Source organism: Mycolicibacterium confluentis, assembly GCF_010729895.1.
In the GTDB taxonomy this organism is placed as follows: Bacteria; Actinomycetota; Actinomycetes; order Mycobacteriales; family Mycobacteriaceae; genus Mycobacterium; species Mycobacterium confluentis.
Window position 1 is genome coordinate 4,914,369 of the sequence record NZ_AP022612.1, and the last position, 115,343, is coordinate 5,029,711.

The 115,343-nt window shown below is 67.3% G+C and carries 105 protein-coding genes and 4 pseudogenes; 45 read left to right on the forward strand and 64 right to left on the reverse strand.

Annotation, left to right across the window (positions count from 1 at the left end; genetic code table 11):
- Positions 1–87 precede the first annotated feature (87 nt).
- The 3 genes from recD to recC are packed head-to-tail and all read right to left on the reverse strand — an operon-like array spanning position 88 to position 8,452.
- The gene (recD, locus tag G6N34_RS23195) at positions 88–1,845 is read right to left on the reverse strand and encodes an exodeoxyribonuclease V subunit alpha (protein ID WP_085151425.1); all 1,758 of its coding nucleotides are present in this window, start codon (positions 1,843–1,845) and stop codon (positions 88–90) included.
- Positions 1,842–5,147 (reverse strand): UvrD-helicase domain-containing protein, encoded by a 3,306-nt coding sequence (locus G6N34_RS23200; RefSeq protein WP_085151426.1) that lies wholly within the window; start codon positions 5,145–5,147, stop codon positions 1,842–1,844. Before G6N34_RS23200 ends, recD begins: the two co-directional genes overlap by 4 nt.
- A complete protein-coding gene (gene recC / locus G6N34_RS23205; RefSeq protein WP_085151427.1) occupies positions 5,144–8,452 on the reverse strand; it encodes an exodeoxyribonuclease V subunit gamma in 3,309 nt (1,102 codons plus the stop codon). Before recC ends, G6N34_RS23200 begins: the two co-directional genes overlap by 4 nt.
- Before the next feature lie 93 nt (positions 8,453–8,545).
- On the opposite strand from recC, the gene G6N34_RS23210 reads away from it, so the two are divergent.
- On the forward strand, positions 8,546–9,697 hold the full coding sequence (locus tag G6N34_RS23210; RefSeq protein ID WP_085151428.1) for an amidohydrolase family protein: 1,152 nt from the start codon (positions 8,546–8,548) through the stop codon (positions 9,695–9,697).
- Positions 9,698–9,707: 10 nt separating this feature from the next.
- Here G6N34_RS23210 and G6N34_RS23215 read toward each other — a convergent pair whose 3' ends face one another.
- Positions 9,708–11,006 (reverse strand): cytochrome P450, encoded by a 1,299-nt coding sequence (locus G6N34_RS23215; RefSeq protein ID WP_085151429.1) that lies wholly within the window; start codon positions 11,004–11,006, stop codon positions 9,708–9,710.
- Between the two features lie 182 nt (positions 11,007–11,188).
- On the opposite strand from G6N34_RS23215, the gene G6N34_RS23220 reads away from it, so the two are divergent.
- A complete protein-coding gene (locus G6N34_RS23220) occupies positions 11,189–11,740 on the forward strand; it encodes a hypothetical protein (protein ID WP_234812850.1) in 552 nt (183 codons plus the stop codon).
- A gap of 14 nt (positions 11,741–11,754) precedes the next feature.
- On the opposite strand, the gene G6N34_RS23225 is transcribed toward G6N34_RS23220, so the two are convergent.
- From G6N34_RS23225 to G6N34_RS23255, 7 genes are all read right to left on the reverse strand, one after another.
- Positions 11,755–12,207, reverse strand: a complete 453-nt coding sequence (locus tag G6N34_RS23225; RefSeq protein WP_085151430.1) for an SRPBCC family protein — start codon at positions 12,205–12,207, stop codon at positions 11,755–11,757.
- Positions 12,208–12,223: 16 nt separating this feature from the next.
- Positions 12,224–13,513, reverse strand: a complete 1,290-nt coding sequence (locus tag G6N34_RS23230) for a maltokinase N-terminal cap-like domain-containing protein (protein WP_085151458.1) — start codon at positions 13,511–13,513, stop codon at positions 12,224–12,226.
- Between the two features lie 242 nt (positions 13,514–13,755).
- Positions 13,756–14,832, reverse strand: coding sequence for an ABC transporter ATP-binding protein (locus G6N34_RS23235; protein ID WP_085151431.1), 1,077 nt, complete (start codon positions 14,830–14,832; stop codon positions 13,756–13,758).
- A complete protein-coding gene (locus tag G6N34_RS23240) occupies positions 14,829–15,569 on the reverse strand; it encodes an ABC transporter permease (RefSeq protein ID WP_085151459.1) in 741 nt (246 codons plus the stop codon). The genes G6N34_RS23235 and G6N34_RS23240 overlap by 4 nt, the downstream gene beginning before the upstream one ends.
- A gap of 83 nt (positions 15,570–15,652) precedes the next feature.
- Positions 15,653–16,525 carry an ABC transporter permease gene (locus tag G6N34_RS23245; protein WP_234812851.1) on the reverse strand — a complete coding sequence of 291 codons (873 nt, stop codon included), beginning with the start codon at positions 16,523–16,525 and terminating at the stop codon, positions 15,653–15,655.
- The gene (locus G6N34_RS23250; RefSeq protein WP_085151433.1) at positions 16,518–17,636 is read right to left on the reverse strand and encodes an ABC transporter substrate-binding protein; all 1,119 of its coding nucleotides are present in this window, start codon (positions 17,634–17,636) and stop codon (positions 16,518–16,520) included. Before G6N34_RS23250 ends, G6N34_RS23245 begins: the two co-directional genes overlap by 8 nt.
- Positions 17,637–17,808: 172 nt before the next feature.
- Positions 17,809–18,786, reverse strand: a complete 978-nt coding sequence (locus G6N34_RS23255) for an esterase family protein (protein WP_085151434.1) — start codon at positions 18,784–18,786, stop codon at positions 17,809–17,811.
- A gap of 265 nt (positions 18,787–19,051) precedes the next feature.
- On the opposite strand from G6N34_RS23255, the gene G6N34_RS23260 reads away from it, so the two are divergent.
- From G6N34_RS23260 to G6N34_RS23270, 3 genes are read left to right on the forward strand one after another with little or no spacing between them, the layout of a single operon-like run.
- A complete protein-coding gene (locus tag G6N34_RS23260) occupies positions 19,052–19,681 on the forward strand; it encodes a TetR/AcrR family transcriptional regulator (RefSeq protein WP_085151435.1) in 630 nt (209 codons plus the stop codon).
- 31 nt (positions 19,682–19,712) lie between these two features.
- Positions 19,713–21,296, forward strand: coding sequence for a phytoene desaturase family protein (locus G6N34_RS23265; RefSeq protein WP_085151436.1), 1,584 nt, complete (start codon positions 19,713–19,715; stop codon positions 21,294–21,296).
- A gap of 14 nt (positions 21,297–21,310) precedes the next feature.
- A complete protein-coding gene (locus G6N34_RS23270; protein WP_085151437.1) occupies positions 21,311–22,114 on the forward strand; it encodes a HugZ family pyridoxamine 5'-phosphate oxidase in 804 nt (267 codons plus the stop codon).
- A gap of 183 nt (positions 22,115–22,297) precedes the next feature.
- Here the strand turns inward: G6N34_RS23270 and G6N34_RS23275 are convergent, their stop codons facing one another.
- Positions 22,298–23,221 (reverse strand): TIGR03564 family F420-dependent LLM class oxidoreductase, encoded by a 924-nt coding sequence (locus G6N34_RS23275; protein ID WP_085151438.1) that lies wholly within the window; start codon positions 23,219–23,221, stop codon positions 22,298–22,300.
- A gap of 26 nt (positions 23,222–23,247) precedes the next feature.
- Here G6N34_RS23275 and G6N34_RS23280 point away from each other — a divergent pair, with 26 nt between their 5' ends.
- The 4 genes from G6N34_RS23280 to G6N34_RS23295 all read left to right on the forward strand — a co-directional run bounded on the left by G6N34_RS23280 (position 23,248) and on the right by G6N34_RS23295 (position 26,757).
- Complete coding sequence (locus G6N34_RS23280; protein ID WP_234812852.1) at positions 23,248–23,670, forward strand: TIGR03668 family PPOX class F420-dependent oxidoreductase; 423 nt, start codon at positions 23,248–23,250, stop codon at positions 23,668–23,670.
- A gap of 36 nt (positions 23,671–23,706) precedes the next feature.
- Complete coding sequence (locus G6N34_RS23285; RefSeq protein ID WP_085151439.1) at positions 23,707–24,603, forward strand: LLM class flavin-dependent oxidoreductase; 897 nt, start codon at positions 23,707–23,709, stop codon at positions 24,601–24,603.
- The gene (locus G6N34_RS23290; protein WP_085151440.1) at positions 24,594–25,073 is read left to right on the forward strand and encodes an SRPBCC family protein; all 480 of its coding nucleotides are present in this window, start codon (positions 24,594–24,596) and stop codon (positions 25,071–25,073) included. The genes G6N34_RS23285 and G6N34_RS23290 overlap by 10 nt, the downstream gene beginning before the upstream one ends.
- An 85-nt stretch (positions 25,074–25,158) precedes the next feature.
- On the forward strand, positions 25,159–26,757 hold the full coding sequence (locus tag G6N34_RS23295) for a class I adenylate-forming enzyme family protein (protein ID WP_163645480.1): 1,599 nt from the start codon (positions 25,159–25,161) through the stop codon (positions 26,755–26,757).
- An 84-nt stretch (positions 26,758–26,841) separates the two neighbouring features.
- Here G6N34_RS23295 and G6N34_RS23300 read toward each other — a convergent pair whose 3' ends face one another.
- The 11 genes from G6N34_RS23300 to G6N34_RS23350 form a co-directional block, all read right to left on the reverse strand.
- The gene (locus tag G6N34_RS23300) at positions 26,842–28,251 is read right to left on the reverse strand and encodes an HNH endonuclease signature motif containing protein (RefSeq protein ID WP_163645482.1); all 1,410 of its coding nucleotides are present in this window, start codon (positions 28,249–28,251) and stop codon (positions 26,842–26,844) included.
- A gap of 196 nt (positions 28,252–28,447) precedes the next feature.
- On the reverse strand, positions 28,448–29,371 hold the full coding sequence (locus G6N34_RS23305; protein WP_085151900.1) for an alpha/beta hydrolase: 924 nt from the start codon (positions 29,369–29,371) through the stop codon (positions 28,448–28,450).
- Entirely contained in the window at positions 29,368–30,882 is a 1,515-nt protein-coding gene (locus G6N34_RS23310; protein ID WP_085151901.1) for a flavin-containing monooxygenase, read from the reverse strand. The genes G6N34_RS23305 and G6N34_RS23310 overlap by 4 nt, the downstream gene beginning before the upstream one ends.
- Before the next feature lie 4 nt (positions 30,883–30,886).
- Positions 30,887–31,606: an SDR family NAD(P)-dependent oxidoreductase gene (locus G6N34_RS28145; RefSeq protein WP_163645484.1), complete on the reverse strand. Its 720-nt coding sequence runs from the start codon at positions 31,604–31,606 to the stop codon at positions 30,887–30,889.
- Entirely contained in the window at positions 31,603–31,998 is a 396-nt protein-coding gene (locus G6N34_RS23320) for a nuclear transport factor 2 family protein (RefSeq protein WP_085151903.1), read from the reverse strand. The genes G6N34_RS28145 and G6N34_RS23320 overlap by 4 nt, the downstream gene beginning before the upstream one ends.
- Before the next feature lie 10 nt (positions 31,999–32,008).
- Positions 32,009–33,187 carry an acyl-CoA dehydrogenase family protein gene (locus G6N34_RS23325; protein ID WP_085151904.1) on the reverse strand — a complete coding sequence of 393 codons (1,179 nt, stop codon included), beginning with the start codon at positions 33,185–33,187 and terminating at the stop codon, positions 32,009–32,011.
- On the reverse strand, positions 33,184–34,107 hold the full coding sequence (locus G6N34_RS23330; RefSeq protein WP_133057760.1) for an acyl-CoA dehydrogenase family protein: 924 nt from the start codon (positions 34,105–34,107) through the stop codon (positions 33,184–33,186). The genes G6N34_RS23325 and G6N34_RS23330 overlap by 4 nt, the downstream gene beginning before the upstream one ends.
- Positions 34,108–34,117: 10 nt before the next feature.
- Positions 34,118–34,903: an HpcH/HpaI aldolase family protein gene (locus G6N34_RS23335; protein ID WP_085151906.1), complete on the reverse strand. Its 786-nt coding sequence runs from the start codon at positions 34,901–34,903 to the stop codon at positions 34,118–34,120.
- A gap of 4 nt (positions 34,904–34,907) precedes the next feature.
- The gene (locus tag G6N34_RS23340) at positions 34,908–35,885 is read right to left on the reverse strand and encodes a zinc-binding dehydrogenase (protein ID WP_085152189.1); all 978 of its coding nucleotides are present in this window, start codon (positions 35,883–35,885) and stop codon (positions 34,908–34,910) included.
- 2 nt (positions 35,886–35,887) lie between these two features.
- Positions 35,888–37,117 carry a cytochrome P450 gene (locus G6N34_RS23345; protein ID WP_085151907.1) on the reverse strand — a complete coding sequence of 410 codons (1,230 nt, stop codon included), beginning with the start codon at positions 37,115–37,117 and terminating at the stop codon, positions 35,888–35,890.
- A 7-nt stretch (positions 37,118–37,124) separates the two neighbouring features.
- Entirely contained in the window at positions 37,125–37,829 is a 705-nt protein-coding gene (locus tag G6N34_RS23350; protein ID WP_179965849.1) for an NIPSNAP family protein, read from the reverse strand.
- 78 nt (positions 37,830–37,907) lie between these two features.
- On the opposite strand from G6N34_RS23350, the gene G6N34_RS23355 reads away from it, so the two are divergent.
- On the forward strand, positions 37,908–38,720 hold the full coding sequence (locus tag G6N34_RS23355) for an SMP-30/gluconolactonase/LRE family protein (protein WP_085151909.1): 813 nt from the start codon (positions 37,908–37,910) through the stop codon (positions 38,718–38,720).
- Entirely contained in the window at positions 38,720–39,535 is an 816-nt protein-coding gene (locus G6N34_RS23360; RefSeq protein ID WP_085151910.1) for a thioesterase family protein, read from the forward strand. The genes G6N34_RS23355 and G6N34_RS23360 overlap by 1 nt, the downstream gene beginning before the upstream one ends.
- Before the next feature lie 16 nt (positions 39,536–39,551).
- Here the strand turns inward: G6N34_RS23360 and G6N34_RS23365 are convergent, their stop codons facing one another.
- A complete protein-coding gene (locus G6N34_RS23365) occupies positions 39,552–40,808 on the reverse strand; it encodes a cytochrome P450 (RefSeq protein WP_085151911.1) in 1,257 nt (418 codons plus the stop codon).
- Between the two features lie 115 nt (positions 40,809–40,923).
- On the opposite strand from G6N34_RS23365, the gene G6N34_RS23370 reads away from it, so the two are divergent.
- Positions 40,924–41,445 carry a TetR/AcrR family transcriptional regulator gene (locus G6N34_RS23370; RefSeq protein ID WP_234812883.1) on the forward strand — a complete coding sequence of 174 codons (522 nt, stop codon included), beginning with the start codon at positions 40,924–40,926 and terminating at the stop codon, positions 41,443–41,445.
- Here the strand turns inward: G6N34_RS23370 and G6N34_RS23375 are convergent.
- A complete protein-coding gene (locus G6N34_RS23375) occupies positions 41,435–42,625 on the reverse strand; it encodes an acyl-CoA dehydrogenase family protein (RefSeq protein WP_085151913.1) in 1,191 nt (396 codons plus the stop codon). The genes G6N34_RS23370 and G6N34_RS23375 overlap by 11 nt on opposite strands.
- Before the next feature lie 128 nt (positions 42,626–42,753).
- On the opposite strand from G6N34_RS23375, the gene G6N34_RS23380 reads away from it, so the two are divergent.
- From G6N34_RS23380 to G6N34_RS23395, 4 genes and pseudogenes are all read left to right on the forward strand, one after another.
- A complete protein-coding gene (locus tag G6N34_RS23380) occupies positions 42,754–43,461 on the forward strand; it encodes a DUF427 domain-containing protein (RefSeq protein WP_085151914.1) in 708 nt (235 codons plus the stop codon).
- Between the two features lie 53 nt (positions 43,462–43,514).
- Positions 43,515–44,516, forward strand: a complete 1,002-nt coding sequence (locus G6N34_RS23385; RefSeq protein WP_085151915.1) for a magnesium transporter CorA family protein — start codon at positions 43,515–43,517, stop codon at positions 44,514–44,516.
- A gap of 3 nt (positions 44,517–44,519) precedes the next feature.
- A pseudogene (locus tag G6N34_RS23390) lies at positions 44,520–44,798 on the forward strand (SGNH/GDSL hydrolase family protein); the annotation flags it as partial.
- Positions 44,799–45,084: 286 nt separating this feature from the next.
- Positions 45,085–45,801 (forward strand): L,D-transpeptidase, encoded by a 717-nt coding sequence (locus G6N34_RS23395; RefSeq protein WP_234812885.1) that lies wholly within the window; start codon positions 45,085–45,087, stop codon positions 45,799–45,801.
- Positions 45,802–45,855: 54 nt separating this feature from the next.
- On the opposite strand, the gene G6N34_RS23400 is transcribed toward G6N34_RS23395, so the two are convergent.
- Together G6N34_RS23400 and G6N34_RS23405 are read right to left on the reverse strand one after the other, a co-directional pair.
- Positions 45,856–46,044, reverse strand: coding sequence for a ferredoxin (locus tag G6N34_RS23400; RefSeq protein ID WP_085151918.1), 189 nt, complete (start codon positions 46,042–46,044; stop codon positions 45,856–45,858).
- 7 nt (positions 46,045–46,051) lie between these two features.
- Positions 46,052–47,341 carry a cytochrome P450 gene (locus G6N34_RS23405; protein WP_085151919.1) on the reverse strand — a complete coding sequence of 430 codons (1,290 nt, stop codon included), beginning with the start codon at positions 47,339–47,341 and terminating at the stop codon, positions 46,052–46,054.
- A 115-nt stretch (positions 47,342–47,456) separates the two neighbouring features.
- On the opposite strand from G6N34_RS23405, the gene G6N34_RS23410 reads away from it, so the two are divergent.
- Both G6N34_RS23410 and G6N34_RS23415 read left to right on the forward strand, forming a co-directional pair.
- Positions 47,457–48,041 (forward strand): TetR/AcrR family transcriptional regulator, encoded by a 585-nt coding sequence (locus G6N34_RS23410; protein WP_085151920.1) that lies wholly within the window; start codon positions 47,457–47,459, stop codon positions 48,039–48,041.
- Between the two features lie 28 nt (positions 48,042–48,069).
- The gene (locus G6N34_RS23415) at positions 48,070–48,789 is read left to right on the forward strand and encodes an SDR family NAD(P)-dependent oxidoreductase (RefSeq protein ID WP_085151921.1); all 720 of its coding nucleotides are present in this window, start codon (positions 48,070–48,072) and stop codon (positions 48,787–48,789) included.
- A 52-nt stretch (positions 48,790–48,841) separates the two neighbouring features.
- On the opposite strand, the gene G6N34_RS23420 is transcribed toward G6N34_RS23415, so the two are convergent.
- On the reverse strand, positions 48,842–49,135 hold the full coding sequence (locus G6N34_RS23420) for a DUF1330 domain-containing protein (RefSeq protein WP_264016518.1): 294 nt from the start codon (positions 49,133–49,135) through the stop codon (positions 48,842–48,844).
- 171 nt (positions 49,136–49,306) lie between these two features.
- On the opposite strand from G6N34_RS23420, the gene G6N34_RS23425 reads away from it, so the two are divergent.
- On the forward strand, positions 49,307–50,980 hold the full coding sequence (locus G6N34_RS23425; protein ID WP_085152191.1) for an acyl-CoA synthetase: 1,674 nt from the start codon (positions 49,307–49,309) through the stop codon (positions 50,978–50,980).
- Between the two features lie 5 nt (positions 50,981–50,985).
- On the opposite strand, the gene G6N34_RS23430 is transcribed toward G6N34_RS23425, so the two are convergent.
- On the reverse strand, positions 50,986–52,275 hold the full coding sequence (locus G6N34_RS23430; RefSeq protein ID WP_407663247.1) for an MFS transporter: 1,290 nt from the start codon (positions 52,273–52,275) through the stop codon (positions 50,986–50,988).
- A gap of 143 nt (positions 52,276–52,418) precedes the next feature.
- A complete protein-coding gene (locus G6N34_RS23435) occupies positions 52,419–53,498 on the reverse strand; it encodes an NAD(P)H-dependent amine dehydrogenase family protein (RefSeq protein ID WP_085151923.1) in 1,080 nt (359 codons plus the stop codon).
- Between the two features lie 95 nt (positions 53,499–53,593).
- Between G6N34_RS23435 and G6N34_RS23440 the strand changes: the two genes are divergently transcribed.
- Complete coding sequence (locus G6N34_RS23440) at positions 53,594–54,340, forward strand: glucose 1-dehydrogenase (protein ID WP_085151924.1); 747 nt, start codon at positions 53,594–53,596, stop codon at positions 54,338–54,340.
- Positions 54,341–54,422: 82 nt separating this feature from the next.
- On the opposite strand, the gene G6N34_RS23445 is transcribed toward G6N34_RS23440, so the two are convergent.
- The 10 genes from G6N34_RS23445 to G6N34_RS23490 all read right to left on the reverse strand — a co-directional run bounded on the left by G6N34_RS23445 (position 54,423) and on the right by G6N34_RS23490 (position 66,144).
- Positions 54,423–55,466, reverse strand: coding sequence for an acyl-CoA dehydrogenase family protein (locus tag G6N34_RS23445; RefSeq protein WP_085151925.1), 1,044 nt, complete (start codon positions 55,464–55,466; stop codon positions 54,423–54,425).
- A complete protein-coding gene (locus tag G6N34_RS23450) occupies positions 55,463–56,635 on the reverse strand; it encodes an acyl-CoA dehydrogenase family protein (protein WP_085151926.1) in 1,173 nt (390 codons plus the stop codon). The genes G6N34_RS23445 and G6N34_RS23450 overlap by 4 nt, the downstream gene beginning before the upstream one ends.
- Entirely contained in the window at positions 56,632–57,561 is a 930-nt protein-coding gene (locus G6N34_RS23455; RefSeq protein WP_085151927.1) for an acyl-CoA dehydrogenase family protein, read from the reverse strand. The genes G6N34_RS23450 and G6N34_RS23455 overlap by 4 nt, the downstream gene beginning before the upstream one ends.
- The gene (locus tag G6N34_RS23460) at positions 57,558–58,700 is read right to left on the reverse strand and encodes an acyl-CoA dehydrogenase family protein (RefSeq protein WP_085151928.1); all 1,143 of its coding nucleotides are present in this window, start codon (positions 58,698–58,700) and stop codon (positions 57,558–57,560) included. Before G6N34_RS23460 ends, G6N34_RS23455 begins: the two co-directional genes overlap by 4 nt.
- 24 nt (positions 58,701–58,724) lie before the next feature.
- Complete coding sequence (locus tag G6N34_RS23465; protein WP_085151929.1) at positions 58,725–59,900, reverse strand: CaiB/BaiF CoA transferase family protein; 1,176 nt, start codon at positions 59,898–59,900, stop codon at positions 58,725–58,727.
- The gene (locus G6N34_RS23470; RefSeq protein WP_085151930.1) at positions 59,893–60,831 is read right to left on the reverse strand and encodes an SDR family NAD(P)-dependent oxidoreductase; all 939 of its coding nucleotides are present in this window, start codon (positions 60,829–60,831) and stop codon (positions 59,893–59,895) included. The genes G6N34_RS23465 and G6N34_RS23470 overlap by 8 nt, the downstream gene beginning before the upstream one ends.
- Positions 60,809–62,677, reverse strand: a complete 1,869-nt coding sequence (locus G6N34_RS23475; protein WP_085151931.1) for a flavin-containing monooxygenase — start codon at positions 62,675–62,677, stop codon at positions 60,809–60,811. The genes G6N34_RS23470 and G6N34_RS23475 overlap by 23 nt, the downstream gene beginning before the upstream one ends.
- Positions 62,674–63,855 carry an LLM class flavin-dependent oxidoreductase gene (locus G6N34_RS23480; RefSeq protein WP_085151932.1) on the reverse strand — a complete coding sequence of 394 codons (1,182 nt, stop codon included), beginning with the start codon at positions 63,853–63,855 and terminating at the stop codon, positions 62,674–62,676. The genes G6N34_RS23475 and G6N34_RS23480 overlap by 4 nt, the downstream gene beginning before the upstream one ends.
- Positions 63,856–63,916: 61 nt before the next feature.
- On the reverse strand, positions 63,917–65,290 hold the full coding sequence (locus G6N34_RS23485; protein ID WP_085151933.1) for an aromatic ring-hydroxylating oxygenase subunit alpha: 1,374 nt from the start codon (positions 65,288–65,290) through the stop codon (positions 63,917–63,919).
- On the reverse strand, positions 65,287–66,144 hold the full coding sequence (locus G6N34_RS23490; RefSeq protein WP_085151934.1) for an SDR family NAD(P)-dependent oxidoreductase: 858 nt from the start codon (positions 66,142–66,144) through the stop codon (positions 65,287–65,289). The genes G6N34_RS23485 and G6N34_RS23490 overlap by 4 nt, the downstream gene beginning before the upstream one ends.
- 177 nt (positions 66,145–66,321) lie before the next feature.
- Between G6N34_RS23490 and G6N34_RS23495 the strand changes: the two genes are divergently transcribed.
- The 5 genes from G6N34_RS23495 to G6N34_RS23515 are packed head-to-tail and all read left to right on the forward strand — an operon-like array spanning position 66,322 to position 72,487.
- On the forward strand, positions 66,322–67,914 hold the full coding sequence (locus G6N34_RS23495; RefSeq protein ID WP_085152192.1) for an SMP-30/gluconolactonase/LRE family protein: 1,593 nt from the start codon (positions 66,322–66,324) through the stop codon (positions 67,912–67,914).
- Positions 67,915–67,920: 6 nt separating this feature from the next.
- Positions 67,921–68,664 (forward strand): GntR family transcriptional regulator, encoded by a 744-nt coding sequence (locus G6N34_RS23500; protein ID WP_085151935.1) that lies wholly within the window; start codon positions 67,921–67,923, stop codon positions 68,662–68,664.
- Positions 68,661–70,223: an AMP-binding protein gene (locus G6N34_RS23505; RefSeq protein WP_085151936.1), complete on the forward strand. Its 1,563-nt coding sequence runs from the start codon at positions 68,661–68,663 to the stop codon at positions 70,221–70,223. Before G6N34_RS23500 ends, G6N34_RS23505 begins: the two co-directional genes overlap by 4 nt.
- Before the next feature lie 12 nt (positions 70,224–70,235).
- On the forward strand, positions 70,236–71,021 hold the full coding sequence (locus G6N34_RS23510; protein WP_085151937.1) for an SDR family NAD(P)-dependent oxidoreductase: 786 nt from the start codon (positions 70,236–70,238) through the stop codon (positions 71,019–71,021).
- Positions 71,018–72,487, forward strand: a complete 1,470-nt coding sequence (locus tag G6N34_RS23515; RefSeq protein ID WP_085152193.1) for an AMP-binding protein — start codon at positions 71,018–71,020, stop codon at positions 72,485–72,487. The genes G6N34_RS23510 and G6N34_RS23515 overlap by 4 nt, the downstream gene beginning before the upstream one ends.
- Position 72,488: 1 nt before the next feature.
- Here the strand turns inward: G6N34_RS23515 and G6N34_RS23520 are convergent, their stop codons facing one another.
- The 4 genes from G6N34_RS23520 to G6N34_RS23535 all read right to left on the reverse strand — a co-directional run bounded on the left by G6N34_RS23520 (position 72,489) and on the right by G6N34_RS23535 (position 74,478).
- Positions 72,489–73,046: a hypothetical protein gene (locus G6N34_RS23520; RefSeq protein ID WP_234812886.1), complete on the reverse strand. Its 558-nt coding sequence runs from the start codon at positions 73,044–73,046 to the stop codon at positions 72,489–72,491.
- 113 nt (positions 73,047–73,159) lie between these two features.
- On the reverse strand, positions 73,160–73,549 hold the full coding sequence (locus tag G6N34_RS23525; RefSeq protein ID WP_085151938.1) for an STAS domain-containing protein: 390 nt from the start codon (positions 73,547–73,549) through the stop codon (positions 73,160–73,162).
- A gap of 72 nt (positions 73,550–73,621) precedes the next feature.
- Entirely contained in the window at positions 73,622–74,062 is a 441-nt protein-coding gene (locus G6N34_RS23530) for an ATP-binding protein (RefSeq protein WP_085151939.1), read from the reverse strand.
- Positions 74,063–74,094: 32 nt separating this feature from the next.
- Positions 74,095–74,478, reverse strand: coding sequence for an STAS domain-containing protein (locus tag G6N34_RS23535; RefSeq protein ID WP_085151940.1), 384 nt, complete (start codon positions 74,476–74,478; stop codon positions 74,095–74,097).
- A gap of 244 nt (positions 74,479–74,722) precedes the next feature.
- Here G6N34_RS23535 and G6N34_RS23540 point away from each other — a divergent pair, with 244 nt between their 5' ends.
- Positions 74,723–75,280: a TetR/AcrR family transcriptional regulator gene (locus G6N34_RS23540; RefSeq protein ID WP_085151941.1), complete on the forward strand. Its 558-nt coding sequence runs from the start codon at positions 74,723–74,725 to the stop codon at positions 75,278–75,280.
- 30 nt (positions 75,281–75,310) lie between these two features.
- On the opposite strand, the gene G6N34_RS23545 is transcribed toward G6N34_RS23540, so the two are convergent.
- Positions 75,311–76,192, reverse strand: coding sequence for a rhomboid family intramembrane serine protease (locus tag G6N34_RS23545; RefSeq protein WP_085151942.1), 882 nt, complete (start codon positions 76,190–76,192; stop codon positions 75,311–75,313).
- Between the two features lie 46 nt (positions 76,193–76,238).
- Here G6N34_RS23545 and G6N34_RS23550 point away from each other — a divergent pair, with 46 nt between their 5' ends.
- The gene (locus G6N34_RS23550) at positions 76,239–76,694 is read left to right on the forward strand and encodes an SRPBCC family protein (RefSeq protein ID WP_197746710.1); all 456 of its coding nucleotides are present in this window, start codon (positions 76,239–76,241) and stop codon (positions 76,692–76,694) included.
- A 348-nt stretch (positions 76,695–77,042) separates the two neighbouring features.
- Positions 77,043–78,428, forward strand: coding sequence for an HNH endonuclease signature motif containing protein (locus tag G6N34_RS23555; RefSeq protein ID WP_085151944.1), 1,386 nt, complete (start codon positions 77,043–77,045; stop codon positions 78,426–78,428).
- A gap of 205 nt (positions 78,429–78,633) precedes the next feature.
- On the opposite strand, the gene G6N34_RS23560 is transcribed toward G6N34_RS23555, so the two are convergent.
- From G6N34_RS23560 to G6N34_RS23580, 5 genes are all read right to left on the reverse strand, one after another.
- Positions 78,634–79,428, reverse strand: a complete 795-nt coding sequence (locus tag G6N34_RS23560) for a bestrophin-like domain (protein WP_085151945.1) — start codon at positions 79,426–79,428, stop codon at positions 78,634–78,636.
- A gap of 11 nt (positions 79,429–79,439) precedes the next feature.
- The gene (locus tag G6N34_RS23565) at positions 79,440–80,612 is read right to left on the reverse strand and encodes an alpha/beta hydrolase (protein ID WP_133057761.1); all 1,173 of its coding nucleotides are present in this window, start codon (positions 80,610–80,612) and stop codon (positions 79,440–79,442) included.
- A 36-nt stretch (positions 80,613–80,648) separates the two neighbouring features.
- Positions 80,649–82,916, reverse strand: coding sequence for a maltose alpha-D-glucosyltransferase (gene treS, locus G6N34_RS23570; protein WP_085151946.1), 2,268 nt, complete (start codon positions 82,914–82,916; stop codon positions 80,649–80,651).
- Positions 82,917–83,155: 239 nt separating this feature from the next.
- Positions 83,156–83,974, reverse strand: coding sequence for an SDR family NAD(P)-dependent oxidoreductase (locus G6N34_RS23575; RefSeq protein ID WP_085152196.1), 819 nt, complete (start codon positions 83,972–83,974; stop codon positions 83,156–83,158).
- Entirely contained in the window at positions 83,971–84,378 is a 408-nt protein-coding gene (locus G6N34_RS23580; RefSeq protein ID WP_085151947.1) for a nuclear transport factor 2 family protein, read from the reverse strand. Before G6N34_RS23580 ends, G6N34_RS23575 begins: the two co-directional genes overlap by 4 nt.
- 98 nt (positions 84,379–84,476) lie before the next feature.
- On the opposite strand from G6N34_RS23580, the gene G6N34_RS23585 reads away from it, so the two are divergent.
- The 5 genes from G6N34_RS23585 to G6N34_RS23605 are packed head-to-tail and all read left to right on the forward strand — an operon-like array spanning position 84,477 to position 91,201.
- A complete protein-coding gene (locus tag G6N34_RS23585) occupies positions 84,477–86,714 on the forward strand; it encodes a molybdopterin-containing oxidoreductase family protein (RefSeq protein ID WP_085151948.1) in 2,238 nt (745 codons plus the stop codon).
- Complete coding sequence (locus G6N34_RS23590; RefSeq protein ID WP_085151949.1) at positions 86,704–87,156, forward strand: Rv1352/Rv1906c domain-containing protein; 453 nt, start codon at positions 86,704–86,706, stop codon at positions 87,154–87,156. Before G6N34_RS23585 ends, G6N34_RS23590 begins: the two co-directional genes overlap by 11 nt.
- 57 nt (positions 87,157–87,213) lie before the next feature.
- A complete protein-coding gene (locus G6N34_RS23595; RefSeq protein ID WP_085151950.1) occupies positions 87,214–88,788 on the forward strand; it encodes an acyl-CoA carboxylase subunit beta in 1,575 nt (524 codons plus the stop codon).
- 48 nt (positions 88,789–88,836) lie between these two features.
- Entirely contained in the window at positions 88,837–90,048 is a 1,212-nt protein-coding gene (locus tag G6N34_RS23600; RefSeq protein ID WP_085151951.1) for an acyl-CoA dehydrogenase family protein, read from the forward strand.
- Positions 90,041–91,201 (forward strand): acyl-CoA dehydrogenase family protein, encoded by a 1,161-nt coding sequence (locus G6N34_RS23605; RefSeq protein ID WP_085151952.1) that lies wholly within the window; start codon positions 90,041–90,043, stop codon positions 91,199–91,201. The genes G6N34_RS23600 and G6N34_RS23605 overlap by 8 nt, the downstream gene beginning before the upstream one ends.
- Positions 91,202–91,267: 66 nt before the next feature.
- On the opposite strand, the gene G6N34_RS28150 is transcribed toward G6N34_RS23605, so the two are convergent.
- Entirely contained in the window at positions 91,268–92,320 is a 1,053-nt protein-coding gene (locus tag G6N34_RS28150; RefSeq protein ID WP_234812901.1) for an FAD-dependent oxidoreductase, read from the reverse strand.
- A gap of 47 nt (positions 92,321–92,367) precedes the next feature.
- Positions 92,368–93,267: a DUF1295 domain-containing protein gene (locus G6N34_RS28155; RefSeq protein WP_085151953.1), complete on the reverse strand. Its 900-nt coding sequence runs from the start codon at positions 93,265–93,267 to the stop codon at positions 92,368–92,370.
- 99 nt (positions 93,268–93,366) lie between these two features.
- Here G6N34_RS28155 and G6N34_RS23620 point away from each other — a divergent pair, with 99 nt between their 5' ends.
- A complete protein-coding gene (locus tag G6N34_RS23620) occupies positions 93,367–94,167 on the forward strand; it encodes an acyl-CoA thioesterase (RefSeq protein WP_085151954.1) in 801 nt (266 codons plus the stop codon).
- Between the two features lie 11 nt (positions 94,168–94,178).
- Here the strand turns inward: G6N34_RS23620 and hrpA are convergent, their stop codons facing one another.
- Positions 94,179–98,117, reverse strand: a complete 3,939-nt coding sequence (hrpA, locus tag G6N34_RS23625) for an ATP-dependent RNA helicase HrpA (protein ID WP_234812887.1) — start codon at positions 98,115–98,117, stop codon at positions 94,179–94,181.
- Positions 98,118–99,014 (reverse strand): mycobacterial-type methylenetetrahydrofolate reductase, encoded by an 897-nt coding sequence (locus tag G6N34_RS23630; protein ID WP_085151955.1) that lies wholly within the window; start codon positions 99,012–99,014, stop codon positions 98,118–98,120.
- Between the two features lie 175 nt (positions 99,015–99,189).
- Here G6N34_RS23630 and G6N34_RS23635 point away from each other — a divergent pair, with 175 nt between their 5' ends.
- From G6N34_RS23635 to G6N34_RS23645, 3 genes are read left to right on the forward strand one after another with little or no spacing between them, the layout of a single operon-like run.
- Positions 99,190–100,203, forward strand: a complete 1,014-nt coding sequence (locus tag G6N34_RS23635; RefSeq protein ID WP_085151956.1) for a CobW family GTP-binding protein — start codon at positions 99,190–99,192, stop codon at positions 100,201–100,203.
- Positions 100,204–100,226: 23 nt separating this feature from the next.
- Entirely contained in the window at positions 100,227–100,799 is a 573-nt protein-coding gene (locus tag G6N34_RS23640) for a copper resistance CopC family protein (protein WP_085151957.1), read from the forward strand.
- A 24-nt stretch (positions 100,800–100,823) separates the two neighbouring features.
- Positions 100,824–101,762, forward strand: coding sequence for a DUF808 domain-containing protein (locus G6N34_RS23645; RefSeq protein ID WP_085151958.1), 939 nt, complete (start codon positions 100,824–100,826; stop codon positions 101,760–101,762).
- Positions 101,763–101,772: 10 nt separating this feature from the next.
- On the opposite strand, the pseudogene G6N34_RS23650 reads toward G6N34_RS23645, so the two are convergent.
- Positions 101,773–102,006, reverse strand: a pseudogene (locus tag G6N34_RS23650) (cytochrome P450); the annotation flags it as partial.
- A gap of 80 nt (positions 102,007–102,086) precedes the next feature.
- On the opposite strand from G6N34_RS23650, the gene G6N34_RS28560 reads away from it, so the two are divergent.
- Positions 102,087–102,626: an Rv2253/PknI dimerization domain-containing protein gene (locus G6N34_RS28560; RefSeq protein WP_456320152.1), complete on the forward strand. Its 540-nt coding sequence runs from the start codon at positions 102,087–102,089 to the stop codon at positions 102,624–102,626.
- Positions 102,627–102,638: 12 nt separating this feature from the next.
- On the opposite strand, the gene G6N34_RS23665 is transcribed toward G6N34_RS28560, so the two are convergent.
- From G6N34_RS23665 to G6N34_RS23675, 3 genes are all read right to left on the reverse strand, one after another.
- Complete coding sequence (locus G6N34_RS23665) at positions 102,639–103,463, reverse strand: cutinase family protein (protein WP_308213176.1); 825 nt, start codon at positions 103,461–103,463, stop codon at positions 102,639–102,641.
- 151 nt (positions 103,464–103,614) lie between these two features.
- On the reverse strand, positions 103,615–104,214 hold the full coding sequence (locus G6N34_RS23670; RefSeq protein WP_234812888.1) for a hypothetical protein: 600 nt from the start codon (positions 104,212–104,214) through the stop codon (positions 103,615–103,617).
- Between the two features lie 247 nt (positions 104,215–104,461).
- Positions 104,462–105,178, reverse strand: coding sequence for an NUDIX hydrolase (locus tag G6N34_RS23675; protein ID WP_085151962.1), 717 nt, complete (start codon positions 105,176–105,178; stop codon positions 104,462–104,464).
- Between the two features lie 22 nt (positions 105,179–105,200).
- On the opposite strand from G6N34_RS23675, the pseudogene G6N34_RS23680 reads away from it, so the two are divergent.
- From G6N34_RS23680 to G6N34_RS23695, 4 genes and pseudogenes are all read left to right on the forward strand, one after another.
- Positions 105,201–106,061 (forward strand): annotated as a pseudogene (locus G6N34_RS23680) (mycofactocin-coupled SDR family oxidoreductase); the annotation flags it as partial.
- A 52-nt stretch (positions 106,062–106,113) separates the two neighbouring features.
- Positions 106,114–107,139, forward strand: coding sequence for an NAD(P)H-dependent flavin oxidoreductase (locus G6N34_RS23685; protein WP_085152199.1), 1,026 nt, complete (start codon positions 106,114–106,116; stop codon positions 107,137–107,139).
- A gap of 149 nt (positions 107,140–107,288) precedes the next feature.
- Entirely contained in the window at positions 107,289–108,902 is a 1,614-nt protein-coding gene (gene mdlC, locus G6N34_RS23690) for a benzoylformate decarboxylase (RefSeq protein ID WP_085151964.1), read from the forward strand.
- Positions 108,903–108,967: 65 nt separating this feature from the next.
- Positions 108,968–109,366, forward strand: coding sequence for a tautomerase family protein (locus G6N34_RS23695; protein ID WP_085151965.1), 399 nt, complete (start codon positions 108,968–108,970; stop codon positions 109,364–109,366).
- A 20-nt stretch (positions 109,367–109,386) separates the two neighbouring features.
- Here G6N34_RS23695 and G6N34_RS23700 read toward each other — a convergent pair whose 3' ends face one another.
- Entirely contained in the window at positions 109,387–110,661 is a 1,275-nt protein-coding gene (locus G6N34_RS23700; RefSeq protein ID WP_234812889.1) for an MFS transporter, read from the reverse strand.
- Complete coding sequence (locus tag G6N34_RS23705; RefSeq protein ID WP_163645488.1) at positions 110,658–111,299, reverse strand: TetR/AcrR family transcriptional regulator; 642 nt, start codon at positions 111,297–111,299, stop codon at positions 110,658–110,660. The genes G6N34_RS23700 and G6N34_RS23705 overlap by 4 nt, the downstream gene beginning before the upstream one ends.
- 251 nt (positions 111,300–111,550) lie before the next feature.
- Here G6N34_RS23705 and G6N34_RS23710 point away from each other — a divergent pair, with 251 nt between their 5' ends.
- Positions 111,551–112,042, forward strand: coding sequence for a nuclear transport factor 2 family protein (locus G6N34_RS23710; protein ID WP_085151967.1), 492 nt, complete (start codon positions 111,551–111,553; stop codon positions 112,040–112,042).
- A gap of 7 nt (positions 112,043–112,049) precedes the next feature.
- Here G6N34_RS23710 and G6N34_RS23715 read toward each other — a convergent pair.
- Positions 112,050–112,440: pseudogene (locus tag G6N34_RS23715) on the reverse strand (VOC family protein).
- Positions 112,441–112,458: 18 nt separating this feature from the next.
- The gene (locus G6N34_RS23720; protein ID WP_085151968.1) at positions 112,459–112,752 is read right to left on the reverse strand and encodes an ArsR/SmtB family transcription factor; all 294 of its coding nucleotides are present in this window, start codon (positions 112,750–112,752) and stop codon (positions 112,459–112,461) included.
- Between the two features lie 147 nt (positions 112,753–112,899).
- Here G6N34_RS23720 and G6N34_RS23725 point away from each other — a divergent pair, with 147 nt between their 5' ends.
- Positions 112,900–113,607, forward strand: coding sequence for a cutinase family protein (locus G6N34_RS23725; RefSeq protein ID WP_085151969.1), 708 nt, complete (start codon positions 112,900–112,902; stop codon positions 113,605–113,607).
- Between the two features lie 127 nt (positions 113,608–113,734).
- On the forward strand, positions 113,735–114,463 hold the full coding sequence (locus tag G6N34_RS23730; protein WP_085151970.1) for an SDR family oxidoreductase: 729 nt from the start codon (positions 113,735–113,737) through the stop codon (positions 114,461–114,463).
- 2 nt (positions 114,464–114,465) lie between these two features.
- Here G6N34_RS23730 and G6N34_RS23735 read toward each other — a convergent pair whose 3' ends face one another.
- Together G6N34_RS23735 and G6N34_RS23740 are read right to left on the reverse strand one after the other, a co-directional pair.
- On the reverse strand, positions 114,466–114,750 hold the full coding sequence (locus G6N34_RS23735) for a DUF3618 domain-containing protein (protein WP_085151971.1): 285 nt from the start codon (positions 114,748–114,750) through the stop codon (positions 114,466–114,468).
- Positions 114,747–115,154 (reverse strand): phage holin family protein, encoded by a 408-nt coding sequence (locus G6N34_RS23740; protein ID WP_085151972.1) that lies wholly within the window; start codon positions 115,152–115,154, stop codon positions 114,747–114,749. The genes G6N34_RS23735 and G6N34_RS23740 overlap by 4 nt, the downstream gene beginning before the upstream one ends.
- Positions 115,155–115,343: the final 189 nt, after the last annotated feature.

Here is a 115,343-nt window from a genome sequence, read left to right on the forward strand (position 1 = left end):
CGGGGAGCTCGGTCAAGCCGAGGATCGCAGCGAGACCAGTCAGCCGGACGTCCGCAGCGGGTCAGCCAACCGGCGCTCGCGGCGAGCTCAGTCAGCCAACCGCTGCCGCAACCCCGTCGCCCGCACCACGCGACGCGCCAGCGCGGCCCGAAGTTGCGGCTCGGTACCCACGACACGCACCTTCGACTTCGCGCGGGTGACCGCGGTGTAGAACAGCTCACGCGTCAGCAGCCGTGAATCCTCGGGCGGCAGAAGCACCGTCACCTCGTCGGCCTGGCTGCCCTGACTCTTGTGGATCGTCATGGCGTGCGCGGTCTCGACCTCGGCCAGCCTGCTGGTCGCGAAGTCCACCACGCCGCGCGCACCGGCGATCGCGGCGCGCAGCGCCCCATCGGCAAGCACCGCCACCCCGGTGTCACCGTTGTAGAGGCCCAGCCCGTAATCGTTGGCCGTCACCAGCACGGGCCGGCCCAGATACCATTCACCCCACAGCGATTCACCGGTCTCCTCGGCCAGCCACCGCTCGATCTGACGGTTCCACCTGCGCACGCCGAACGCGCCCTCGCGGTGCGCACACAGCAGTCGGTGCGCGTCGAGCGCCGCCAACGCCGCTGATCCCGACATCGCGGCCGCGTCGCGCACCGCCAACACATGCGGCATCAACACCTCCCGCAACGCCTCAGCGGGGTCAGCCCTGTTCACGAACTCGACGTGATCGCCACCGCCGGTGAGGATCTCCAGCACACGGTCCGCATCGCCCTCGCGAATGGCGTTGGCCAACAGGCCGATGGTCTCCCCGAAGCGGTGCGACGTCGACAACTGGGCGACGCGCCGGTCCGTCCGAGCGCCCAGCCCGTCCACCAGGTCGGCCAACACGGCGCCTGCCTCGACTGAGGCCAACTGGTCGGGGTCGCCGACCAGGATCAGGCGCGTGTCGGGGCGCAGCGCCTCAAGCAGCCTGGCCATCATCGTCAGCGACACCATCGAGGTCTCGTCGACGACCACCAGATCATGCGGAAGCCGGTTGCCGCGGTGGTGCCGGAACCGTGTCGAACTGTCGGGCTTCGATCCCAGCAGGCGGTGCAACGTGAGAGCCTGCAGCCCCTGCAACCGGGCGCGGTCCGAGTCACCGAGTCCGGCGATCTCCGCACGCACGGCCTCCTGCAGACGGGCCGCAGCCTTCCCCGTCGGCGCTGCCAGCGCGATGCGGGGTGGTGGGCCGCCCGCGAGTTCTGCCTGCTCGGCCGCCAATGCCAGCAGACCCGCGACTGTCGTCGTTTTCCCCGTGCCGGGCCCGCCGGTGAGCACCGTGATCCACTGCGACAGCGCAATTCGCGCGGCTTCGCGGTGTTCCTCGGAGTTCGGGCGGTGGAACACCCGGCTCAGCCCCGCCGTCAGCGCCGCCTCGTCGACGACCGGTGGGGCGGGCCGCGGGGCCAGCAGGTCACTGCAGACCTGCTGCTCCTCCCGCCAGTACCTGTCCAGGTACAGCAGCCGATCCTGCTCGAGATGCAGAACGGCGTGCTTGGTCAGCAGCGGGCTGTTGCGCAGATCGGCCAACCACGCCTTGGGGTCGGGCCACGGCACCTCGGGCTGGTCGACGTCATCGAGATCCTGCGCGACGCTGAGGATGTCGACGCAGACCGAGCCCGAGCGCAGCGCGCGGACGGCAAGCGCCACCGCCAACGCCACAAGCTCGCTGCCTTCGCCGCCCTGGATCGTCAGCCGCGTCGCCACATGCACATCGGCGACTTCCAGCACACCCGCGTCGTTGAAGACCCGAAGCAGTCCCCCGGCGTTGACGGCTCGCCGCCAATCGAAGGCGTCCTCGACAGTGTCAGTCACGACACCACCCCGTCGAGCAGATCCGACAGCGCGGTCACCAATCGTGCCGGGGGGCGCCAACTGAAGACGCCTGCCGGATGTCCGTCGATCACCGGCGTCTCCGCACCACACATACCCCTCAGGAACAGGTACATGACGCCGCCGAGATGCTGTTCCGGCTGGTAACCGGGCAGCCGCCACCTCAGATACCGATGCAGCACAACGCTGTACAGCAGCGCCTGCAGCACGTAATCGGAGTGCAGCATCGCGGCGGCCAACTGAGCCGGACCGTAGTCGGCCGCCACTGGGCGACCGTTCTCCCCGAGTCGGTTGGTCTTGTAGTCGACCACGACGAACCTGTTTCCCACCGCCGGGTCCGGGATCCGCAGGACGACGTCGATCGACCCGGACAGATACCCGCGCAGGGTGGCCGCCCCCAATGCGGGTGCCCGCAGTTGGCCTGCGTATCGGGCCACTGGGTCGTCAGCCGGCAGCAGATCGTCCAGCAGGTCCGCCACCTGAGCCAACGTCACCGGGCCGATCGATGACACCAGATCACCTCCGGTCAGAGGTATTTCGAAGTCCAGCTCCCGCAGCCGGTCGGGCATTCCGATGGCGCGCAGGGTGCGTCCGTCGGCCAGGGGGCCCAGCGGGGTGTCGTGCACAGGGATCAGCGCGGCGGCGATCTCGGCGATCGGCGCGTCCACAGGCCACCACGCGAAGTGCCGCTCAAGCTGCGTGGTGAGTTCGGCCTCGAGGTCGGTGGCCAAGGGGTCGGCCGTCTCGAGCACGGCGTGCACAAGAGATCCGAAGGTCGCACCACCGGGCAGATCCGCCATGGGCGACACGGGCCCGTCGGCCACCTTCGCCCCGTCGGCACCCTCGGCCGTCGGCTCGTCGGCCTCGTCATCTTTGCCGACGGTCTCGGGTTCACTGCCCACACCGACGATGTCGTCCTGCGCCGCCCGCACCAGTGCGGAGTACGACGTGCGCCGCCACGTGGTGTCGACGGCGCGGTCAAAGGTCCTGATCGCCAAGCCCTCCGGCGGCGCCGACGGCGGCACCTTCGACACGCTCGCGATCACCGACTCCTCGACCACAGGCCCGCCTGCTGCCTGCCAGTCCAGGAATAAGCGCCGCGCGTCGTCGTCGCTGATGCCCGCCACACAGCGGTCCGGAACCGCAGACTCCCCGGGCCTGCGCCCCCGCAGCAGCCGAGACAGCCCGCCGTTGACCTCATCGCGCGACGGGGCCCACCACGTGACGACCTGAGACTTCGCGCGGGTCATCGCGACGTAGGCCAAGCGCAGCGCCTCGCCCGCCGCTTCGGCCGTGCCCCGTGCGACGGCGTCCGCGAAGTCGGGACTTCCACCGCCGCCGATGTGAAGACACCGCGTCCCCGCGTCGTCGTGGAACAACACCCGATCGCGGGACTTGACGTTGCGGTTGAACATGAACGGCAGATAGACCACCGGGTACTCGAGTCCTTTACTGCCCCAGTACGTCATGACCTGTACGGCGGACGCCTCGCTGTCGAGTTTCCTGGTGCGCTCGGTCCCGTTGCTGTTCCGGTGCCCGCGCAGCAGTGCGGCAAGGGCGGGAAGGGCCAACCCGTCACGATGCGTGGCCTCCTGCAGGAGGTCCGCCAGGTGCGCCAGGTCCGTCATCCGCCGCGCTCCGCCCGGGCTGGCCAGAACGCGCTGACCCATCCCCGCGAGGTTCGCGGATTCAAACACCGCGGCGACACCCAAACGCCGCACCCGATCCGACCAGTCTCGCAGGGTTTCCGCGATCAGATCGGTCAGTGCGTCCCCACCCTCGGCGAGACTGGTCCCGGTGTGGCCGAAGAAACTGGTCAGCGCGGCGGCGCGGACCAACGTCGGGCGGTGCGTCTGCTCCATCGCCTCGATCAGACACAGCCAGTCGCCGGCGGCGTCGGAGCTGAACACGTCGGCGTCGCCCGAGTACACCGATGAGATGCCCGCCGCGGCCAGGGCCCGGCGACACGGCGCGGCGTCCCACCGGTTGTCCACGATCACCGCGATATCCCGCGCCGTGATCGGTTCACCGTCGAAAGTCGCGCCGCTGGAGAGCAGTTCGGCGATATCGGCGGCCAGGTCCTTGGCGATGTACCGGCGCAGGTCGCCGATCGCGATCGTCTGATCATCGCGGCGGCCGAACCGCTCGCGACCCACCACCCGGAGCCGGAACGGGTCGTTGTGCGGTGCACCGGCCATCCGGTGCCCCTCGTGGTGCGCGGCCACCTCGCCGACCACGATGTCGGCGTCACCGAGTTCGGCGCCCCGCAGCACCGCCTGCACGGCGTCAACGAGAGGACGGTCGCTGCGCCAGTTGGTCGCCAGCGTGCGGCGATCGCCGGCTGCATGCGCCGCGGCGAGATAGGTGACGATGTCGCCACCGCGGAACGCGTAGATGGCCTGCTTGGGATCACCGATCAGGACCAGCGTCGCGGCTCCGACGAATGCCCGCTCGATCACGTGCCACTGAATCGGGTCGGTGTCCTGGAACTCGTCGACGAGCACGATGCGCCACCTCCTCCGCATACGCGCTCGGGCCGGGGCGTCGGGGTCCTGCAGGGCATCTGCGAGTCGGCTCAGCAGGTCGTCGTAACCCTGGATCCGCAGGCGACGCTTGCGGGGTTCGAGTTCGGCCAGCACTCGGCGGACGAAGTCCAATCGGACCGCCGCGTCCGTACCCGCCGCCGCCTCGACGGGACGGATCTGCGTGCCCGGGTTCCCGACGACGTCGCGGGCGAGTTCGAGCGCCTCCTCCCGGGTCATCGGCGGCGTCATCTTCTGCTGCCCGAAATGCGCGAGGTACACGTCGTCGACGATCTCGCGGACCAGGTCGTCGAGGCTCTCCACCAACTGCACATCCGGATCGCCGTCACCGGCCACGCCAAGCGATTTGAGCACGATCTGGCAGAACTGATGGGTGGTCGCGATGGTCGCGGAGTCGAAGTTCGCCAGCGCATGCCGCAGTCGGCGGGCACGAACCGCGCACTCCTCGGGGCCCGCGTCGAGCAGGTGCTCGATCAGGTCGTTGGATTCACCCGGTGCGGGCGGGGTGGCGAATGCCTCGACCGCCTCGACCAGTTGGGCGCGGACACGTTCCCGCAGTTCCCGGGTGGCCGCGCGACTGAACGTGATGAGCAGCATCTCGTCGAGCGTCGCGCCCTGTTCGGCGAGGTAGCGCGTGACCAGCGCCGCCAGTGCGAAGGTCTTTCCAGTGCCCGCGCTGGCCTCCAGCACCGTGGTCGAATTCGCTTCGGGCAGTGGCCCCAGCAGGTCGAACGGTTTCATACACCCGCCTCCTGTTCGGCCGCCAGCATCGGATCCCAGACCCGGTCGGCCAGCGCCCCGAGGCGCGTGCCCTCACCGCGCGTCTCCTCACCGGCAGCGGGCGGGCCGAGCAGAACCTCCAACGGGGCCCCCTCGCCCCAGGCTCGAATGTGCGCCGGTGCCGCGTCCTCCCCGGGATACTTGTCGGACTTCCATTTGAACGACGCCGCGCGGAGAGGATCGGATCGGGTGCGCCGGGCCTCGGTCCACGCATAGGATGTCTTGAGCGGCAACGGAATCGGTTCGCAGCGGCCGGTGTCGTACAGCGCGACCAGATCACCGAGCAGGTCGGCGGCCGGCCTGGCGGGGCGGCCGAAGCTGCGCACGCTGACGGCGTTTCCGCGCCGCCGCCCGATGCACACCGCGGCCCAATCCTGAGTGGGTTCGGCCGCGGTCAGCACCAATAGCCGAATCCACGCCTGCAGAAGGTGTTTAGGCGCCAGTGTGGAGTAGGTGACCGAGACGTAGCGCCCGGAGTGCACGGGGTTCACCGTGCCGGTGAGCCGATGTCCCGACGGCAGTTCCAGGTCCACGTCGACGGCCTCGGCCGACCCGATCCGGTATGCCGACGCCGTGTCGGCCAAGCGCTTGGCCATCTCCTGGGTTCGCTGCGCCGTGCGCCACCCCAACTGCCCGGGTGGCAGCTGACCACGGCGCCATTCCGCGTGCAGGGCCCAGTCCGCATCGTGTCCGCGGAGGAGGTCGTCGAGCATCCGGTCGCCGACGGCCCACGTCTGCAGTTGGTCGATCTCCACCGGGATCGCATCCTCGACGACGTCGGCGTCATAGGGCAGTGCCACCTCAAAACTGCGGAAGAACCCCTTCACCGGATCGTTGAAGAAGGTCAGAAGATCCTGCAGCGCAACATCTCCGGGAGGTGGGACGGCGAGGGGCGCGTCGAGGAAGCTGCGATTATCGGCCTGCCGAGAGCCGCTCGCCTCGGGCACGGTGATCAGGGCCGTGGGGTCGAAGGTGAACGGTGTCGGCTCCCCGAGCGCCCCCGGCGTGACGTTCCTGCGGTCGAACGGTTGCAGCGGATGCGCCACCAGCACGTGCTCGCGCACGGGCGCCGGGGTGGTGCGGTCCAGGGCGTCGAGGATCTCGGCCAGGGGTACACAGGGCGGTCGCGACTGGCCGGTGTACTCGTCGGCGCCGGTGTAGGTGATGACCAGTTTCTCGCCTGCCGCGCCGATCGCGTCGAGCAGCAGTTGGCGGTCCTCAGACCGGATGTCACGCTCGCCGACGACGGGTTCGCGCGCCAGCACGTCGTCACCGTCGGGTGCGCCCACCCGGGGGAACACGCCGTCGTCGAGTCCCACCAAGCACACCACGCGGTGCGGCACCGACCGCATCGGCACCATCGTGCACACCGTCAGACTCCCGCTGCGGAAGTTGGCGCGGGTCGGACGGCCCGCCAGCCTGCGCGTCAAAAGTGAGCGGACATCGTTGAGCCGCAACGGGTTCGCGCTGCAGTCGGCGGCGTCGGCGACGACGTCGGCGAACTCGGTGTGCAGCTGGGCGGCCTGCCAACCGTCGTCGACGCCGACCTTCGTCAACCGCTCGACGCCCTCGCGGAGCAGGTTCATCCATTCGGCCAGAGTCTTGGTGCCCGACAACGAGTCGACCGTCCACTGCAGGCGGTCCACGAACTCGGCGAACCGGCCCGCGAGTTCGACGCGGTTGCTGCCCACATCGTCCAGCGGAAGCGTGATGCCCAGCCAGTCCTGCGAGTCGTCCGACATCGCGACGCCACACAGCACTCGGTCCAGGCCGAACTGCCACGTGTTGTGCACGAACGCCCCAACCCCGAACGGTGCGCGGTGGGCCTGGTCGAATCCCCATCGCACGCCGGATTCCCGGACCCAGGCGCCCAGGGTGTCCAGGTCGTCGTCGCTGAACCCGAACCGGGCCCGCACCGGCGGCGCCTCGGCGAGGTTGAGCACCTCACTGGCGGTCGCGCGGCCGCCGACCAGGTCGAGCAGGGCCGCGGTGACGGCCAGCAGCGGATTGGTCTGCACCGGCGAGCGGTCGGCCAACCGAACGCGCAGCCGGTGGGCGGGATGGCCGGCACCCGAGTTCGCCTCGCCCAGGCCGAAACCGGCGATGATCAGCGGCGCGTAGGTGTCGATGTCGGGGCACATCACCAGGATGTCGCGCGGTTCCAGCGTCGGGTCGTCCGCGAGCGCACCCAACAACACGTCCCGCAGAACGTCGATCTGGCGCGCGGGGCCGTGACAGCCGTGCACCCGGAACGATCTGTCGTCGGGCGAGAACGCCCGCCCTTCGGGGCGCACCGCGTTGTGCGCCAGATCCGACTGCAGCCATCCGAGAAGGGTGTCGGGCTGGGTGACCGCACCCAGTTCCCCGTCGTCCACCGCGACCGCGGGCAGCGACTGCGCAAGCTCGCGGACGTCACGGCCGAGGGTGACCAACAGTGGGTGATCACTCTCGGATTCGTCCACGGCGGCACGACGGAGCCTGGTCACCGGCCGGGTCCTGTGGCTCTCCCACAGCGCCGGGCTGGGGTGCGGAAGCCACAGGTGCACATCGTGATGGGTGGACAGCGCCGCGAGCAGGTCGAGATCGGTTGCCGCGAGCCGGGTCTGGCCGAACAGCGACATCCGCGGCGGCAACTGCGACGGCGCAGAGCGCAGGGCCGCGACGGTGGCGGCATGCCGCACGTGCGGCGGGTCGATTCCCATTCGGCGCACCAGTTCCCGCCACAGCTCGGGCTGCCAACGCAGGTCGGAGTCCAGCACACCGCCAATGCCATCGCTGTCCGTGCCGTCCAACCAGTCGACGAGAAGCTGTGGGCGCTGGGTGGCGTAGGACGCGAAGAGGCCCGCGATTCTGCGGGCCACGGCGTAGCGCCGGCCCAGCCGCAGCTCGGCCTCCTCACCGTCGCGGTGGAATCCGAGGTGCTGGGCCAACGCGCGGCACCACGACGCCTCGGCACAGCCGTCGATCGTGTCCAGCAGCGGCCACACCATCCGGTCGGGCGACCAGGGGTCGTCGTCATCGGTTCCGGTGAGTTCCGCGATCAGGGAGCGCGGTGACCGGAACGACACGCCGGCGCAGACGCCGTCGGATCCGTTGCCGCAGCCCAAGCGGTGCGACAGCCGCTGCGAGAGCCAGCGTTCGACGCCGCGCGCGGGCACGAGCACCAGTTCTTGGGCGAACGGATCCGGCTGCGGGACAGCCAGGAGGTCGGCGAGTCCGTCAGCGAGGAGATCCGTGCGTGCGGCGCGGTGAAGATGTAGGCCCATCGCAGCTCAATCTAGAGCCTGCCCCCGACGCGCGGCCCGAACCCTTGTCTCCAGCGTCGAGCGCAGGGCAGACTCGGGTCAGGAGGCCAAGCCATGATCCAGCAGTCAGCCCAGATCAGCGCACGGCGACCCGCCGAAGAACACATCGCGGTGCGATGCGTCGACTCCGATGTGCATCCGGTGCCGCGAAGCGGCGAGTTGGTGCAGTACATCCCGGAGCCGTGGCGCAGCCAGTATTTCCTGACCCATAAATACGCCGACCTGATCTACTACGACGCCCCCGACTACGCACACGCGTTCGCCATGCGCGTCGACACCTTCCCGGCCGACGGCGAGTTCGCCGGCAGCGATCCCGATCTGGCGTTCCGCCAGTTGATCATGGAGGCCGGCGCCGACATCGCGATCCTGGAACCCGGCGCCTATCCGGCGCGGTTGGCCGAGGCCGATCACGCGATGAGCCAGGCACTGAACGACTGGCAGGCCAATCACTGGCTGGATTCACACAACAACTGGCATCAGCGCTGGCGCGGATCGATCTGCGTCTCGATCGAAGCACCCGAGCTCGCGGCCGCCGAGATCGAGAAGTGGGCCGGGCACCCCTACATGGCGCAGGTCCTGATCAAGGCCGAACGCAGGCCCTCCTGGGGCGACCCGATGTATGACCCGGTCTGGGCCGCGGCCACCAAGCACGACATCACCGTGTCCTGCCACCTGTCCCGCAGCCATTTCGAGGAGCTGCCGATTCCGCCGGTCGGTTTCCCGAGCTACAACCACGATTTCATGGTCACCTATTCGCTGCTGGCGGCCAACCAGGTCATGAGCCTCGTTTTCGACGGGGTCTTCGACCGCTTCCCCACCCTGCGCATCGTCCTGGTCGAACACGCCTTCACCTGGATCCTGCCGCTGATGTGGCGCATGGATGCCATCTACGAGGCCCGCAAGCAGTGGCTGGACATCAAGCGCAAGCCCAGCGAATACGTCAAGGACCACATCAAATTCACCACCCAACCCCTGGACTATCCCGAGGACAAGACCGAACTGTCTCGAGCGTTGGAGTGGATGGAGTGCGACAAGATCCTGCTCTACAGCAGCGACTACCCGCACTGGACCTTCGACGACCCGCGCTGGCTGGTCAAGCACCTGCCCGAACACGCCCGCGAGGCCATCATGTTCCGCAACGGAATCGCCACCTACCACCTGCCCGAGACCGTCCCCGCCCTCGAGGGACAGGTCCGGGTCTTCTGAAAGCCTGCCCTTAGGGCGTCCAGGCGACCGGCAGTCTCTTGATGCCGTGCACGAAGGCCGAGCGGAGGATCGCCGGTTCTTCGGTGGCGACGATGTCTGGGACCTGCATCCGCAATTCGTCGAACAGCACCCGAACCTCACGGCGCGCCAGATTGGCCCCCAGACAGAAGTGCGCCCCGCCGGCGCCGAAACCGATCTGAGGGTTGGGATTTCGGGTGATGTCGAACATCCACGGATTCGCGAACACCGACTCGTCGCGGTTCGCCGAGTTGTACCACATCGAAACCTTGTCGCCAGCCTTCATCTGCACGCCACCCATTTCGTAGTCCGCGGTGAGGTTGCGGCGCATGAAGATGATCGGCGACGCCCACCGGACGATCTCCTCGACCGCGGTGCCCGCGCACGCGTCGAAGTCGTTGAACCACTTGGCCCGTTCGTCGGGATAGCGGGTCATGGCGACCATGCCGTGACTGATCGCGTTGCGGGTGGTCTCATTGCCGGCCGCCAACAGCAGGATGAAGAAGGACTCGATCTCCGCCGTCGTCAGACGCTCACCGTCGACCTCGGCGTTCACCAGGTTCGTGGTCAGGTCGTCGGTCGGATGTGTTCGGCGGGACTCGGCGAGGTGCACGCCGTACTTGCCGAGTTCGAGCACCACCTTGACGACGTCGTCGAAGTCGCCTGAGGCCTCGTCGTCGCCGGTGCCCATCAGGACGGTGGTCCAGTGGAAGATGTCGGATTCGTCCTCCTCGGGGATGCCCATCATGTCGCAGATGATCTGCAACGGCAGCGGGCCCGACAGCGCCTCGACGAAATCCGCGCGTCCGTCGGGGTGCTGCTCACGCATGTCGGCGACGAGTTGGCGCGCGCGGTCTCGCACGCTCTGCTCGATCCTCGCCAGCACCTTCGGCGTGAAGGCCCGGTTGACGATCGACCGCAGGCGAAGATGCCGAGGATCGTCGAGGGTGATCATCGATCCGAGGTACTCGGAGATCTCCGGCGCGACGTCGTTGAGCGACGTGCTGGTCGGACTGGAGCTGAAGAGTTCGGGGTTCCGGCTCGCGAAATGCACATGCTCATGCTTCGTCAGCGCCCAGTGCCCGGCCCCCGTCGGGAATCCGGGCATCTCGACGACGTCGAAGAACTTGATCGGCGCCTCTCGACGCAGCGTTGCGAACGCCCCTTCACGCCGGTCGTCGCCCCAAGCCCAGAAGTCCAGCGAGCCGAGGTCGATGTCGGCAAGTGGCACGTCGGGCGGAGGCACGCCGTTCTCCCGGCGCGCGATGCCCGTATCGAGGATGACGGTCATGGAGTCCCCCTTTTGCGTAAGTCAGACTTGAGTGTGACATCTGTCACGTTCGCCGCCAAGTGGCCTCGCCACCGGCCGCACGCTGAGGATTCCGCGTGTCGTTGGCCCAGATCAGCCGTTCCGCGGTGTATACGCGTGTGAAAGGCGAGACAAGTGAGGCGATGTCTGTCACCCTCTGAGGGATGAATCCGACGCCTCGGTCCTGGTGGGCCCGATCCGCGATCGCGCTGTGCGCGGTCGCGGCGCTGGCGGCCTCGGTCGCCACGGTGGTCACGCTCAACGATGCGCGGCAGGTTTTCGAGACCGAGCACACGCGTCCATTGGCGGTCGGGGACTGCGTGGTGGTGGATGCCGGTCCGCCGGATCAGGTGCAGTCGCGCCGGTCGTCATGCGGCGAGGACCCCAGTTACACCGTCGGCGCCCTGGCGACGTCCACCGGAGAATGCCCCAGCGCGGAGTACCAGCACTTCCCCGGGCCTGCAGCGGACCGGGCCACGGCCAGCCTCTGTCTGGTGCCCAACCTGGTCGCCGACCACTGCTACCGCCTCGGCATGCCGGTCGGAGTGGTCGAGAGGGCCGAGTGCACTGAGCGAAGTGCCAGCAACGGTGTGCTTGTGCAGATCACGCAGCGCCTCGATGTCAGAGACCGACAGGCCTGCCCGTCCTCAGCCGGCCAGTATGCGTGGCCGTACCCGTCCCCGGCCCGGACCTACTGCACTGCGACGGTGTTCTAGCTCGGTGCCAAGGCTTAGCTCTCCACCACGGCTTTGATGCGGTTGAGCGTCTTGGTCATGTCGCGACGATTCCGACGCGTCCGCAGCTGTCCGCCGAACAGGCCGAACAGTGTGCTGAACAGCGACTCGTTCATCCGGAACGATTCGGTGACGTCGGTGCCGTCGCCGGCGGGAACCAACTGGTAGCGCCAGTTGTTGACGGGGCGGTCGCCGAGGAGCACCTCAAAGCCGAAGTCACGTCCCGGTTCACAGGACGTCACACGACAGGTCGTCCAGTAGACGGGGCCTATCTCGTTGCGCCGCACGTGCCCCCGAAACTTCGCCCCCAGCGCCGGACCCGTTGCGCCGTCGAGCCATTCGGCTTCGAACGTCTCGGGCGAGAACTTGCCGGTGTTGCGTACGTCGGCAATCAGATCCCAGATCTTCTCGGCCGGTGCGTCCATGTGCACCGTCACAGATGCCTGCATTGAATGGCCCTCTCGTTCAGTACACCAGAGCGGAGATCGACCGCAGCGGAATGGGCAGCCAGTCTGGACGATAGCGCGCCTCGTAGGCCGCTTCATAGACCGCCTTGTCCAATTCATAGGCGATCAGCACCCGCTCGGAGTCGCGCGGATCCTCGCCCGCAACCTCGGCGTAGCCGTCGCAGAACGCCGCGCGATTGGCGGCGCTGAACGCCACCGCCGCCTCCCGGTGCTGCCCATCGGTGCCCACGAGGGGCTGAAACGCCGCGTATTCGTAGGACCTCAGCATTCCCGACACGTCCCGCAACGGGGAGTCGGGCCTGCGTCGCTCGGCAAGGGGCGCGCCGGGCTCACCCTCGAAGTCGATCACCAGCCAGCCCTCCGGGGTACGCAACACCTGCCCCAGATGCAGGTCTCCGTGCACGCGCTGCACTGTGATGGGTTCTGCGGCAAGAGATCTGAATCGCTGCTCGATCTTCCCGGCGAGCGGCTGAAGTTCCGGCACCTGGCTGCTTGCGGCACCGAGCCGGGCCAGCGCGACGTCAACCGGGTAGTGCCCCTCCGACGTGCCCAACTCCGCGGCCAGCGCGGCGTGCACCGCGGCGACGGCACGGCCGAGCTGTCGCGACTGCTCGGTGAAGTCCCCACCCGGTTCGCCGGCATAGTGAGCGCGGGCCGCGGCGGTCGCCAGCGCCCAGCCCTCGGATGCTCCTGCGGCAAATGCCGTCACCATGCCCAGCGGACAGGGCCTGTCGTCCCACGTGGTGTCGAACGACGCCAGCAGGCGCGCGACGTTCGGGTTGCCTGCCCGGCCGAGCACCCGGTTGAGTTCGATGTCGGGATTGACGCCGGTGTGCACGCGGCGGAACACCTTCAGAATCGCCTCGGCACCGAACACCACGCTGGTGTTGCTCTGCTCAGCACTCGACACCCGCGGCGCGACGTCATCGCCCGGCAGCCTCACATCGGGTTCGGCGGAGAACACCACCTGGCCGCGCACCGCCGATGTCGCGCACAGTCGCATCAGCCGCGACGCCGACTCCGGATGGTGCAGCGCATCGTGACCGATGCGTCCACCCGCGGCACCGATGACGGCTGCGTCGGGAAATCCGTCGATCACCTCGTCGGCCCACCGCACGACGACCTGATAACGCTCGGGCGCCCCCTCGGCATAGGTGACGTCGACCAGGATCAGATCCAGACCGTCGTCCAGCGCCGTGATCTCCGCGGCTGTCGCTGCCGTCAGCTTCCGGTTGCGCCCCGCATACCAACGTTGCCGGGGCAACCATTCGGCGAACGGCAGGTCCATCGGAATCACGTCATCCATCGGTCTGGGCTTACCCACGCATGCGGGCACTCAATCGTAGGTCGTCCCGTCACTGGCCGCACACGCTCTGACCCTGCTCGGCGCCGCCGCGAACTCCATTGCGCGCAGGACGATTTGCTGACACTGGTAGCTGTTGAAAGAGCAACCACGGCACGCCGAGTTCTCCAACATTGCGCATGTTTGCGCAACCGCTCCTGTTCACGCTTCTGACGAGACCGCGAAGATCAAGGAGCTGATCGCCGCCCTCGGCGGCTAGGGCCCGCGACCACCAGCACGGGCGTGGGATCGATCCGCAGACGCACTCGCATACCCGTGGCGAGCCGTCTCGCACGCCCGCCCGAGGTCTGAGCGATCAGTCGAACACCGCCTCGCAGTTGAAGTTTCACGCGCGAGATGGATCCGAGGAAGGCAATCTCGACGACCGTCGCATCCCCCTCGGGATCGGGGGTGACGTCGATGGCCTCGGGTCGTACCAGCGCCGTTCCCGGCCCTGACACCGAACCGGGCAGTGCGGGGACGACGGCGCCGAGCACCTTCACAGCGCCGTTGACGGCGCGCGCCGGGATGCGGTTGCTCAAGCCGACGAAGTCGGCGACGAATGGTGTCGCGGGGGCTGCGTACAGGTCGACGGGTGCGGCGATCTGCTCAAGCCTGCCCCGGTTCATCACGCCGACGCGGTCCGCGATCGCCAACGCCTCCTCCTGGTCGTGCGTCACGAACAGGGTCGTCGTCCCCACCTCCGACTGCACCCGCCGGATCTCGTCGCGAAGTTGTACGCGCACCTTGGCGTCCAGCGCGGACAACGGCTCGTCCAGCAGAAGCACCTGGGGCTCGATGGCCAGGGCACGCGCCAACGCCACACGCTGCTGCTGTCCGCCCGACAGTTGGCTGGCGTACTTGTCCCGCTGCGCGGACAACCCGACCAGGTCGAGCATTTCGGCCGCGCGCGCGTCGCGCTTGGCCTTGGACGCACCCCGCACCTTCAACCCGAACGCGACGTTGTCGAGGACGGTCAGATGCGGGAACAGGCTGTAGGCCTGGAACACCATGCCCATGTCACGTCGGTTGGGCGGAGTGGCGGTGACGTCTCGGCCCCCGACCGCGACGCGCCCGGACGTCGGCTCGTCCAGACCGGCCAGAATCCGCAGTGCCGTGGTCTTACCGCATCCCGACGGTCCGAGCAGGGCGACCAGTTCCCCCGGCGCCAGGCGCAGCGTGAGGCCGTCGAGAGCCTTCACGGTGCCGAACACCCGGCTCAGGTTCACCAGGTCGACGGCGACTCCGGCGCGGCGCGGGCTCATCGCGGCACTCCCGTCGGCAGGTCGGCGTCTTCCCCGGCGTCGACACTGCGGCCCCGCCGCAACCGCTTGGTGAGCACCGACAGGCCCAGGAGCAGGACGAAGCCGAACAGCAGCACCGCCAGTGAGGCCGCCACCGAGGTCGGTCCGTCGCTCTTGCCGATGGCCACGATCTGCACCTGCAGGGTCTGGAAACCAGACAGCGACGCGATGGTGTACTCGCCGAGCACGACCGCGATGGAGATGAAGGCCGCCGAAACCACACCGGAGAGGATATTCGGCACCACAACGCGCAGGACCGTGGTGGGCCACCCCGCCCCCAGCGAGCGGGCGGCCTCCGACAGTGTCTGCAGGTCGATCGACGACAGCGCGGCGTCGAGTGCCCGGTAGGCGAAGGGCAACACCACGATGACGTAGACGAAGGTCAAGGTCAGCGCGGACTCGCCGAGCAGGTAGTTCACCCACAGGTACACGTTGCGCAGCCCCACCACGATCACCAGTGCGGGAATGGTCAACGGCAGCAGGCACAGGAAGTCGATCAGCCCCTTGGCCCACGGCGCGCGCAACCGCACCCAGATCATCGTCGGCAGCAGGAGCAGCAACATGACCACCACGGTCAGCACCGACAACAGCAGCGAGACGACGATCGCCGAGTACAGCGCATCGTCGGCCACCAGGTTCGTCCACGCTGTGAGCGTGCGGCCCTCACCGCGCAGGTTCCGCGTGGAGAAGTCGGCCATCGCGTACAGAGGAAAGAAGAAGAACAGGGCGAACGCCGCCACCAGCACGGCTCGAAATACCGTGAAGCCTTGGATCTTCGGCTTCACTGCAGCCACCTCGCGGTCCGCCGCGTCAGCACGTGATAGCCGATCATCACCACTGCGACGACGACGATCATCTCCAGTGCGAGCGCGTAGGCGAAGCCCTCCTGCCCCAGGACGACCTCGCTGGTGAGCGCCGACCTGATCAACAGCGGCACGATCGGGCTGCCCTGGCTGACCAGAGCGGCTGCGGTCGCGTACGCCGCAAAGGCGTTGGCGAACAACAGCAGCATCGATCCGAAGAACGCCGGCGCCAACAGTGGGAAGCCCACTTCCCGCCAGTACTGCCACGGCGTGGCGCCCAGGCTGACGGCGGCTTCGCGCCACTGCGCGCGAAGGCCCTCGAGGGCGGGCAGGAAGACGATGACCATGAGCGGGATCTGAAAGTACGTGTACACCAGGATCAGACCGGGCAGGCTGTACAACCATCCGTCACCGGCCAGGTCCAACCCCAAGTGCTCGGCGGCCCACACCGTCAGGACGCCGTTGAGGCCGATCGTCGCCAGGAACGCGAAAGCCAGCGCGACACCACCGAATTGGGCCAGCACGCTGGACAACGCCAACACCACCCGACGCAGCGTCGACTCGACGGGCCTGCCCACGAACAATCCGGCCAATGCGGCACCGAAGACCGCGCCGATCACGGCCGTCGCGGCGGACAGGACGATGCTGCGCCACAACGCCGTCAACGCCGTCGCCGAGAAGAGTGCGCCGACGCGCTCGAACGAGAAGGTGCCGTCGAGGTAGAACGCGCTGACGACCACCGTGACGGTGGGGATGATCAGGAAAATCCCGACGAACACCAGAAACGGCAGCAGCACCAACGCATCCCGCAGGCGTCGCGCGACCCGGGGGGCGTCGACGACGTCAGCCAATTGCCTTGGCCCAGTTCTCCGCCAGGTACTTCGCCGCGACATCGGTCTGTTCCTTGGTCGGCACCGTGACCGGACCGTCGATGGCCGGCAACCGGTCGAACGCCTTGGGGTCGAATGTGGTGGCGAAAATCATCGCGTCTGCGCGAACGGGCCGAACCCCGCTGGCCGCGAACAGATTCTGCCCCTCGTCACTGAAGAGGAACTCCTGCCACAGCCGCGCTGCCGCGGGATGCGGCGCGTCGGCGTTGATCGCCTGGTGGTAGTAACCCGCCACGGCGGCATCGTTGGGCACGAAGATGCGCCACGTCGGCTTCTTCTCGCTCACAGCGCCGTTGAGGTAGTTCCAGTCGATGACCACCGGGGTCTGCCCGGACTCGATGGTCGCGGGTGTCGGGTCGACCGGCAGGAAGTTCCCGATCTCCTTGAGCTTGCCGAAGAACTCGACGCCGGGTGCGATGTCGTCTGCGGACCCGCCCTGCGACAGGGCCACCATCAGAACACCGGAGAATGCGGCACCGGCCTGGGTGGGATCGCCGTTGAGGGCGACCTTGCCCTTGAACTCCGGGTCGAGCAGGTCGTCGATCGCGGTGATCTCGGGAAGCACCGCCGAGTCGTAGCCGATCGACATGAACCCGCCGTAGTCGTTGACCCATCTGCCGTCGGGATCCTTCATCCCGGGTTGGATCTGGTCGAAGTGCGTCACCTTGTAGGGCGCGAACATCGACGTGTTGGCCAGTGCGACCGCCTGACCCAGATCGAAGACGTCGGGCGCGGTGCTCTTGCCCTTCTGCTGGATCGCCGCGTTGATCTCCTCCTGCGACGAGGCCTCCGGCTGAGCCGAATTCACCTTGATCCCGTACTTGTCGCTGAAGGCCTTGATGATCGCGCCGTAGTTGGCCCAGTCCGGCGGGAGCGCGATGACGTTGAGCTCACCCTCGGCCTGGGCCGCCTCGATCAGCTTCTCCATACCGCCGAAATCCGCCGCCGAGGTCGCCTCCGACGCGCCACCGTCCTCGGCCTTGCGCTCGGGGGGTGCACAGGAGGCCAGCCCCAGCGTCAGCACAGAGGCCGCCGTCGCGGCGAATGCGCCGAGGTGCCGAGGTGTCGTCATGACCCAAACCTTCCAACGAGCACGAGACCGGGTGGTGTCGCGGGGTTTTCCACTGCTTGAACTGAAACCGACATGTTCGCGCGAAAGGTCCCGTTGCACAAGGGCAACGGGACCACAGACACGAAATCCCCCAACTGTGCGTTGGGGGATTCCGTGTCTGGTCAGCTCACGATCAGAGCAGGTGAGCCTGCAGATCGGGCTTCATGGCCTGCAGCTCCCGGCCCCAGTACGCCCAGTTGTGCGTGCCGTTCTCCGGGAAGTTGAACACACCGTTGTGGCCGCCCGCGGCGATGTAGTTGTCGCGGAAGGTGATGTTGGTGCGAATGGTCAGACCCTCGAGGAAGGTGGCCGGCAGGTCGCCGCCGCCCAGTTCGTTGGGTGTGCCGTTACCGCAGTAGATCCAGATGCGGGTGTTGTTGGCCACGAGGCGGTCGATGTTGACCATCGGGTCGTTGCGCTTCCAGGCGCTGTTGGGGTCTTCGGTCTTGCCCCACATGTCGTCGGCCTTGAAGCCGCCGGCGTCACCCATCGAGATGTTGATCAGGAAGGGCCACCAGCCCTCGGACGGGTTCAGGAAGCCCGACATCGAGCCCGCGTAGGTGAACTGGTTGGGATGCCAGATCGCCAGCGTCAGCGAGGCCGAACCGGCCATCGACAGGCCGACCGCTGCGTTGTTGGTGGAGCGCACGCCGCGGTTGGCGGACAGCCACTGCGGAAGCTCCGAGGTCAGGAAGGTCTCCCACTTGTAGGTCTGCGTCGGTCCCTTGTTGCGGGCCGGTGCGTACCAGTCGGAATAGAAGCTGGACTGACCGCCGACGGGCATCACGATCGACAGCCCGGAGTCCAGGTACCACTCGAAGGCCTGCGTGTTGATGTCCCAGCCGTTGTAGTCGTCCTGCGCCCGCAGGCCGTCAAGCAGGTACACGGCGGGCGAGTTCTCGCCGCCGCTCTGGAACTGAATCCGGATGTTCTTGCCCATCGAGGGCGACGGCACGTCGAGGTACTCGACGGGCAGTCCCGGACGGGAGAAAGCACCTGAGGTCGCCGACTGTCCGGCGATACCGATCAAGCCGGGCAACGCGGCCGTCGCGACGGCGGCAACGCCAATCCGGCGGGCCCATTTCCCACGCAGGTTCTGAACGAATTTCATACTTGTATCCAGCCAATCTGTGTGTACGACGCAGTTGTCGCCGTCGTGTAGTTCCCGCCGTACCGCAAAGCGGTCGACGATCTATTCATCGCGGTCAACGACCATTTCATTACGTCTGCGCACTGATGCATAGTTCCCCTCGCCCGGTGACCCTACAGGGCGACTCCTCGATTCGATAGTCGAAAGCACCTGTTCTACGGCGCGTCGTCCCGCCTTCGAGCGCGCCGGTCGTGACATTCCCAGGCGCGGCGGTTAGCGTGGCCGGATGCCCCGACCTGCGCAAACAGCCCGAAGCGAACGCACGCGTGAGGCGTTGCGGCAGGCCGCGCTGGTGCGTTTCATGGCGCAGGGCGTCGAGGAGACGTCCGCCGAGCAGATCGCGGCCGATGCCGGAGTTTCGCTGCGGACGTTCTATCGGCATTTCGACTCAAAACACGATCTGCATTTCGTCGGCTATGACGCAGGACTGCAATGGTTCCGCACGGCGTTGCTGGCCCGTCCCGCCGACGAACCGGTGATGGATTCGGTGCAGGCCGCCATTCATGCATTTCCGTTCGATGACGCGGCCGTCAGAAAGATCGCCGAACTGCGCACCGCCGAGGTGGATCCCAATCGCATCATTCGTCACATTCGCCAGGTTGAGGCCGAATTCGCAGAGGCCGTCGAGGCCCGCCTGACCCGCACCCATGCCGCGACGTTCGAGCAGGTGGCGGACGCCAGGCTGCACATCTCGGTGGCCGCGCGCTGCATCGCCGCCGCGGTGTTCGGCGCGATGGAGGTGTGGATGCTGCAGAGCGGCCCAGGCGCCCCTTCGCTGGATGAGTTGTCCCGAATGTGCCAAACCGCCGTGACATCTCTGGAAACCGGCATCCTGGCACCCCTTGTTTTGTCATAATTGACAAAACTTGCACGCGGAGGGGTGAACCGTGTCCGAACAACTCTCGGAATTCGACGCGATCGTGATCGGCGCGGGACACAACGGCCTGACGGCGGCCACGCTGCTCGCGCAGTCCGGGCGCCGCACCGTGTGCCTGGACGCCAAGCTGTACGCCGGCGGCATGGCCTCCACCGTCGAACTCTTCGACGGTTACCAGTTCGAGATCGCCGGGTCACTGCAGTTCCCCACGTCGCTGGCGGTGAGCCGCGAACTGGGCCTGGACACCCTGCCCACCGTCGACCTCGACGTGATGTCAGTGTCGCTGCGCGGCGTCGGCGACGATCCCGTCATCTATTACACCGACCCCATGAAGCTCCTGACCCATCTCAACGAAGTCCACGGCGCCGACGCCGTCAACGGGATGGCCGGCCTGATGGCGTGGAGCCTGGCGCCCACGCGCGCACTCGGACGCTTCGACGCGGGGCAGAAGCCCAAGACCTTCGACGAGATGTTCGCCTGCGCGAGCAACGCCAATGAGCACGCGGCAATCAACGACGTGCTGTTCGCGTCAGTCACCGACGTGCTGGACCGCCACCTTCCCGACAAGGAGAAGCACGGCGCGCTGCGCGGAATGTTGGCCTTCCTCGCGGTCAACACCACCTATCGCGGCCCCGCAGTCCCGGGCACCGCGGCAGCCTTGGCGTACGGCCTGGCGGTGCCCGACGAGAACGCGGCGCTGATGAAGAAGTTGCGCGGCGGCATTGGGGCGCTCACCACGCATCTGCGGCAACTCTTCGAGGACGCGGGCGGGCAGTTGAGGCTGCGCAACCGGGTCGACGAGATCCTGGTGCGCGACGGTCGGGTCACGGGAGTGCGCACCGAGCACGGTGAGGTGCTGTCTGCGCCGGTGGTGATCTCGAGCCTGGCTCCGGACCTGACCGTGAACACCCTGGTCGACTCCGCGGCCGTCGCACCAGAGGTGCGGGAGCGGTTCACCCGCATCGACCACCGCGGCAGCTATCTGCAGATGCATTTCGCGCTCGAGGAGATCCCCCGGTTCGCGGAACCCTACGAGATCCTCAACGATCCCGAAATGCAATCCGCCATAGGCTTATTCAGCACCCCCGAGGAACTGCAGCAGCAGTGGGAGGACAGCAGGCGCGGCATCGTGCCCGCCGATCCCGCGATCGCACTGCAGATTCCGTCGGTGCACGACCCCGACCTCGCGCCCGCGGGCCGGCACGCGGCTTCGGCGTTCTCGCTGTGGTTCCCCATCGAGGAGCACGACGCCAGTTACGGCGAGTTGAAGGCCGAAATGGGTCAACGAGTGATCGACAAGATCACCCGCATCGCCCCCAATTTCGAGAAGTCGGTCATTCGGCACACCACGTTCACGCCCAAGCACATGGGCACGATGTTCGGCGCGCCCGGCGGCGACTACTGCCACGGCCTCCTGCACTCCGATCAGATCGGGCCGAACCGGCCCGGACCCACCGGATTTCTCGATCAACCGCTCGGGGTGGCGGGCCTCTACCTCGGCGGCGCCGGGTGCCATGGCGGTCCGGGTATCACCTTCATCCCCGGTTACAACGCCGGCCGGGCCGCCGTCGAGGAGGGCCAGCCGCCGGGGTGACGTATCGTGCGGCCATGGCCACTCGCGACCATGGCGACCCCGGCGACGCGCCGTCTGTTCCGCCACCGCTGACTTCCATCGCCAACTCGACCCGCCCGTCGGCGGCCGAGGAGGCCCGCACGATCGTCGCGTCCACCAACACCGGCACGCTGGCGAGCCTCACCGAGTCGGGCGACCCGTGGGCCTCGTTCGTCACGTACGGCCTGCTGGACGGCGCACCCGTGCTGTGTGTGTCGAACATGGCCGAACATGGCCGCAACCTCGCCGGCGACCCGCGCGCCAGCATCGCGATCGTGGCCGCGGCCACCGAATCCGACCCCCTCGCCAACGCACGAGTGACGCTGGCAGGCGTCGTCGAGAAGCCCACCGACGCCGAACGCGACGCGGCACGCGACGCCCACATCGCCGCCGTCCCGGCCGCCAAGTACTACGTCGACTACAGCGACTTCGCCCTCTGGGTGCTGCGCGTGCAGCGCGTGCGGTGGGTCGGCGGCTACGGTCGAATGGATTCGGCTGCTGGACAGGACTATTCACTGGCCGAACCGGATCCCGTCGCACCGCACGCCGGGGGCGCGATCGCGCACCTCAACGCCGACCACGCCGCCTCCCTGGCGCTGATCGCGCGGGCTCTCGGCGGCTATCCGGACACCGACACCGCGGTGTGCACGGGCGCGGACCGTTACGGGCTCGACCTCAAGGTCACCACGCCGCGCGGAGTGGCCTACACCAGGATCGGCTATCCCGAGCCGCTGCATGCACCCGACGAGATGCGTGCGGCGACAGTGGATCTGGTGAACCGGGCCCGCGCCGCGGGCTAGGTTGTCCGGCACCGAAGATCCCGTGCCGAGGGTCACCCGACCCCAGGTCGGCTCAGCCGGACCCGCGCTCCGGTCCCCCGCCGCAGCAGCGCCTCAGCTCAACCGGCCCGTCCGGTCCCCCGCCGCAGCAGCGCCTCAGCTGAGCCGGCCCGCCGGTCCCCCGCGCCAGCGCCTCAGCTCAGCTCAGCCGGCCCAACGCCGCAGCAGCGCCCGAGTCCTGGCCCGACCCTCCGGATCGGGGTCGAACGTCGCGGCGACGAACTCGTCGACTCCCGCGTCCCGCAGCCCATTGAGGCGGTCGATGACCACGTCCTCGTCGCCGATGAGCGCGGCGTCCTCCGGGCCGGCATACCCCTCACGGTCCAGCATCGCGCGGTATGAGGGCAGGTGCCCGTACGTCGCGAACTGCTCAGCTGCCACCGAACGCGCCTTGTCGGCGTCATCGGTCACGCTGATCGGCAGCGAGGCGACCACGCTCACCTCCGATTCGCGACCAGCCTCGGCGGCCGCCGCACGCAGGACCGGCCCGACGTGCTCGGCGAGCGTGCGGGGCCCGGTCATCCAGGTCATCGTGCCCGCGAGACGACGCCCCGCGACCTTGAGCATCTGCGGTCCCAGTGCTGCCAGGTAGACCGCCGGTGGTGTCGCGTCCGGGATGACCAGTGCCCCGCGGGTCGTGACCGTCTCGCCGACCGCGTCCGCACCCTGTCCGGCCAGCAGGGGCAGCAGACCATCGAGGTACTCGCTGATGCGCCGAATCGGCTTGTCCCAGGGGATGCCCCACATGCCTTCGGTCACCACCCGGTGCGTCATGCCCAGTCCGAGGATGAACCGCCCGCCCGCGATCAGGTTGAGGGTCAGCGCGCGCTGTGCCATCAGCATGGGGTGCTGGTTCTGGATCGGCAGCACACCGGTGCCGATCTCGATCCCGTCGACCTCGCGGAAGGCCACCGCCAGGACCGTCAGCAGGTCCCGCTCGTAGGGCATCTGCGAGCACCACATCCGGCTGAAGCCTTCGGCGTGCAGTTGGGCGGTCTGCTCGACGAAGGCGTCGACGATCGTCTGCCCCTTGGCGCGGGCCGGATAGTCCAAGATGCTGATCTGCATCGGCTCACGGTACCTACCCTGGTGAGGTGCCCGAGGCGATCTCCGACGATGCCCTCCGCCGGTTCGCCGGCGCCCGGATCGCACGCCTGGCAACCGTAACGGCCGAGGGTCTGCCGCATGTGGTCCCCGTGGTGTTCGCGGTCGACGGCGACATCGTCTACACCGCGGTCGACGGCAAGCCGAAGTCGACCACCCGCCTGCGTCGACTGGCGAACATCGAACGCAACCCTGGGGTGAGCGTGCTGGTCGACCACTACGACGAGGAGTGGTCGACGCTGTGGTGGGTGCGCGTCGACGGGATTGCCGCACTGCACAGCGCGGACGCGGCCGCCCACCACGGCCGCGACCTGCTGCGGGCGAAATACCCTCAGTACCGCACCGTCTCGCTCGACGGCCCGGTCATCGCCATTACGGTGCGGCGCTGGTCATCGTGGTTCGCCAACCAATGACGTGACATTTTAACGTCGCTCTGTAAAGCTTTCTCGGTGACTTCATCGCTGCCGCGTGGGCTTGGCTTATGGGCCGGGTTCCTCGATCGACTCCCCGCCGCCGATGCGGTGGCCGGCGCGCGCGAGCTTGAGGCCGCGGGGATCACCACAATCTGGCTGCAGGAGTACAGCGGGGTCGACCCGTTCGTGCGCGCGGCACTGTATCTGGGCGCGACCTCACGGTTGACGGTCGCCCTCGGCGTGGCCACGATCCATGCCCGCGACCCCGAGGCCATGGTCGCGGCGGCCAGCACGCTGCACGAGGCGTTCCCCGGCCGGTTCGTGCTCGGTCTCGGCGTCAGTCACCGGCATCTCACTGAATCGCGCGGCCACAATTACCGTGCGCCGCTCGAGACGATGCGGACCTACCTGGCCGACATGACGGCCGTCGCGCGACGACGCACCCTGCCGCCGATATTCCTTGGCGCCCTCGGGCCCCGCATGACCGAACTCGGCGCGCACCTGACCGCCGGCGTGCACAGCTACTTCTCCCCCGTCGAGCACACCGCGGCCTCGCGCGCCGCTGTGGGCGAAACCGCTTGGCTCGCACCGACCCAACTGGTCTGCATCGGGGCAGCAGAAGCCGAGTGGCGCGAACCGATCCGCGAGTACTTCGGCCTGTGCCTGGGAATGCCGAACTATCGACGCAATCTGGCACGATTCGGATTCTCCCCGGACGAGTTGGAAGCCGTCGACGACCGGTTGATCGATGCTCTCGCGGTTCCCGACACATCGTCCGAGTTACGCGAGCGAATCGAGCAGCACCGCGTGGCAGGTGCCGATCATATTGTCCTGCAGTTCATTCCCCCACCGCGAGCCGACGTTGTGCTGCGCCGGGTGGCCGAACTCAACATCGTCGAACCGAACCAGGAAGGACATCTTCAGTGGGCGTAGTCACCACCACGTCGTCGACCACATTCCCGTACCCGCCCGAGGTGGTGTACGACTTCGTCACCAATCCGGCGAACTGGACCAAGACCTATCCCGGCAGCAACTACGTCGGCAACCTCGACGATCTCCCGCTGAAGGTGGGCGACACCTGGGAGGAGGCCGGCGCCGACGGCGGCCAGATCTACACCTGGCACCTCGCGATGGCGACGCGGCCGAAGCTGTGGATGTTCACCTCGGTGGGACGACTGGGCCACGACCGAGACGGCAACGGTGGCGTCGAGGGCCGCATCACGGTGCAGTACCACTTCACTCAGCCTGGGCCGGACACGCTGTTCACCCGGACCATGACGATCGAGGCCTACCGTGATTCCCCGCTCCCGGATCGGCTTTTCCGCGTGGTGAATCCGGCATACATCGACCGTTACCACGATGCCATCGCCCGGGAACTCGCGGCGGTACCGGCGGTCGGCTGAGGTCTGATTGCGCGCGACACACCCTCCCTCACCGGCCGATGCCGCACGGTTTCGCGCCGAAGGCCGCTGGCGTGAGGCGCAGTCGGTGGGCCGGCACCTCGCGGAACTGGCCAGTGGAGGAGACCGCACCGCTCTGATCGACGACACGGGCACGTGCAGCCATGCTGAGTTGGCGGGGTTGGCCGACCGCGTCCGCGCAGCGTTGGTGCACGCCGGGGTCCGTCCAGGGGATTCTGTCCTCGTGCTGACACCGCTGCGCATTGGTGCGGTGGCGGCGATGCTCGGCAGTCGGCTGGCGGGGTGCGTCACGGTATTGGTGGACCGCAGGGCGGGCGCGGCCGATGTGGCCGCCGCGTGCACGTCCCTGCCGGCGCGCGTGATCCTGGCGTACGACGCGGATGCCGAGAGATTGAGCCTCTCGACGTACGGCCAGGTGCTGCCGGTGGAGCGAATCCTTCTGGCAGGGAGCTCCTCTGATCCCTCGGATCCTTCCGGCCCCTCTGAGCCTTCCGATCCCTCGGATCCTTCCGGCCCCTCTGAGCCTTCCGATCCCTCTCATTCCTCCGATCCCCCTGACTCTTCCGATCCCCCTGACTCTTCCCATCCCTCTAATCCCTCCGAGCTTCACCTCGGGCCCGACGATGTTCTCCTCGACCCCGACACACCGAACCTGGTGCTGTTCACCTCTGGCACCACGAGTGCGCCGCGCGGCGTGCTGCACACCCTGAACAGCCTGCGCTGCGGCACCCAGAACATGGTCGATACTTTGGACCTGCAGGCGGGCGACACCTTCCTGTTGTCCAGCCCGCTGGCGAGCATCACCGGCGTTCTCCAGATCGAGTCGGCGCTCATGGCGCACGCGGGTGTCCTACTGGCGGAGAGGTTTTCACCCGAGGACGCGTTGGAGTCCGTGCTGCGGCATGGAGTCAGCGTCATCGGTGGGGCGCCGATCATTTCCGAGACGATCTTCGCCGAGTGTGACCACCGCGGGATCACGAGGTTGCCGCTGCGCTGTATTGCGCTGGGCGGGACGATGATCGGCCCGGCTGTGCTTTCGGCCGCCGAGCGGTTGAACGTCGGTTATGTGCGGGTCTACGGCTCCTCTGAGGTGCCGTTCTCGACTGCCACCGAGTTCAATGACGATTCCGGTCATGACGGCGCACCTCTACCTGGTGTCGATGTGTCCGTCCGCGCTGAGGGACCCGACGAGCTGTTGATTCGCGGGCCGCATCAGTTCCACGGATACCTCAATCCCGCGGACAATGTGAATGCCTTCTGCGACGGGTGGGTGCGCACCGGGGACCAAGCTGAGGTTGCCGGTGGCCGTGTCCGAATCACCGGACGCCTCAAGGATGTCGCTGCGCGTAAGGGGTTGAAGATGTCGCTGGCCGAGATCGATGCCGCAGCAGCAGTTCTCGGTGAGTGCGCGGCCTTCGCCGTCCCCGACCCCGTGACAGGTGAGCGTGTGGCGCTGGCGGTTCGCGCTTCTGTTGCCTCCGACCTGAGCTTTGACGACGTGGTCGATGCCCTGCTCGCCACCGGCCTAGCCCGCTGGAAGCTCCCCGAGCAAGTCGTGGCGTGGGACGGGGAGTTCCCCCGCACCGCCAGCGGCAAGATCATCCGCCGCGACCTCGCCGACGAGCGCCGGCACCTGCGCACCCTCTACGCGCCTCGACTGCGTTAGTTGCGGTCGCGCCCCCTCAACTCCCGCCGAAGCCCGGCTCGGACGGCCTCGACTGCGCCGGGCCGCCCCGGGTGCCCCGGCGGCTCAGTTGCCGTCGGGGTCATCGGCTCCCGGTTGGGGTGACCCGGGCCGCCCTTCATTGCCCTCCTGGTAGGGGTTGAGGAGGTTTTCGGGGTGGTGGTGGTCGTTGACCCGTGGTCCACCGTTGTCGAGGTGCGGTGGGGGGATCCATTCGCAGCGGCCGTCATCGCGGATCCGCGTGGTCCATTTCTCAGGTTCTGGGCCGACTTTGCGGTTGTCGGTCCCGCAGGCCAACGTGAGTTCGTTGACGTTGGTTTCTCCGCCCTCGATCCAGTCTTGGGCGGCGTGATGGACCTGGCATTGGTAGAACGAGGCGGTGCACCCGGGGGCGGAGCAGCCACGCTCCTTGGAGAACAGCACCAGGCGCTGGGCGGGGGTGGCGATCCGCTTCGCCCGCCCCAGATACAACGCCTGCCCGTCATCGTCGAACACCGACAGGTAGTGGAAGGCGTGGGAGGCCATCCGGATCAGGTCACGCATCGGCAGCAGAGACCCGCCGCCAGTGATCCCGAACCCCGCCCCGGACTGCAACTCCTTCAAGGTTGTCGTCACCACCACCGTGACCGGGAGGCCGTTGAGTTTCCCGAGCTTCTTCGACGCCAGGATCGTCCGGCCGCCGGCGAGCAGAGCGTCGTGCTGGCGTTGAGCTTTGGTGCGGTGATCGGCCTTGATCTGTTCCTCGGTGGGCCTGCCGGTGACACACGGGTTCTCGTCGTCGGGGTTGCACATCCCGGGGGCGGCGTTCTTGGCCATCACCGGCTCCCAGACCGCCCAGGCTTCGGGGGTGAGGTGTCCACTGACTCGGATGAGCCCGTCAGCACCCTGTTTGCCGAAGGTGAGGCCGCGGCGGCGTTGGATGTCGGCGTCGTTGAACGACCCATCGGGATCCAACCACAACAGCATCCGATTCAGCGCGGCTCGAAAGTCGGGCACCCCCAGGGTGGAGGCGTGTTCGGCGGCCAACTTCTCGGCCTCAACCCGGGCGCTGAGATCCACATGATCAGGCAACGCCTTGAAGAACTCCCGGCAGCTCTTCACATGTGCGGGCCCCACCCGGCCCTCAGCGACGGCGGCGGCGACGTGGGGCATCACCGGTTCCAACACCTCACCGGTGAGAGCGTGCCGCGGACTCAACACTGCGGCGTCGGCGACGCGCTGGCGGGCCTCTTCGGCGGGGATCCGTAACCGGTGTGTCAGGACTTTGGTGACCTTGTCGCCGCCGAGTTCCTCGGGCCCGCACTCCTGCAGGCGTGCAACGAGTTTGTGGTCGACGGCCGCGTCGGACCAACCCACCTTCTGTAGGCGTTCCATCACCGTCAGCACCTGCAGTGCGGAGAGGCCATCGACGGACGCGGCGGCGAGGCGGGCGTGGACGGCCTCAAGCTCTGAGAGCAGGTCGGCCACCGAGGTCATATTCGAACACTAGTTCGGTCCACCGACAAAACATGTCCCGATGTGGCTGGAGAAACCAAAGGGCCAGAAGGGATTTACCCTCCCGGCCAAATTCGCTCATAGGCGGGCATTTCAGACACCCACCTCCCAGGAGCAGCACGCGCCCACCGAGCAGCACCGCCCCCAGCGCCGCACCACTTCACACCCCGCGCAACGTTCACACCCCGTGCAACGCCGTCCTCAGCGCCGCACCCTGGAGGTCAAACAACTGTCTGCTGACCTCCCACTGCGGCACCAGAGAGTCAAACCCGTGGCACGTGCCCGGGAAGACATGCAACTCCACACTCACACCGGACCACATCAACCGCAGCGCGTAGTCGATGGCCTCGTCCCGCAATGGGTCGAGTTCCGAACAGGTGATCAGCGCTGGCACAAGCCCATCAAGCGACTCCGACCGCGCTGGCGCCGCTGCGACAGACACCGACCCCGAAGGCACATAGTGCTTCCACATCTGTTGTGCGGCAACCCCGTCAAACCCCGGCGTGGTGGTGAACTCCTCCTTGGACGGACTCGGCCGGTCATCGAGCACGGGCTGGTGGAGCAGCTGGAACACAATCGGCGGAAGGGAACCGGCCGCAGAGCACTGCGCCAACCGGGCAGCTAGCGCCCCACCAGCGCTGCTGCCAGCCACCGCGATGCGGTCGGCATCCACACCCAGCGCCGTCGCGTTCTCAACCAACCAGCCCAACACCGCTGCCGCATCGTCGAATCCGGCCGGGAAGGGATTCTCGGGGGCCAACCGGTAGTCGACCGAAATCACCGTGCACTCAGCAAGGCGCGCAAACTCGGCACACTGCCGATGATCGGTGTCAAGGTTGCCCAGGACGAACGCCCCACCATGGCAGTACAGCACCGCGGGGGCGGAATCATGCCCACCACGGTAGATCCGAATGGGTACCACGCGACCGCCATCGACGGCCACCACGTCGTCGACGACGGCAACCCCCGGGGTCTCAAGCAACTCGGCGATCTCACGCCGACGCGAGTCCAGCGAGGCACGCACCGTTTCGAGCACTTCGGGTGCCAGGTTGGTGCGGAACTCGGCGAACGGTCGCAACGAGGGCGCCAATCGCGAGATCACGAGAGCGCCGCCGAATGCGACGAGACGACGATGGGCCGCACGTCGGGAATAGCCGAAGGCTCGAAGCTGTAATCACCCGGACGGAATCGCCGGGTCATGGCCCAGAACACCCGAGCACTTCGAGGCCACTGCGTGACCACTCGACCGTTGGCGGCTCGAAAGTAGTTGCTGCACCGCGTCGTCCACACTGTGCCGACCATCCAGCGATCGATCTTGGCGATGTAGTCGGCGGTCGCAGAACGTCGCACGGCCACATAGGACTCGCCCCTGCGCCGCATTCGTTTGAGAGCCTGCACGATGTAACGGGCCTGAGCCTCCAGCACGAAGATCACGCTGTTGGAACCCACGTTGGTGTTGGGTCCGTAGAGCATGAAGAAGTTCGGGAACCCTGGCACCGCCATACCCATGTATGCGTAGGCGCCGTCGCGCCAAGTGTCGTGCAACGAGACCCCGCCCTCGCCGCGCACCTCGATCTGACCCAGATAGTCCGCGACGGCGTACCCCGTCGCACAGACCACCACGTCGACGTCGAGTTCGGTGCCGTCCTCGGTGACCAGAGTCCTGGACCGCAGCGCCCGCGCTGGCGAGGACACGACCTCGACGTTGGCGCCCGCCAAAGTCTGCAGGTAGTCGGTGGCGAACACCAACCGCTTACACCCGAGCGGATGATCCGGTGTCAGCCGCTCACGCAGGTCAGCGTCCGGAATGAGGGCCTCCAACTGCTTCAAGGCAATGGCCTTGAACTCCTGCGTCTTATCGCTGCCGTGCTCGATCACCGAGATGTTCTTCTCGCTGCGCAGCCAGAGCCTGGTTCGGTAGATCCGCTTGGCCAACGGCACGTACTTGAACAACCATCGCTCGCGATCGGTGTACGGGCGGTCGGGCTTGGGCAGGATCCATGTGGGCGAGCGCTGCACGGAGTACACGTGTGCGGCCTCCTTCGCGATCTCAGGAAGCACCTGCGACGCAGTGGATCCGGTGCCCAACACCGCGACGCGCGCACCGGCCAGGCTGACCGAGTGATCCCACTGCGCGGTGTGCATCACCGTGCCCGAAAACGGCTCCTCCTCCACGAACTCGGGGGTGAGTGGCTGATTGAACACCCCCACCGCCGACACCACCACGTCGAACGTGTGCTGCTCGCCGGTGGCCGTGGTGAGCTGCCAGGTCTTGGTATCGCCGTCCCATGAGGCCGACACGATGTCCGTGTTCAACCGCAGGTGCGCGTCCAGGCGGTGTCGCCGGGTGCATTCCTCGAAGTACCGCAGGATCTCTGGCTGACCGGCCCACAGCCGGGTCCAGTCGGCGTTCAGATCGAAGGAGAACGAGTACAGGTGCGATTTCACGTCGCACGCCAGACCGGGGTAGGTGTTGGTTCGCCAGGTGCCGCCGACACCGTCCTCGCGGTCGAAGATCGTGAAGTCCTTGAACCCCGCCTTCTTCAGGAACACTCCGAGGGCCAGCCCGCCCGGGCCGGCGCCGATGATTCCCACCGAAAGACTCTTGGCCACAGTGTCATCCAATCCGCAGTGTCTGGCCGCCGTCGACGACGAGTTCTGAACCGGTGATGAACGACGCCTGCTCGGAGAGCAGGAAGGCCACTGCGTCGGCGATCTCACCCGGGGTGCCCAGCCGGCCCGATTCAGCGAGCCTGGCCTGCGTGCGTTCGTCGAGCATCGGAGTCTGCACCGGGCCCGGCAGCACGGCATTGACCCGGATACCGTCGGAGGCCAACTCGGCGGCGGTGATCTGGGTCAGTCCGCGCAGGCCCCACTTCGAGGACCCATAGGCAGCATGGTTCGGGAAGGCGCGGACAGCGCCCGTGCTGCAGGTGTTGACGATTGCCGCACCAGAGGCCTCACGCAACGCGGGCAGGCACGCCTGAATGCCCAGGAACGGGCCCAGACAGTTGACTCGCCACGCACGTTCGAATCCTTCGGCGGTCTCGTCTGACAACGACGCACGTTGCAGCACACCGGCGTTGTTCACCAACGCCGTCAAAGAACCGAACGACGACACGGTCCGCGACACCGCGTCCTGCCACTGGGACTCGGAGGTGACGTCCAACTCCACAGCGATCACACCGTCGAGTCCTGCGACACTGGCGGTGAGTTCGTCGCTCGAGACATCACACGCGGCCACCCTGAACCCATCCCGGACCAGGCGCGCGGCGATCGCCGCACCTTGCCCGCGGGCGGCGCCGGTGACGAGAGCGACAGGCCCGGAGGCCGTCACTGCTGGTCCTGCGGTGAGTCGGAAAGGCCGTCTGGCGTGAGGAACTGACATCGGCGGCGACGGAACCGCCAGCGTCCGTCCACCTTTACGAGGTCGTCGTCGTACAGGGCGGGACGCATGGAGTGACTGGCGGCGTCGACGAAGAGCACCTGTGTCGTGGCGGTGGCGGAGTCGCCGTCGATCCGAACCCGGGACACCCCCGTCAGATGCATGCCACGCGGCGCACGGGTGAACATCTTTCGCACGCGCTCAGGTCCCACGAGAGTCTTGCCGAACACAAGATACTCGGAGTCCTCCGTGAACAGCCCGACGCAGCCCTCGATGTCGTCGGTGTCGAGGGCCAGCGCGTAGTCGGCGATCAGGTCGCCGATCGCCTCGCGGTCAGAGGTCATCTCGTTCCTTTCACCAGGACCTGGGGAGTCCGAGGAGTTGCGTGGCCAGCACGTTGTGCACGATCTCGGAGGACCCCCCCGAGATGGTGAGGGCGCGGGACCACAGGAAGGCCTGCTGCCAACGGCGGTGCACGACATGTCCCGCTTCGGTCAGGCGTCCCGCGTTGGCCAAAGTCATGGCGTAGCGGCAGAGGGCAACGTTGAGTTCGGTGTACAGCAGTTTGGCGATCATGCCGTCGGTCGGCGTGTCGGTGCCTGCGCTGACCTTGGCGACAGCATCCTGTGCGATGTGCTGCACCGCGGTGACCCGCGCCTTGAAGTCGGCCAGTTCGGTGCGGACGACGGGGTCACCGATACCGGGACCGTCCGAAAGCTCCACGCACCTGGCGAGTTCCACGAGGTCATCGAAGAGCAGTTCGAGCATCACGGTGTTGGCACCAACATAGGCCCGCTCTGAGGCCAGACCTGAATTGGCGACGGACCAACCCTGGTTCACCTCGCCGAGCACGCTGTCAGCCGGAAGCACCGCGCCGTCGAAGTAGACCTCGCAGAATTCGTCGGAGCCCATCATCTCGCGGATGGGTCGCACGTCGATTCCGGGTGTGGACATGTCGACGACGAACATCGTCAGGCCCGCATGAGGTTTGGCTGCCTGCGGATCGGTCCTCGCCAGCAGGACGCCCATCTGGGACCACTGACCGTCGGTGGTCCACACCTTCTGGCCGTCGACGCGGAACGTCCCGTCCTCCTGTCGGATCGCCTTCGTGCTCAATCGCGCGAGGTCGCTTCCCACGCCGGGCTCACTGAGCAGTTGGCACCAGATATCTTGTCCAGAACGAATTCTCGGAAGGTGCCGACGCTTCTGCGAGGCAGTGCCGAAGGTGACGATCAGGTGGGCCGCAAGCATCACCTGGTCGATCGGTCGGGGCGCGCGCGCCCGGACGATCTCCTCCATGACCACCGCGTCGTATTCGGGCCGGTGGTCGGTGCTGCCGCCGTACTCGACCGGCCAGGAGCCGCCCATGTAGCCCGCGTCGAACAACGACGCATACCAGTTCCGCACCGCGCGTTCGGTTCCGGTGTCTCGAGGGACACGGACGCCGTCGTACCACTGTCCGGCGGGGGCGTTGGCGGCGATGAACGCCCGCACCTGATCGCGGTACTCGACGCCGACCGTGGTGGCGCTCACCAGCCCATCTCCTCGGCGAGACGGTGGTGCGGACGTCCGGGTCCGCACGCGATGGCGTCGTTGGCCACCACGCGGCGCAGGTGGAAGTGGTGACCCCACTCCCAGGTGAAGCCGATGCCGCCGCACAGTTGGATGCAGTCGCTGATGATTTCGGCACCCCGTCCCCAGAAGAGTGTCTGAGCGACGGTGACCGGCGCGGCCCAGTCCGCGGACCCGCCGTCGAGTGCGGCAACCGCCGCGGCCAAAGTCAGTCGAAGCTGACGAACCATGACCTCATGATCGACCAGGCGGTGCGCGACAGCCTGGTACTTGCCGATCGGCACCCCGAATGTGGTGCGCTGCTTGGCGTATTCGACGGTCTTCTCCAGGACCTGCTGGACCGATCCCAGGGTGTCGGCGCAGTACAGCAACGCGCGCACGGCGCGGGCGCGTGCGGCCACCTCGGCGCCTGCCACCCGATCCGCGGTGCTTGAGTAGCGCACCCAGACCCGCGTCACGTCCAGTCCTGGAACGTCCTCGGCACTGGCCTCTCCCGCGCGACATGACGAGACCCCAGATTCGTCGACGATCAGCAGCATCGTGTCCGCCGGCACCCGTACGGCCTGATCACCGAGGCCCACGAGGACGGCAGGGTCGTGTTCCACATTGACGGACGCCGCCGCAAGCGCATCGCAGCCGGGCCCGGGGTACAGCGCGCGACCGAGTTCCTCGGCGACTACGACGGCCATCGCGAGCGATCCGTCCGGGGGATCGATGGTGGACCACAGCCCCTGATCACGCAGCACGTCCCAGCTCTCCGGCCAGGACTGCGCCCAGTCGTCATCGGGAAGGCCCGGGAACAGCGCTGTGAGTGACTCGCGGACCGAGGAACGCAGCAGCGCGATCTCGGCCGGGTCGGGTCCGACTCGGTGCTCGGTCACCGCGGTCACCTCAGCTGTATCCCTTCGCGCCCGCACCGTTGTCGCCGGAACTCCCCGTCGCCTCACGCAGATGCTCGGCCGCACCCCGGCGCAGTGCCTGCGACTCGGAGGCCAAGGTGATCATCTGAAAGCCCCACGAAGCCATCATGTTTCCGGTCTTGCCGGCACCTGCGTGGATTCCGGCTACCACGCCGGCCCGCTTGGCCGCCGCGGCCACGCACCGAATCGCGTCGGTGACCTCAGGGGTGGTCCACATGTCGGGTACGGCATGTCCCAGCGAGATCGCCAGATCGGCCGGCCCCACGTAAACACCGGTGAGGCCTGGCACGGCACAGATCTCATCGACGAACGGCAGCGCCGCCGCAGTCTCGATCATCACGAACACGCCTGCGCGTGCCTCCAACTCCGCGGCATCCATTCCCAGGCTGGCCCGCAGTGGCCCGAAGCTGCGTACTCCCGCCGGTGCATACCTGGTCGCCGCGACGGCCTGCGCGGCCTGTTCGGGTGTCTCCACCATCGCGATCACCACGGCGTCGGCACCTGCGTCGAGGACCCGCCCAATGGGCGCGGGATCGGTCGACGGCAACCGCACGACCGTGGCGATCGGCACGTGTTCGAGCCTGCGAAGCATCAACGCGACATCGGCATCGCTGAGATAGCCGTGCTGCATGTCGAATCCGACGTAGTCATACCCCGTCCGAGCGAACTCCTCGGGTCCCAGGAACGTCGGGCCGACCACCCAACCGCCCCATGCCACCGAGCGTTCTGCCACCGTCACGTCGATCCTGCTCGACATCGAATCAGCCCTCCGACCCGGCGATGGCGATCTTGACCCGGGTGGGGTCAGGACGCGCGGCCAACTCGAACGCGGCCTGCACCTCGTCGACACCGAAGGTGTGCGTGACGTAGTTGGGCAGGAGGTCGCGATGTTCGCGCGCGAACGCATCCGCGGCCCGCAGCACCCGGGCCCGGTCGAGCGTCACCCCGGACTTCAGGGTGAGGTTGTTGCGCAGCATGGTTCGCATCGAGAGGGGGTAGCTGTCGTCATCGGGCACACCGAAGTAGAAGACGGTGCCGCCGGGTGCGGTGGCCTCCACCGCGTGCTGCAGTGTGGCCACCTGATGGCCGACGGCCTCGATCACAATGCCAGGCTTGGCCGTCGGGTCCAGGTGACTCACCCATCGGTCGCTGGTGGCGCGCACGATCGAGTCCACCCCGAACCGCGGGCCGATGGCCGACCGGTCGATCGGGTCCACACCCGTGACGTGACCCGCGCCCAAAGCCTTGGCCGCATAGGCGAACAACAGCCCGATCGAACCCTGTCCGATGACCGCCACGTGACGCCCGACGATGTCCGGAATCTGTTCCAGCGCATACAGCACGCACGCCAACGGTTGCAGGCCGACCGCCAGCGCCGGGGTCAATGCCGGGTCGTAGGCGGCCAAGCCGTTGCCGTCGGCCACCACGACGCCCTTGAGTCCGTCGAAACCCGAGGCCCAGCCGACCACTCGGTCGCCGGTTCGGTGGTCCGGGTGCCTACTGGCCAGCACCTCGCCGACGATCTCGTGAATCGGGAATCCGATCATCTCGGCCGCGCTGGCGCCAGTGTCACCCGGCAGTTTGCCCTTCGCGCCGCGGAACCCGGGCAGATCGCTGCCGCAGATTCCGGCGGCCAGGAAGCGCAACAGCACCTGGTCCGGCCCAAGCGATTCGGGAGACGGTTCGGGCAGTTCGAGGCGCTCGAATTCGTACGGCGCGACCAGTCGATAGCTCCACACCATCAGACCTCCACCGGGATGCTGTTCCAGCCCCATTGAAAGCTCGACGGCGGCCGCAACGCCGACTCGGCGATGATGCGGTAGTCGCCCACCCGCTTGAGGAACTCCTGGATCATGATCGTGATCTCGAGACGGGCGACGTGCACACCGAGGCAGAAGTGTTGGCCACGCCCGAATGACAGCAGACGCTCGATCGGCCGGTTCCAGATGAACTGATCCGGGTCGCTGTACTCGCGTTCGTCACGGGCGGCCGAACCCAACAGCGTGATGATGCGCTGGCCCGGGTTGATCGTCGTACCATGAATCGCGTACGGCCGTCGCGCAGTTCGGGCGAACCACTGCGCGGGAGCGGCGTACCGGATGATCTCTTCGCGGGCCACCGGCACGTTGGCTTCGAGATCGGCGCGGACCGCGGCCAGTTGATCGGGGCGCTGCGCCAACTGCCACAGCCCCGATGCGGTGATCTTCGGCACCGTCTCGGTGCCGCCGATGAACACACCCAGCATCTGGATCGCGGCCTCCATGTCGGAGAACGCCGAACCGTCGGGCAGTCGGAAGTTGATCAGGCTGTCCGCGATCGGGCAGGAACCGTCAGCGCCTTCGGCGCGGCGTTGTTCGACGATCGGCGTCAGATACGACAGGTAGCCGGGCCTCGCGTTGCCGACCTCGACCCCTTCACCGGGTTGCGCGAGGCTGCCGGCATTGACGGTGGCCAGCACCTCGGAGGCCAGATCTACAGGCAGACCTACGAATTCGCACACCATCGCGGCCGCGACAATCCCGCCGTAGTCCTGGGTCAGGTCGAATGTGCCGCGGGGAAGCAGTTCATCGAGGCGCTCGTTGGCCAGCGTTCGGATTCGGTCGGCGAGCTTGGCCGCCGACCGCGGGCGGAATTGGGCCGAGGTGCACCGCCGGACGTTCTCGTAGATCGGCGAATCGAAATTGGCGTGAAACGGCATGGGGTGCAACGGCGGATCCGCGACCGGCCCAGAGTTGTGTTCGCTCAGCACGTTGGCGGCGGGCAGGGTGCCCTCGGAGGCGACAAAGGTGCCGTCGGTCAGTCCGAGCACCTGCCAGATGTCCTCGAACCGCGACAATGCGTAGGTGTCCCACTTGGGGATGTAGTAGACGGGATGGTGGTCACGTAACACCCGGTAGTAGGGCAGCGGATCGGCCATCACGTCCGGGTCAAACGGATCGTAGGTGAAGTCCTGCAGCACGGGCTGATTCATCGCATGCCTATTTCAGGGGCGAGGGCGGCAGCGCGGACAGGATCGAGTCCTCCCAACCGTCGCGCAACGCCGGCGCGACACTCATCCATGTGACGATCTCGGCGGGCGGTTGGTCCTTCCACGACGGATAGTGGTTCTCGAAGCAGTCCCAGTCGCCGTCGAGCGCCCAGTAGTGGATGACCTCGTTGAACCGGAAAGTCGTGATGAACGACCCCAGCCAGCGCTTGCCGGTGGACTCTGACCACGGCACGTACAGGCGTTCCAATTCGCGGATGTAGTCGTCCTGCCGGCCCGGTTTTGTCTGCATGATCTCCTGGATCACCAGGCCAGCCGAGAACTTCGCCTCCCGCAGTTGGGCCAGCGTCCTGTTGTACTTGCCCGCGTACATGATCCGGCCCTCACCGGAGGCCCCGATGCCAGACAGGAACTTCTGCCAGGCCGTTGCGGCGTCGGCGTGGCTGCCTCCGCGGGCCTGGGCTCGGCCGATCCGCGCATAGTCGGCGAACGCGTCGATCTCCCAGATGACGGTGACCTGCGGCCAGTGCCCGTTGTAGGGCGTGCTCTCCCAGAGCGAGTACAACCGCGCCCCCAGCGATTCCATCATCGGCTGGTAGATCTCGGTGAATGCGCCGGTGAACTCCTCGGCGCTGCCCGATCCCAACTCGATGGTCTCGTGCAGATACAGCAGCGTGTGGCCGTAGTACTTCTTCATCGTCATGCGCAGACGCCTGTTGACAGTGACACCCTGCGAGCGTGACACTTGTCGCGTGTTTTGTAAAGGTGTGATCTCGTGAACCAGATTGCCGACGGATTCTGCTTCGGTGAAGGTCCACGGTGGTTCGAAGGCCTGCTGTGGTTCTCCGACATGCTGGGCGAGGCCGTGCACACCGTGACCCTCTGCGGATCGATGACGACGGTGCCCATTCCCGGCCACGCGCCGTCGGGTCTGGGGTTCTGCCCAGACGGCTGCCTCCTGGTGGCGTCGACCGAGAAACGCCAGCTCCTGCACTATGACGGGGAGGAGTTGACCGGTTTCGCCGACCTCGCCCGTCTGGCGCACGCCAACCTCGGCGATCTGGTGATCGACGAGCACGGACGCGCCTACGTGGGGTCGCAGGCCCGGTCTGGCGGAGTGATCATTCGGGTGGACCGCGACCGCAGCGCACGCGTCGTCGCCGCCGGCCTCGACTTCCCCAACGGCATGGTGATCACGCCCGACGGCGGCACGCTGATCGTCGCCGAATCGCTGGGCCGACGGCTGACGGCCTACCGGATCGACCTCGCCGGCAACCTGCACGACCGGCGGATCTTCGCCGACGGTCTCACCGCCGCACCCGACGGCATCGCACTCGACGCCGACGGCGGCGTGTGGGCGGCGATGACATTGGGAGGACGGTTCGATCGGATCGTCGAGGGCGGCGAGGTCACCGACAGCATCGACATGGAGGGGCGCGCCGCGATCGCATGCGCCCTGGGCGGGCCGGAACGGCGCACGCTGTTTCTGCTGTCCAGCCCCGATGCCTATCCCGAACGCCTGATCGGCACCAAGGACTCGCGCGTCGACACCGTGACCGTCGATGTGCCCGGAGCGGGGAGACCGTGATGTCGGACAGCTATTACGAACTCGTCGATGTCGACGGCCAGCGGGAACGATTCACCTGCACCGACCTGGTGCGCAGCACGTGGTCGGCCCGCATCCAGCACGGCGCCCCGGTGTCGGCCCTGTTGTCCCGTGCGCTGGAACGCTGCGCGCAGCGAGAGGACACCAGGCTGACGCGCGTGGTGGTGGACCTGCTGGGCGGGGTCCCCGCCGACGGTGAGATCTGGGTGTCCTCCAGGCTCGAACGCTCCGGCAAGCAGATCGAACTGGTCAGCGCGGAGATGCTCGGCGTCGGACCGGATGGCCAACCCCGCGCAGTCGCACGGGCGACGGGGTGGCGGATGCAGACGCTCGACACCGCGACACTCGTGCACGCCCCAGCTGAACCGATCCCCCCGTTGGCGCAGGCCGAAGCCCGGGACATGCGCAAGGACTGGGACCGCAACTACGTGCACAGCCTCGACTGGCGCTGGCTCACCAGCCCGCTGAACGACGGTCCCGGGATGTCCTGGCTCAAGCCGCTGGCCGATCTGGTCAAAGGTGAGACCATGACGCCGCTGCAGCGGCTGTTCTCGGTCGCCGACTGCGCCAACGGTCTGGGGAACAAGCTCGACATCCGGAAGTGGACCTTCCTCAACACCGATTTGACGGTGCACATCCACCGCGTGCCGGACGGTGAGTGGACCGGCATTCGGGCCGAAACCAGTTACGGGCCAGACGGTGTGGGCGCGACCCTGGGCACGCTGTACGACGAGCGGGGCGCGATCGGCGCGATCGCACAGTCGGTTCTGATGCGGCCGCAGCCCCCGCGAAAGTAAGGGACGAGCGCAGCCGTCAGGAGATGTGCGCTGGCAGGCGCTTCACACCGTGCACGAAGTGGCTGTAGAGCAGGTCGGGCTCGCCGAACTCGATGTGCTTGACCCTGGTGAGCAGTTCCCGGAACAGATGCCGCACTTCGGATCTCGCCAGTCGGTTGCCCAGGCAGAAGTGCGGGCCGCCACCGCCGAAACCCAGATGCGGGTTCGGTGAACGCGACAGGTCGAAGCGATCGGGATCGGTGAACACGGCCTCGTCGCGGTTGGCCGAGCAGTAGAACAGGCCCACCTTCTCGCCGGCGCGGATGGTCTGCCCCGAGATCTCGACATCCTCAGTGGCGAACCGCGCGAACTGCAGCACCGGTGTGGCCCAACGGATGAACTCCTCAGTGGCCGTGCCGATTCGGGAATCGAAGTCCTCGGTGAGCCATGCCCGCTGATCGGGGTGGGCCGCCAGTGCCAGCATCGCATGAGTCGTGGTCTGCTTGGTGGTGTCGTTGCCCGCCGAGGCCAGCAGGATCAGGAATGCGCCGATCTCCTCGTCGGTGAGCCGGTGGCCGTCCACCTCGGCGTTGACGATGCTGGTCATCAGGTCGTCGCCCGGGTTGGCCCGCCGAAACTTGGCCAGTTCTACGCCCGTTCCGGACAACAGCATGATTTCGTTGATGGTGTCCTGGGCGCGTTCCTCGAGCGTGCTGTACTCGTCATCGCTCATGCTGAACAGCTTCTCGGCGGCCTTGGCCAGGGCGGGCTGATCCGCGGCAGGCACCCCCAGCATGTCCAGGATCGTGGCCATCGGCAGACGCGCCGCGCACGCCTCCACGAAATCGACGTCGCCCGCACCGATCAGATCGTCGACGATCTTCACTGCGTTGGAGTGGATCTGCTCCTCGATCAGGCGGATGTTGCGCGGTGTGAAGGCCGCACTGATCAGGCTGCGGTACACCGTGTGCTGCGGCGGGTCCATGACCAGAAAGAACGCCGCGAACTGCTGCATCTCGGCAGGCATCGGATCGAGCGACACCCCGCGTGCTGAGGTGAACAGTTCGGGATGCTGGCTGACGAAGACGATGTCCTCACGACGGGTCAATGCCCAGAAGCCGGGCTCCTCAAGCTCGAACAGCGTGGGCAACGGCGGGTGCCAGGACAGGCCTTCGGCGGCCCGCAGTCGTGCGAACGTCTGGTCCCGAATGTCGAAGGGCTGGCTCCAGAAGCTGTGCGAGGTGATGTCGTGCGAGCTGTACTCGCGCGACTGCGGCTCGCTGACTACCGTCACTGTCGGTTCCTTTCGACGATCTGCGGCACCAAGCGTGACATTCTGGTACAACTTTGTAAAGTATGCGAATCTGAAACCCGACGTCGAGGCCCGGCAACGCGTGAGGCGGTGCAACGTGAATGAAGCGCCCGAGGACACCTCGTCGCGGCAGCGAATCCTGTTGGCCACCGCCGAGGTGCTGGCACTCAGCGGTCAGGCGAAGCTGAGCCTGTCGGAGGTCGCCTCACGCGCCGGCGTCTCCCGGCCGACCCTTTATCGCTGGTTCGCCTCCAAGGACGATCTCTTGGAGGAGTTCGCCGCGTTCGAGCAGCGTGCGTTCAACGAGGGGATTGTCGCGGCCACCGCGGGACTGCGCGGCAACGCGCGCCTCGACGGGGCACTGAAGTTCATCGTCGCGTATCAGCAGTCGTACTCGGGCGTGCGGATCATCGACATCGAACCGGAGGCCGCGATCAGGCGGTTCTCCCGCGTGATTCCGCTCATGCGGTCGGGCCTGCAACGCCTGTTGCCCGGCAACGACGGGGCCGAGAAGGCTGCCACCGCGGTGCGAGTCGCGGTGTCGCACTACATCATCCGCGGCGACGACGCCGATCAGTTCCTAGCGCAACTGCGCCATGCCGTAGGGCTCAGGTCCTAGGCTTCGGCGGCGAGTAGTTCGGCTTGCCGAGTCCCAGCGCATGCTGGGCGATCATGTTGCGGAAGACCTCCAGCGTGCCGCCGTAGATCCCGGTCGGCCCGGCCAAGCGGAACACGTACTCCGCCGCACCGTCGTCGACGGCCCCCTCGGTGTCTGCGGGCAGCAGTGCGGGGGTGCCGAGGATGTCCATGAGTTCGGGCGCGACCTCACGCATGGTCTGCGCGATCGCGACCCGCCCGAACATCTCCGGTGTGCTCAACGCGGCCTCGGTGCGCGCCACGGCGCGGCCCAACCTCGACTGCACGGCCGCGTCGTCGATGCGCCGCGATCCGTCCGCACCGGGCGCGCCCACCTGCGCCGCGGTGCCGTCCACCGCCTCACCCAGCAGAAGGCCGTGCTCGGACATCATTGCGATCTTCTGCAGGCCAGCCGAATCATGTTCCATCACACCGTGTTCGGCGTCCAACGCCACGCGCATCACGGTCCATCCGCCGTTGACCTCGCCGATGCGGTACCGATCGGAAACTCGGACGTCGCTGTAGTAGACGATGTTGGTGCGGTCGCCATCGACCGTACGCAGGCCCTGAATCTCGACGCCCGGGGTGTCCAACGGAACCAGGAACATGGTCAGGCTCTGATGCTTGGGCGCATCCGGAGCGGTGTTGGTGAGCAGAAAGACGAACTGCGCGTTCTGTGCGTTCGAGGTGAACATCTTGGACCCGTTGATGATCCACTCGTCACCGTCGCGCACGGCCCTGGTCTTACAGGTCGCGACGTCCGACCCACCCTCGGGTTCGGTGTAGCCCAGGCACAGTCGGATCCGTCCCGCGAGCATCCCGGGCAGCACCTCATCGAGCAGGTCCTGCGGCGCAAACTTCTCCACGATGTGGGCCACCATCGCCGTGGTGCCCCAGTGGAACCACGGGGTGTGCGCGCGTCCGATCTCCAGATCCCAGATACGCCGCCGGAGACGCGTGAACCCGCCGTCCGTCTCATCGGTGAAGTCCGCCGCCAGATACCCCTTGTCGGCAAGGGCGAGGTGCACGCCCTCGTCGAAATTCTCGCCGGTGTCGCGATCGCGCCGAATGACCTCCTCCGTCACGATCTCACCGAGGAAAGCACGCAGGTCATCCTGAAATGCCTGATCGTCGGCCGACAGAGCCACGCGCGAGAAGTCCACCGAATCCTCCGTTCCCAACCCCCTCGTTGAGCGTGACACTTATCCCGATATTTGTAAATACGGACGGTTCCCCTCGACAGGGTTACAGTGACCACTGTGACGCAGCCACGCACGGGACTGGTGCAGCCGTGAGCCTGGTCGCAGGCCGCGGACCCTTCGGATCCGACCGCGCCGGATGGTTCTCGACGCCGGTGCCCGACGACCTCGTCTACGTCGAACCGCACCCGCGCCGGGTGCAGGCCATCCGCGGCGGCGTGACGGTGATCGACACCGAGCGCGCGCTCATGGTGCACCGCAACGGCCGGCCGCTGAGCTACGTGTTCCCGGTCGACGAGACGGCCGATCTGCCAACCGAACTCGAACCGCACGCGCCCGGCTATGTGCACGTGCCATGGGATGCCGTGGACGACTGGTTCGAGGAGGGCCGGCGGCTGGTGCACTATCCGCCGAACCCGTATCACCGGGTCGACTGCCGCCCAACCAACCGCGGCCTGCGGGTGGCTGCGAACGGAACCGTGTTGGTCGACACGACCGATACGACGATTCTGTTCGAGACGGCGCTGACACCGCGCCTCTACGTCGACCCGGCGTTGGTGCGCACCGAACTGCTGCGTCCGACCGCGACCACGAGCTACTGCAACTACAAGGGCACCGCGACATACTGGGCCGTGCACCTCGAGGACGGCACCGTGATCGAGGACGTGGCGTGGAGCTACGACGATCCCCTGCCGGAGTCGCTGGCGATCAAGGGTTTCCTGAGCTTCGACGCGACCCGGGTGGATGTCCTGGCCGAGCTGCCCGCGGGCGACGACGGCGACTGCGGCTGCCACGCCTGACACTGTCGGTGTGTCGGAGCGCACCGCCCCGGCGGTGGTGCTGTGATGGACGAGTGTCGCCCACGGACAGCGTCAGAGGCCGGGTCTGGCGAAATGGCGTGCCCCAGGACGACTTCGACTTCGACGCCGTGTCGGACTACCTGCAGCAGGACGACACCCTGGTGTGGGTCGACATGTTCGACCCCGACCACGAGGCGCTGCAGGCGCTGGCCACCGAACTGGGGCTCAACATCTGGGCGGTCGAAGACGCCGTCGCTCCCTCGGAACGGGTCAAGGCCAACCTGTACGGCAGCCACACGTTCTTCACCGTCTACGCGGTCGACATCGCGCCTGCCGGCGCCACCACACCACCTGGATCGCTGCTGACCAAGCACCGGATCTCGGCGTTCGTCCTGCCCCGGGGCCTGGTGACGGTGCGGCTGCCACCACATTTCGACATGGACCGGGTGGTGCAGCGCTGGGACGATCTCGACGGTCAGCAGCACGGGGTGGGCGCCCTGGTACACGGTCTGCTGGACGTGGTGGTCGACGGCCACTTCGAGGCCGTCCAGGCGCTCGACGACCGCATCGAGGACCTCGAAGATCTGCTGTTCGACACCTCGTCACGGCTGCCGAACATCCAGCGCCGCACCTTCGAGTTCCGCAAGGATCTCGTCAACCTCCGCCGCGTGATCCTGCCGATGCGCGAGGTGATCAACGCGATCCAGCATCACCGCGTGGAGGCGCACCACTCGTCCGAGCTCGATCCGCTCTACATCGACCTCTACGACCATGTGCTGCGTGCCTCCGAGTGGACCGAGTCCCTGCGAGACATGGTGACGACGGTGTTCGAGACCAACCTGTCGCTCCAGGACGCGCGTCTGAACACCGTGATGAAGAAGCTCACGGGATGGGCCGCGATCATCGCCGTGCCCACCGCCATCACGGGTTTCTACGGGCAGAACGTGCCGTACCCGGGGTTCGAGATGTTCTCCGGGTTCGTGATCAGCAGCGTGCTCATCGCGGTGCTCAGCATGCTGCTGTACGTCATGTTCAAACGTCGGGATTGGTTGTGACGCATGGACCGCCGGTGTGTCGCCATCGGTGACAGCCAGACCGAAGGTCTGTGGGACGGCGACGACGTCGGTGTGTGCGGCTTCGCCGACCGCCTCGCCGCTCGCCTGGACGCGCTCCACCCCGGCCTGCAGTACGCCAACCTGGCAGTTCGTGGGCGCCGGGTGGCCGACGTCCTCGGCGACCAGTTGCCCCGGGCGTTGTCGATGCGACCCGATCTGGTCACGGTCTGCGCAGGAATGAACGACACGATCCGTCCCGGGCGCGCGTTCGAGGCGGCCCTGGCCCCCAAGCGTCCAGCCCTTCGTTCTGTGCGGTGACCGACCCCGCGACCCGAGCCCTGTCGGACCCCGACAGTTCTTGCCTGACACCGCGGCGCGGCGCGGCGGACAGCGACGCGGGCGTGGCGGCGCAGCGCCTGTTGCGGCGACCACGATCTGTAACGAACCGCGGGTGATCAGCGAGTTCATTCAGTGACACCGCGCGTTCACTACGATCGGTAGACGTCGGCCAACCGAAGGGATCACCACAGTGCGCCATGCTCTCCGCGTCACCCTTGCTTTGCTGGGAGTGGCGACACTCACGTTGGGGGGCTCGACGGCGGTGGGCGCCGCCGCCGTGCCCACGCCGAAACCGGACCTCAACGTGGTGAGTGTGCAGCCGACAGGCGCGCAGAAAGTCGGTGTCGGCCACCCGGTCGTCGTGAACTACCGCACCCCCGTGACCGACCGGGCCGCGGCCGAGCGGTCCATCCGCGTGGTCTCTCCCGCCGCGATGACCGGCAGCTACGACTGGGTCAGCCCGTCGACCGTGCACTTCGTGCCCGACGAGCTCTGGCCGGCGCACTCGCAGATCAAGCTGATGGTGGGCGGTATGCCGCGCAGCTTCGAGACGGGGGCCTCCGTGGTGGCCGTCGCGGACGTCTCCGCGTACACGTTCACGGTGAGCATCGACGGCGTGGTGGCCCGGCAGATGCCCGCCTCCATGGGCAAGGCCAAGTTCCCGACGCCGATCGGCCGGTTCACGGTGCTCGGCAAGGAGAACCCTGTCGTGATGGATTCCCGCACCATCGGCATTCCCCTTGACGACCCCGAGGGCTACAAGCTGACCGTCAACTACGCGGTCCGCATCACCTGGGGCGGTGTCTACGTGCACTCCGCCCCGTGGTCGGTGGGCTCGCAGGGCTACGCCAACGTCAGCCACGGCTGCATCAATCTCAGCCCCGACAACGCGGCCTGGTACTACAACAACGTCGGCCTCGGCGACCCGGTCGTCGTCCAGGCCTGAGGGATTTCGGCGCGCTTACCGGCGGTCAGCGCCGGAAAGCGCGCCGAAGATCCGTCAGCGCTCCTCGATGGCGTGCTCGGGGCACGCCGCGATGGCCTCCTGCACCGCGGCGTGGAACTCCGGCGCGACGTCGTCCTCGATCGCCTCGGCATAACCGCCGTCGGTGAGGTCGAAGACCTCGGGGCACACCGCGACGCACACTCCGTGGCCGCGGCACAGCCCGTCGTTGACCCAGACCTTCATCGCCGCGTCACTCCTTCGGCTGGCTCGACGGGGTGACCTCGAGCTGCAGCTGGGTTAGGCCACGCAGGATGAACGTCGGCACGTAGCTGTATTTCCGCGCTCCGGCCGGACCGTGATGCTCCTCGGAGATCCGGATGTCGCTGGTGCGGTCCAGGATTCGCTCGATGCTCACCTTCGTCTCGGCGCGGGCCAGCGGCGCGCCCGGGCAGCTGTGCACACCACGGCCGAAGGCGATGTGCCGCCGAGCATTTGACCGTTCGATGTCCAGCACCTCGGGGTTCTCGAACTGCCGCGGATCGCGGTTGGCCGCGCCGTTCATCACCATCACGGTCGCACCGGCCGGCACGTCGACCCCGCCGATCGTGGTGTCGCGCTTGGCCAGTCGGAAGTCGCCCTTGACTGGGCTCTCGAAGCGCAGGCACTCCTCGATGAAGTTCGGGATGCGGTCACGCTCGGCCCGCAGCTGCTGCTGCAGTTCGGGGTCTTCGGCGATGATTTTGAGTGCGGTGCTGAGCAGTCGGACCGTGGTCTCCTGACCCGCGGTGTAGAGGTTGGCCGCGATCCGCACGACGTCCATCACCTCAGGAGTGCTGCCGTCGGGGAACTTCGCGGCGGCCATTTCGGTCAGCGCGTCGTCGCGGGGGTTCTCCCGCCGATCGCCGATGTACGCCGAAAACTTTTCGTACAGGTACTCCAGCGGGCTGTGCGACATGGTCGCGTTGTCGGTGCCGCCGACGCCACCCTGGCTGTGGTCCATGTGCTTGGCGAATTCCGCCCGGTCCTCTTCGGGGACCCCGAGCAGGTCAGCGATGATCGCCAACGTGAAGGGCGCCGCGAAGCCCTTGATGAAATCGCCGCCACCGGCCGCGATGTACGGATCAAGGACCGTGTCGGCGTGCCGCCACATGAACTCCTCGTTCTCCTTGAGGCGCTTGGGCGTGATGAGCCCCATCAGCAGCGCGCGGTGCGCGGTGTGCTTGGGCGGGTCCATGACTGTGACCTGGTCGCTGAACGGCAACTGCTCGCGGTACTGCTCGATGAGATCCGAGACGTCTTCGGCCTGCCCCTCGATGGGCACCGGGAAGCCCGGAAACGGTCCGGTGACCGCGGTGCACGACGAGAACGTGTCGGAGTCGCCGAACACCGCGACGGCCTCGTCGTAGCCGGTCACCACGAGCACGTTCTGGTGCGGTTCCCGACGAACTGGGCACCCGGAGCGCATAGCCTCCATATACGGGTAGGGGTCCGCCACCAGGCTCTGGTCGGTGAAGAAGTCGAGCTTTTCGAGTTCGGTCATCGGGTTCGCTTCCAGGTTCGTACGGGCTGCTTCGACCTTTACGATCGACCAGTACGTTACTATACGATCGTAAAGTTGGATTCGGCAACGACTCGGACCGGCCAGGAGGCGGAGAATGACCACCACCGCAGTCGCTGCCGACAGTTCGCGCCGGGACACCCGGCAACGGCTGATCGACGTCGCGGTCGAACTCTTCATCCAGCACAGCTTCGCGGGCACGTCGCTGCAGATGATCGCCGACGAACTCGGTTTCACCAAAGCCGCCATCTACCACCACTTTCGCACCCGCGAACAACTGCTCGACGCGGTCGTCGAACCCTTCCTTGAGCGACTCCGAGACGTGATCAGCGAGGCCGAGGGACTACGGGGCGCACACGCCCGGGCCGACCACATGCTGACCGGATTCGCCCAACTCGCGGTCGAGAATCGCGTGGTGTCGGTGCTGGCCTCCGACCCCGCCGTCGCGCGGATGCTGCGCGCAAGTCGCGAATGGGATGCGCTGATCGAGCGCCAGATGGCCCTGCTGGCCGACGTCAACCCCGGCCCGGCCGGCCATGTGAAGGCATCGGTCGTACTGAGCGGCATCGCGAGCGCGTCCGGTCCCACATTCGCAGGCATCGACCGGGACGACCTGCTCGCGTACCTCGTCGAGACCGGCCGTCGCGCCCTGGGCCTTCGCGTTCCGCGCGCTCAGTCCTGAGTCCACCAGCCCATACGGAAGGAACCACATGTCAGAGAGCAATGGGGAGAAAGTCGCCCTGGTGACCGGCGGCGGATCCGGCATCGGCAAGGCCATCGCCGACCGCCTGAGCCGGGAGGGCTACCGGGTGGCCGTCCTCGACCTGAACCCGTCGGGCACGCCCAACTCGTACGCGGCTGACGTCACCGACCGCGCCCAGATCGACGCCGCGCTCAAGAGCATCCACGAGGACCTCGGTCGGGTGTCGATCCTGGTGAACGCGGCCGGAGTCGACGGCTTCAAGCCGTTCCTGAAGATCTCGTTCGAGGACTGGCAGCGGATCGTCAACGTCAACCTGCACGGCGTCTTCCACATGATCCAAGCGGTGCTGCCGGACATGATCGACGCGGGCTGGGGCCGGATCGTGAACATCTCGTCGTCGAGCACCCACTCCGGCACCCCCTACATGTCGCACTACGTGTCGGCGAAGTCGGGCGTCAATGGCCTGACCAAGAGCCTTGCGCTGGAGTTCGGCCCGGCCGGGGTCACGGTGAACGCCGTGCCGCCGGGCTTCATCGACACCCCGATGCTGCGGGGCGCCGAGGAGCGCGGCTATCTCGGCGACATCGAGAAGACCATCGAGGCCACGCCCGTGCGGCGGATCGGCAAGCCCGAGGACATCGCGGCGACGTGCGCGTTCCTGGTGTCCGAGGACGCGGGTTACATCACGGGGCAGATCATCGGCGTGAACGGCGGACGCAACACCTAGAAAATGATTGTGCGGCAGGCGATTTACCGCCTGCCGCACAATCATCAACGCGTCAGGACGGGAAGCCGGCCAGAATGACGCCGTTGCAGTCGGCGGCGGCCTGCCGCAACTTCACGGCAGCCTGGTACTCGTCGGAGTAGTACCACTCCTTGGCCGCGTCCACCGATTCGAACTCCAACACGACGGTCTGTGATCCGTGCCAGCTGCCCTCGAGGACCTCGGGCTTGGTGTCCACGGCAACGATCTTGGCCTTACCCATGGAGGGCATGGCCAGCTTGGCGTACTCCTTCATGCCCTCGGGGTCCTTGATGTCCTCGGTGATGATGACGTAACCCTTGGCTGCCAACGGTCTCTCCCTTGTCTCGAACCGGCGGCGCTGAAGAGAATGCCGCTCTACTATTTCGGTAGTGAGATTCCCAGAGACGGTGCGCCACGTCAACGCCCCGGGGGTGACCGCAACCACTTCTAGAACGTGTTCTAGATTGGCTCACAACATTGGCGGGTGATCTGGGAGGTCATGACCAACGTGAGCGCTGATCCGATCAACTTCAATCTGGGCACGGTCTTCTCGACGGTGGCGGACGCCATCGGAGAGCACGAGTTCCTGGTATGGCGCGACAAACGCTTCACGTATGCCGAATTCGCCGCGCGCGTCGAAGGCGTGGCCAACCACCTGGCCGCGGCAGGCCTGGGCTGTCACACCGAACGTCCACACCTGCGCGGGCATGAGACCGGGCAGGACCACCTGGGCCTGTACCTGCGCAACGGCAATGAATACCTGGAAGCGATGATCGCCGGCTATCGCGCCAGGGTGGCACCGTTCAACGTCAGCTACCGCTACGTCGAGGAGGAGTTGGTCTACCTTCTGACCGACTCGCGCGCAACGGCTTTGGTGTACAACGCGGAGTTCGCGCCGCGCGTCGCCGCGATCCGCGACCGCCTGCCCGATCTGCGGGTGCTGATCCAGGTCGCCGACGAGTCGGGCAACGAGTTGCTGCCCGGTGCGGTCGACTACGAGTCGATCGTCTCCACGCCCGCCCCTGCCGAGGGTCTGCCCGAACCCACGCCCGATGACCTGTACGTGCTCTACACAGGCGGGACGACCGGCATGCCCAAGGGTGTGCTGTGGCGTCAACACGACATCTTCATCTCCGCCATGGGGGGCCGTCCGTTCGGCAGCGACACCGCGCTGACCTCCTACGCGGAGATCGCGGAACGCGCACGCGCCGCCGCCGGAGCCATGTCGCTGTTGATGCTCCCGCCGTTCATGCACGGTGCCGCGCAGTGGGCCGCCTACAACATCATCACCATGGGCGGGCGCATCGTGATCCCCGACGACGTCGAGCGCCTGCGACCCGACGACGTGCTGCGCCTGGTGGAACGTGAACGTGTGCTGAGCATTCCGGTGGTCGGCGATGCCATGGCACGGCCACTGGCCGACGAGATCGAACGCGGCGGCTACGACCTGAGTTGCCTCATCTCGATCACCAACGGCGGCGCCCCGATGTCGCCGACGGTGCGGGAACGCCTGCGCGCGGTGCTTCCGCACGCGCTGCTGATCGACGCCGTCGGGTCCTCGGAGGCCGGTCAGCAGATGAACACCGTGACCACGGGTGAAGACAAGCCCGCGGTGTTCAACCCGCAGTCGGACACGGCCGTCGTCTCAACCGAACTCGACCGCGTGCTCTCTCCCACCGAAGACGACCCGGTGGGCTGGCTGGCCCGACGCGACCTGATCCCGCTCGGGTATCTGGGCGACGAGGCCAAGACCGCGCGCACGTTTCCGACCATCGACGGCGTGCGCTGGTCCGTGCCCGGCGACAAGGCGCGCTATCTGCCCGACGGTCGCATCGAACTGCTGGGCCGCGACTCGGTGACCATCAACTCCGGCGGCGAGAAGATCTTCGCCGAGGAGGTCGAGAGGGCCATCGCGGCGCACCCGCACATCTACGACGTCGTGGTGGTGGGCCGACCGTCGGAGCGCTGGGGCAGTGAGGTTGTTGCGATCGTGCAACTGGCCGAGGGCACGTCGGCCAGCGACGAGGAACTCGCCGACATCTGCAGTCGCAGCATCGCGCGCTACAAGGTGCCCAAGGCGTTCATCCGGACGGACAAGATCACGCGCTCGCCCGCGGGCAAGGCGGACTACCGCTGGGCCAAGGACATCGCGATGGCGCACGCCGACGCCTGAGGACGCTATCGGGGCAGTGGACGCCCCGCCGACTCGCGCAGCGTCAGCACCGTCAGCAGTGAGATCACCGCTGCCGCGATCACGTAGTACGCCGGTGAGATGGCGTTTTCGGTCGAGGTCGTCAACCACGTGACGACATAAGGCGTGGTGCCACCGAATACCGCCACGCACAGGTTGTAGCCGACCGCGAACCCGCTGTAGCGCACGCGGGTGGCGAACAGTTCCACTCCGGCGGACACAGCTGCCGAGATGTAGCAGCATTCGATGACCGCTAACCCGATGTGGGCCGCGATCGCCGCGGGCAGCGAACCCGAATTGAGCAGCAGGAACAGCGGATACGCGAACACCACGAATCCCACCGAGCCCGCGATCAGCAGCGGGCGCCGTCCGATCCGGTCCGACAGAGCCGCCAACGGAAGGATCAGAATGATGGCCACGACACAGGCCACCGTGATCGAGATGAAGGCGTCGGTCTTGGAGAACTTCAGGGTCTTGATGAAGTACGTCGGCAGGTACGTGAACACCACGTAGTAGCCCACGTTGAACACGATGAACAGGCCGATGACCTGCAGGATCCGCCGCCAGGAGGTTGTGACCGATTCCCGCAGCGGAGATTTGGCGACATTGTCGGTCTCGCTGAGTTCCTTGAACTCCGGGGTGTCGTCCAGTCGCAACCGGATGTAAAGGCCCACCAGGCCCAAAGGCCCGGCGATCAGGAACGGGATGCGCCACCCGTAGGAGTCCATGGCCGCGGCGGGCAGCAGGGCCTGCAGCAGCGTGACGGTCACCGATCCGAGCAGGAAGCCGACGACACCGGACCAGACCATGAAGGTGATGGTGCGACCCCGGTGCGCATCGTCGGCGTACTCGGCCAGATAGACTGCGCCGCCGCCATATTCACCACCAGCCGAGAATCCCTGCAGGCAGCGCATCAGGAGCAGCAACAACGGTGCCGCGATACCGATGGACGTGTAGGTGGGCAGCAGACCGATCGCGAGTGTCGCGGCCGACATCAGCAGGATCACCAATGCCAGCACTTTATGCCGACCGATGCGATCCCCGAGTGGGCCGAAGACGAATCCGCCCAGTGGACGGGTGAAGAACGCCGCGGCGAAGATCGCGAACGTGTTGAGCAGTGCCGCGGTGTCGTTGCCTGCCGGGAAGAAGTTGGCCGCGATGTAGGTGGCCAGGAACCCGTAGATCGCGAAGTCGAACCACTCCACGGCGTTGCCGATCGACGCGCCGGCGATGACCCGACGCAGCGCCGGCGCCTGCGGTTCGCGCAGTTCAGTCACGGAAATCCGCCTCTCGTGTTACGAGAGTGGAGTTTACAAGTCACCGGCGCCCCTTTGGGCGCGACACTGAAACCTCTGCGGAGACGCGCCGGGGTCCGTCGCAGAGGTTTATGTCTCGGCGCCGGAGCGGGGGTCGGCGCCCCCTACGACGGGCGGTACGCGCCCCGACCCGTCCCCAACGGCAGATCCAACGTCGTCCGGATTCCGGGCGGCGCCGCGACGACGTCGGGAATGGCGTTGACGATGCGTCCTGCGGCGGCCAGGATCGCGGCGTAGTTGTGGTCGCCACGCCTGCTCGTCGGACAGATGTCGACGACGTAGGACGGTTCGCCGGTGATCTCGACACGGTAGGACCCGCCGGGTTGGGCGGGTCGCGCCCAGTCGGGTCGCAGATCGTCGCGCACGCGCGTGACGTGCTCGACGACGATCACCGGCTTGCCGTCGACCAGGCCGTTGATCTCAAATCGCATCGCCGCGATCGTCCCCTCGGCGACGAGACCCGCCGCGACCTCGATGTCCTGCGGCGCGGGCTCGAATTCGTGGCTTGCGGTGATCTCGTCGACCTCGACGCCGATCCCCGCCGCGAGCATCTGGATGGAGGTGCCCCACGCGGACGCCAGGTATCCGGGCAGGAACAGGAACCCGGGTTGGTCGAGTGGTTTGCCGAAGCCCATGACGTCGAACATCACCTCGGCGCCGTCGTACGTGGCGTAGTCGGCGATCTCCATGGTCTTGATCTGCTCGATGTGCTGGCACGTGCTGGCCACTGCGAACGGGATCAGGTCGGTGACGAACCCGGGATCCACACCCGTGATGAAGACCGACGAATCGCCCTCGCGGGCAGCGTCTTCGACGCGCTTGATCGCCTTTTCCGGCACCGCACCACGCCACGGGAACTGTAGACCGCCCGGCGCCGAGCCCACGACGTTGATTCCGGCCGCCAGCGCGGCGCACACCTCGCGGGTGGCCTCCACCGGACGCGTGTCGCCCATCGCGCAGTACACCAGGCAGTCCGGCTTGGTGGCCAGGGCCGCGTCCATACCCTTGGTGGCAAGGATTCCGGTCGTGACGTCCACGCCCGCCAGTTCGCCGGCGTCCTTGCCGACCTTGTCGTCGGTCGACACCCCCACCGCGGTCAGTTCGAACCTGGGGTCCTCGATCAACTGAATCAGCGCCAGTCGGCCACAGTTGCCCGTTCCGATCAGTGCCACGCGGATGGCCATGGATGAACTCCGTCCTGTAGGGATGCCCTCGCAGTATGCGCGGTCTCGGACCAAATTGAAACAGGTTCTAGTTTGGTGCGGTAACGTCACCGCCCATGGGACGCGTGGACGGCAAAGTGGTGTTGATCAGCGGCGGAGCGCAGGGAATGGGCGCCGCGCATGCACGAATGCTGGTGGCCGAGGGCGCCAAAGTGGTGATCGGTGACATCCTCGACGAGCCGGGCGAGGCGCTGGCCGCCGAACTCGGAGACGCCGCCCGCTATGTGCACCTCGACGTCACGCAACCCGATCAGTGGGACGCCGCGGTGGCGACGGCGCTCGAGTCGTACGGTGGCCTCACGGGCCTGGTGAACAACGCGGGCATCGTCGCCCTGGGCAAGATCGGCAGTTTCGATATGGCGCAGTGGCAGAAGGTCATCGACGTCAACCTGACCGGCACGTTCCTCGGCATGCAGGCCGTGGTGGGTGAGATGAAGAAGGCCAAGACCGGTTCGATCATCAACGTGTCCTCGATCGAAGGTCTGCGCGGAGCGCCGATGGTGCACCCGTACGTCGCGTCGAAGTGGGCCGTGCGAGGCCTGGCGAAATCGGCCGCGCTGGAACTGGGCCGGCACAACATTCGGGTCAACTCGGTGCATCCGGGTTTCATCCGCACCCCGATGACCGAGCACTTCCCCGAGGACATGGTCACCGCGCCGCTGGGGCGCCCGGGTCAGTCCGAAGAGGTCTCGACGTTCGTGGTGTTCCTGATCAGCGACGAGTCGTCGTTCGCCACCGGCGCCGAGTTCGTCGTCGACGGGGGCCTGGTGACCGACGTCAACCACAAGGACAACGTCTTTTAACCCCGCGAGCGTGCGCGTCTGTACGGTGACACGCCGCAAATCGCGTACAAGAGGGGGCGCTCGCGGGACCCAAACCGGCCGCTCAGCGGGTCTGCGTGAGGAACGCGCGATGCTCGCTGGGCCCGCCGAACAACGCCCGGTTCAGCGTCGCGCGCTTGAGATAGGTGTGAATGCCGCTCTCCCACGTGTAGCCGATGCCGCCGTGCAACTGCATGGCCTTGCCCGCGACCTCGACGGCGGCCTCACCGCAGTACGCCTTGGCCTTGGCGGCAGCCCGTGATGCGTCCGGATCACCTTGGGCTACAGCAACACTGGCGGCACTGACCAACTGCCGCGCGACCGTCACCCGCACCAGCATGTCGGCGCATGCGTGCTTGACGGCCTGAAATGAGCCGATCGGACGGTCGAACTGCTCGCGCACCTTCACGTAGTCGACGGTCGCGTCCAGCATCGCGGCGGCCACGCCCAAGCTGTCGCACGCCAGAGCCACGCAGGCCCGGTCACGCACTGCGCCGAGAACAGACACCGGGTCACCGGCGAACGTCAGCACCTCAGCAGGCACTGAATCCGCGGACACCGTTGCCAGGCTGCGGGTCTCGTCGAGCACGGCCTGATCAACCACCGAGAGCTGCTCACCCTGTGCCGCTGCCACCACGACATCACCGTCAACGCCGACAGCAGGCAGCAGCACCCCCGACGCGCCGACGACATCGGACACGAACGCCGCACTGCCGCTCACACGACCAGCGCTGTCCACCCTGAAAGCCGGTTCAAAGTCGCGATGTTCACCAGAGATCACAGTCGCGACACCTGCCGTTCCCGCCGCCAGCCCGGACAGTAGCCGGTCGCGTAAACCACTGGGCTGCAGCTCATTCAGCAGTCCCGCGCTGAGCACCGCGGCGCCGAGAAATCCGCTGGCAACAGCGACGCGGCCCATCTCCTCGCCGATGATCGCGACCTCACGGAACGTCGCACCCGCGCCCCCGAAGTTCTCGCCGATCTCCAGTCCGGTCCACCCGGCCTGCGCCAGCACGTTCAGCGCCACCGCGCCGCCGCGCTCCTTGCCCAGCAGATCACCGGCGACCGAACGAAGTTCGTCATGAAGGTCACTGAAATCGAGGGTCATCGAACGCTCGGCTCCCGCGGCAGGCCGAGACCACGCTCAGCGATGATGGTGCGTTGGATCTCGCTGGCGCCGCCGGGAATGGTCCATTCCCACGACCCGATGAAATCCAGCACCCACGCGCCGGATTCCCATCCACTCGACGGCGGTTTGGTCAACACGGTGTGCGCGGCCACGCCACCGATGTCGACCGCGAAGTCGGTCATACGCTGCAGCAGTTCGCTGTAGTACAGCTTGACGATCGAGGCATCCGCCGCACCGGACGTGCCGGCCTCGCTGCGTTCCACCAGATCTCGGCAGAGTCCTCGCAGCCCGTCGATCTCGATCTCGAAGGCGCTCAGGCGATCCTGGACGGCGGAGTCGTCGATCGACCGGCACGCATCCACGAGCCAGCGGAACCCCGCATGACCCAGGCGCTCGGCGAGTTCCAGCATCGTCATCCCGCGCTCGGCGCCCAGCGTCGCCTGCGCGACCTGCCACCCGGCGTTCTCCGCTCCCACCAGGTTCGCGGCCGGGATCTCGACGTCGTTGAGGAATATCTCGCAGAAGTGTGACTCGCCGACGGCGTTGCGGATCGGGCGGACGTCGATTCCCGGTGTCGTCATGTCGAGCAGGAAATACGAGATGCCCTTGCGCTTGGGCGCATCGGGGGCGGTGCGCGCGAGCAACAGGCACCAGTCGGCGTGCAGCCCACCGCTGGCCCAGAGCTTCTGGCCATTGACGACGTAGCGGTCCCCGACCTTACGGGCCGTGGTCCGCAGGCTCGCCAAATCCGATCCCGCCTCGGGCTCGGAGAAGCCCTGCACCCAGATCTCACCGTCCAGGATCGCTGGCAGGTGCCGACGACGCTGCTCCTCGGTCCCGGCCACGAGCAGCGTCGAGGCGGCATGGTGGATGCCGACGAACGCCAGCACCAGGCGTGGTGCATCGTGGCGGGCCAACTCCTGGTACAGCACGATCTGCTCGGCGACCGACATGCCGCCACCCCACTCGGCGGGCCAGTGCGGCACCGCATAACCCGCGGAGTTCAGTTCGGCGAACCACGACTTCTGAAAGGCCACGAACTCGTCGTCGCCGACACCGGTCTGGCGCGCCCGCCAGTCGGTGGGCACATGCTTGGCGCACCAGGTTCGGACGGTCTGGCGAAACTCCTCCAGCGCAGCGTCGGTCATGCCGAGTACAACCCGCTCAGACCGCGGCCGTCGACCCGGCCGGTCAGCAGATCACGCGTCGCCGAGAGCCCGAACGGCAGGCGCCGCAACGGTTGGCTGTACCGCGACAGCCACGACAAGGTCGTCTCGTCGCAGAACCCCACCGCTCCGTGGAGTTGATGGCACACGCGGAACACCACCTCGGCCGCCTCGATCGCGGCCATCCGCAGGGCGAGCGCATCGTCGAGTGCGACATCGGTCGGCACCCCCGAAGACGGCCCGGCACTCCACAGCGCATGCTTGGCCAGGATCTCGACGCCGCTGCGCTCGACCTCGGCGTCGGTCAACTGGAACTGCACACCCTGGAATCCGGACAGCGGCTGCCCGAACTGCTGACGCAGCTTGACGTGCGCCACGGTCAATTCCAGTGCGCGGTCCATCATTCCGAGCAGCGTCCAGCACGGCAGCACCAGACCGAGCGCCACCAGATCGCCGCCCACCGCGTCGACAGACGACAACGAGAGTTCCGCAACGAAGACGGGGCGAACGGCCGAGGTGCCCACGACGGTGCTTCGCGCACCGTCGAGCGTCACGGCCTCCCACGGCCCGTCGACCAGGGCTATCGGCGCGGACGGGTTGTTCTCGGCGACCACCACCAGGCCCGCCCCGCCCGGGGTGGCACTGGACAGTCGTTCGGCCACCGGATACGGCAGCGCCCAGTACCCTGCGCTGCGGCACAGCGCCGCCGCGGCCTCAAGACTGTCGGCGTCGGTCCTCGGGTCCAGATCCCACGCCCCCAGTTCGGCCAGCACCGGGCCGACGAGTGCCTCGCGGGTGTCGGGTTTGGCCTCGGCCTGCTGCAGCAGTTGATCACCACCGGCGACCTCGAAGGCACGCTGTGCCTGCCGCCCGAATTCGGCTGCCTCGTCGCTGAGTTCGAGGATCATGATGCCGCCAACAGGGCACGCGACAGCAGGATCCGCTGCATCTCGATGCTGCCCGAGGAGACCGTGGACGCCTGGGAGTACCGCCAGTGGTCCTCGACCTCTTCGCGGAATCTGCGCACCGCGGGGTCGGTGACGTCAGCCGCGGCCACGATCTCCATCAGCACCTCGGCGCTGTCCTGGTCAAGCTTGGTCACCGCGATCCGATAGCCCGAGGCGTCCCCGGGGCGCACCTGCCCGGCGCTCTGCAGCGACACCAATCGATAAGCCAACAGGCGCGCCCGACGGCAGTGCACCAGCATGCGAGTCCATCTGGCGCGCAGCTCATCCGGCAGCTCGGCCCAGGCCGAACCCAATGCCGAAGGAGCGGTCTGCAGCAGCTTCTCGCATCGTGCGTAGCGGGCGATGCCGACGCGTTCGAAGGACAGCACGTCCTGCACGATCGACCACCCCGCACCGACCTCGCCCAGCACGTCGGCCTCGGTGACCCGCAAGTCGTCGAAGAAGACCTCGTTGAGATGGTGAGGGCCCATGATGCAGCGGATCGGCCGCACCTGGATCGCCGGGTCCGACATCGGCACCAGGAAGATCGTCAACCCCTTCTGCTTCTTGTCCTCTTTCGAGGTGCGGGCCAGCAGGAAGCACCACTGGGCCATGGTGGCGTACGACGTCCAGATCTTCTGACCGCTGACCAGCCACCCGTTTCCATCGTCGGCGGGGCGTGCCGTGGTGCGCAGCGACGCGAGGTCGGAGCCGGCCTCGGGTTCGGAGAATCCCTGGCACCAGATCACCTCCCCGGCTGCAATGGGCGGCAGGTGCTTGCGCTTCTGCTCGTTGGTGCCGTGCCGCATCACGATCGGCCCCACCCAGTTGACGCCCATGTACTGCGCACCCCGGGGTTCGTGGTGCGCCCACATCTCCTCGCGCACCACGGTCTGCTCCCACACCGAGGCATCTCTGCCGCCGTACTCCTGCGGCCACGACATGCACAGCAGTCCCGCATCCGCCAGTGTCCGGCAGAACTGCTGTGCGGCAGCAAGATCCGCCGGGTTGTCGGTGAACGCGCCCATGAAGTCTTCGGGCAGGTGCGCGCCCACCAGGTCACGCAGTTGTGTGCGCAGCGCCGCGGCGTGGGCACCCATGTCGAAATCCACTGTGTGCGTCCCCTATCCCGATCCCGCTGCGGACTCGGCGTCGGTGGTGGTCGGGCCCAACTCATGCAGCACCGCGGCGGTGTCTGCACCCAATTCCGGTGCCGGGCCCCGCACGTGCCCGGGGGTGCGGGAGAACCAGGTCGGCACACCCGGGAACCGTACGGGACCATGCGGCGTCTGCACGGTTTCGAACAGGCCGACGGCGGCCAGATGCGGATCATCGAACAACGCGTCCGGTGTGCGGATCGGCGCCGCCGGGATCTCGAGTTCGTTGAACAGCTTGAGCCATTCGTCGGTGGTGCGTTCCTTGAGCGTCTGTGCCACCAGTCCATAGACCGTGTCGATCTGCCGTGCCCGGCGTTCCAGCGTCGCGTACAGGTCGCTGTTCCACGTCGGTTGGACGGCCTCGATGAACGCATTCCAGTGCTTGTCGTTGTAGATCAGCGCCGCGATGTGCCCATCCTTGGTCTCATACGGGCGGCGGTTGGGCGCAACGGTCCTCGGATAGACGGCGGGTCCGAGTGGAGGGTCGAACATGGCGCCGTTGGCATGCTCGACCAGCATGAACGAGGCCATGGTCTCGAACATGGGGACCTCGACCTCCTGCCCCTGGCCCGTGCGCTCGCGGTGGAACAGCGCCATCATCGTCGCGTAGAGAGCGGTCAGGCCGGCGACCTTGTCGGCCATGATGGTGCCGACGTAGTTGGCCTCGCCCGTCAACTGCTCCTGGACGGCGGGGATCCCGCATTCGGCCTGAATGGTGTCGTCGTAGGCGGGGCGGTCAGCTTCGGGGCCGCGTCTGCCGTACCCGTAACAGTTGGTGTAGATGATGTTCGGGTTGATCGCCGCGACCTCGTCGTACGAGAAGCCCAGCTTGTCAACCGCCTTCGCGCGCATCGAGTGGATGAACACATCCGCGGTGCCGATCAGCGCGCGCAGCGCGTCCCGGCCGGCGTCAGTGCGCAGGTCGAGCACCACGCTGCGTTTGCCGCGGTTGACGTTGACGAACACGCCGCTCAATCCGGGTGCGGGTCCCACCGAGATGTACCTGGTGTTATCACCCTGCGGCGGTTCGATTTTGATGACGTCGGCGCCCATGTCGGCCATGATCTGCGTGCAGTATGGGCCCATCACCATCGCGGTCAGGTCGACCACGCGCACGCCCTGCAGCGGCCCCGGGCTAGTCATGGGACACCGTCTGCGCGGCCATGCCGAAGCTGTACCGGATGTGGTCAGTGTGCCCGTCCGGGACCACGGGGAACACGACCTGCTCCGCGGTGTCACGGATGGCGGCCATCTCCGCCGCGACCTCTTCCATGGTCCACGACGGACGGTGGACGCCCTGCGTCTCAGCGATGTAGGCGCGGGCCACCCGGCCTGCGATGGCGATCAGGATCTCGCCTGTGACCGAGCAGGTTTCGTGCGCGAGCCAGCCGGCCGTAGGCGCGACGAGGTCGGCGCCCATCGGCGGATACGCCGACGTGTCGAGGCCTTCGGCCATGCGGGTGACGGCCCCGGGCACGATGACGTTGCACGTGACGTTCGCCGCCGCACCCTCGAGCGCCGCGACGTTGGACAGCCCGATGATCCCGGCCTTGGCCGCGCCGTAGTTGGCGACGTCGTGGTTGCCGTAGAGGCCACCGATTGAGGACGTCAGGACCAGGCGGCCGTAACCTGCCTGCGTCATGTGCGCGAACGCGGGGCGGACCACATGGAAGGCCCCGCGCAGGTGCACATCAAGCACGGCATCGAAGTCCTCGTAGGACATCTGCGCCAGCGGGGCGCGACGGACGTTGCCCGCGTTGTGAATCAGGATGTCGAGCCGGCCGTAGTTCTCCAGCGCGGCGTCGATGATCGCCTTTCCGCCCTCGGGAGTCGCCACCGACGCCGAGGAGGCGACGGCTTCTCCACCGGCCAGGATGATCTCCTCGACCACCTCCTGCGCCGGTCCGGTGTCGGCGCCCGCACCGGTCAGCGATCCTCCGACGTCGTTGACCACCACCTTGGCCCCGCGCGACGCCAGCAGCAGCGCGTACTCGCGGCCCAACCCGCGGCCCGCGCCGGTGACGGCGGCGACCCGGCCGTCGAACCGCAACTCAGGTGCGGAGGACGAGACCATCGAGGTCGCCCTTGTCACGCCACTCCCGCAGCAGCTCACCGAACGCGTAGAAGCCGGGACCGTACGGTTCGCCGAGGTGCGAACGGATGCCCTCACCCGCGTCCTCCCCCTGGCCTCCGCCTTCGTTGTTGTAGTACCCCGGTGTGCACTCGGCATCAAACGCCGAGGTGTCGACCGCGGTCTCACGAATCGTGGCGCCCCAGGCGGCCTGGGCCTCCTCGGTGGGTTCGACCGTGGTCGCGCCACGGTCCAGCGCTTCGGCGATGATGTACGCGATGTGCTCGCCCTGCAGTTCGTAGTTGGCCGAGATGTTGGCCGAGATTCCCACCTGGGTGAACCCGGTGAAGAACTGATTTGGGAAGCCTCGACTGGTCATTCCGTGCAGGGTCCGATAGCCGTGCGCCCAGTTGTCGTACAGCGACACCCCGTCCCGGCCCTCGACGGTGTCGATCGCATAGCGACGGCTGATCTCGGTCGTGATCTCGAACCCGCTCGCGAAGATGATGCAGTCGACCTCGAACTCCTGCCCGTTGGCCACGAGTCCCTTGTCGGTGATCCGTTCGACACCCTTGGTCTCCGAGACGTCCACCAGCGTGACGTTGGGGCGGTTGAACGTCTGCAGGTAGTCGTCGTTGGAACATGGCCGCTTGCACAGGAATCGGTAGTACGGCTTGAGCGACTCCGCGGTGTCCGGGTCGTCCACCAGGGCCTCGATCCGGCGGCGCAACCGCTCCATGAGCTTGTAGTCCTCCTCCTCGCGGATGCCCATGAACTGCTCGGGCGTCATCGAGGCGGGGTCGGGCAGTGCCAGCACGCGGGCAGCGGTGTTGCGGCCCAGCTCGGTCCAGAAGTCGCACACCAGGTCGGGTTGGCCCAGCGCCATGCCCTCGAACGTCCAGGAGTGGAAGTTGCGCTGGCGCTCCTTCTGCCACCCGGGTTGCAGGTTCTTCGCCCACTCCGGGTCCGTCGGCGAGTTGTTGCGCTCGTCGACGGTCGACGGTGTGCGCTGGAAGACGTAGAGGTGCTGGGAATCTCGGCCCAGGAATGGCACCAACTGCACGCCGGTGGCACCCGTGCCGATCAGGGCGACCTTCTTGTCGGCGAGCTTCTCCAACCCGCCGCTGGCGTCTCCGCCGGTGTAGTCGTAGTCCCACCGCGAGGAGTGGAAGATGTGTCCGCCCGCGTCGACGAACTCCTTGATGCCCGGGATGCCGGGAAGTTTGGGCCGGTTGAACGAACCGGAGGCAAGCACCACGAAACGGGCGCGGATGTCGTCACCGCGGTTGGTGCTGATCCGCCAGCGGTTGATGCTGTCGTCCCATTTCAGGTCGCGGACCTGGGTGGAGAAGATCGCGCCGTCGTACAGGCCGAAGTGCTTGCCGATGTTGCGGCAGTGCTGGTAGATCTCGGCGCCGTCGGCGAACTTCTTGCTCGGTATGAAGTCGAGCTCTTCCAGCAGCGGGACGTAGCAATAGGATTCGTTGTCACACTGGATTCCCGGATAACGGTTCCAGTACCACACCCCACCGAAGTCGCCGCCCTGCTCGATGATGTGCACATCCTCGACGCCGGCCTTCTTCAGGTAGGCGCCGCACAGCAGTCCCGCGAAGCCGCCACCGAGGACGGCCACGTCGATGTCGGTGTCGATCACGTCACGCTCGACGAACGGCGTGTGGGGGTCGGCCTCGGCGAATCCCGCGTATTGGCCCGTGGTCTCGATGTACTGCTTGGAACCCTCCTTGCGCAGGCGCTTCTCGCGCTCGGCGCGGTACTTGTCCCGCAGGGCGTCGATGTCGATGTCGGTGGGCGTCTCGGTGGGACCGCAGCCGTTCTCAACGGTCGTCATGCGTTGGCTCCCTCCGGCAGTGCGGCGGCGTGCAGGGGCGCCGCCATCTCATGCACGGCGGGCAGCACCTCCTGTGCGAACAGCTTGACGCTGTCCATGGCGTCCTCATAGGGCATGGTGCCGAACTGCGGGACGATGGTGACCTCGGAGAACGAGCACGCCTCCTGCGCGGCCTTGAGCTTCTCGAACACCACCTCGGGGGTCCCGATCAACAGGTTGGAGGCGTGGTATCCGGGCGGGCCGCCCTTCTTCTGGTCGCCGGTCACCGCGGACGCCAGCACCGCGGTCGCGGTGGCCTCGCGAGCCGCGTAGGACTCATAACCCTTGACGCCCTTGAAGTTCGACGCGTCGGCGAAGCCGTAGTGCACGTTGACGTCACGGTTGGCGGTCCAAATCCACTCCTCGGTCAGCGCCGCGAGCTTCTCGTCCTCCTTGGGAGTGCAGTACATGAACATCACGTTCTTGGGCTGACAGGGCTCGAAGCCCTCCTCGGCGCGGAACGTGTTGACCTTCCGCACCTCTTCGCCGGCATCCCAGATCGGCTTGTTGCCGACGAACAGCGGCACCATCCCGCGTCGGGACAGGATCTCCAGCGATTCGGCCGTCGACGACGAACTGTAGATCCGCGAGAACAGGTCCTTGCTGATCGGTTCGGGGCGCAGTGACATCTCGGGGAAGGAGAAGATCTCACCGTCGTAGGAGAACCGCTCACCGCTGAAGGCCAACTCCAGGATGTCGAGCGTCTCGTTGAACCGCTGCCGACTCTGCTCGCGCGGCACGCCGACGGCATCGAACTCACTCTTGGACACCCCACGGCCAATGCCGATCGTGTTGTAGCGGCCGTTGGAGACGATGTCGAGGTAGGCGATCTGGTGCGCCAACCGGACCGGATTCCACCACGGTGCCACCGCGACGAACGTGCCCAGGCTGACCCGCTCGGTGCGGGCAGCGAAGTAGGTCAACGCCTGAATGGGGTTGGGCGTCATGCCGTATGGCGTGCCCTGGTGCTCGGGGAACCAGATGCCGTCGAAGCCCAATGGCTCCGCGAGATCACCGAGCGCCAGCGCGGCCTGCACGCATTGGTAGTCCGGCGTTGCCGGTGGGCTGCTGAAATCCCCGGCGAGTACGCGCTCCCAATCGCGGGAGTTCTGCGCTCCCGTCCCCAGATTGACTTTCATGCTTCTCCTTCGTTTTGGGCGCGATAACCGGCGGTGAGTTCCGGAAAGCGCGCCGAAGTCGCTAGCGGGGGCGCGGCTCGCCGGTGCCCATGTACTTGGACAGTTGGTGGTGCAGGTTGACGGTGCTGCGTTCGCGATATGGGTTGGGCAGGGTGCCCGGGAAGCCCGCCGACTTCATGCCCTGCTGCACGGCCGCCATGTTGGAGAAGTCCTGGGGCAGCACCGACAGCCAGTTCGGGCTGTCCTGCGGGGTGTACTCCCATTCGGTCTGTGGTTCTTGACCTTTCGGGTACAGCTCCAGGGTGGCCACCTCGAAGATGCACTTGTTCGGGTCGTAGCTCGGGTCGGGCCGCGCGCTGTAGCACAGCGCGGTGGTCAGGCCCTGGCCGATCTGGAAGTTCGGGAAGATCTGCCAGGCAGTGCCGGCCTGTCCGAGGATGTCGGCCGGAATGGTCGGCCAGACGACACCGCGGGCCTCGTCGTCGCGCCGGGCCGAGGACAGCCAGTGTTCGAGCACCTTGTCCGGCGGCGTGCCCTCGGGCAGCTCGTCGACCAGGCGCTTGGCGGCGTTCACCAGCGTCTCGGTGGTGGTCGCGTTGGTCTGCTCCCAGGTGTACATCTGCATCTCCGCGGTGGAGACGCGGGGGTCGTCACCGGTGCCCAGGCGGATCTTGGACTTGGTGGCCTCCATGTTCTTCGGGGCGTCGTAGCCGATGTTGCTGTGCTTGCCCTGCGCCTTGGCCCAGCCCTTGAATTCGCCGAACTTGTTGAACTCCGGGTGCGTGGTGAACACGTGGTAGGTCTCGTTGAACGCCTCCAGCGCGACCTTCCAGTTGCAGTCGAAATACAGCCATTTTCGCCACTTGCAGCGCATGTTCTCCAGCCCGAACGGGTCGAGGATCTTGGCGGCGGGGAACAGGTAGTCGGCCAGCGGTTCGCAGTCGGGATCCATGTTGATCCACAGCCAGCCGCCCCAGGTGTCCACGCTGACCCTGGCCAGATGGGTGTTGGCCGGTGTCAACGTGCCTTTCCAGTCGTCCTGCTCACGGATGTGCGTGCACGCCCCGTCCAGTCCGTAGGTCCACCCGTGAAACCCACACACAAACGACTTGCGGGCCCGTCCCACAGCGTTCTTGGCTCCGGCAGGCACGTCGATAAGGCGACGGCCGCGGTGCATGCACACGTTGTGATGGGCCGCGAACTCATTCGGCCCGGTGCGCACCACGATGATCGAGTCGTCGAGGATGTCGTAGGTCAGGTAACTCCCGACCTCGGGCAGGTCCTCGACGCGGCCGACCTGCTGCCACACCTTGCGCCACAGCCGGTCCCGTTCTGCGCGGGCGTACTCCGGTGAGATGTAGGCGTCGACCGGAATGGTCACGGGCTCTGACAGTTCCTCCGCGTGATCGATCGCGGGGATCTCGGTGTCGGTCACGTTGCCTCCCAACTGGTTATGGCCGCACGGAACGATTCGTCCTTGAGGAACAGCGACGTGTTGTCCGCGCCGAGATGTGTCCAGCGCAGGTTCAGTCCCCCGTCGACCAACAGGGTCTGTCCGGTGATGTAGCTCGACAGTTCCGAGAGCAGGAAGAGGATCGCGCCCGCCTGCTCCTCGGGCCGGCCACGGCGTCCCATGGCGATCGCGCGACGATCGCGGTCCGGGTCGGCGTCGACGTAGGTGCCCGACGCGGGGGTCTCGGTGACGCCGGGTGCGACGGCGTTGATGCGAATGTTGTCCGCGGCCAATTCGACGGCCATGGTGCGGGTGGCCGCGACGACGGCGGCCTTGGCGGTGCCGTAGGCGACGTGGAACGGCGCGGTGTTGATGCCGCTGATGGAGGAGATCGACACGATCGAACCGGGCAGCGCGCCGGCGCGCAGTTCGGCGGCCACGGCCTGGCTCATGAAGAACATCGTCTCGAGGTTCTGGGCGAACAGTGCGCGCCAGTCGGACCGGCTGACCCGGGTGGACGGCATCCAGGTCTGCGGCCCGGCGCCCCCGGCCACGTTGACCAGTCCGTACATCTGGCCGTCGGCATTCCGGGCGGCCTCGAGCGCGGCGTCGATGCCCTCATCGGTGCCCGCGTCAGCGGCGACCGGGATGACCTTCAGCCCCTCATCGACCAGCGGTGCGACGTGCTGATCCAGGTTCTCCTTGGACCTGCTGACCGCGACGACGGTGGCGCCCGCACCGGCCACCATCCGAGTGACCGTCGTGCCGATGCCGCCACCAGCGGCGCCAGACACGATCACCACGCGGCCGTCCAGCCCCAACAGCTCGTTCGTCACAGACCTCACCCGTCAGCACCAGCCGCTAATTGTCTGGACATAAAATGCGTGTGCACTCATTTGAGAACATCATTCTCTACAGTTCGTCCGCCCGTCAAGACCGAAATTCACCCCATGCAGACGCTATTGTCTGGACCAGACTGGATTGATAGTGTCCGAGCCGTGAATGCCGGACAGATGACCCGCTCAGGCCCATTTCCGCAGCACTCCGAAGCGGCCGCCGGATGGCGGGTGGACCGGCTCACCCCGCCCAGTCGACTGTTCGGCGCCAACGGCTTGCGTACGGGCCCGGACGGCCGGGTCTACGTCGCTCAGGTCACCGGCAGTCAGATCAGCGCGGTGAACCTCGGCACCGGCGACGTCGAGACGGTCAGCGCCAAGGGCGGCGACATCGTCGCGCCCGACGATGTCGCCTTCGATCCGTCGGGAGCGCTGTACGCCACCGAGGTCATGAACGGTCGAGTCAGCGTGCTCGACATGTCCGGCTCAGGCCGGTCCCGCGTGCTTCGCGACGACATGCCATGCGCCAACGGCATCACGTTCCACAACGGCCGCCTGTTCGTCGGTGAATGCCGCGAAGGCGGTCGGATCTTCGAACTCGACCTCAACGGCGGCCAACCGCGACTGCTGCTGGACAACGTCCCCTCCCCCAACGCCATGGAGGTGGGCCCCGACGGACTGCTCTACTTCCCGGTGATGGGCGCCAACGAGATCTGGCGGATCGATCCCGACGGCGGTCAACCCGAAACCGTGGCCACGGGCCTCGGCGTGCCCGACGCGGTGAAGTTCGACAGCGCCGGGAAGATCGTCTCGACGCAGGTCGCCAGCGGCCAGGTGCTGCGAATCGACCCGCGCACCGGTGAACAGAGCGTGCTGGCGACCCTGTCGCCCGGGCTGGACAACCTGACCTTCGCCGACGGCCGCCTGTTCGTCTCCAACTTCACCGGTGAGATCACCGAAATCCTCGACGGCCGGACCGACACGCTGCTGCCCGGCGGGCTCAACTGGCCGTTGGACCTGGCCATCGGAGCCGACGGCCAGTTGTACGTCGCGGACGGCACCTACTTCTACGTGCTGCGCGATGGGACGCTGCACACCGTCGGGATGCTCTTCACCCCTGGGTATCCCGGGTTCCTGCGCGGCCTGGCGCCCGCGGGCCCCGACGAGTTCGTGGTGACCACTTCCGGCGGTCAGGTGGCCCGCTTCCGGCCCGCTGCGGGTGAAACCGATTACCTGGCTGACGGTTTCGATCAGCTCTACGGCGTGGACCTGACCCCAGACGGTGCGGCCGTGGTCGCCGAATTCGGCACCGGGCGGCTGCTGTCGGTGCAGGGCGCCGACGTTGAGGTGCTGGCGACAGGCCTGCAGGGACCGGTCGGTGTGCTGGTCGAATCCGACGGTTCGGTGCTGGTCACCGAGTCCGGTGCGGGCCGGGTGACGCGAGTGTCGTCCGGCACGACCAACACCGTGCTCGACGGCCTCGTGACGCCGCAGGGCATCACGACACGCAGGGGTCGCGTCTTCGTCGTCGACGCCGGCACCAAGTCGGTGGTCGAATTCGATCCCGCCAGCGGGTCATCCAGCGTGATCGCCGCGGGTCTGCCGGTGGGCGCCGCACCGGGAGTGACGCCCAAACCCCTGCTCGGCATGCCGCCGTTCTCCGGCCCACAGGGCCCCTTCGCGGGTATCACCGCCGCCCCCGACGGCACCCTGTACGTCTCGGCCGACGGTGACGGCAGCGTCCTGGCACTGCGCCCGGTCGGCACCTGACACCCCATGACGACGCAGAACTCCTCGACGGATCCCCGCTACCTTCAGGTGGCGCGCGTGCTGCGGCAGGAGATCGTCGACGGGATCTACCCTGTCGGCTCGCAGCTCCCCACCGAACATGCCCTGTGTGAACGCTTCTCGGTGAGCCGCTACACCGTGCGCGAGGCGTTGCGCCGACTGCGCGACGACAACCTGATCGCGTCGCGCCCCCGCGCCGGCACGATGGTGGTGCCCCGCACGTCGACGAGTTCGTACGCCCAGGACGTCATGTCGATCGACGACCTGATGGCCTTCGCGACGGGTGCGCGCTTCGTCATCAACGCCAACAAGATGCTGACCGTGGACGCCGACCTCGCGGCGCGCACCGGTCTGACGGTCGGCGAGGAGTGGCTCGCGGTCGGTGGCTACCGGCAGGTCGAGGGCGCCCCCAACCCGGTGTGCTTCACGGAGTACTACATCAATCGGTCGTTCGCGGCCGTGGGCCGAATGCTGCAACGGCACAACGGCCCCATCTTCCCGCTCATCGAGGACATGTTCGGCCGCAGCATCGTCGAAGTGCACCAGGAGATCTCGGCCGTGCTGATGCGCACCGACCTGGCCGCACGCCTCGATGTGGACCCCGGCACGGCCGCCCTTGAGGTGCGCCGCACCTACACCACCTCTGACGGTGAAACCGCGCAGGTCACGATCAACACACATCCGGCGTCCCGCTACCGCTACTCGATGACTCTGCGCCGGGTGAAGGGATGACGCGGGTGCCGGTCACCGAGGACATCCGGGAGTCAGCACATCGGCACGAATGGTGGGTGTCGACCACACTGGCCGACACGCTGCGCGAGGCCGCCGAGGCCACCCCGGACCGCGTCCTGATCGTCGACGGGGACGTGCGTCTGGACTGCGCGACGCTGCTGCGCCAGGCCGACACCCTGGCGCAGGCACTCGTGGCCCGGATGCCGGTGGGCAGCGTGGTGTCGTTCATGCTGCCCAACTGGCACGAAGCCGCCGTGGTCTATCTGGGAGCGACGTTGGCCGGCATGGTGGTCAACCCCATCCTGCCGTCGCTGCGCGACCACGAACTGCGGTTCATCCTGGACGACGCCGACTCTCGAATGATCTTCGTGCCCTCCGAGTTCCGCGGTCACGACTACGCCGCCATGCTCGCCCGCGTCGTCACCGAGGTGAGCGACCCCCCGGAAGTCGTGGTGGTGCGCGGCGACGGGCACATGCCCTACGCCGACCTGTTCCGCGATTCGGGCACCGGCCTGCGGCTTCCACAGCTCGATCCCGACGCCGTCCGTATGATCCTCTACACCTCGGGCACCACGGGCCGCGCCAAAGGGGTGCTGCACAGCCACAATTCGCTGCACGCACTGATCTGCCAACTGCGCGACAACTGGCACATCACACCCGGGGATCGTTTCCTGGTGCCGTCGCCGATCGCGCACATCGGCGGGTCCATCTACGCATTCGAGTGCCCGCTGCTGCTGGGTACCACCGCGGTGCTCATGGACAGATGGGACGCCGACGACGCGGTGGCGCTCATGACCGCACACCGCTGCACACACATGGCCGGTGCCACGCCGTTTCTGACCCAACTGCTCGACGCCGCGCGCCGCGCCGGAACCAGGCTGCCCGATCTGAAGGTCTTCATCTGCGGCGGCGCCTCAGTGCCACCGTCGTTGATCCGCAGTGCGACGGAGTATTTCGACCGCGCTCTGGTCAGCCGGGTGTACGGGTCCACCGAGGTGCCGGTCACCACGGTGGGCGCGTGCACGCCCGGTGACACCGACCACGCCGCGGACACCGACGGCCGCCCCGGCATCGCCGACGTCGTGATCATCGACGGCGAGATCAGGGCCCGCGGGGCGCAGATGCTGCTCGGGTATCTGCATGCCGAGGACAACACCGAGGCCTTCGACACCGACGGCTACTTCCGCACGGGAGACCTCGGCGAATGGGTCGACGGCGACTACCTCATGGTGACCGGACGCGCCAAGGACATCATCATCCGAAACGGTGAGAACATCTCTCCCAAAGAGATCGAGGACATCCTCATCACCGAACCCGGCATCGCCGAGATCGCGATAGTCGGACTGCCCGATCCTCGCACCGGCGAACGCGCCTGCGCGGTGGTCGTACCCGACGGCTCCCCGCCCGACCTCGCACGCCTGCACGACGTCCTGGTGGCCGCCGGCGTGGCCCGGTTCAAAGTCCCCGAACAGGTGGTCGTCTGGGATGCGCTTCCCAAGAACGATGCGGGCAAGGTACTCAAACACCGGATCCGGGCGGCTCTGGCCGAGCCGAACTGAGAGGAACAACCCATGCAGGTAGCGATAGTCACGGGAGCCAGCAGCGGCATCGGATTCGGCTGCGCCACAGCGCTTGCCCAGCAGGGGATCGCCGTCCTGGGCACCGGCCGCGATGAGGATCGGCTGGCGGCCCTGCGCGATGCGGTGGCGCAGAGCACGGGCGACCCGGACCGGGTGGGCACCATCGCGGTCGACCTCACGGCCGACGACGCGCCCACGCGGATCGTCGAGGCTGCGATCCAGCGCTGGGGGCGCATTGACTTCCTGATCAACAACGCCGGCGTCGGAAGCCCCAAACCGCTACACGAGACCGACGACGAATCCCTCGATCACTTCCTGGGTCTCATGCTGCGGGCGCCATTCCGATTGGCGCGCGACGTCATTCCGCACATGCGGGAGGGGTCGGCGATCATCAACATCACCTCCACGTTCGCCGTCGTGGGTGGCCTGCGTGGAGGCGCCTATTCGGCGGCCAAGGGTGGGCTGACCGCGCTGACCACGCACATCGCGTGTCAGTATGGGCCGCAGGGAATCCGCTGCAACGCCGTCGCCCCCGGGGTCACCATCACTCCAATGGTCGAGCACCGCCTGGAGGACGAACGCTTCCGCAAGATCAACACCGAGATGACCCCGCACCAACGTCTCGGCCGGGTCGAGGACATCGCGTCCACGGTGGCCTTCCTGTGCTCGCCGGGTGGCTCATTCATCAACGGGCAGACCATCGTGGTCGACGGCGGGTGGAGTTCGACCAAGTACCTCTCGGACTTCGCACTCGATTCTCAGTGGGTGCCCCGGTGAACATCTTCGGCGTGCTGGACAACGCAGCCACGCGTTTTCCCGACCACGGCGCGGTGTACCTCGGCACCGAGCAGCAGTGCACATTTTCCGAACTTCGCGACCGCGCACTGCGATTGGCGTCCTCGCTGCGGCGGTCCGTCGCACCCGGCAGCCGGGTCGCGCTCGCCAGTGAGAACCGGCCCGAACTGCTCGAGGTGTTGTTCGGCATCTGGGCCGCCGACTGCGTCGTCGTGCCGATCAATTTCAAGCTGCACCCGCGGGAGATGGTCGACATCCTGGGGGACTCCGGTGCCGCCGCGGTGTTCGCCTCCCCCAAGATCGCCGAATCCCTGTCGCCGTTGGCCAACACCCCCATTGACGTTTTCGGCACCCCGGCCTATCTCGACCGCTTCGATGCCGAGCCTTCGTCCGGACCGTCGGCGGATCCGTCCGCGCTGGCATGGCTGTTCTACACCAGCGGCACCACCGGCAAGTCCAAGGGCGCGATGCTGTCCCACCGCAGCCTCACGGCGATGACGCTCGCGCACCTGGCCGACATCGACTCCCCCGACCACAACTCGAGCCTGATCCACGCCGCGCCGATGTCACACGGTTCCGGGCTGTACATCCCGGCCTACGTCTCACGCGGTGCGCGGCAGGTCATTCCGGCCTCCGGCATGTTCGACGCCGACGAGTTCCTCAACCTGTGCAGCGCGCATCCCCGCTGCGCCGCGTTCCTGGCTCCGACCATGGTGCAGCGGCTGGTGGACACCGGCCGGTCAGCGCCCGACAACCTGCGCACCGTCGTGTACGGCGGCGGACCGATGTACGTCGACAGCCTCAAGAAGGCCATGGCGGCATTCGGGCCGATCTTCGCCCAGATCTACGGACAGGGCGAGTCCCCCATGACGATCACCGGGTTGCCCCGAGCCGACCATGTGTCGGCCGACGACGCGGTCCTCGGCTCGGTCGGCTACACCCGTTCGGGCGTCGAGGTCGAGGTCGTGGGCCCGGACGGATCCCCGCTCGGGCCCGGCGAGATCGGCGAGATCGTGTGCCGCGGCGATGTCGTCATGTCGGGGTACTGGAACAACCCGACCGCAACCGCGGAGGCGCTGGCCGGGGGTTGGCTGCACACCGGGGATTTGGGCTCCTTCGACAACCGCGGACACCTGACCCTGCGAGACCGCTCCAAGGACGTGGTGATCAGCGGTGGAAGCAACATCTACCCACGCGAGGTCGAGGAGGTTCTGCTCGAACATCCCGACGTGCGCGAGGCCTGCGTCGTCGGAGCGCCCGATCCGGAGTGGGGCGAGATTGTGGTCGCGTTCGTGGTCGGGACGGCCGACAAAGGTGTGCTCGACGCCCACCTGCTGGAGCGGATCGCCCGCTTCAAACGTCCGAAGCGCTATCTGTTCGTCGATGACCTGCCGAAGAACAGCTACGGAAAGGTGCTCAAGCGCGAATTGCGTGCTCGTCTGGGCTGATTCACCACTCGCGGTGGGGCGTGCCGATCGCGAAGAACTTCTCGGTGCGCCCGACGGCACCTGACGCCGCCGAGGCGAGCGCCAGGGCGTGGCTCTTGAACGCGCGCGCCGCCGCGGTCAACGGATGCTCGACCGGTTCAACCTCGGTGCCCTCGCTGACGGACGCCGGCGTCATGTCGCCCCAGAAGGACACCTCGACGGATCGCCGACGCAGGGCCGCCGTGACCTCTCGGTTGACGCGCCGATCGCCGGTGAAGATGTCGGCGGCGACCGCGATCGCGTCAGGACGCAGACCGCACGCTGATTCCAGGGCCACGTCGAGGTTGTATGCCCGCGCACCCAGGATCTCCAGCGGACGCACGGTGGGACTCGCGTCGTCGAGGCCGGGGATCAACACGCTGACCTCCCACCCCGCCATCACGCGGTCGAACAGCCAGCCGCCCGAGTACGCGACCGCGTCGGCGACTGACGGCGCAAGCACGGCAAGCTGATACTTCAGCGAGTTGCCGTCGGCAGGGCCGGAGATGGGTTCGTCCTGCACGACTGGCACGGCTGTCATCGATCGAACCTCCCGTTTCGGGCGCGATGTTCCCGATAAGGAAGCGTGACATTCAGGCCTTGATATGTAAAGTCACGATTTGGCCGCGCGGAGTCGGCAGTGGGCAGGCTGGATCAGCCGGCGATCCGCTCCGGGGCCTCGTCGACGGTGGGCACCAACCCCTCGGGGTCGCACAGTGCCAGTACGCGCGACACCGCCGGGCCCGGCATCAGCGACCAGTCGACCGCGGTTCGCGCCAGGTCAGCCCTGATCGCGTACAGCGCGGTCATGCCATCAAGCGCCAGGAAGGTCACACCACTGAGGTCGAGCAGGACTGAGGAACAACCGTGCGCAAGCTCCATCACGTGGTCGGCGAACAACCGCGCATTGGCAGTGTCTATCTCGCCGGTGGCAGTGATCATCGAGAAGTCCGCCCTGCGCCTCCCGACGATCGATAGACGGCGGTGCGGAGTCGTTGCGGTGACGAGGCAGGCGGGAAGCTGCCCAAGACGAGCAACAGTCATATCCCACCTCCCAGGTGACGCCGATCGCAGTCCTGGCGCTTGTACCCCAAGCGGAGGTGGTCTAAACAAAAATCACTGAAGGACGGAGGACCGCTCCGTCATGTTGTCGCCGACCCGGTCGAAGCGCATCCGGACGGTCGTACCGTGCGGGGAACGCTCGATGTCGGCGTCGTCGGCCAGGGACCGCATCAGCGGAATCCCGCGCCCACGGAGCGCAGGGATGTCACTGCTGGTCGGCTCGCGCCAGTTCCCGTCGTCGGAGATCCTCACGGAGATCGACCGGGACGGCGCGTCAAATCTGGCCACGAGTCGGACCTCGCCGGGCGCCGAATGGCGCACGTAGGCGAACTCGGCCGCGTTGGCCAGCGCCTCGTTGACCGCAAGCACGAGGTCGTTGTGCCGGTCTGGACTGAGGTCGAACTGTCGGAGCCAGCGGCTGAACTCCTCACGCACCTGACCGACGCGCGCAGCGTCGGCAACAACACAGTGTTCGAGAGTCTCAGCGGCTGTCATAGCGGTGGTGGTCTACCCGATTTCCTCAGCCACTACGCGGCCAGCTTTGCCAGTGCCTCATCAAGATTCGGATACACGTCAACGATGTCTGCGATTCCCACGAGTTTCAGCGGGCGTCCCGTAACCGGGCCATCTGCGACGACCGCGAATCCGACACTTGGACTTGCCTTCTGGTGAGCGGCGATCAGAACACTCATCCCGGCCGAGGCCAGGAACTCGACATCTGTGAGATTGACCACCAACGCGGAGGGCTTCCGCTCGAGCACCGCAGAGATTCGCTCTTCAAGCTGTGGCGAAGTCAGCATGTCGACCGTGCCGGCAGCGGATACCACGACGACCTGGTCGATCCACTGTTCCTCGACGACACACGAGGGGTTGGCGATCAGTTCTTCGGCGATATCGGAATCTTCTGGCATCAAGCACCTCACTGTTTTCGCTTCCCGTGCTACTGCGTCTGACCTGCGAGGCTGCGTTTTGAACCCCGGTAGGCGTGGCGGCACGGCACCGCACTCGCGGTTGCGCGAGCGATGTGGCTGATTAGAAGGTTATCCCAGGCGGCGCCCATCGTCCCTGTCCGACCGTCAATTCACGTGGTTCGGCGTGGTCAAAGGCGCCGTTGAAGCCATCTGACGCCGGATTGCCTCTACGATCTGGTTCATTGTGCGAAACAACGAGCCATTGACCGCGGCCGTCGACCCCGCCGAGGACAACTCGACCCGGCGGCGAATCCTGGCGGCGACCGCCGAGGTCCTCAGCCGAAGCGGACAGTCCAAGCTGAGCCTGTCCGACGTGGCCCAACAGGCCGGGGTGTCCCGCCCGACGCTGTATCGCTGGTTCGCGTCCAAGGAGGACCTGCTCGACGCCTTCAGCATCTACGAGCGCGAGATGTTCGACACGGGCATCAGCCGGGCCACCGCCGGCCTGCGTGGCACCGACCGCCTGGACGCGGCGCTGCGGTTCATCGTCGACTACCAGCACTCCTACTCGGGAGTGCGCGCGATCGACATCGAACCCGAGGTGGTCATCGCCCGGTTGTCGCAGGTGCTGCCTGTCATGCGGGCCCAGCTGGAGAAACTGCTCAGCGGACCCAGCGCGCCGGTGAAGGCGGCCACAGCGATCAGGGTGGCCGTCTGCCATTACATCGTCCGAAGTGACGACGACGACGGCTTCCTCGACCAACTGCGTCACGCGGTCGGGATCAAGACCGCCAGTCGGTAGCGGTTCGGGGCGTTCAGCCCGTGGGGCTGCTCAGCCGACGACGATCCGGTACGGCTCGATCAACACTCCCGTACGCCACCACAGCAGGACGGCGAACACCACGAGCAGCGCCACCGTCACTCCCGCCCCGACCGCGGCACGCCGCTGGGCAGGCGCATACGCGAACGCCGCCCCCACGATGGATCCGGTGACCAACCCGCCCAGGTGGCCCTGCCAGCTGATCGGTCCGGCGCCCATGGCCGGCGCGACGACCGTGATGACGACGTTGATCAGGATCAGCGCCGCCACCCAGCGCACATCCAGGTTGAGGCGACGGCCGATGACGAAGGTCGCGCCGAACAGGCCGAAGACCGCACCCGAGGCGCCCAGCGTCAGGCTTGAGGGGTCCGAGAGCAGGTAGACCGCGACGGACCCGCCCAGCAGGCTAAGCACGTACAGCGCCACGTACCGCAGGCGGCCCAACCACATCTCCAACGCGGGGCCCACGATGTACAGCGCCCACATGTTGAACAGGATGTGCAGCGTCCCGTCGTGCAGGAACGCGGAGGTGATGAGTCGGTACCACTGATCGAAGTGCGCGACGCCGTTCGGCCACAGCGCGAAGTCCGGTTCGAGCTGACCGACCGCCATCTGCAGCACGAAGGCCAGAACGTTCAGGCCGATGAGAGTCCAGGTGACCACCGGCGTCGTCGCGGTGCGCAGCGTCCCGCCGAACTGAGTCTTGGGCTCGCGCACAGAGGCCGCGGCCTCTTGGACGCAGTCCACGCACTGGTGGCCGACCGCTGCCGACCGCATGCAGTCTCCGCAGATGGGCCGGTGGCAACGCGTGCACGTGACGTAGGTGACGCGATCGGGATGCCGGTAGCAGACGGGGGTCTGCGGCGCGGCGTGCGGCGGGCCCGGATAACTCATGCCCGTAAAAGTACTTGTGCCGCCTGATTGGATATCCGGCATGTCGATTTCCGATGATTCAGCGGCCCGGGTGGTCACAGCCAGTCGCGAGATCGCGGCGCCCGCGGCGACCGTTTTCGAACTCATCGCCGACGTCGCGCAGCAGCCGCGATGGGACGGCAACGACAACCTCGCCGAGGCCACGCCGACCCGCGTCCGCGCGGTGGGCGAGGTGTTCTCGATGACGCTCACGACCGGTCAGGTCCGGCAGAACCATGTCGTGGAGTTCGAGGAGGGCCGACGCATCGCCTGGCAACCCTCGGAGGTCGATCAGCCTCGGCCGGGGCATCTGTGGCGGTGGGAGATCGAACCGCTGGGTCCGTCACGGTGCCGGGTGACGCACACCTATGACTGGACTCAGTTGACGGACGAGGCCCGGATGGTGCGGGCTCGGACGACGACTTCGGATCGGCTTGCGGGGTCGATTTCGCGGTTGGCTGCGATCGCGGAGGAGTTGGGCTGAGGCTTGGTCTGAATTGGGTTGCAGTGCAACGGGTGCTGCTCGCTGGCTCTGCGCGGGCCCGCGAAGCCATGCGACCGGAGGCGCCCTAAGAACGCCCCAGAGACCTTGCGCTGACGCCGAGTTCGGCCGCCCTCGCCAGCGCATCGCTCGGCGAGTTTGCCTTCCCGGCTCAGAACCCCTCCTGTGATGACACTCGTCCTCCCCGAACTCCTCGGCGCTGTACTGGCTCCCGACGCGGATTCACTTGCCATCCGAAACAGCTCGATTCCCTGAATTTTCTTCTGCCCCTTGGGTTTCTCCAGTCACATCGCGACGTTTTCTGTCGGTGGCCCGAACTACTGTTCGAATATGACTTCAGTGGCCGCCCTGCTCTCTGAGCTTGAGGGCGTCCACGCTCGCCTCGCCGCCGCGTCCGTCGATGACCTCTCCGCACTGCAGGTGCTGACGGTGATGGAACGCCTACAGAAAGTCAGCTGGGCCCACGCCGCCGTCGACCACAAACTCGTTGCACGCCTGCAGGAGTGCGGACCCGAGGAACTCGGCGGCGACAAGGTCACCAAAGTCCTGACCCACCGGTTGCGAATCCCCGCCGAAGAAGCCCGCCAACGCGTCGCCGACGCCGAGGTGTTGGGTCCGCGGCGGGCGATGACCGGCGAGGCGCTGGAGCCGATCATGCCGAACGTCGCCGCACAGGTGGCCGAAGGCCGGGTGGGGCCCGCGCACGTGGAAAGGATCCGGAAGTTCTTCAAAGCACTGCCCGACCACGTCGACCTCAGCGCCCGAGTCGCGGCCGAGAAATTGGCCGCCGACCACGCCAGCGAGCTCGGGGTGCCCGACCTGCGGGCCGCGTTGGACCGGATGCTGTTGTGGTTGGATCCCGACGGGTCGTTCAACGATGCCGACATCCAACGCCGCCGCGGCCTCACCTTCGGCAAGCAGGGGCCTGACGGATTGACCGAAGTCCGGGGACACCTCACCCCCGAAGCCGCCGCGCTCCTCGAAGCCGGCTGCGCCAAACTGGGCGCCCCAGGAATGTGCAACCCCGACGACGAAACACCGTGCGTGTCGGGGCGGCCGTCGGAGGAACAGATCAAGGCCGACCACCGCACCAAAGCCCAACGCCAGCACGACGCCCTGGTCGCCGCCGGACGCATGCTCCTGGCCTCGAAGAAACTCGGGAAACTCAACGGCCTGCCCGTGACGGTGGTGGTGTCGACGACGCTCAAGGAACTCCAGTCCGGGGCCGGGTTCGGCATCACCGGCGGCGGCTCCCTGCTGCCCATGCGCGACCTGATCCGGATGGCCTCCCATGCCTTTCACTACCTGTCGGTGTTCGATGACGACGGGCAGGCGCTGTATCTCGGGCGGGCCAAGCGGATCGCCACCCCCGCGCAGCGCATCGTGCTTCATGCTCGCGACCGGGGTTGCACCGCCTCGGCCTACCAATCCCAAGTCCACCACGCCGTCCTCGACTGGGGCGACGGCGGAGAAACGAATATCAACGAGCTGGCTCTGGCCTGCGGGCCCGACAACCGCAAAGTCGGTCCCACCGGCTGGAAAACCCGCATGCGCAACGGGCGGTGTGAATGGATCCCACCGCCGCATCTCGACAACGGCGGACCACGGGTGAATGACTACCACCACCCGGAAAACCTCCTCGCACCACGCGACACGGAGGACAACCAAGGCGGCCCCGACCCACCCGACCCCGACCAGCAGAAGGACGACGGCTGAGCCGGGTCTGGCGGAATCGCACGTCAGACCCGGTGTTCAGCCGCGCGTTCGATCAGCTTGGCGATCACCTACGCGACTGGATCCCGCTCGCGACGCTCCGTCCCCACCCAATCGTCCAGCGGCATGGTCCCGATGGACTACGCGACGGTCGACATACTGGTGGCACACGACCGCTGCCGTGACAGCGCGCCTCGGCCAGAACCGCCTAGCCCCGCTCCCCCGACAACACCGCCACCACCTCGCGCAGCGGCTCGGGACTGACGGCGATACCCCCGAGGAACGGGTGGGAAAGCTGGAGCACCAGAAAGAGATTGGTGGCCACCAGCGTTCCCACGATCGCGACCATGGGGTAGTGCATCATGGGATGCTCGACGCCGTAGATGATGACGGTGCCCAGCACCATCGCGCTGGTCAGAAAGATCACCGCCCACAGCGGCCAGGGCGGACCAGTGTCGGTGCGGGCCTGCACAATCCGCTCCGTACGCGCCTGACTGATCTTGTCGAGGTTCACCACTGACGTCGTCAGGACAGACTTCTGCACGTCGTCGGCCGGGCGGATCTGGCGATATGTCGAATACAGATCGGCCAGGGCGGAATCAGCAGCCGCAGAACTCCCGTGGATGGCATTGGACCACTCGTCGATCGCCGCCTGCTCATAGGTCAACAGGCTCGCGCGGATGCGGTCCGCGTCCGCGGGAGCGAACACCGAAGCATCGCGCGCCATCTGGACCGCCGCTGAACCCTCGGCGCGGGCCTTGCCATCCGCGGCGCCGATCTGACTCCACATCGCCGACACCACGAAGCCGATGAAGAACGCGTAGACGAAACCGATGACACCGTAGGTGAACTTGGTGACATCGTTGTGGTCCTCGCGGCGCAACACCGGAAACCGCCGCCGGACAAGGACCTGCAGGGCCACCGCCCCACCGGCGATCACGACGATCAGCAGCACCAACAGCAGGCCCGCCGGGATATGGCTGACCAGCCACGCACTCACCATCGACGACCCTCTCAAGCACCGCCGGGCTGCAATGGCCCACCCGTTCGCGCCGCAAGATGCCGCCCATAGACGATCCCGAGGAAGGCCGCGACGTTCTGGGCCACCAGGTGCGCCCGCACCGAGGCCAGCGCGTCGAACATGTGATGGGCGTTGGGCAGTTCGGCGTACAACACCGTCGCCGCACCCGCGGACCGCAGGGCCGCCGAGAAGACCCGTGACTGACCGGGCGGTACGACGTTGTCCTTGGCGCCATGCAGCACGAAGAACGGTGGGGCATCGCTGCTGACATGGCACACGGGCGATGCCAACTCGTAAGTGTCGCGAGAGCCTGCCAAAGGCATCTTCAGCACCGAGCGTTCCAGGAACGGCATCATCTGCGGATGCATGATCCGCGAGTCGGTCAGGTCGAACACGCCGTACATCGGAACCGCGGCATGCACTGTGGTGTCGAGGGATTCGAACCCGGGTTGGAATCGAGGTTCGTTGGCTGTCAGCGCGGTCAACGCGCTCAGGTGCCCACCGGCGGACCCACCCGTCACCGCGATGAAACTGGGATCTCCGCCGAAGTCGGCGATGTTCTGCTTGACCCACGCCACCGCGCGCTTGACGTCGATCACGTGCGCGGGCCACGCGTGGTGCGGGCTCCGACGGTAGTTGATCGATACCCCGACCCAGCCGCGCTCAGCCATCGCGGCCAGCAGTGGATATCCCTGCCCGCGTTTGTCGTTCACCGACCAGGCACCACCCGGGATGTGCACCAGCACCGGGGCGTCACAACGGGTGTCCGGCCGTCGCCAGATGTCGAGGGTGTGTGCTCGCCCGCCATCCCCATACGAGATGTCCGCGGCACCGCCACAGTAGCGACGCCGGTGTCGAAGGACCGTGACCGGCCCGCGGGAACCCACCCGACGTGGCGGCGTTCTGGGATGTACCGCGTCGTCGGCGAAGCCGTCGCCGAACGCCTCCCGCAACGCTCGGTCCAAGACCGAGTCGGCGTGCTGGGCGGCAACCCCACGGGCGATGTCACCGACCGGACCAACGGGGACGGGCAACGAGGAGATGGCCTGAGCAGCCAGCACATGTGGCCGGCACTCAGCGGCCAACCAACCACCCGCCATCGCGGCCAACACACCGGAGTGCCGCACCGCACGGCTTCCCGTCCGATAGATGCCCGCAGGGTCCACCAGCACAGTCTGGCACCCACGCCGCCCGCGAAGGCGTCATCCAATCGAATCGGAAGCCGCGTCGTCAGGTTCGGGCGCCTCGACCAGGAGCGCAAGTCCGTGGTGCGGCGGCATGTCGACGGCGAAGCTGTGCAGATCGTCCACGGTGGCCAGCGATTTCCCGCTGAACATGTCCGACACGTGGCCTCCGGCGGGGAGCTTGTCCGAGCGCACCGTGCCGGCGATGTGCTCGTTGGCGAAGTTGAGCACCGTGAGCTGATAGACGCGATCGTCTTCGAGTCGGTGCACCATGACGAGCATGCCGCGGTGCGAGACGTCGGGGATGTCGATCTGACGACTGGTGGCGATGCCGTAGTGCGACCGCACGCGAAGGATCGCCTGCAGCTGACGCAGGAAGCTCGCCTCGTCGGCCAACTGCTCCGGGATCGATCCGTAAAGACTTCTCCCCCTTGGCATGCCGGCCAACGACCGCTCCGCGTCGGGGTTGACACCCATGAGGTCGTGTGCGGCGCGGTGGATCCATCGGGTGTCACCGCTGCGCAGCAGCGCCGAAACCTGCTCGGCGGGAAGGGGGAGCATCCCGCAGAGGTCCCAGCCGGACAGCGCGAAGACGCCGGGTTGTAGGGCGTTGAACATTGCCAGCAGCAGGTGGGCGCGCCGGACGTGGTCGATGTCGACCATCTCGTCCAGTTTCGCCAGGTCGGTGACCCCCAGCGTGGCGGTGATCAGAGACGCTGTGGTGCAGGCGATTCCATTGGTGGTGAACACCCGGTTGTACGGCGCGTTGGGGCCGGTCAGCTTCTCGCTGAGGTCACGACGGATGATGTCGCCCAACTGCTCACCGGTGACCTGCTCGTTCTTGTATTCGTAGATGTCGTCACGGTGGCCGGTGGACCAGTGCACGAGTTCATAGGTGAGTTCGTCGTGGTTCTGCAGGGCATGCACCAGCGACACGGGGTCCACGCCCAACTCGAGCGTGGTGCGCAGCGTCAGGCGCAGGAACTCGGTGTCGCCGGTGACGAAGGCGTGCTGATAGGCGGGTCGGCTGATGAAGTCGTAGGAGAGGTCGGCCCCCGCCTCACCGATCTGCCTGATGTCGTCGATGGTCAGGTTCAACTCCTGGAAGGTGAACCCGCCGACCTTGCGGACCATGCTGGCGATGAGGTGGTTGGCGGCCTCAGACAGCGGATGACCCTCCGACCATCCCGGGTTGTCCTCAGCCGCGGTCTTCTCCGCGCCCAGAAAACCGTTGGCGTCCAGCCTGAGTCCGCCGGTGCCAAGATCCGCCAGCGAGTGCAGCGCGTCCCCGATCACCAGGCGCATGCCGGCGAACGACGGGTCGAGCCAGTTGATGGAGGGCTGCCCGTCCTTGAAGTAGTGCAGGTACACCCATCGCCGGACGATCCCGTCGACGCCCAGAACGGGTCGGGTCACGCTCCAGTTGGTCTCCTTGACCCCTTCGGCGTAGAAGATCACCCGCTGCAGACGTCCGATGATGTACCCGGCCTTGTCCAACCAGTCCTCGGTGGCCGCGTCGATGTTGACCGAATCCGCTCCGGCCGGCACGTCGGGCAGGTTGTCCCAGTCCAGGGGGTCCACCTCGACCATGTGGTAGATGCCCGGGTAGTCCGCGTACTTCATCTCCGCGAGCCGGAAGTCCGCGCCCTTGCCCGTATGGCCGGGCACGATGTCGTCGATGATCGTGCCGCCGTACCAGTTGGCGGTCCCACACAGGTGGCGGAACTCCTCTTCGGTGCCGAAGGCCGGATCGATCTGGGTGCTGATGCGGTCGAAGTGGCCGTCGACGCTGGGGGTGTGCTGCCAGCCCGAGATGCCACCGGCACGCTTGACCGGACCGGTGTGCACGGCTTCGATGCCGATCTCGGCGAACGCCTTCCACAACTGCTCATCCGCGATGGCCTTGAGGAAGGACTCGTCGGGTCGGGTGATCAACGAGATCGGGTAGGCGGTGAACCAGACCGAGGCGGTGTCGACCGCGCCGCGCGGATTGGGGTTGGCGTAGGGGTTCTGCCACATCGACCCCTGCCCCGAGAACTGTTGGCTGATCTCGTTGGCATCGCTGAGCATCGACTGCGACAGCAGCCACGACACGTAGGCCGGGTTCTCGGCGGAGGCGGGGCCGTCCTGCGCGAGGGAGCGACGGGTGAAGGGGGATTTGACGCGCGGCCGGTACCGCAGAGTCCGAGGCCTGGCGGGGTGCAGATGTTCGTCGAAGGTGATCTCGGTCGGTTCGTTGGGCTGCTCAGACTGGTCACTGAGCGCAGATTCCACCGATTGCGACATGCAACTCCTCCCTGACTTCGTGCCCGCGACCCCGAATCCGCTGAGCACGCAATGCCGAGCCTACGGATGCCTGGCACGATGCGCTTTTCGGCGAACCTCGTAAGACGAACCTCGCGGGCAGTATTGCCGCGCGAGTGGTCCGCTGAAACGCACCTCCGAAACGCACCTCCGAAACGGACGCCCAGAACACGCGTCGAAACGCACAGCGAAAGCCCGCCTGAGACAGACGGGAGCACCCGCTAGGTCGACTCCCCCATCGACGAGGTGATCGCGGCCGACAGGAAGGCGACGGCCTGGTTCCGGCTGACCGACCCCATCAACTGGGCGGCCGCGCGCATGTCCTCGCCGACGAAGACCGTCGGCCCGTTGGTGAGGTTGTCGAAGGCCTCGGTCACGACGGTGGACACGTCGACGGCACCGTCCGGCACGTCCTCCTCGGATGCGATCTGGCCGCGCTCGTATTCGAGCCGGCGCAGTGCCGGGGTGTTCGTCTTGCCCAGGATCAGGCCGACGACGTCGACCCCGGCCGGGTTGAGTTCGGCCCACAGGGCTTCGGCGAACACCATGTCAAACGCCTTGCTGGCGGCATAGGCCACCATGTTCGGACCGCCGGCCAGACCCGCGCCCGACCCAAAGAGCACGATCCCGCCGCGTCCGCGCGCGACCATCCCGGGCGCGAAGTGGTGGCACAGTCGCACCGGGGTCAGGCAGTTGCGAGCAACCATCGATTCGGCCGCCGCGAGCGTGTTGTCGAGGAACGGTCGGAAGTCGGGATCGGCCCCTGCGCAGTACACCAGGAAACCGACTTCCAGGTCGGCGGTCGCCTCGGCGATGGCAGCGGCGGCGTCCTCGTGGGCCAGGTCGACGGCCAGGCTGCGCGTGGAGACCCCGGTCCGGCCTTCGATCCCGGCGGCGACCTCATCGAGCACCCCCTGTCTGCGGGCCACCAGCACGATGTTGAGTCCTCGCTCGGCCAGGCCCTCGGCCAACGCGGCGCCCACCCCGTCGGACGCCCCGGCGACGACGGCCCACGGCCCGTACTTCTGCGCGAACGTCACGGTGCCCCCACGGTCGTCACGCGCGCCGCGGTGAACCGGCGCCGCGCGATGCGCCACCCGTCGCCGGTGCGCACCAGGTCGTCGTCGTAGACGCCGACGGCGTTCACACCGGACTGTCCGTCGGGCGCGAGGATCAGGCCGTCGATGTACGTCCGGGCCTCGGCCGTGTCCCCCGCGACCGTGATGGCCATGTTGCTGAGGCGGTGCAGGGTCTGCCCGGCCATCGCGTGCGCCTGCTCCATGAATTCGGTGACGGCGTCCACGCCATGGAAGGTGCCGATCTCGCCGTAGTCGAGTTCGCAGTCGGTGGTGAAGACCGTCCGGAACAACGGCCAGTCGCGCCGATCGATCCCGGTGGCGTACCTGATCAGAACATCGGAGATGTCCTGACGATCGTCGGTCATACTCGCTCTTTCGTTCGGATGCGGGACACAGCGCGCTCTCGTGTGCCGATCAGCGATTCGGACTTTACAGCTCGGACCGCGAACGTCACGCTGAGTTGATGAGCGGCCCATCCGAGGACCGAGTGTTCACCTTCTGCCGGTACTGCCTGGCCTCGTGCGGTGTCGAGGTCACGGTCGCCGACAACCGCGTCGTCAAGATCTCCGCCGACAAGGACAACCCGCACAGTTGGCGGGACTTCTGCGCCAAGGGCCGCAACGCGCATCAGCTTGTGTCGCACCCGCGCCGGATCGTCGCCCCGATGAAGCGGGTGGGCGACCGCTACATCGAGGCCACCTGGGACGAGGCCATCGCCGACATCGCGGCCCGGATGATGGCGCTCATCGACGCCGACGGACCCGACACCATCGGCGCCTACTACGGAAACCCGGCCGGATTCTCGTCGTCCAACCTGATCTTCATGAACGCCTGGCTCGACGGGATCGGCACCGCCAACCGCTATGCGGTGGGTTCGGTCGACCAGAACGCGCTGCACGTCGTCGCCGAGGCCATGTACGGCTCGCCGATCATGGTGCCGGTGTCCGACATCGACAACTGCGACTACTTCCTCCTGGTCGGCACAAATCCTGCTGTCAGCGCGTGGAATTGGGTCGAGACCGCACCCGGCGGCTGGCAGCGCGCACTGCAGCGGCAACGCGAGGGCGCGACGATCGTCGTCGTCGATCCCCTCCGCACCGAGTCGGCGGATCGGGCTGACACTCACCTCGCGGTCCGCCCCGGCCAGGATTGGGCGCTGCTGTTGGCGATGGTCAAGGTGATCCTGGACGACGGCCTCGAACACACCGCGGACTGCGTGGACCGGGCCACCGGGTGCGAGGAGCTTCGACGCCTGACCGACACGGCCGACCTCGACGATCTCGCGACGCGCTGCGACATCCCGCGCGCCGAGATCGAACGGATCGCGCGTGAATTCGCCACCGCGCGGTCGGCGATGGCGATCACCCGCACCGGGGTGTCGCTGCACATCACGGGCACGGTCGGCGAATGGTTGGGGCACGTCCTCAACGTCATCACCGGACGGATGGATCGGCCGGGCGGACGCCGATTCGAACCGGGGTACCTGGACGCGCTGCGACTGGCCGGCCTGGCCAAAACCCCCGACCATCTCAGCCGGGTCGCGGGTCGGCCGATGGTCGCGGGGGCGCATGCACTCAGCGAACTGCCCGCCGAGATCACCACGCCGGGACCCGGTCGGATTCGAGCCATGGTCATCAACGCCGGCAACCCGGTGGTGTCCGGACCGGACGGCGCGGCGTTGGACGAGGCACTGGCTCAACTCGACCTGCTGGTCGCCATCGACTTCGTGCAACGCGAAAGCCACCGACATGCGCACTGGCTGCTGCCCGCGGTGCACTGGCTCGAACGCGACGACCTGCTGGCGCTCACCAGCAATATGCACGACGAACCGTATGTGCAGTTCGGCGCGAGGGCCGTGGCCCCACCGCCGGAAGCTCACGAGGAGTGGCGGATCTTCGTCGACCTCGCGCTGGCCATGCGCACTCCGCTGTTCGGGTCCGCGATGGTGACGCGGTTCATCGCCGCCACGCGCACGCTTGCCCGAGTGACCCGGCGGCCCGCGTTGGCGTTCCAGCCGAAATGGATCGATCGGCTGATCATCGCGATGTCACGAAAAGTGAACGGCCACAAGCTGTCATGGCGGAAACTGCAGAGACACCCGCACGGCATGGTGCTGGGACCGCGCGAGTACGGCCGGTTCGACGCCGCGCTGCGCACCTCCGACGGGCGCATCCACCTGGCGCCGGACAGCCTCGTGGCGCGGGCCCGGGAACTGCTCGACACACCCACCCCGACCGCACCGCCGGGCCACCCCTTCCTCCTCGGCAACCGCCGCCACCGGCATTCGATGAACTCCTATCTCAACGACCTGCCCGGTCTGCATCCCGGCGGCAGGCGCAGCGTCGCAGTGATCCACCCCGACGACGCGGCCGAACTGGGCATCGCCACCGGCGATCGGATCCAGGTGTTCTCCCCCGCCGGCGCGGTGGAACTCGACGCCGAGATCGACGACCGGCCTCGCCGCGGGGTGGTGATCGTCGATCACGGCTGGGGTTCGCGGGTCTTCGACCCGGCCGGGTCGGCCCCGGCGATCGTCCACGGCGTCAACCGCAATCTGCTGGTCACGGGATCCCCGGTGGATCCGCTCTCCCAGACACCGGCATTGAGCTCGACGTATGTCGGAGTGCGGCCAGTGAGCGCCGTCACCGAAGGTGAAGACCGGCGCGAGCAAACGTTTACACTGGGAAGTTATGAGGTCTAAGCAAACCATCGGGCTGGCGGCTGCGCTGGCAGTCGCGGGCTGGTGCGCCTCGACCGCGATCAGCGCCGCTGAGCCGACACCACCGGGGCCGCCTCCTGGCCCGGCGCCCGGCCCCACCGCGACGATCGAAGGCAGCGGCACCTACGCCGTCGGCACCGACATCACGCCCGGAACCTACAGTTCAGCCGGCCCAGTCGAGGGCAAGGTCTGCTACTGGAAGCGCACCAACGGCGAGGAAATCGTCGACAACGCCATGAGCAAGAAGCAGCAGGTCGTCAAGATCGAGGCCAGCGACACCAGCTTCAAGACCAGCGACTGCCAGCAGTGGCAGCGCATCGATGACTGTCTGCCGGGCTGCGCGCCCGCCGGAGCGAGTCCCGCCGAGATCCTCGGCCAACTCGGACGGATCGTGCTGACCAATCCGGGCCCGCCCGCGGGCTGAGGTCCAACCCCGTCGCCTAACGTGGGTCATCCTCCACCCGGTCCCTAAGGAGCGACGATGCCCGAGGCCGATGCCGATCTGCCCGCTGACCACCTTGAACTGCTTCGGCGACGAGCCCTGACTGAGGACGAGGCTCGGCCCCAGGCGGTCGAGCGTCGTCACGCGGCGGGCGGACGGACGGCCCGGGAGAACATCGCCGATCTGGTCGATTCCGGATCCTTCCTGGAGTACGGCCGATTCACGATCGCCGCGCAGCGAGCGCGCCGTTCGGTCGAGGATCTGACCGCGAACACCCCCGCGGACGGGCTGATCGCCGGCACGGCCCGCGTCAACGGCGATCTGTTCGGGCCCGAGCGCAGTGCGTGTGCGGTGCTGTCCTACGACTACACGGTGCTGGCCGGCACGCAGGGCGTCTTCGGGCACCACAAGAAGGACCGCCTCTTCGAACTGATCGAGCGCATGCGCCTGCCCGCGGTGTTCTTCGCCGAGGGCGGCGGCGGCAGGCCCGGTGACACCGACTACCCGACGGTGTCCTCGCTGGAGGTCCGGGCCTTCAAACTGTGGGCGTCGCTGTCCGGCCTGGTTCCGCGCATCGCGGTCGTCAAGGGTCGGTGCTTCGCGGGCAATGCCGTGATCGCCGGATGCTCCGACCTGATCGTCGCCACCGCGGACACCTCGATCGGTATGGGCGGTCCCGCGATGATCGCCGGCGGCGGCCTCGGGGAGGTCGCTCCCGACGACGTCGGCCCCATCTCGGTTCAGGAACCGAACGGCGTCGTCGACGTCGTGGTGCCCGACGAAGCCGCGGCCGTCGCGACCGCCAAACGCCTGCTCGCCTACTTCCAGGGCCCGGTCGCCGAATTCCAGGCCCCCGACCAGTTGCCTTTGCGCACAATCCTTCCCGAACGCGCTCGGCGCGCGTACCCGGTGAACCCCATCATCGAGACCCTCGCCGACGTGGATTCTGTGACGTTCCTGCGGCCCCGCTTCGCTCCGGAGATGGTGACCGCCCTGGCGCGCATCGAGGGTCGCCCGGTCGGCTTCATCGCGAACAACACCATGGTCATGGCCGGTGCCATCACGGCCGCGGCCTCCGACAAGGCCGCGCGCTTCCTGCAGTTGTGCGACGCCTTCGGACTGCCGGTGATCTCCCTGGTGGACTGCCCGGGCTTCATGGTGGGCCCGGACGCCGAATCCGCGGCGCTGGTGCGCCGGGCCTCCCGGATGCTGGTGGCCGGCGCGGCGCTCGAGGTGCCGCTGGTCGCGGTGATCCTGCGGCGCGGCTACGGCCTGGGCGCGCAGGCGATGACCGGTGGAAGCATGCGCGAACCCCTGCTCACCGCGGCCTGGCCCGGCGCCCACCTCGGCCCGATGGGCCTGGAGGGGGCCGTACGCCTGGGGCTGCGCAAGGAACTCGACGCCATCGCCGACCCCGAGGAGCGTGAGGCGCGGGTCCGGGCCGCCACGGCCGCGGCGCAGGAGAACGCCAAGGCGCTCAACGCTGCTGCGATCTTCGAGATCGACGACGTCATCGACCCGGCCGAGACGCGCAGCCTCATCGCCGCGACACTGTCGGCCGCCGCACTGCATGAGCGGGGCCCGCGGCGGACGCGGTTCGTCGACACCTGGTGAGACGAACCAATTTCGACCCAGGTCTATCTTGACGGGTGTCGATTTCCTATGGTGGCTCAGGTGAGCACCGCTGCTGTTGACTCAGACCGGGTCGCCGATCTCGCCGAACAGGTGATCGCCGACCACAATCCGAAAACCGTGCCCGTCCAGGAGTACCTCGGGGCCTGCTACGACGCCGGCCTGTCCTGGGTGCACTTCCCCGCGGGCCAGGGCGGCATCGGCGTCTCCCGGGGCCTGCAGGCCGTCGCCGACAGGATCCTGCAGGGCGCAGGTGGACCCGTGCCCCTCGGGCTGAATCCCATGGGCTACGGCATGGCCGCCCCCACGATCCGTGAACACGCACAATCCGACGACCTCAAACGGTTCTGGCTGCGTCCGCTGGCCACCACCGAGGACATCTGGTGCCAGCTGTTCTCCGAACCCGGCGCCGGTTCGGACCTCGCCGGATTGGCGACCTCCGCCGTCCAGGACGGTGACGAGTGGGTGCTCAACGGGCAGAAGGTGTGGACCAGCCTGGCTCACCGCGCCCGCTGGGGCCTGCTGTTGGCGCGCACCAATCCCGATGCGCCCAAGCACAAGGGCCTGACCTACTTCGTCATCGATATGCACGGTCCGGGCGTGGAGACCCGACCTCTGCGTCAGATGACCGGCCAGGCCGAGTTCAACGAGGTCTACATCACCGACGCCCGGATTCCCGACGAGCATCGCCTCGGCGCGATCGGCGACGGTTGGCGCGTCGCGATGACCACGCTGATGAATGAGCGCAGCGCGCTCGGCGGCAGTGGCAGCAGGCGTGGTGCGGGCACCATCTCGGACGCGGTGTCGCTGTGGGCGTCGCGCCCCGATCTGCACACCCCGGTGCTGCGTGACCAGCTGACCCAACTGTGGCTGCGCTCCGAGGCGCAGCGCCTGACCGCGGAACGTTCCCGCGCCTCGGCAGGTGTGGGCGGCCCCGGTCCGGAGGGCTCGATCGGCAAGCTGGTGGGTGCCGAACTCAACCAGCAGATCTACCAGTGGTGCATGGATCTCCTTGGGCCAGAAGGGGTTCTGTACCACACCTACGCATTGGACCGCGAGGACGACGGTGAGTCCGACTGGCGTGGACCCGTCCAGCAGCGCTACCTGCGCAGCCGGGCCAACACCATCGAAGGCGGCACCTCCGACGTCATGCGCAACATCCTCGGTGAACGCGTGCTCGGCTTGCCCGGCGATCTGCGTGCCGATGCCGGCATGCCCTGGAAGGAGATTCCCCGTGGCTGAGTTCAGCTTCACCGACGAGCAGCAGCAGTTGCGTGCGGCGGTGCGAAAGTTCTGCGCGGACAACTTCGACGAGGCGACGGTCCGCCGCCTGATGGAATCCGATCCACCGTTCGATGCGTCGGTGTGGGCCCGCCTGGGTGCCGAACTCGGTGTGTTCGGGCTCGCGGTGTCCGAGGACGACGGCGGCGCCGGCGGCACCCTGGTCGACCAGGCGGTCGCGATCGAGGAACTCGGCGCGGCACTCGCGTGCGGACCTCTGTTCGGCACGGTGTATCTCGCGATTCCGGCCCTGGTGGCCGCCTCCGGCGGTGCCGTGCGCGACGAACTGCTGCCCGATCTCATCGAGGGCCGCAGGACTGCGGCGTTCGCGGTGAATGACCGGGCCGGCGCCTTCGACCCGTCGGCCGTCACCGTGTCGGCCACCGGCGGATCCGACGCCACGGTCACGGGCACCGTCGAGCGGGTGGTCGACGCGGGCGCTGCCGACGTGATCCTGGTTGCCGCAACGGGTTCCGAGGGCGTGGGGCTCTACGCGGTGGACGCGACGGGCGCGGGCGTGACGCGAAGCCCGCTGGTGACCCTCGACCTGACCCGGCCGCAGGCCACGATCGAATTCGCCGACGCCGCGGCCCGACTGGTCGCCGGACCCGAGGAGGCCGAGCGCGTGATCACCCACGCGCTGCAGGTCGGCTCGGTGCTGTTGGCCGCCGAACAGGTCGGCGCCGGTCAGCACCTGCTCGATGTCGGCGTCGAATATGCCAAGGCGCGCCTGCAGTTCGGGCGTCCGATCGGTGGATTCCAGGCCGTCAAACATCGCCTGGCCGATCTGCTGGTCGATGTCGAGCACTCCCGTTCCACGGCCTATCACGCGGCGTGGGCGCTGACCGACGGCACCGACGACCCGGCGCTGGCGGCCAGCATCGCCCAGGCCACGTGTTCGGCCGCGTTCAGCCAGATCGCCCGCGACACCATTCAGACGCTCGGCGGTATCGGGTTCACCTGGGAACACCAGGCGCACCTGTACTTCAAGCGCGCGACCACCGATGCCGCGTTGCTGGGCAGTGCCGAACAGCACCGTGATCGGGTCGCCGAACTCGTGCTGGACACCGCGTCGGCCGATCACCCGCCGCGGGTTGCGGCCGGAATCCCCTGACCCGGCTCGCCCTGACCTGACTTGGGCGCGGTTTCCGGCGGTGAGCCGGATACCGCGCCCAAATCGCTAGTCGCGCACGCCTCGGTAGATGCCGCGTCGCACAATCCATGGCTGCAGCACGCGGTCGATGGACCACGCCGGGAATCGGAACGGCCGCCCGTTGGGCGCGAACACCTCGAGGCCGTCTCGCTGCGGACCGAGCACCGAGCCCCAACGCCGCTGCGGGGGACGGTAATTCCGCAGCGTCCTGCCCGCGATCTCAGCCCGCACGTTGTGCGCCAGCAGTCCGTCGGCGCGATTGCGGGCCGAACTGCGCAACGGGTCGGTGGCCGCCACATCCCCGATCGCGAACACCCCGGGTTGCCCGGGCACCCGCAGGTCGGGCATCACACGCACGAACCCGTCGTCGTCCAGGATCTCGGCGGGCAGCCAGCCGGTGTTGGGCCGCACCCGTCCGATCGCCCACACCACCGCCTCCGCGTCGACGGGTGGTTGTCCCGTGCTGAATTCGACGGACGCGCTGGTGATCTCGTCGGCGCGGAAGCCTTCCGGCAGCACCGCGCGATACCCGGCGTGCACACCGACACCGGCCTCACACAGCCGTCGCTGCACCCGCCGCCAGGTCCGGTCATGGTGATGCGGCAGTGCGCGTGCGCCCGGGTGGTAGAGGTCGACCCGCGTGCCCGGCCAGGTGGTCGCGATGTTGGCGGCGGCACTGACCGCGGCCGCACCGCCACCGATCACGACCACTGAGTTGGCTGAGGCCAGTCGCTCGTGCGCGGCGCGCAGGTCCGCGCCGATGTCGTCCGCGGACTGCAGCATGGGTTGGCGCCAGAAGCCGTTGGTCACTCCGGTCGCGATGACCAACGTGTCGTAGGACTCGTGGATGGGTGCACCGTCGAAGCCGCGGGCGGTGACTATTCGGGCCGACAGGTCCACGCCGGTGAGTTCGGCGTGCACGGTCCGTACGCGGTCCAACCCGCGAAACCGTTCGAAGCCGATCCAGTAGTCGCGGGCCCAGTACTCGGGCCGGGACAACCGCAGACCCAGTTCCTGTCCGCTGACCAGAGCGGGCTTGGTCGAGATGCCGACAACGTCGTGGTGCCGGGCCAATCGCATGGCCGTGAGGATGCCGCTGTCCCCCAGACCCGCGACGACGATGCGGGTCACGGCGTGGGCCGCGGCGGGCGGGGCACGAACCGCGACACCTCGGCGATGACGTCGGCGTAGTCCGGCCGCCGGGCCAGGCTGCGCTGCTCCATCATCGGGATGCTGGCCCCGAGGAACATCGCCACCATCGCGACAACCCCAACGAACAGCCACCACCACTGTGCGGGCGCGGCCGCGACGCCGAACAGTGCCAGCGAGAACCAGAAGGCGCACTCGCCGAAGTAGTTCGGGTGCCGCGACCAACTCCACAGGCCGCGGTCCATCACCTCGCCGGGCCGTCTCTGCGCGACAAACCTGTGCATCTGGACGTCGGCCACGAGTTCGAGGAGCACCGCGGCCACACCGACGACGAACGCGACCCACATCAACCAGGTCACCCCCGGGCCCGGACGCGTCACCGCGACGTACACCGGCAGCATCCCGAGGAAGACCTGGACGGTCGGAATCAGGTGGATCGCCACGAGGTCGACGACGAACTCCCAGCGGCCGCCACGCTCGCGGAACATCGCGTAGCGCCAGTCCTCGTGATGCAGCCCCGGAAAGCCGTAGACCCAGTTCCCCGTCAGCCGCACCGCCCACAGCACCACCACGACCGCGACCAACCAGCAGTGCACCTGGTCCACCCCGGCATCGCCCCGCCACCACCAGTAGAAGAGCAGCAGTGGCGGGATCACGCTCCAGTAGGCGTCGTAGAAGCTCGAGTTGTGCCAGCGCCGACTGAACGCGAAGACCACCAGCGTGGCCAGCACGTCGGCGATGAGGGTGTCGAGCCACAGCAGGCCCGTGCCGGGCCCCTGCCAGAGCCAGAGGGCCGCGACGGCCACGGCCACGATGTAGGCCAGCGTGACGATCGTCAGCGACCGTGCCCTGCTGCGTGTGGTGCCGGTTTCGCTCATCGCGGTCCATCGTGGCCAATGGCGGGCGGTTGCGGGTTGAGTTGACGTGATCCGGGTCCGGTGAGGCGCGACGCCGTGCGTGGATGTACCGTTTGGTCTATGCACCCTTTCGACAGCGCGATTGCGCTGGAGCAGGTCGCCGACGGTCTGGCGCGGGGCCGCACCCAGCCGGAATGGGCCAACATGGTCGGCCCGTTCGGCGGAGTCACCGCCGCGACACTTCTGCGGGCGGCAGAACAGCATCCCGAACGGCAGGGTGCGCCACTGTCGTTGACGATCAACTACCTGGCCCCGCTCGTCGATGGCGAGTTCGACATCACGGCCCGTCCGGTGCGCACCAACCGCACCAACCAGCACTGGACGCTGGAACTGGCACAGGACGGCGAGGCCAAGACCACCGCGACGGCCGTGTTCGGTGTGCATCGCGACACCTGGACCGACACCGAGGCCACACCTCCGACCGCTGCGTCCCCGGAGGACATCCCGGCCACCGGTTTCGGTGAGTTCGTGGTGTGGGTGCGCAACTACGAGATGCGGTTCGTGGAAGGCGCGATCCCCGGTCCCGACGACGGCCCGAGTCCAACATCGACCACCACGCTGTGGGTGCGCGACGGACGCGGACGGGCCCTCGACCATGCCGCCCTGGCCGCGGTGAGCGACATCTTCTATCCCAGGACGTTCCTGCGCCGCGGCCAGTTCGTGCCGTCCGGCACCATCTCGATGACGACGTACTTCCACGCGAGCGTCGACGAGTTGGCCACCGTCGGCGACGACTACGTGCTCGGGACGGCGCGCGCCAACCGCTTCTCGGCCGGGTATTTCGACCAGAGCGGCCAGTTGTGGAGTCGCGCGGGCCAACTGCTGGCCAGCACGCACCAACTCGTCTACTTCAAGGGCTAGCGGGGGCCGCCCTAACGAACAACGGCGTCGATCGCGCGCAGGATCCGCTGCTCGCTCACGGGTCGCGGCGTGCCCAACTGCTGGGCCCACAGGCTGACGCGCAGTTCCTCGATCTGCCGCGCGATGTCGCGGACGTCCTGCGCGTCGGCTCGCGACGGTGAGAGTGCTTGGCGCAGATCGTCGTACGCGTCCTGCACGGCGTGCACGCGCGCCATTCGCTCGCGATCGGCGCCCAAGCCGTGCGGGAGCCTCTCCAGTCGCCGCCCGATGGCGAGCAGATAGCGGGTCAGATCACCGAGGCGCGCCGCACCGGTGGCGGCCACGAAGCCCGCAGGCACCAGGTTGTCCAACTGCTCCCGGATATCGGCGATCGCTTCGGCCTGCGCCGGCGACGGTGTCGTGGGCAGCGCCACCTGCACGTCGTGCCACGCCGTGAGCACGCGTTCCACCCGGGTAAGCACGTCGCCGGTCACCCGCACCAGTGCACCGGCGACCTTCTCCCGCAGTTGGGCGAACTCCGATTCACTCCACGCGGGTGCGGTCACCAGGGTGTCGATGGCGGCGTCGGCGCAGTCCTCGAGCAGTGCCTGCAGCGAACCGTCCGGATTGCTGCCCAATGTCAGCTTTCGGCGGGTGTCCAACTGCCGCTCAATGGCTTTGACCGGTGAGGAGACATTGAGCCGCAGCAGTCGGCGCGTGCCCGCGGCCATCGCCGCGGTCTGCTCGACCGGCGTCGGGAAGACCCTGATGTCCACGACGGAACCGGCATCGACCAGCGCCGGGTAACCGCGCACCGGCTGCCCCGAACTCGTGCTCTCCACGGTCCGAGGCAGTGTCGGAAGGTCGGCGGGCCACCCGCGCAGACCCGACCGCGCCACACCACCTTCGATCGCTTCGTCGACGGCCCGTTCAACGGCGCGCTGCGTGGTGCCCGCGAGTTTCTCCCGAAGGACTTCGAGGTTCTTACCTCTCGCGACCTCCTCGCCGTCGCCCGACTCGACGGCGAAGGTCACCCGCAGGTGCGGCGGCAGTTTGTCGAGGTCGAATGCCGAGATCGGCACCAGCACCCCCGTCCTCTGCCTCAGCACCCGCTGCAGGGCGTCCAACAGCGGCTCCGACCCCGGATTCAGGTGCGGAAGAACGGCTCTGGCGGTGTCGGGTGCGGGAACGAAGTTGCGGCGCAGATCCTTCGGCAGCGAGCGGATCAGCGCGGTGATGAGCTCTTCACGCAGCGCGGGGACCTGCCAAGCGAAGGCGTCACCACCGAGGCGCGCCAACACCTCGACCGGCACGTGCACCGTGACCCCGTCGTCCTCGGCGCCGGGTTCGAACCGATAGGTCAGCGGCAGTGCGACGTCGTCGGCGTGCCACGTGTCGGGGTGGTCACCGCCGTCGGCCGTCCGCAGGAGTTCCTCACGGGTGAACGTCAGCAGGTCGGGGGTGCGTTGCCGCTGCTTGCGCCACCAACCGTCGAAGTGCCGGGCCGACACCACCTCCGCGGGGATCCGGGCGTCGTACAGCGCGTAGATGTCGTCGTCGGTGACCACGAGGTCGCGCCGCCTGGCGCGTTCCTCGACCTCCGCGAGGTCTTCCCGCAGCTTGGCGTTGTCCCGGAAGAAGTGGTGCTTGGTCTGCCAGTCGCCGTCCACCAGTGCGTGGCGGATGAACAACTCGCGCGAAACCACCGGATCGATGTCCGCGTAACCGACTCGGCGCTTCACCACCAGCGGCAGGCCGTACAGCGTGACACGTTCGAAGGCCGTCGCACTGCCGCGCCTGGCGTCCCAGTGCGGCTCACTGTAGGTGCGCTGCACCAGATCTCCGGCGATCTTCTCGACGGCCTCGGGTTCGATGCGCGCGGCGATGCGCCCGTAGACCCGGCTGGTCTCGACCAGATCGGCGACCACCAGCCAGCGTGGCGGGCGCTTGGTCAGCACCGAACCTGGGGCCAGCACGAAGCGGGAGTTGCGTGCCCCCTGGTACTCCCGGGTCTCCCCCTCCCGCAGGCCGATGTGCGACAGCAGGCCCGCCGTCAGCGCCGCGTGGATCCGGTTGGGATCGGCGGGTTCATCCTCAGGTGACCCGGTCGCGATGCCCAAGCCCGCGGCGATGCTGCGCAGCTGCCCCACCAGGTCCTGCCATTCGCGGATTCGCAGGTAGTGCAGGAACTCCTGTCGGCACGTACGTCGAAACGCGCTGCTCGACAGCGACTTACGCTGCTCCACGATGTAGTTCCACAGGTTGAGGAACGACATGAAGTCCGAGTGCTCGTCGGCGAACCGGGCATGCTTCTGCCGGGCCGCCTCCTCCTGGTCGGCAGGCCGCTCCCGCGGGTCGGGAATCGACAATGCCGCCGCGAGCACCAGAACCTCGCGGACACAGCCCTGTTCGTCGGCCGCCAGGATCATCCGGCCCAGTCGGGGGTCGACGGGAAGCTGCGCGAGTCGCCGGCCCACCGAGGTGATCTCCCCGCGGCCGTCGAAGGCCCCGAGTTCCTGCAGCAGCTGGACGCCATCCCGGATACTGCGCCGGTCGGGCGGGTCGAGGAACGGAAAGCTCTCGATCTCACCGAGACCCAGCGCCGACATCTGCAGGATGACCGCCGCGAGGTTGGTCCGCAGAATCTCGGGATCGGTGTAGCGGGGGCGGGATTCGAAGTCCTGCTCCGAGTACAACCGGATGCACACACCAGGCGCCGTGCGACCGGACCGCCCGGCCCGCTGCGCCGCCGACGCCTGCGACACGGGTTCGATCGGCAGTCGCTGCACCTTGGTGCGACGGCTGTAGCGCGAGATCCGGGCCGTGCCCGGATCGACGACGTAGCGGATGCCCGGCACCGTCAGCGACGTCTCGGCGACGTTGGTGGCCAGCACGACCCGCCGCCCGGTGTGCGGCGCGAACACCTTCTGCTGCTCCGCGGTCGACAGGCGCGCGTACAGCGGCAGCACCTCTGTGTTGTGCAGCCCCTTCAGCGCATCGGCGGTGTCCCGGATCTCCCGCTCCCCGGAGAGGAAGACCAGGATGTCACCGGGCGGTTCGGCCTGCAGTTCCTCGACAGCGTCGATGACGGCTTCGGTCTGATCGCGCAGTTCGGTGCGGACGATCTCGTGGTCGGGATCGTCGGGGTCGTCGTCGGTCGAACTCGGCACCGCGACCTCCAGAGGCCGGTACCGGATCTCGACGGGATAGGTGCGCCCGGACACCTCGACGATCGGAGCGTCGCCGAAATGCGCCGCGAACCGCTCGGGTTCGATGGTCGCCGACGTGACGATCACCTTGAGGTCGGGGCGGCGTGGCAGAAGCTGGCGCAGGTAGCCGAGCAGGAAGTCGATGTTGAGGCTGCGCTCGTGGGCCTCGTCGAGGATCAGCGTGTCGTAGCGCAGCAGGCGCCGGTCGCGCTGGATCTCGGCGAGCAGTCGACCGTCGGTCATCAGCTTGACCAGGGTGCGATCGCTGACCTCGTCGGTGAACCGGACCGAGTACCCGACGACATCGCCCAATGGCGTGCCCAACTCGTCGGCGATCCGCTGCGCCACGGTGCGCGCGGCCAGCCGGCGAGGCTGGGTGTGCCCGATGGTCCCGCGGACTCCGCGCCCGAGGTCCAGGCACAGCTTCGGCAACTGGGTGGTCTTGCCCGACCCGGTCTCGCCCGCGACGACCACGACCTGATGGTCGTTCAGCGCCGCGGCCAACTGGTCGCGATGAGCGCTGACCGGCAGATCCGGGTAGGTCACCACCGGCACGGCGGCCCTGCGCGTGGCGATCAGGCGCTCGGCGGACTCGACCTGCGCGGTCAACCGCGCGACCTGGTCGGGAGTGGCCTCGCGCAGCCCCTTGAACCGGCGCGCGAGACGCGCCGCGTCGCGGAAGGTCAGATCGTCGAGGCGGGCCCGGAGTTGACGTATCTCGCCACGCGCCGAGGACGGCGAGGGTGATGACGGCTCGGACACTCAGTCGAGGGTAGGCGGCGACCAGTGCGCCAGCATGTCTGCGAACGTGTCGAATGCGGCCTTGTTGACGCCGTATGTGGCCTCGAAGTGGATGCTCAGCGGGAAGCCGAGTTCCCCGACGCCGTCGACGACGCGTTTGTACAGGTCCGTCATCATCTTCCGGCGAGGCGCTGGTTCGGCTGCGGCCAGTCGTTTGACGAAGTCCTGCTCGGCGGCGACCGCCGCGTTGCCCGGGTCCTGGATCAGCCAGTTGATCAGGCCGATCCTGCTCTCAACAGCAGGCACGAACCCGAAGGACAACAGGATCTCCGGACGGTGCTCGTTCTGCGCCGCGAACGTCGTCAGGAAGTCGACAATGGTGTCGGAATACAGCAACTGCGTCATGCCGTAGGTGGCGCCGCGGTCGCATTTGAAGCCGAATCGGCCCTGTTCGCCCTCGCGGGTCGGGATCAGGATCGCACCCCGGTTGGGGACCACGTCGTCATAGAGGGACAGCGCATCGGTGGGCGCGACGCCGGATCCCTCGCCGTCGGCCATCGTCCGCGGCACGCCGACGAAGGAGATGCCCTCCATACCGGACTCGCGCAGTTCCACCAGGCGCTGCCGCAGCGTGGCCTCGTCGAGGAACGCGGTGACCTGCGTGCACAGGCCTTTGACGCCCGGCAGTAGCGGCTTGATGATCTGCCAGAAGTCCAGGACGTCCATCTTGGGCTTCATCTCGACCGGGCGACCGTCGTCCTCTTCGATCATGCCCGGGATCATCACGTGCCGAACCCGGCCCTCCAGGCCCGCCGAGGCCGAGCACTCCAGGACCTTCTGCGCGTCCTCGATCGCCCGCTCATGCCCGTGCTCGACATTCGGCGGCACGAGTTCGAGCGCGACGGTACTCAACGTCACAAACTGCTCCTCTACGCTGGCCGTCCCCGTTCGACCCTTCGCCACTCGGCCCTGCTCCCCCATGCGGCCGGCGAACGGCTTCAATGCAGACACCTTAGCGATAGGCGGCCGGGGGTTTCCTGCGAGGACCGCACGGGCCGGACCGGCTGGACCGATCTGCGAAGCTGTCTTCATCATGACCGCGATACCCGTGATTGCACTGACGGGCCACCTCGGGGCCGGCAAGACCACCCTGCTCAACCACGTCCTACGCACGCCCGACGCCCGCATCGGTGTCGTGATCAACGACTTCGGCGACCTGAACGTCGACGCGTCGCTGGTCACCGGGCAGATCGACGAGCCCGCGTCGATCGCGGGTGGTTGCATCTGCTGCCTGCCCGACGAGGGTGGTCTCGACGAGGCGTTGGCCAAGCTCGCCAATCCGCGGCTGCGTCTGGACGCGATCATCGTGGAGGCCAGTGGACTGGCGGAGCCCATCGCGGTGTCCCGGCTCATCCGCTTCAGCGGTGTCGACAACATCCGGCACGGCGGGGTGGTGGACGTCATCGACGCCGCGGCCCACTTCGACACGGTCGATCGCGACGCGACACCGCCGGCCCGCTACAGCGCGGCGTCGCTGGTGGTGGTCAACAAGATGGATCAGGTCCCCGAGGACGCCCGCGCCGACGCCTTGGCCCGCATCGAGGCCCGGGTCCGCGAGCGCAATCCCGACGCGCACGTCGTCGCCGCCGTCGGGGCTCGGATCGACCCGAACATGCTGTTCGACGTCGCCGCACAGGACCCGGCCCCGGGCGAGCAGTTGACGTTCCGCGAACTGCTCGCCGACGCCGGGGACCACGACCATGTGCACGCCGCGTCGGTGACCGTGACCAGCACCGGTTGCGTCGATCCCGACGTCCTCTTCGACGTGCTGGAGAGCCCGCCGGCGGGCGTGTACCGAATCAAGGGCACCGTCGCCGTGCGGTACCGCGAGCGCGTGCGCAGCTACGTGGTCAATGTCGTGGGCCTGACGGTGCACATCGCGGAGGCGCAGACCGAGGCGACGCACAACAGCCTGGTGGCGATCGGCACCGATCTGGACATCGACGATGTCCGCGCCCGGATGGAGGAGGCCGTGCGCCCACTGGACGGGCCCGCGCCTGCGGCGGGGATCCGGCGCCTGCAGCGTCACCGTCGCCTGAGCATCTGAGGTGGCCTGACAGACTTGTCGGCATGAACACCGTCGCCCATCTGCGCGCCGTGGCAGCAGTTCTCCTGAGCGTGATCGTGGCGCTGATGCTCTCCGCCGCCCCGGCTGGCGCGCATGCCGCGCTCAGCAGCAGCGATCCGGCCGCCGACGCGCGCCTGGCCGCCGCTCCTCGGGTCGTCACGCTGACGTTCAACGAACCTGTGCAGCAGCAGTTCTCGACCGTGGTCGTGACCGGGCCGCAGGGCCGCAACCACGTCGTGGGTGACCCGGCGGTCGCCGGTCGCGAGGTCCGGGCCACCCTCGACGCCCTGGACGGCAACGGCACCTACACGGTCGCCTACCGCGTGGTGTCCGCCGACGGCCATCCCGTGTCGGGGAAGTACGACTTCCAGCTCAGCGCGCCAACACCGACGACCACGTCTGCTTCCACGCCAGCGCCGGAGACGACGGCCCCGAGCACGTCAGACGACGCCTCGGGTGGCGTGACGCCCTGGCCATTCGTCGCGGGTGCGGCGGTTCTGGTGGTGCTGATAGTGGCCGCGGTCTGGCTTCGAGGGCGCCGCGGAGCCGGAGCCGACACCGACGACGACAGGTAGCGTGGCGCGCATGGTGGTGACGCGGTGAGCGCTGGGCTGTTCGGGCTGCTCGATGATGTGGCTGCGCTCGCGCGCCTGGCCGCGGCGTCGGTCGACGACATCGGCGCCGCCGCAGGCAAGGCGACCGCCAAGGCCGCCGGTGTGGTCATCGACGACACCGCGGTGACGCCGCAGTACGTGCACGGAATCGCCGCGGAACGCGAGTTGCCGATCATCAAGAAGATCGCGATCGGGTCGCTGCGCAACAAGCTGATCTTCATCCTGCCCGCGGCGCTGCTGCTCAGTCAGTTCGTGCCGTGGCTTCTGACCCCCATCCTGATGCTCGGTGCCACCTACCTGTGCTTCGAGGGCGCCGAGAAGGTGTGGGGCTGGATCCGGGGGCACGACGCCCACAGCGCGCCGGCCGCGGCGGTCGGCGGCGACGCCGAGAAGTTCATGGTGACCGGCGCGATCCGCACGGACTTCATCCTGTCCGCCGAGATCATGGTCATCGCGCTCAACGAGGTGGCCGACCAGCCGTTCCTCCCTCGCCTGATCATCCTGATCGTCGTCGCGCTGGTCATCACCGCCGCGGTGTACGGCGTCGTGGCAGGGATCGTCAAGATGGACGACATCGGCCTGCACCTGGCCGGACGCGCGTCGACCTTCGCGCAGAAGATCGGCCGTGGCCTGGTGGCCGGCATGCCCAAGCTGCTCAACGCGCTGTCCATCATCGGCACAGTCGCGATGCTGTGGGTGGGCGGCCACATCCTTCTCGTCGGCACCGACACCCTCGGCTGGCACCCGCCGTACAGCGTCGTGCATCACCTCGAGGGTTATGTCGACCATGTGGCAGGCGTCGGCGGTGTGCTGGCCTGGCTGGTCAACACCGCGTCGTCCGCGGTCATCGGTCTGGTGGTCGGCGCCCTGGTGGCGCTGATCATGCACTTCCTGCCGTTTGGCAAGAAGAAGGCGTCGCACTGACGAGCGCCGGCTACAGGGCGTTGAACTCGATGTGCAGCTCGTTGAGTCCACGCATGATGAACGTCGGCTCATAGGTGTAACTGCGCGAACCCGGTTTCCCGTGATGGGTGTCCGACACCCGGATGTCCTTCATCCGGTCCAGGATTCGGTTCAGTGAGATCCGGCCCTCAGTGCGGGCCAGCGGCGCGCCGGGGCATGAGTGCGCCCCGCGGATGAACGCGATGTGTTCGCGCACGTTCACCCGTCAGCACGCGACGGGACCGTACCCGTTCGACCCGAATCTGATCGCTCAGGGCAGTCCACCAGACCGGCAGGTGCCGGGACATGAACGCATCTTCGGTCCCATCGAAGGCACTCCGCGGCCGCCCGCGGCACCGCCCGACCCGGCCGCGGCGTCGGCGCTCCCACCGAACCCAGTCCCCGAGGCCGGAGTCGCGATGTACGACCCCACCACCGGGCGCGTCGCCGGCCCCGACGGCACCGTCTTCGAACAGAACGATCTCAACTCCGCCGGGGCACCCAAGTCCTGAGAGGACCTCGTCTTCGCTGGGCCGAAACCGTGAGTGCACGACCTTCCAGGACTGCACCGGCACGATCACCAGCGATCAGTGCTGGACGGCCGACCTGATTCTCCGCAGCTTGAAGTGGAGCGCGAAGCGCACTGTGCCACAGTGGATACCGTGTCCGGACGGCACCTTCGCCGACGGCCAGCAGACCTTCACCTTCTGGGCCAGGCGCGGGGACGCCTCCGACGGGCTGGACCGGCTCTCCGGTTGGAACACGACACTGGGCCCCAGTGGCGCATGCGGGGTCAACCGGAATCTTGAGATCCGGATTCCGTTCACGCTCACCAGGATTGGGTGAGGCTCGGGAAGGTCAGGCGACAGGCCGCGCGGGTGTCTGCGCCTCGGCCCGCGCCAACAGGCTGAGCAGTGGGGCTCCCCACGCGTGTGCGCCGCTGGCCGCCGGTGCATAGGCGGTGTGGACCTCGACGCTGGCGGGCGACACTTCGTCGCTGTCGGGGTCGTAGTCGCACACTGGGTCGCCCACATCGCACACGCTGATGGTGCGCGCACCCACCGCGGGCGGTAGGGGCGAAGTGTTGGTGGAGGCCAGGAAGGAGTGTTCCTGCGCCACGCCCTTGCCCAGTCCTGGCGAGTAAGCCGTCGACCCCATCTTGATGGTCGTGTCGCCGGGCAGGCGGTCACCGTCGGCGATCAGCAGGGCCGCCGCAAGCTGCGGGTGGTCGGCGATGTCGTACAGGTTGCGGTGGACGATCATGGCGCCCTGCGAATACCCCGCGAGCACCACCAACGTGTCAGGGCAGCGCTCAGTGAAGGCCTCGAACTGTTCCGCGGTGGCATCCGTGCCCTCATCGACGCTGCCCAGGAAATCCAGCCAGCCGCCGATTCCGCCTTCCAACGGCACCGGAGCCGCGGGATACCGCACCGCCTCGGCCGTGATGGTTCGGCCGCTTGCCACCACGGTCATCCGCACCTGCTGATAGGTCTGGTAGACCACATCTCCCATACCGTCGTTGACGGCCAGCTTCGCACCGTCACGCTGGCCGGAACCCGCCGCGCCGATCCAGTGGAAGTCGGCACACGAGGGGTCGGTGGGGGCTGCCGTCGCGGTGCCGCAGGTCCACACGCCCACAGCGACGGCCGCAGCCAACGCAGCCGCCCTGAATCGCCTCGCCACCACAGTTCCCTCCACAGGTGTCCTTCCCGCCGGCCGCCCTTGACCCGGCAGCCGCCTCAGGAGGTGAATCGCGGCGGTGGCGGGCGCTCGTTACACCTCAGGCGGAGGGATGGCCGCCCCGCTTGAGTGGCGGGACGGCCATCGCCACAGGTCAGGCCTCCGGAATGACCCAGTGACCCGGGGCCTCATCGAAGAACGGGTTGACGAAGCCGTTCACCGTGGGCATCTTCTTCAGCTGCCCGGGCGGGATTCCGAAGAAGGGGTTGGCAACGCCGTTGATGAACGGTGCATTCTTCAACTGCCCGGGCGGGATGTGTGCGTCGACCGGCAATCGGAAGAGGTCACCCAGTCCCGGGAACCTCACGACGGGCACGTCCACATCGGGCAGGTTCACGGCAGGGACATTGACGTCCGGAAGATTCACGTCGGGAACGTTGACATCAGGAACGTTCACGCCCGGCAGGTTCACGTCGGGAACGTTCACACCCGGCACATTCACATCAGGAACGTTCACACCCGGCAGGTTCACGTCGGGAACGTTCACACCCGGCAGGTTCACATCAGGAACCTTCACACCCGGCACATTCACACCGGGAATCGGCGGCGGGGGCGGCGCAACGGGATCGGCGTGTGCGAGGCCTGTTCCCAAACCCACCGCACCGAATCCCAGCGCGCCCGCCATTGTGGTGGTCACTGCGATTTTCTTGAGATTCATGGTCTCTCCTTCGCCTTGTAGCACCGCGACGCTCACCCTTGTTTGGTGACGCGCGGCGTCTTGGTTTAGGAAATTGCTCGACCGCCGTCATGTCGGACGGTCGCACCGTCTCTGTACTGGACGGCAATGCAACACCTTGACCCCCCGATGTGTATGTCGGATCCCGGCCCCCTCGGCGTTATCAGCCGGAGGGGAATCGAGCGCGATCGGACGCGCGAAACACTTGGTGAGCAGGCAATCCGCCGCGAAAAGAAAAATTGAGACCAGGCGAGAAACCGTGCTGTCAGCGCCAGGCGAAGACCGGTTGTTCCAAGTGGTCCACCGGATCGGTACGCCCCTCCAGCCCCAACCACCTCAGCTGCAGCAGGACCGCACCAGTCGGAGCGTGGATCAGATCATTGCCCAAGGGGATCTGCACCACGGGGCGCGGGCTCTCCGGGATCTCGATGAACCGCGGAGAGTCTTCGCGCTGCAGTTGATGCAGCCCCACCCGATAGACCGCCACGACCTCGTCGGGGGACGGCTGCAGATCCAGGCGCCCACCGCCCCAGACCACGACCGGCGTGATGACATACCCAGACCGAGTCGGATAGTCGTCGAGCATCCCCAGAACGGCCGAATCGGCCAACCGAACGCCGACCTCCTCGTCCAACTCGCGCAGTGCGGCATCCACCACTGACTCCCCCGGGTCCAGTCGGCCACCCGGCAGCGCCCATTGCGCGGGATGCGAAGTGAGTCGAGACGTTCTGCGGCACAGAAGAAATGCTGCACCGCCCGACACGTCGATCATGCGGCCGTCGAGGTTGGAGTCTGGCATCCGCCCGGCGACCCAGTCCTCGACTGGGGCCGGATCAACGCGGTCCTCCCCGACCTCGGAGTCGACCAGCACCACGGCCACCGCCGCGTGCCGCTTGCTGGGGTCGGAGACCACGCGCCGCTCATGCCGCGCCAGATGGGTCTTGATCTGCTCCCGAAGCCCCTCGGTGTAGGTGATCGTCACCTCCCGACCATAGGCAGCAGGGGGCAAGGTCGCATTCATCACCGGCGTGGCCCGCGGTCAGGGCCGCGCCCACGCGGTCGCGATGGCCAGAGAAGGTGCCGACATCATCGCCGTCGATATCTGCAGGCAGATCGAGTCCAACCCGTATCCCCTTGCCACACCGGATGATCTCGCCGAAACCGAACGCGCGGTGAAGGAACTGGGCCGCCGCGTCGTCGCGCGGGTGGCCGACGTCCGGGAACGCCACGAACTGCGGGAAGCCGTCGAGGCCGGCCTCGCCGACCTCGGCAAGATCGACATCGTGGTCGCAAACGCCGGAATCCTGCCGATGGCCATGGGTAAACCCGACCCGATGCAGTTCGTCGACGCCAGCGACGTCGACCTGGTGGGCGTGATGAACACCTTCGCCGTGACGGTCCCCCACCTGCCCGCCGGCGCGTCCATCATCGTGACGGGATCGACCGCGGGCATGATTCGGGGCACCACGGACAACCCCAACATGGGTCCTGGAGGTCCGGGTTACGGCTGGAGCAAGCGCATCGTCATGGAGTACGTCGAGGAGATGTGCCTGCATCTGGCGCCGCGGATGATCCGGGTCAACGCCATCCACCCGACCAACTGCAACACCAGCCTGCTGCAGAACGACGGCATGTACAGCGTGTTCCGACCCGATCTCACCGCCGAGGGCAAGCAGGCCACCCGCGAGGACGCCGAACCGCTGTTCACCATCTTCCAGGCCATGCCGATCCCCTACATCGAACCCGAGGACTCGGCCAACCTGGGTGTCTTCCTGGCCAGCGACGAGAGCCGGTACATCACGGGCCAGCAGATCCGGGTCGATGCCGGATCGCTGCTCAAGTGGCCCAACGGCCCGGGCCGATGACCTAGCCAGACACCCGCGCGGTGCGGCTGACGTGGGTACGCTCGACAGCGGCATGAACCTCAACCTGCGCATCCCGGTGATCGCCGCCCCGATGGCGGGCGGGGCGTCCACACCGGAAATGGTGATCGCGGCCGCACGCGCGGGCAGCATCGGGTTCGTTCCCGCCGGTTACCGGACGGCTGAGGCGCTGGCGGACCAGATCTCGGTTGTTCGTGCCGCCTCAGTTCCGTTCGGGGTCAACGTCTTCGCTCCCAATCCCGTCCCGGTCGACCTCGAGGAATACCGCCGATACCGTGCGGCACTGCAACCGGATGCCGACAGGTTGGGGGTTGCGCTGCCCGCCGACCCGATCAATGACGACGATGCCTTCGACGCCAAGATCGACCTGCTGCGCCGCGATCCCGTCCCGATCGTCAGTTTCACGTTCGGCCTGCCCACCAGCCAGGTCATCGGGGATCTGCGTCGCGCGGGGACAGCGGTCGTCCAGACCGTCACCTCCCTGGTTGAAGCCGAGATGGCCGCCGCGGCCGGAGTCGACATGCTCGCCGTGCAGGCCAGCACCGCCGGAGGTCATTCCGGCACGTTCACACCGGATCGGATGCCGCCGCCCGTTGCGCTCACCGACCTCGTCCGACAGATCACCGATGCGATCCGGCTGCCCGTCATCGCGGCCGGCGGGATCGCTGGCCCTGACCAGGTCGTCGCGGCACTCGACGCGGGTGCCGACGCGGTCGCGGTGGGCACCGCACTTCTGCTCGCCGACGAGAGCGGCGCCTCCGCCACACATCAGCAGGCCCTGACCGATCCGGCCCGGACGACGACGGTGCTCACCCGCGCGTTCACGGGTCGGCCCGCACGAGGGCTGCGCAACTCGTTCATCGACACCTTCGAACCGTCGGCACCGCTGGGATATCCGGCGATCCACCACCTGACCAGCCCGCTGCGCAAGGCCGCCGCGGCGGCGGGTGAGGCCGATCTGGTGCATCTGTGGGCTGGGGTCGGGTACCGGGAGGCCCGCCGAGCCCCCACCGCGGAGGTGCTCGCCGAACTCGCCGGGGAGCACCCGCCTACCGGGTAGCGGTACCCGCACGGTGGCGGCCAGCCACCTGCAGTCTTGCCCGCCAGCGTCGATGTCCCGGCGGTCACGTCAAGGGATGGTTTTCACAGCTGTCGAACACAACGACTCGGCAGTCGAATTCAATTCCTTCGACAAGACAGGTGAGACCGATGGCCGATCAGAAGACCGTTCACGAAGTGACCTACGATCTGCTCCGAACACTGGGAGTGACAACCTTTTTCGGCAACCCGGGTTCGACCGAGCAGACCTTCCTGCAGGACTTTCCCGAAGACTTCACCTACGTGTTGGCCCTCCAGGAGGCCTCGGCACTCGCGATGGCCGACGGATTCTCGCAGGCAACCGGCAAGCCCGCGTTGGTGAACCTGCACACCGCGGCGGGCACCGGCAACGCGATGGGCAGCCTGGTGGCCGCCTACCGCGCGAACACTCCGTTGATCGTCACCGCGGGACAGCAGACGCGTGAGATGTCGCTGATCGACCCATACCTCAACAATCCCGACGCGACGACCCTGCCCAAGCCGTGGGTGAAGTGGTCCTATGAACCGGCCCGTGCCGAAGACGTCCCGGCGGCGTTCATGCAGGCCTACGCGATCGCCACGCAGCCCCCGATGGGCCCGGTGTTCCTGTCCATCCCGTTGGACGACTGGGACAAGCCCGCCCCCGGTCCGGCGACCGTGCGCAGCGTGAGTGACCGCGTGGCCCCCGACGCCGCACGGCTTGCCCAGTTCGCCGAGCGGATCAATGCCGCCGAGCGTCCCCTGCTGCTGCTCGGCCCCGAGGTGGACCGCACCGGCGCGTGGGACGCGGGAATCGCGTTCGCCGAGAAACTCCGGGAACCCGTCTACGGCAGCGCACTCGGTGACCGGATCTCGTTCCCGGAGGACCATCCGCTCTACGCCGGCCCGCTTCCGATGACCATCGCCGAGGTCGAACAGACCGTGCACGGCCACGATCTCGTCGTGGCGATCGGCGCGCAGGTGTTCCGCTACTACCCGTATGTCGCGGGCGAGTACCTCCCGGAGGGCACCGACCTGCTGCAGATCACCTCCGACAGCCACCTGACGGCCGTCGCGCCGGTGGGCGACAGCCTGCTCGGCGATGTCGGGATGGCGTTGGTGGCACTGACCGATCTGGTCGAGGCGCCGGCCGACCGCGAGGCACCCGCGCCGCTGGTGCGGCAGCGGCACTCCGATCTGCCCGCGACGGCGCCCATGACCTCGAACGCGGTCTACGAGGCGCTGAGCACCGTCAAGCCCGATGACGCCGCACTGGTGATGGAGTCGACGTCGACGATGCTCGACCTCTTCAACTGGCTGCCCACGACCCACCCGGGGAGCTTCTTCGCCACCGGCAGCGGCGGGATCGGCTGGGGTGTCCCCGCCGCGGTGGGACTCGCCCTGGGCGATCGGGCCCGAGGCGTCGACCGCCACATCGTGGCCACGATCGGCGACGGCTCGTTCCAGTACTCGATCCAGGCGATCTGGACCGCGGCACAGCACAAACTCCCGATCGTCTTCGTGGTGCTGCGCAACGGCGAGTACGCGATCCTCAAGTCGTTCGCAGAACTGGAGAAGACCCCGGGCGTCCCGGGCCTGCAGCTGCCCGGCCTCGACATCGCGTCACTGGCCACCGGATTCGGTTGCCGCACAGTGAACGTCGAGAGCAGCGACATGCTGGCCGACGAGTTCAAGGCCGCACTGGCCGCCGACGGACCCACCGTTCTGGTGGTGCCCACCATCCCGCAACTGCCGCACCTCGGCTGACCCGATGTTCATCGGCGGGGCTCGACGTGAGCTCCGCCGATGGCCCTGTCCCAAGGAGAGAGACCATGCCTGTCTACACCTGCACCCTCGCACAGGGAACCCTGTCCAACGAGGCCAAGTCCGATCTGGCCCGCGAGATCACCACGATCCACTCCGCCGTCAACCACGTGCCCGGCAACTACGTCAACGTGGTGTTCAACGAGCTTCCGCCGACCGACGTCTTCTCCGGCGGCCAACCCGGCCAACCGCTGATCATCAACGGCTGGGTCCGCACCGGCCACCCGGATGAGGAGACGTCACAGTTGGTGCGTGAAATCGCCGACGCGGCAACACAAGTCACCGGAGTTCCAGTCGAGAAGGTCCTCGTGGTGATCCAGAACAGCCCCGCGCACCACGCCATCGAAGCGGGCCGGGTACTGCCCGAACCGGGCCAGGAGCACACCTGGCTCGCGGCGGGAGGTTGATGACGGGCGAATGACCCCGCTCACGGACGCGGTTCTGGCACACCAGGATCAGGGGCGTCGGGCGTTCGGCCCGGCGCCTCTGATCGTATGAGCCGTCCGGCAACAGCAGCCGGCTGCCGACCCAACAGCAGCAGCGCCGCCCCGCCGAGGAACGCCGCGATGCCCGACAGCACCAGGAATCCGTCGAAACTGTCCGTCGCGTGCAGCATCCGACTCAACACCAACGCGCCGAGCGCCGACGAGACGCCGATCGCGGCAGACAGGATGCTCAACACCGTGCTGTAAACGGACATGTCGAAACGGCGCGCCACCAGGTAGGCGATGACGTCACCCTCGGCCCCCCACGCCGCCCCCAGACAGCACACCGCCAACACCAGCGCCGGGAACCCGTCCAGCGAGGACGCCAACAACACGCAACCGAGCCCGGGCAACGCCATCGCGACCGCCGCAACCAGATGCGGAGGCAGGCGGTCCAGCGCCACCCCACAGATGAACCGACCGGCGATCACCGCGACGGCGAAGGTCGAGACCAGAACCGCCACCGTCTGTCCGTCGGGCATCGAATCCCGGAGCATGATCCCCAACTGGCTGGTCGTCACGCTGTGGTACAGGTTGCACAGCAGCACACCGGTCATCAGGATCCAGAACACCCCGCTTCCGGCGATCGCCCGGTAGTCGGTGGCCGCTCGGCGCTCCCGCGCACCGGATCTGGCGTTGGCATCAGTGGCCGGGATGAGCGCCATCGCCAGCGCACCGATGGCGGCGATCGTCACCGCAATGGCGACGCATCCCGCGCGCCATCCGTAAGCGCGGTTGATGGCGTCGACCACGGGGACTCCGATGGCCCCTAGCAGCGGTGGGCCGGAGATGGCCACGGCCAGTGCCAGTCCTCGGGCTTGGGAGAAGCAGGCCGCGACAATGCGGCTGTAAATAGCAGGGGTGGTGGTCACCCCCAGAGAGACGGTGGCCGCGGTGATCGCGAAGTACTGCCAGAGAGACCCCGACATCAGTGCGTAGCCGATCCAGCACAGGGGCAGGCCGACGACGCCGACGATCGCGATCCGACGGACGCCGAAGAGGTCGGTCAGCCGGCCACACAACGGAAGGAACACGAACGTCAGCAGGGCGATGGTTCCGGTGAGTGCGAAATCAGCGCGGTCCCAGCCGAAGGCGGCCAGGAGCTGCGGACCCATCGCGGCGTTGGTGTACGCACTCAGACTCAGCCCGACGCTCAGGCCCGCGGTGGCCGCCGCGAGTGGACGCCAATGTGTCCGCAGTTCACCGAGATACGTCACCAGCGCACTCCCCACACCGCGGCCAGCCACACCGCGCTGATCACGTCGACGACCTCCTCACGCTGGCTGGCGTCCGCCGTCGCTCCGCGCTCAAGCAGCGTCCACACCGTCATTCCCATCAGTGCCGAGACCAGGCCGGGCAGGTCTTCACTGGCGGGCTTGACCTTCCCCGCGGACTGGAGCAGGTTCAGGACCTGGCAGATCTGTCCCGTGGTCTGCGTGGTCAGGTCGCTCCACTGCCGTGCGATCTGGGCGTCGGAGCTCCGAGCCTCCACGACTGCGGCCAGCAGACCGTGGTGCTGGTGCCAGATCTCGACCGCGTCGCGCGTGATCTGACGGGTCAGGTCGCTCGGTGCGCTGGTGAGGTCGAGCCCGTCGAGCAGGGGTCGCGCTGCCGCGAAACGCGCCCACACCTGATCCATGGCCGCCGCCAGCAGCGCGTACTTGGATTCGAAGTAGAAGTAGAAGGCCGACCTGGTGACGCCGGCGTGCCTGGTGATCTGCAGGACCGACAGTTCGGCGAGCGAGTGGTCGCACAGCAGTTCCTGAACGGCGCCCACCAAACGTGCGCGCTGCAGTTCGCCGCGACCGGGTGCGCGCCGGTCGCCTGACGGGCGCCCGATCTCGGTTTCGGACATCGCTGCTCCTGGTGTGTCGGCCGGTTTGGCGGAGGATACCGCGTCCCTGACCACCGTTGACATCACGTCGAGTGAACCTGACACTGTGTCAGGTTCAGTCGAACCTCGCGAGGGCACCTTGGCCAGATTCCGACGTCAACCGCACCCGGCCTCGGCCGCATGCACTGCTGGCCGGGAATGAGCGCGCACATGCCGGAACGCTGCGGGCGCCTCCGCTGATACTGAAGACCTGCGCACCGGGAGAGGATCCGATGGACGACGTCACGACACTGCTCGAGATCGAAGCGATCAAATCGCTCAAGGCCCGGTACTGCCGCCTGCTCGACACCAAGGAGTGGCAGTCCTGGCGAGCGCTGTTCACCGATGACTTCGTCAGCGACACCTCGAAGGCCGGCGGCAAGGTGATCCACGGTGCCGACGAGTTCGTCGCGTTCACCCGGCGGAGCCTGCGAGCGCAGCCCACGGTCCACCAGGTGCACGCGCCCGAGATCGAGCTGACCTCGGCGACCACCGCGCGCGGCGTGTGGGCGCTCGAGGACGTGGTGCGTTTCGGGCCCGGCGTGAATCTGCGCGGGTACGGCCACTACACCGAGACCTACGAGAAGTCCGGCGACACGTGGCAGATCAAGACCTCGACACTGACCCGGCTGCGTGAGGACGTGTTCAATGGCCTGTTCGCGGTGTACATGTCACCGCGGATCCGCCGAGCCCTGATGCAGTCGGCCCGCCGAATCACGAAGTGATGCCGACCTATTGGGCCTGATGCGCAATCTGGATGAGGTTTCCGCACGTGTTCGTCGAAGACGGCCGTGGTCACCGGCCCCATGTCGGTGGGCTGTTGGGTGAACCGCACACCGGCCGCGCTCAGTCGCTCATATTCGGCCTGCACGTCGTCGACCTCGAATGACGTGAACGGGATACCGTCGGCCACCAGTGCCGCCTTGAACGGTTTGACGGCCGGATGCTCGTCGGGTTCGAGGACGAGTTCGGTGCCGTCTGGGACCTGCGGGGAGACCACGGTGATCCACCGATGGGCACCCATCGGGATGTCGCGCTTGGGCGCGAAACCCAGGACGTCGGTGTAGAACCGCAACGCCCTGTCCTGGTCATCGACCAGGATGCTGGTGAGGTTGATTCTCATGATGAGCCCTTTCCGGGGTCATGGTTCGCGTTCACGACCCGGCGCCCCCGTCAGCCACCGCGCAACGATCGGCTCGAGCGGCGCGGTGTTGATGTAGTGGAACTTGTATCGGCCCTCGCGGCGGGTCTCCACCAGGCCGGCGGCCTCGAGGACATCCAGGTGCTGCGAGACCGCCTGTCGCGTCGATCCGAGTCCATGTCTGCTGGCCAGGCGGGCACAGATCTCGAACAGCGTCTGCCCGGTTCGCTCCGTCAGTTCGTCGAGGATGATGCGCCGAGTGGGATCCGCCAAGGCCTTGAAGACATCCCCCACACACCCACGTTAGGCAAGCACTCACTTGCCGGTCAAGGGTGTCCGAGTGCACGGTTTCAGACGCTGACTCGTTGGGTACACCGATGCCGTCCGTCCGGGGGGCGTCGATGGCCCGCGGGGTTTCCGGTTCGATGACAAAGGCGATTTATGATGCGGATCTTTCATCGTTGGCTCGTTGTTCTCACGTTGCTCTTCTCGGCCGCAGGCGTTCCCACCATGGCCGCCTCAGTCGCGCAGGCCGAACCCTGTCCGGATGTGCAGGTGGTCTTCGCCCGGGGAACCTTTGAACCTGTCGGTGTCGGCGAGACAGGACAATCGTTCGTCGACGCGCTTCGGGCCCGCACCGCGGGGCGTTCCGTCGATGTCTACGCGGTGAACTATCCCGCGTCGCTCGACTTCGCCACGGCGGCCGACGGTGTGATCGACGCCAGCAACAAGGTCCGAGACGTCGCGACGGTGTGCCCGGACACCGAGATCGTGATCGGCGGCTACTCCCAGGGCGCGGCGGTCGCCGCCTACATCACCGCGGACTCGGTGCCCGCAGGATTCGCCCTGCCGCCGGGCCTGACGGGTCCGATGCCGGCTTCCGTGTCCGACCACGTCGCCGCGGCCACCCTGTTTGGCAAACCGTCGACCGGCTTCCTGCAGATGATCTACACGGGCGCGCCACCCATCACCGTCGGGTCGCACTACGTCGACAAGACCCTCGACCTGTGCATCCCCACAGATCCGGTGTGCTCGCCGACCGGCGGCGACAACGGAACGCACACGGCCTATGCCCACAACGGCATGACTGATCAGGCCGCCGATTTCGTCGCGGGCAAGCTTCCGGCCGCCGACCGGGCCAGGACCTGAGAGCGCGACGCGACTTTATCGTGATCTTATTTTGGCCTTATTTTTCTTATTTTCCGGGTAGGGTGGCCTCCACACGCCGGTAAGCGCACCGCGCTTCACGAACCACCGGCGGCGACGGGAGGAACCCATGGAACCGAACGGCAGAACCCGGATCGTTCTGGTCACCGGAGCCTCGCGAGGCATCGGCGCCGAGGTCGCGGAGCAGTTCGCCCGCCCCGGGACCCACGTGATCGTGCACTGCCGGTCCGACCACGCCGACGCAGACCTGGTCGCCGCCCAGATCAGGTCCGCCGGAGGCCAGGCCTCGACATTTGCGGCCGACATCGCCGACGAAGCCGCCGCAGCGGGAATGCTCGACGAGATCGCCCATCGGTTCGGACGGCTCGACGCTCTGATTCTGAACGCTTCGAGCCTGCCGGACGCCGATACGGGTGTGGCGGGCGCGATGCGCAGCAATCGGGAGGCGCAGCGTCGTCTCGCGCGTCTGGCGCTGCCGCTCATGCCTGCCGGCGCCCACATTGTGTTCGTCACCAGCCACCAGGCCCACTTCTATCCGCACAAAGCCGTGCCGATGGGGTACGCCGCGGTCGCGGCGAGCAAGCGGGCCGGTGAAACCACGCTGTACGCGATGAAGCCCGAGTTTGACCGGCGGGGTGTGCACTTCACCGTGGTCTCCGGCGACCTTCGGCAGGCCACGCGGTCAGCCGTCAGGCGCGCTCCTGCGCTCGCCACCCTTGGAAGCCGCAGCATCCACCGCAGCCTCGCGTCCGTCATCGCCCAGACGACGTCGGCGACAAGCCCGTCGGGAATCGTCTACGTCGGCGGCACCGAACGCGCCGTCGACCTGCCGGCCTGACTTCAACGACGTCGTCGGAGCCAGATGACGGCGCCGACAAGAGCGGCCACCGCGACGACGGCGCCCACCGGAATCGCAGGCCGCCTCCGCACGGTATCGCTCAGTTCCGCGGTGCGGTGTGCGATGTCAGCCTTGGTCTCGGCGGCTTTCTGTTCCACCCGGCCTTTGACGTCGAGTTTGTCCGACAGCGCGCTGACGGTCTCGCCCAACTGTTGACGGGTCGCATCGATGTCGGCACGAAGTTCGTCCATGTCTGCGGACGGTCCGGGTTCAGGGTTGGGGTTCATCGGCGCGCTTCCTTGATCTCATCGATATCCCGCTTGATGCTGTCGATCGACTCCGCCGCCGGCGGCGGCACCTGCTCGACCTGCTTGCGGCTGACTGCGGCCATCACAGCCGCGACGATGAACAGGATGACCGCGACGATCGTGGCCGCAGCCCACACCGGCAGCAGGAGGGACAGGGCTGCAATCGCCGCGGCAACCAGCGCGGCCGCCCCCAGGACCGCGACCACACCGGCGACTCCGAGCAGGCCCGCCCCCATTCCGGCGTGACGTGCCGACTGCTGCAGTTCCTTCTGCGCCAGCCTTATCTCGTCCCGGACGAGCCTCGATGTCTGCAATGACAACTGCGTGAGCAGTTCCGCCGTCGAAGCCGTCGGCGCCTGCGTCGAGTGTGATGTCGTACTCATCGGTGACCTCCTCGCCTTGTCTCCTGACCTGCGTGCCCGCCCGGTCACCGGCGCAAACATGGCGGTTCCTCTTGCCCCGCGCCGGGGTAACCGAGAACGTGTCGGGGCGCGGTGCAGGAAGAGGTCGATCCGGATGACGACGCAGGGGGCACAGGATTTCGTCCCGCGCACCAGGTCACTGACGACATT

Coding starts and splice junctions, on each gene's coding strand:
- G6N34_RS23560 (WP_085151945.1), bottom strand. CDS start 79,428: ATGGTGAGTGCGTGGCTGGTCAGCCATATCCCGGCGGGCCTGCTGTTG.
- G6N34_RS23300 (WP_163645482.1), bottom strand. CDS start 28,251: ATGACCTCGGTGGCCGACCTGCTCTCAGAGCTTGAGGCCGTCCACGCC.
- G6N34_RS23580 (WP_085151947.1), bottom strand. CDS start 84,378: ATGACCGACGATCGTCAGGACATCTCCGATGTTCTGATCAGGTACGCC.
- G6N34_RS23525 (WP_085151938.1), bottom strand. CDS start 73,549: ATGACTGTTGCTCGTCTTGGGCAGCTTCCCGCCTGCCTCGTCACCGCA.
- G6N34_RS28560 (WP_456320152.1), top strand. CDS start 102,087: ATGAACGCATCTTCGGTCCCATCGAAGGCACTCCGCGGCCGCCCGCGG.
- G6N34_RS23465 (WP_085151929.1), bottom strand. CDS start 59,900: ATGACTAGCCCGGGGCCGCTGCAGGGCGTGCGCGTGGTCGACCTGACC.
- G6N34_RS23220 (WP_234812850.1), top strand. CDS start 11,189: ATGAATCCGACGCCTCGGTCCTGGTGGGCCCGATCCGCGATCGCGCTG.
- G6N34_RS23425 (WP_085152191.1), top strand. CDS start 49,307: ATGACCAACGTGAGCGCTGATCCGATCAACTTCAATCTGGGCACGGTC.
- G6N34_RS23585 (WP_085151948.1), top strand. CDS start 84,477: ATGAGCGGCCCATCCGAGGACCGAGTGTTCACCTTCTGCCGGTACTGC.
- G6N34_RS23725 (WP_085151969.1), top strand. CDS start 112,900: ATGATGCGGATCTTTCATCGTTGGCTCGTTGTTCTCACGTTGCTCTTC.
- G6N34_RS23595 (WP_085151950.1), top strand. CDS start 87,214: ATGCCCGAGGCCGATGCCGATCTGCCCGCTGACCACCTTGAACTGCTT.
- G6N34_RS23360 (WP_085151910.1), top strand. CDS start 38,720: ATGTCGGACAGCTATTACGAACTCGTCGATGTCGACGGCCAGCGGGAA.
- G6N34_RS23445 (WP_085151925.1), bottom strand. CDS start 55,466: ATGACCCTCGATTTCAGTGACCTTCATGACGAACTTCGTTCGGTCGCC.
- G6N34_RS23345 (WP_085151907.1), bottom strand. CDS start 37,117: ATGAATCAGCCCGTGCTGCAGGACTTCACCTACGATCCGTTTGACCCG.
- G6N34_RS23545 (WP_085151942.1), bottom strand. CDS start 76,192: ATGAGTTATCCGGGCCCGCCGCACGCCGCGCCGCAGACCCCCGTCTGC.
- G6N34_RS23455 (WP_085151927.1), bottom strand. CDS start 57,561: ATGATCCTCGAACTCAGCGACGAGGCAGCCGAATTCGGGCGGCAGGCA.
- G6N34_RS23480 (WP_085151932.1), bottom strand. CDS start 63,855: ATGAAAGTCAATCTGGGGACGGGAGCGCAGAACTCCCGCGATTGGGAG.
- G6N34_RS23440 (WP_085151924.1), top strand. CDS start 53,594: ATGGGACGCGTGGACGGCAAAGTGGTGTTGATCAGCGGCGGAGCGCAG.
- G6N34_RS23260 (WP_085151435.1), top strand. CDS start 19,052: ATGCCCCGACCTGCGCAAACAGCCCGAAGCGAACGCACGCGTGAGGCG.
- G6N34_RS23530 (WP_085151939.1), bottom strand. CDS start 74,062: ATGACAGCCGCTGAGACTCTCGAACACTGTGTTGTTGCCGACGCTGCG.
- G6N34_RS23270 (WP_085151437.1), top strand. CDS start 21,311: ATGGCCACTCGCGACCATGGCGACCCCGGCGACGCGCCGTCTGTTCCG.
- G6N34_RS23535 (WP_085151940.1), bottom strand. CDS start 74,478: ATGCCAGAAGATTCCGATATCGCCGAAGAACTGATCGCCAACCCCTCG.
- G6N34_RS23505 (WP_085151936.1), top strand. CDS start 68,661: ATGACGCGGGTGCCGGTCACCGAGGACATCCGGGAGTCAGCACATCGG.
- G6N34_RS23450 (WP_085151926.1), bottom strand. CDS start 56,635: ATGACCGACGCTGCGCTGGAGGAGTTTCGCCAGACCGTCCGAACCTGG.
- G6N34_RS23640 (WP_085151957.1), top strand. CDS start 100,227: ATGAACACCGTCGCCCATCTGCGCGCCGTGGCAGCAGTTCTCCTGAGC.
- G6N34_RS23685 (WP_085152199.1), top strand. CDS start 106,114: ATGAACCTCAACCTGCGCATCCCGGTGATCGCCGCCCCGATGGCGGGC.
- G6N34_RS23555 (WP_085151944.1), top strand. CDS start 77,043: ATGACTTCAGTGGCCGCCCTGCTCTCTGAGCTTGAGGGCGTCCACGCT.
- G6N34_RS23350 (WP_179965849.1), bottom strand. CDS start 37,829: ATGAAGAAGTACTACGGCCACACGCTGCTGTATCTGCACGAGACCATC.
- G6N34_RS23635 (WP_085151956.1), top strand. CDS start 99,190: ATGACCGCGATACCCGTGATTGCACTGACGGGCCACCTCGGGGCCGGC.
- treS (WP_085151946.1), bottom strand. CDS start 82,916: ATGTCGCAATCGGTGGAATCTGCGCTCAGTGACCAGTCTGAGCAGCCC.
- G6N34_RS23600 (WP_085151951.1), top strand. CDS start 88,837: ATGGTGGCTCAGGTGAGCACCGCTGCTGTTGACTCAGACCGGGTCGCC.
- G6N34_RS23275 (WP_085151438.1), bottom strand. CDS start 23,221: ATGCAGATCAGCATCTTGGACTATCCGGCCCGCGCCAAGGGGCAGACG.
- mdlC (WP_085151964.1), top strand. CDS start 107,289: ATGGCCGATCAGAAGACCGTTCACGAAGTGACCTACGATCTGCTCCGA.
- G6N34_RS23500 (WP_085151935.1), top strand. CDS start 67,921: ATGACGACGCAGAACTCCTCGACGGATCCCCGCTACCTTCAGGTGGCG.
- G6N34_RS23410 (WP_085151920.1), top strand. CDS start 47,457: ATGACCACCACCGCAGTCGCTGCCGACAGTTCGCGCCGGGACACCCGG.
- G6N34_RS23230 (WP_085151458.1), bottom strand. CDS start 13,513: ATGGACCTGCCGTTCGCCGAATGGTTGCCCCGGCAACGTTGGTATGCG.
- G6N34_RS23200 (WP_085151426.1), bottom strand. CDS start 5,147: ATGAAACCGTTCGACCTGCTGGGGCCACTGCCCGAAGCGAATTCGACC.
- G6N34_RS23320 (WP_085151903.1), bottom strand. CDS start 31,998: ATGACCTCTGACCGCGAGGCGATCGGCGACCTGATCGCCGACTACGCG.
- G6N34_RS23210 (WP_085151428.1), top strand. CDS start 8,546: ATGATCCAGCAGTCAGCCCAGATCAGCGCACGGCGACCCGCCGAAGAA.
- G6N34_RS23460 (WP_085151928.1), bottom strand. CDS start 58,700: ATGGGTGCCCACGCCGCGGCGCTGCGCACACAACTGCGTGACCTGGTG.
- G6N34_RS23705 (WP_163645488.1), bottom strand. CDS start 111,299: ATGTCCGAAACCGAGATCGGGCGCCCGTCAGGCGACCGGCGCGCACCC.
- G6N34_RS23235 (WP_085151431.1), bottom strand. CDS start 14,832: ATGAGCCCGCGCCGCGCCGGAGTCGCCGTCGACCTGGTGAACCTGAGC.
- G6N34_RS23590 (WP_085151949.1), top strand. CDS start 86,704: ATGAGGTCTAAGCAAACCATCGGGCTGGCGGCTGCGCTGGCAGTCGCG.
- G6N34_RS23400 (WP_085151918.1), bottom strand. CDS start 46,044: ATGAAGGTCTGGGTCAACGACGGGCTGTGCCGCGGCCACGGAGTGTGC.
- G6N34_RS23335 (WP_085151906.1), bottom strand. CDS start 34,903: ATGTCGAGCAGGATCGACGTGACGGTGGCAGAACGCTCGGTGGCATGG.
- G6N34_RS23495 (WP_085152192.1), top strand. CDS start 66,322: ATGACCCGCTCAGGCCCATTTCCGCAGCACTCCGAAGCGGCCGCCGGA.
- G6N34_RS28150 (WP_234812901.1), bottom strand. CDS start 92,320: ATGCGATTGGCCCGGCACCACGACGTTGTCGGCATCTCGACCAAGCCC.
- G6N34_RS23415 (WP_085151921.1), top strand. CDS start 48,070: ATGTCAGAGAGCAATGGGGAGAAAGTCGCCCTGGTGACCGGCGGCGGA.
- G6N34_RS23215 (WP_085151429.1), bottom strand. CDS start 11,006: ATGACCGTCATCCTCGATACGGGCATCGCGCGCCGGGAGAACGGCGTG.
- G6N34_RS23730 (WP_085151970.1), top strand. CDS start 113,735: ATGGAACCGAACGGCAGAACCCGGATCGTTCTGGTCACCGGAGCCTCG.
- G6N34_RS23240 (WP_085151459.1), bottom strand. CDS start 15,569: ATGGCCGACTTCTCCACGCGGAACCTGCGCGGTGAGGGCCGCACGCTC.
- recC (WP_085151427.1), bottom strand. CDS start 8,452: ATGGGCCTACATCTTCACCGCGCCGCACGCACGGATCTCCTCGCTGAC.
- G6N34_RS23225 (WP_085151430.1), bottom strand. CDS start 12,207: ATGCAGGCATCTGTGACGGTGCACATGGACGCACCGGCCGAGAAGATC.
- G6N34_RS23510 (WP_085151937.1), top strand. CDS start 70,236: ATGCAGGTAGCGATAGTCACGGGAGCCAGCAGCGGCATCGGATTCGGC.
- G6N34_RS23250 (WP_085151433.1), bottom strand. CDS start 17,636: ATGACGACACCTCGGCACCTCGGCGCATTCGCCGCGACGGCGGCCTCT.
- G6N34_RS23435 (WP_085151923.1), bottom strand. CDS start 53,498: ATGGCCATCCGCGTGGCACTGATCGGAACGGGCAACTGTGGCCGACTG.
- G6N34_RS28155 (WP_085151953.1), bottom strand. CDS start 93,267: ATGAGCGAAACCGGCACCACACGCAGCAGGGCACGGTCGCTGACGATC.
- G6N34_RS23475 (WP_085151931.1), bottom strand. CDS start 62,677: ATGACGACCGTTGAGAACGGCTGCGGTCCCACCGAGACGCCCACCGAC.
- G6N34_RS23710 (WP_085151967.1), top strand. CDS start 111,551: ATGGACGACGTCACGACACTGCTCGAGATCGAAGCGATCAAATCGCTC.
- G6N34_RS23620 (WP_085151954.1), top strand. CDS start 93,367: ATGCACCCTTTCGACAGCGCGATTGCGCTGGAGCAGGTCGCCGACGGT.
- G6N34_RS23740 (WP_085151972.1), bottom strand. CDS start 115,154: ATGAGTACGACATCACACTCGACGCAGGCGCCGACGGCTTCGACGGCG.
- G6N34_RS23255 (WP_085151434.1), bottom strand. CDS start 18,786: ATGAAATTCGTTCAGAACCTGCGTGGGAAATGGGCCCGCCGGATTGGC.
- G6N34_RS23470 (WP_085151930.1), bottom strand. CDS start 60,831: ATGGTCTCGTCCTCCGCACCTGAGTTGCGGTTCGACGGCCGGGTCGCC.
- G6N34_RS23695 (WP_085151965.1), top strand. CDS start 108,968: ATGCCTGTCTACACCTGCACCCTCGCACAGGGAACCCTGTCCAACGAG.
- G6N34_RS23735 (WP_085151971.1), bottom strand. CDS start 114,750: ATGAACCCCAACCCTGAACCCGGACCGTCCGCAGACATGGACGAACTT.
- G6N34_RS23520 (WP_234812886.1), bottom strand. CDS start 73,046: ATGACAGCCGTGCCAGTCGTGCAGGACGAACCCATCTCCGGCCCTGCC.
- G6N34_RS23405 (WP_085151919.1), bottom strand. CDS start 47,341: ATGACCGAACTCGAAAAGCTCGACTTCTTCACCGACCAGAGCCTGGTG.